Source organism: Devosia aquimaris (assembly GCF_020169335.1).
Lineage (GTDB): Bacteria > Pseudomonadota > Alphaproteobacteria > Rhizobiales > Devosiaceae > Devosia > Devosia aquimaris.
Genome location: NZ_JAIEZN010000001.1, coordinates 1 through 111121, shown reverse-complemented (window position 1 = coordinate 111121; position 111121 = coordinate 1). Strand labels below are relative to the sequence as shown.

Sequence of the window (111121 nt, the reverse complement as noted above, 5' to 3'; positions counted from 1 at the left end):
GTTAGCTATTTCACTTAGTATCGCGTTCTGATAGTTAGCCTTATGGAACAGTTTTCGCATAGCCTGGACAGCATCTTCCAAGCCCTTGCAGATCCGACGCGACGGGCGGTGCTGGAACGACTCGGACACGGGCCGGCAAGTGTGGGCGAACTGGCCATGCCGTTCGATATGGCCCTGCCCTCATTCATGAAACACATCACCATGCTGGAATCGTGCGGACTTATCCGCACGCGCAAGAGCGGGCGGGTGCGCCATTGCGCCATCGATCCGCAGCGCCTGGCGCTGGTGGATGGCTGGCTGGCCGACCAGCGCACCCTGTGGAATGGCCGCACAGACAGGCTGGAACGGCTGTTGACGCAGCCGAAAGACAAGGACCCCTCAGCGTGACAGCATTTTTCGATCCCCAGCGAGATCTCGAAATCGCACGCGTCATCAAGGCGCCGCGCGAACGAGTGTGGGAAGCCTGGGCGCGCCCGGATCTGTTCGCGCGCTGGTGGGTTCCGGCGCCGGCACAATGCCGCGTGGTCGAAATGGACTTCCGCCCCGGCGGCGCGCTGGTGACAGAAATACGCGAGAATGGCGGCGCGTTTGGTCCGCATATGCAGGCCTGCTATCTCGACATTCAGCCCAATCGGCAGCTGGTGTTCACCACGGCGCTGATTGGCAATTGGCGACCGGCGGCTGACCCGTTCATCACTGCCATCATCACGCTGGACGAGGACATCGAAGGCACGGCCTATCGCGCCCATGTGATGCACAAGAGCCCGGACGATCGGGACATGCATAGCGAACTGGGCTTCATGGACGGCTGGGGCAGCGTGGCGGCGCAGCTGGCGCGGCTGGTCGAGGGCTAGAGACTGAGAATATAGAGCCAGCCCGAGATGGTGAGCGCCGAGGCCACGGTGGCAATCAGGATGGTGTTGGCGGCAACGCTGACACCGCGATTGTAGTAGGTGGCAAAGACATAGACATTGACGCCCGCCGGCATAGCCGAGAGCAGAATGCCATAGCGGGCGATTTCCATGGGCACATGGAGCACCCAGATCATCAGCACATAGGCGATGGCCGGGTGAACGATGAGCTTGATCAGCGAGGCGACCAGCGCCTGGCGCCAGTTCTCGGAGAGCTTGAATTCGTTGAGCGCCCCGCCGATGCCGAACAGCGCTGCGGGGACCACCGCCTGGCTCATCATGACGAAAAAGGCCTCGGCCGGCTCGACCAGCTTGAGGCCGGAGAAATAGCCGACCATGCCGGCGGCTATGCCCCAGATCAGCGGATTGGACGCGACGCGCTTGCCCGCCGTGACGAGGGTCTGGCCGAGCGAAGCGCCGTCGCGGCGCATCAGCTCCATGGTCACCATGCCCAGGGTGAGAAGGATGGCGCCATGCAGGCCAATGATGGAGAGCGTCACGGCCAGTGACTGCTGGCCATAGGCGCGCGTCATGATGGGCAGGCCCACCAGCACCGTATTGGTGAAGGTGCCCGAAAAGCCGACGGCGACCGATTCGCCGGGCGCATTGCCAAAGAAGCGGCGCGCGATGACGATGCCCAGGCCAAAGCAGATCGCAGCGCCAATGTAGAACGGGCCAATGATGGCGATGTTGAAGGCAGAGGCGAAATCGCTGGTCAGCAAAGAGTGAAACAGCAGGCAGGGCGTCGCAAAGTTGTTAACGAAGGCGATCAGACTCTTGATGCCATCGGCTGGGAACAGGCGCAGCCGGACGGCGCTGAAGCCAAAGGCCATCAACGCAAAAATGGGCAGGATGACGCTGATGATGCTGAGCATCGCCGGGCTTTCGATGGCCTGAAGGTCCCCTGCCCTACGCTGGCTCGCCACATGGGTCAATGCCGCGCTGGTATGGTAGAATGTGCCGGCCAGCAGGATCAGAAAACGAAAGCCTCTTCTTCCAATCCGAAATCAAAACGCCTATAAACGAAACAAACCTGAGGAGCGGGAATGAGCAGCGACGCAAGCGTGGATATTTTCGTCATTGGCGGCGGCATCAATGGCGCCAGCGTAGCGCGCGATGCGGTTGGTCGTGGCTTTAGCGTGGCGCTGGCCGAGATGAACGATCTGGCCTCGGGCACGTCGTCGGCGGCCACCAAGCTTGTGCATGGCGGACTGCGCTATCTCGAGCACTACGAATTCCGCCTGGTGCACGAAGCGCTGGCTGAGCGCGAAGTGCTGTGGGCGGCAGCGCCGCATATCATCTGGCCGCTGCGCTTCGTGCTGCCGCACCACAAGGGCCTGCGCCCGGCGATGATCCTGCGGGCTGGGCTGGCGATGTATGACTATATGGGCGGCCGGCGCCTGTTGCCGCCGACCAAGACGCTGGACCTGCGCAAGCACGAGACCGGCACGCCGCTCAAGACTGGCTACAAGCTGGGTTTTGAATATTCCGACTGCTGGGTGGATGATGCGCGCTTCGTGGTGCTCAATGCCCGTGACGCGGCGGACAAGGGCGCGGCCATCCATGTGCGCACCAAGGTGACCAGCGTGCGCCGCGATGGCGGTGGCTGGGTGATCGACCTCGATGGCGAAGCCGGCCGGCAAACCGTGCGGGCCAAGCTGGTGGTCAATGCCGCGGGGCCCTGGGTGGATGACGTGATCACCGGGGCGATGGGCAAGAACGGCGCGCACAATGTGCGGCTGGTCAAGGGCAGTCACCTGGTGGTGCACAAGCTCTATGACCACGACCGCTGCTATATCTTCCAGAATGCGGACGGCCGCATCATCTTCGCCATTCCCTATGAGAATGACTACACGCTGATCGGCACCACCGACCAGGACTATGACGGCGACCCCAAGGACGTGAAAATCTCCGAGCAGGAGACCGACTATCTGCTGAGTGCCGCGAGCGAGTATTTCGCCAAGCCTCTCAAGCGCGACGACATCCACTGGGCCTATTCGGGCGTGCGGCCGTTGTTCGATGATGGCGCCAGCGCGGCGCAGGAAGCGACACGCGACTATGTGCTCAAGGTCGATGGCGATGCCGCGACGGGCGCAGCCATCAATGTGTTTGGCGGCAAGCTGACCACGTCGCGCCGGCTGGCGGAATCGGTGCTGGAAAAGATCGAGGACGTGCTGGGCAAGAAGGGCGAGCCCTGGACCAAGAAGAGCACGCTGCCGGGCGGTGATTTCCCCACGCTGGGTTTTGACACCGAGGTGCGCCGGTTGGGCAAGGACTATCCGGGCCTGCCCCAGACCCTGCTGCGCCGGCTGATGCGGCTCTATGGCACCAAGGCCCGCGTGCTGCTGGGGACAGCGCAGACCGTGGCGGACCTCGGCCAGCACTTCGGTTGGGACCTCTATGCCGCCGAAGTCGACTATCTGGTGGCCCATGAATGGGCGCGCACGGCGCAGGATATCCTGTGGCGGCGCACCAAGATTGGCCTCAAGGTGGGGGCGGAAGATGTGATGGCGCTCGAGACCTATCTGGCGCAAAAAGGGCACTGAGCCCGTCTTTTGCACCCGCCTCACAAGGGGCGGGTGGACCACGCAGAGACCGGTGAACGGTTCAGGGAGGATTGCATGACCTATATTCTGGCCATCGACCAGGGCACGACCTCAAGCCGGGCGATCGTATTCAACAAGGACCGGTCCATCGCTGGCGTTGGTCAGAAGGAATTCCCGCAGATCTTCCCGCAGGACGGCTGGGTGGAGCACGACCCCGAGGCGATCTGGGAGAGTGTGCTGTGGTCGATCAAGACCGCCATTGCCGATGCGGGAATCAAGGCCAGCGCCATTGCGGCGATCGGCATTACCAACCAGCGCGAGACCACGCTGATCTGGGACAGGAAAAGTGGCAAGCCCATCCACAATGCCATCGTCTGGCAGGACCGGCGCACCGCCGCCTATTGCGCTGATCTCAAGGCCGACGGCAAGGAGGGCATGGTCACCGAGAAGACCGGCCTGCTGCTCGACCCTTATTTTTCCGGCACCAAGGTCAAGTGGCTGCTCGACACTGTCGATGGCGCGCGGGCGCGGGCGGAGGCGGGCGAACTGGCCTTTGGCACAATCGACAGCTTTCTCATCTGGCGGCTGACCGGGGGCAAGCAGCATGTGACCGACGCCACCAATGCGGGGCGCACGCTGCTGTTCGATATCGGCAGCAACCAGTGGGACAAAGACCTGCTCGCGTTGTTCGAGGTGCCGGCGGCCATCCTGCCCGAGGTGAAGGACTGCGCGGACGATTTTGGCGTGACCGATGAGAGCCTGTTCGGCGCGGCCGTGCCCATCCTGGGCGTGGCGGGCGACCAGCATGCGGCGACCATCGGCCAGGCCTGCTTTGAGCCTGGCATGCTCAAATCCACCTATGGCACGGGGTGCTTTGCCCTGCTCAACACCGGCACAGAGAGGGTGCACAGCCAGAACCGACTGCTGTCGACCATTGCCTATCGGCTGGATGGCGAGACGACCTATGCGCTGGAAGGCTCGATCTTTATTGCCGGCGCGGCCGTGCAGTGGATCCGCGACGGACTCAAGCTCGTCAAGTATGCCAGCGAAACCGGGCCATTGGCCGAAAGCGCCGACCCCAGCCAGAATGTCTATATGGTGCCAGCCTTTGTGGGCCTGGGCGCGCCCTGGTGGGATGCCGAAGCGCGCGGGGCCATCTATGGGCTGACGCGCAATTCGGGCCCGGCCGAGATCGCCAAGGCGGCGCTAGAGGCGGTGTGCTACCAGACGCGCGACCTGCTGGACGCCATGCACAAGGACTGGACCGACAGCGGGGAAACCGTGCTGCGCGTCGACGGCGGCATGGTGGCATCTGACTGGACCATGCAGTTCCTCGCCGATGTGCTGGACGCGCCGGTGGACCGGCCCAAAATCCTCGAGACCACGGCCCTGGGTGCCGCCTGGCTGGCCGGCTCAAAGGCCGGTGTCTGGCCGAACATGAGCGAGTTCGCGGCCACCTGGGCGCTCGACAAGCAATTCACGCCCAAGATGGATTCAACGACGCGCAAGGCCAAGCTCGCGGGGTGGAGCGACGCGGTGCAGCGGACGCTGACGACGCGCTAGGACGTCAGGCTGGACGGAGCCAGGCGGTGAAGCTGCCGCCGGCGATCATCGCCCAATAGACCTTGCCGCTTTTGCTGCGGGCGGCGGCGAGGCCGAACTCGACGAATTTGTCATTGAGAAGGGTGGAGCGGTGGCCGGGCGATTCCATCCAGCCCTGGATGGCGCCTGGCAGGTCGCGATAGCCCTTGGCCACATTTTCGCCGACAGCGCCAAAATAGCCGGCGGCGGTGACGCGTTCGCGCAGGGTGACGCCGAGGTTGTGGCTCATGGTCTCCTTGCTGGCCATCAGGCGGGCCTGGGAGCGGGCCGCATTCTCCAGGGCGACATTATAGGCCCAGGCCGGGGCGCCATTGGCGCGGCGCACGGCGTTGATGTCGGCCAGGATTTCCTCGTCGGTAAGGTTTTCGGGCGAATTGGCCGTCTTGGGCAGCACCGGAATGGTGGCCGAACAGGCCGAGAGCGCAGCGGCGGCGCCCAAGAAGAGAAAACTGCGTCGCGGCAGAGCCATCATCGAACCAATCCTGCGTGGGCTTGCGCCATCGATATCGCGTCAGCAGCCGGCCTGTCCATGCCGCTCACGCGGCCCTGATCGCTTGCGTCCGGGCAGCAGGCATCAGGCCTGATCATAGGCGCTGAGCAAGAGCGGCAGGACGGCGAGATCGGTGGCAATCGGATTGCCCTCAGCCAAATCCCAGCAGGCCGCCAGCGCCGAATGGGCCGCGGCCCAGCCCAGAACGCGCTTGCGGTTGTAGCCGAGGCGGCTCTCGAAGGCATCGGTAAGGGCTGCGATGCGGCGCGGATTGGCGGCCAGCGCCGTGGCGCCCGCCGGGTTGCGATAGACATTGGCCAGTTCATAGGCGGGGTCGCCAATGAGCCCCTTGGGATCAATGGCCAGCCAGCCGCGGTCGGAGGCCAGGATATTGTCGTGATGCAGATCGCCATGCAGCGGGATGGCCGCCGAGGGGCGGTCGAACAGCTTGAGCGCAATGCCGCAGGCGCGGGCATAAAGGTCACGGGCGGTGTGCGGCCAGACCCGCACATCGGTGGCAAAGAGCGCGGCAAAGTGCTCGCGCAGGCCGATCAGGTCCTCAGGGGCATCGGCCCGCGGACGATGCAGATTGGCCACGACGGTGCTGATGGCGATGGTCGCTTCGTCATCACGCCCGGCGCGGGCTGGCTCCCCCAGCGTGCCGCCATCGAGCCATTCCATGAACAGCGTGTCGCCGTGCATGTCAAAGACCGTTGCCGCACCTTCGCCCTGATACCAGTTGAGCAGCAATGAGCCGCGCCGTTCCTCGGCTGCGGTTTCCGGCTTGAGGATCTTGATGGCCGCGTAGTTGCGCCCGTTCTGCTCGACGCGGAATATCCAGCTGGTGTGCGTTTCGGCGACAGGCGTTGCCTTGGTCAACGACCAGCGGATCATGGCGCGGCTGAGAGCGGTTTCGGCAGGCGACTGATTCATCATGGGCCCATTAGAGCAGAAGGGTGAGCCGGCGTGTACCGGAGACAAAGCCATGCCCGGCAATGTTGATTACACAGAGGCAGGCCGCAGCGCAAAGCCGACAATTTGACACAATAGCAACCCTGTCGAAACAAAGTCGGTGGCTGCAAGGTCTTGTTTAGGGTCTGGCGCGCTAGACTTGCGGCATGCAAACGGCGAACCCTCGAGGAGGAGTGTTCCATGCTGCATGAGCGCGTTGAGAATGGTCTGCTGGCCCCGACGGCCGCGCCCGACATCACCAGACCGGGCATCTTGCGCCAGATCGGCAATGGCCTGGGCGGGCTCTGTGTGCTGCTGCTCACCGGCCTGGTGCTGCTGATCGCGGTGATGGTCAAGTCGCGATAGTTTTGGGAGCGGCGCCCTGCGACGCCGCTGCCCCGGAGCCGGATCAGCTGATCCGGTAGGCATCCTTGGCTGCCTGGTAGCTCAGGTGGCGCGCAATTTCGGATGCGGTCGACCGCGTCAGGCGGTTCTCGCCGACCCAGCGCCCCAGGAAACCAGCGACTTCGCGGCGCCAGACATCGTGGCGCGCCGGAATGGACAGCAGAGCACGGGTGTCGTCATTGAACCCGGCCAGATTGTAGAAGCCGGCGCTTTCGACCACCTGGTCGAGATAGCGGCGAATGCCCTGCGGGCTGTCATGGAACCACCAGGGCGGCCCGATCATCAGGCTGGGCCAGAAGCCGGCCATGGGCGCCAGTTCGCGCGCATAGTTGGTCTCGTCCAGCGTGAACATCAGCAGGCGGAAATTGGGGTGATTGCCGCAACGCGCCAACAGCGCCGACAGGCCCGTCACATAATCCGTTGTGCCCGGAATATCGGCGCCGAGGTCAGCGCCGCGCTCGGCCATCAGCTGCGGATCGGTATTGCGGCGGGCACCGGCATGGAGCTGCATGACCATGCCGTCTTCGCAGGCCAGAAGCGCCATTTCTGTCATCATCTGCGCCCGGAACAGATCATTGTCCGCGAAGGACTGAGTGCCGGCCAGGACACGATCCAGCAGCGCCTGCTTTTCCACCATCGGCAGATCGGCGGTGTTGGCGGTGGGCATGCCGTGGTCGGTGGCGACGGCGCCGTATTTGCGGAAATACTCGCGCCGGATGCGATGGGCGTTGATCAGGCCATTCCAGCTCGAAACGTCCTCGCCGGTCAGTTCGCCAAACTTGAGCAGACGCTCGGGCAACCCTGCCCGGTCCGGATTGGTCACATCGTCGGGACGATAGGTGGTGCGGACACGACCGATATAGCCGTCGGCCAGCATCTTCTGGTGATGCGGCAGAGTGTCGAGAGCGAATTCGGTGGTGGCGATGACTTCAACGCGAGCCCGATCCAGCAAGGCACGCGGCAGAAGGTCAGGCGTCGCCAGCGCTGCGTCAATGCGATCATAGATGGCGTCGGCGGTCTCGGCGCTCAGTTCCTGGTCGATGCCAAAGGCCCATTTCAGCGAATGGTCGATCCAGGTCTTTGAAGGCGTGCCAGCGAACAGGTAGTAATTGGCGGCGAACAGGCGCCAGGCATCGCGCCCCTTGGCGACAGGCTGGCCATCCTTGCGCGGCACGCCCAGGTCGTCATAGCTCAGCCCGCGGCTGCGCAGCATGCGCAGCACATAATGATCGGGCGTCAGGAACAGCGTCGCCGGATCAGAAAAGCGCGTGTTGTTGGCAAACCAGGCCGGATCGGTGTGCCCGTGCGGGCTGATCAGCGGCAGGTCGGCAACCTCTGCATAGAGGTCACGCGCGATGCTGCGCGCGGGCTCGGAGGCGGGGAGAAGGCGGTCTGGATGCAGATGTGTCATGGAGCGTTCTTGCCATGATCCGAAGGCGGAATCAATCATCTTCCATACAAGATTCAGGCGAAGGGAATTTTATGTAAATTAACCGCGATTGCAGGTTCACATTCGTGCCGAGGGGCGACGGGATTACCTTTGAAGGCGGGTAAGAACAGCGCAATGCGGCGACCCAATGGCAGAGCCGACCCCAAGGGATCGGCACACCAGGGGATGATGGGACATGCCGCAGCTTGCAACGAACAAAGCCGCCGAGACCTTCGAAATTGCCCGGGCCCGCGCCAGCCGGGCCGGTCAGTTGCACCACATTCAGATGATGCTGATGGCGGCCGGGGTGGCCGGCTTCTGCATCGTGGCCGTGGCCGCAACGGTGATGACCAGTCTCCTTTAGACAGGACGATCATCACACCCTAATGTGCAGCCGGGGAGAAGCTGGCTGCCATGCGCATATTGTTGGTCGAAGACAACGAAGACCTCGGTGAGGCGATTGAAAAGCGCCTGCGCAGCGCCGGCCACTCGGTGGAATGGGTGCGCGATGGCAATGAGGTGGTGCATGCCGCCGAAGGCGATGATTTCGACGCGGTCGCGCTCGACCTGATGCTGCCCAACCGCGACGGTATCGGACTGATTGCCGAGCTCCGCCGGCGCAAGTTTACTGCCCCCATCCTGGTCATTACCGCCCGCTCGGAAATCGACGACAAGGTGAGCCTGCTCGACCTGGGCGCGGATGACTATCTGGTCAAGCCGTTTGACCTGCGCGAGCTGGAGGCGCGGCTGCGCGCCCTGATCCGGCGCACCGGGGGACAGACCAGCAGCACGCTGTCGGCGGGAAACCTCGAAATGGACCTGGCCGGGCTCAATGCCAGCGTGGGCGGGCGCTCGCTGGAGCTGGGGCGTCGCGAATTCCGGCTGCTGGAAATCCTGGTGACCCACGCCGGCAAGGTCGTGCCCAAGGAGCGGCTGATGAACCAGCTGTTCAATTTTGACGAGGCGGTGTCGGTCAATGCGCTGGAGCTGCATATCTCGCGGCTGCGCAAGAAGCTCGAGCCGGCCAGTATCGAGATCGGCACGGTGCGCGGCGTCGGCTATGTGGTGCGGCTGCCAAATGGCTAGGGCAGCACGGCATGGCGGCTAGGTCGTTTTCCATCCGGCGGCGCATCGTGGCGCTGGCGCTGGTGCTGCTGCTGGCCGCAGCGGTGGTGCTGATCGTGTTCATCCGCGACTATGCCGAACGCTCCGCCGACCGCGCCTTTGACCGGTTGCTCGCCGCCTCTGCGCTGACCATTGCCGGCGCCGTGCAGGTGGAAGACGGCACGGTGACGGTGGAATTGCCCTTTGCCTCGTTCGGCATGTTCTCCGGGCGGGACCGGGTGTTCTATGCCGTGGAGACACCGGGCGGGCGGGCCGTGACCGGCTATGAAGACCTGTCGGCAGACTTGCCGGAGCTGGTGTCGGCCGGACCGGTGTTTGCCGATGTGCTCTATCGCGGCGAGCTGGTGCGCGTGGCCAGCGTCGGGCGGCTCACCTCTTCGGGGGGCGACGCCACCTGGGTCACCATCCATGTGGCCGAGACACAGAATGAGCGCGAGGCGCTGGCGGGGGAAATCCTCTCCAACGCCATCGTTCCGGTGGTGGCGCTGACGCTGTTGGCGATCGGGCTGGTGTGGTTCGGCATCGGCCGCATGTTCGCGCCGCTCTATCAGCTCGAACAGGAGCTGCGGGGCCGCGCGCCGGACGATCTGTCCCCGGTGGATGTGCCCGTGCCGGTGGAGGTGCGCCAGCTGGTGGGCGGGCTCAACGCCTTCATGGCCCGGCTGGGCAGCGCCATGGAGCGGGTGAGCGGGCTAGTGGCCGAGGCGGCCCATGAGGTGCGCACGCCCCTGGCGTCGCTGCGTGCGCAGGCCGAAGTGGCCATGGACGAACAGGACCCAGAGGCGCTGCGGCGGCGCGTGGGCCGCATTCACCAGGGCGCGGTGCAGGCCAGCCAGTTGGTGAGCCAGCTGCTGATGGAGGCGACCATCTCACACCGGCTGGAAAACCAGGACAGCGACACCACTGTCTTTGGTTCGGTGGTCGAAGAGGTGCGGCAGCGGCTGGACCCCGAGCAGGCAGGCCGGCTCGCCGGCACGCTGCCCGAAGCGGCGGCCGCCGCATCGATCCGTGGCGACCGGGTGGCGCTGCGCGAAATGGTGCGCAATGTGGTGGACAATGCCCTGGTCTATTCGGACGGGCCGGTTGAGCTGGACGGACGGATGGCGGATGGCGTGATGACCTTTATCGTGCGCGACCATGGCCCCGGGATTGCCGACGATGAGAAAAGCCAGGTGCTGGAGCGCTTCAAGCGCGGCACGGCCAGTGGTAGCAAGGCCGGCTCGGGCCTGGGGCTGTCGATCGTCAAGCGCGTTGCCGAGGCACACAGGGGCGCATTGCGCCTGCTCGACCGGGCGGGTGGTGGGCTGGTGGTGGAGATCGACCTGCCGACCGTTGGCCGCACGCCGCGCATGGAGCAATTGCGCAAGGCCCTGGGCAGCTTTTCCGCTGTGGTGATCTGCCTGGTGCTGGCCCTGGCGCAACCGGCGGATGCCGCCTCGACCCGCTATCCGGCGCCCGATGGCGAGACGGGTGCCGTGCTCACCATTGTCGGCGTCACCGACACGCCGTTGTTTGCCCAGATCATCAGCGCATTCCAGGCACAGCGGCCCGACATCACGGTGGTCTACGAAGAAACGGACTCGCTGCCGCTTTATGAGCGGTTTCTGGCCGGCGACATGGCGCCAAAGCCGGACCTGCTGATCAGCTCGGCCTCGGATCTGATGATCAAGCTCGCCAATGACGGCCACGCGATGGCCTATGACTCGCCCTGGCTGAGCGGCCTGCCCGAATGGGCGCACTGGCGCAACGAGGTGTTCGGCTTCACCTTCGAGCCAGCAGTGATCATCTACAATCCGGACCTGATTTCTGCAGACGAGGTGCCGCGCACCCATCTGACCCTCACCGAAATGCTGGAGACGCAGACCGAGCGGTTTCGCGGCAAGATTGCCACCTATGACATTGCGCTCAGTGGCGTGGGCTATCTGCTGGCAGCGCAGGACCAGCTGATCTCCTCGAACTTCTGGCGGCTGGCCGCGGCCTTCGGCCGGGTGAATGCACGCTTCTCCGGCTCGAGCCCGGCCATTCTCAATGGCGTGGCCGATGGGTCGCTGGCGCTGGGCTATAATGTGCTGGGGTCCTATGCCTTCGGGCGCAAGGCGGGCGGAGCCAATATCGAAATCGTCGTTCCGGACGATTATGTACTCGTACTGACGCGGGCGATGCTGATCCCACGCGACGCGCCCTACCCCGAGCTGGGCAAGGCCTTTGTGGATTTCGCCTTGTCGCCGGCCGGACAGGCCGTAGCTGCCGGCCCGACCGCGCTGGGCTCGGTGATGAATGGCGCCGATGGCCAGTGGACCAGCGAAGCCATCGCCGCCATGGGGCGTGGCGTGATCCAGCCGATTGGCCTGGGCCCTTCCCTGATGGTGTCGCTGGACCAGCAGCGCCGCAAGCGCTTCCTCGACAGCTGGGGCGAGATCGTCTCCCCCAAGCCATGAGACGCTTCTGGAACGCTGCAGGCATGCAACAAGCGCATGGATAAGACCGAAGTCGTAGACTGACTGCCTATTTCCGGTGAATTTTGCCATGCGCGCGAAGTGTTTTGCACCAAACGCATAGCTGGCTTGTTGATGACCCCCTAGTATTTGCCGGCGCTCAGGCCCATCTGTCGAAGCATGAAAGCAGTACGGCAATCCGGCCGGAGCTTTGGAGGATTGGATTATGAGCACCCCCCGCAAGTCTTTCTTTGCGACCCTTGGCACGTTCGTGGAAGTGTTCGGCAGCGCTGCTGCCGTGTCCCATGCCGTCGAGGGCGGGCGTTCGCCGAAGGCCAAGCATCTGAAGTCTCTCGGTATCGACGCTGACGCTTTCCGTTCGATCGGCAAGAACTAAGTCAGCCTGCTGCGGCGTTTCCCTCCCTGTACGCTGCGCGCTGTCGTCGATCTGACGTGAAAAAGCCCGGGTGCCTTGATTGGCACCCGGGCTTTTGCCTGTCTGTTGTACTGAGAGAGCCTAGTCCTCGTCGGCGGCCATTTGCGAGAGCACGTCGCCCTTGCCGCGCATGCGCAACCAGAGCGGCACCAGCACCGCGGCCGCGGCGATGACATAGAGCCCAATGGCGATGGGGGAATGCACGAGCGCGGTGAAATCACCCTGGCTGATGGCCAGCGCCCGCCGCAACTGCTGCTCGGCCATGGGCCCCAGGATCAGGCCGATGACCACGGGCGCGATGGGGTAGCCGAACAGGCGCAGCAGATAGCCCAGGACGCCGAAGGCCAGCAGCATCATCAGCTCGAACGAGAAGCTGATCGGGCCCAGATGACCTGACATGGCGCCATTGGCCCCCAGTGTGCCCAGGGTGGCGAACACCAGGATGCCGCCATAGAGCCAGGGCTTGGGGATATTGAGCAGGCGCACCCACAGGCCCACCAGCGGCAGATTGAGCACCACCAGCATGAAGTTGGCGACCAGAAGGCTGGCAATCAGCGCCCAGACCAATGAGGCATTGTTGGTGAACAGCAAGGGGCCGGGCTGCAGACCGAACTGCTGGAAGCCTGCCAGCATGATGGCGGCGGTGGCCGAGGTGGGCAGGCCCAGGGTCAGGAGCGGCACCAGCGTGCCGGCGGCGGAAGCGTTGTTGGCCGCTTCGGGCCCGGCAACACCCTCGATGGCGCCTTCGCCGAACTCTTCGGGATGCTTGGTGAGCTGGCGTTCGGCGGCATAGGAGAAGAATGTGCCGATCTCGGCGCCGCCCGCCGGCATGGCGCCGATGGGGAAGCCGATTGCCGTGCCGCGCAGCCAGGGCGCCCAGGAGCGCTTCCAGTCTTCCAGCGTCATCCAGACCGAGCCCTTGATGGCCATGACCTCGTCTTTGACGTTGGCGCTGGTGCTGGCGATCATCAGCGTCTCGCCAATGGCGAACAGCGCCACGGCCAGGGTGGTCACCTCGATGCCGTCGAGCAGATCGGGGATGCCGAAGGCCAGGCGTGCCTGCCCGCTCTGCAGATCGATGCCGATCAGGCCCAGCCCCAGACCGATGAAGAGCGCCGTGATGCCGCGGAGCGGGCTGTCGCCGAAGGCTGCCGAGACGGTGACAAAGGCCAGCACCATGAGGGCGAAATAGTCCGCCGGGCCGAACATCAGGGCGATCTTGACCACCCAGGGCGCAATGAAGGCCAGGGCGAGAGTAGCGATGAGGCCAGCGATAAAGGAGCCGATGGCAGCAGTAGCCAGGGCGGGGCCCCCGCGGCCCTTGCGGGCCATCTTGTTGCCCTCGAGCGCGGTGACGATCGAGGCACTCTCCCCCGGCGTGTTGAGCAGGATGGAGGTGGTCGAGCCGCCATACATGCCGCCATAGTAGATGCCGGCAAACATGATGAGAGAGCCCGCCGCATCCAGCTTGTAGGTGACGGGGAGCAGCAGGGCGACGGTGAGCGCCGGGCCAATGCCGGGCAGCACGCCCACGGCGGTGCCCAGGGTGACGCCGATAAAGGCATAGATCAGGTTCTGCCACTGCAACGCCGACAGGAGCCCTTCGTAGAGCAGTCCGAAAGTGTCCATCTCAACAGGTTCCGATCAGGGCAGGAGACGTTCGAGCGGGCCGGCAGGCAGCGACAGCTGCAGACCGCGCGCAAAGATGAACCAGACCAGCAACGCAAAGACGATGCCGATCGGAATGGTCTGCCAGAGCGGGCCGCGACCAAATCCCTTGGCGGTGAAGGCAAACAACAGGCCAGTAGCTATGGCAAAGCCGGCCGTGGACAGCAGCATGATCTGGGCGAGCAAGCCGGCGACGATCCAGAGCATAGGCCCCATGTCGCCCTTTTCGCGTGGCGGGAAGCTGCCGCGCAGCGCCTGGACCAATGTGCCCAGGGACAGCGCCAGCAGACCGGCGGCAATCACATAGGGAAAGACGGTCGGGCCGACCCGCTGCTGCACCGGCGGCAGGCGCATCTGGCTGGTCTGCCAGATGATGACGCCGGCGATGACGGCCAGGATCAGCGCGATGACAAGCGCCGCCCCATCGGGGCGGCGCGCAAGGTTGGGTCCGCCGGTGGTCATTGCACCAGGCCGACGTCTTTCAGGATGGCCGAGGTGGCTTCGATGTCCTTGGCAAGCTGGGCGTCGAAGTCGGCGCCGGCCATGTACATGTCCGTCCAGCCCTTGGTTTCGAGCGCGGTCTTCCAGGTCTGCGACATGGCCATCTTTTCGATGTCGGCGGTCACAGCAGCCTTCTGCTCGTCGGTGATGCCGGGTGCCGCGGCAACCATGCGCCAGTTGGTGACGGCCACGTCGACGCCGGCATCCTTGAGGTTGGGAATATCGCCGACGGCAGTGTCGCCCGTCACCGCGAGGGCGCGCAGGTCGCCCGCCTCGATCTGGGAGGCAAATTCACCGACGCCGGAAATGCCGACAGTCACCTGACCGCCCAGCACGGCAGCCAGCGCCTCGCCACCGCCCGAATAGGCGATGTAGTTGATCTGGGTGGGATCAACACCGACAGCCTTGGCGATCAGCCCGGCTGCGATGTGGTCAACGCCGCCAGCCGAACCGCCAGCCCAGGAGACCGAGCCCGGATCGGCCTTGAGCTTGGCCACCAGGTCATCCATGGTCTTGAGCTCGGAGGCAGCGGGGACGACGATGACGTCCGCCTCGCCGATCAGGCGGGCGATCGGGGTCACGTCGGCCAGGGTCACCGGCGACATGTTGGTCAGAACGGCACCAACCATCACATAGCCACCCACGATGAGGGCATCGGGATTGCCGGTGGACTGGTTGACGAACTGGGCCAGGCCGATGGTGCCACCGGCGCCAGGGACGTTGGTGACCTGCACATTGCCCGAGATGCCCTCAGCCTGCAGCGCTTCCTGCATGGTGCGGGCGGTCTGGTCCCAGCCACCGCCCGGCGAGGCCGGCGCCATGATGGTGTAGTCGGCGGCATAAGCCGGAACGGCGAGCGCGCCCGTCAGCAGCGCAGCAACAAACAGCTTGTTCATAAGTCCTCCCATGGAAATCAGCGAACGTCTCTGCGTTCATGGGAAGCAGGCTAGTCCGGCAAGCCTGTCGCCGTCCTGTCACGCGGCGGGCGATGACGGCTCAGCGGGACTGACGGCTCCGGTGCTTGCGGCCGGGCGCGGACGGGGCGATGGCAGGGCTGGCGTTGCGGTATTGCGCGAAAAGCTGCAGCAGCCGGGTGGTTTCATCAAAGGAAACCGGGCGCGAGAACAGATAGCCCTGCCCCAGGACGCAACCGAGGTCGCTGAGCGCCTTGACCTGATCGGCTGTCTCGATGCCCTCGGCGATGATGCGCATATCCAGCTTGCGGGCGATATCGATGATCGAGCCAACAATGACATCGCTGGCACGGGCCGCGCCGACATTGTCCACGAAGGACTTGTCGATCTTGATCACATCAACGGGAAAGCTCAGCAGATGGGTGAGCGAGGCAAAGCCGGTGCCGAAATCGTCCAGGGCGACGAGCATGCCAAGGCGACGCAAGGCGCCGACAGCCTTGGGCACGGCCTGATCGCTGCCGCCCATGAAGACCGCCTCGTTGACCTCCAGCACGATATGCTTGAGCGGCACGTCATAGCGTCCGAAGGCGGCCACGATGCGCTGCTCGAGATCACCGCGCTGGAAATCGCCGGTGGTGACATTGATGCCCACATGCTGGATGGGAATGCCCATATCCAGCCAGCGCCGGATGTCGCCAGCGATCTGGGTCAGCATCTGGCCGGTCAGTTGCCAGGCGATACGCGGATCGGCCAGCGCGGCATGGAACTCGCCGGCGCTGGCGATGCGACCGTCGGGCATGCGCATGCGCGCCAGCGCCTCCAGACCGACGATTTCGGCAGAATCGAGCCGAACGACGGGCTGGTAATGCGCCAGGATGCGATTTTCGGCCAAGGCGCGATCGACACTGCGCACCATGCTGGCGCGCTCGAGCATGGTCGTGCGCAGCCCGGGCGAAAAATGCACGAAGTCGCCGCGGTGCACTTCCTTGGCGTGATAGAGGGCAAAATCGGCATTCTGGCGCAGGGCGGCACCGTCCTGGCCGTCGGGCCCGAACAGGGCGCCACCGATGGTGATATGGGGGTCGATGGTCTGCCCGCCCGCCTCGATAAGTCCGCGGGCCGCGGCCAGGATGTGCGCGGCTGCGTCACCGAGCGTTTCGGCGGTGTGGCAATCATCGACCAGAACGGCAAACTCGTCGCCGCCCAATCGGCAGGCCACAATATTGGGGCCAAGGCCACTGATCCGCCCGGCGATGGTGCTGATCAGGACATCGCCCATGCCGTGGCCAACCGTATCGTTGATCAGCTTGAGGTGGTCGATGTCGATCAGCAGCAGGCCAAAACCCGCGCCGGCGGCCACCCGCCGGGCGAGCAGTTCGTTGAAGTGCCCGCGATTGGGCAGACCTGTCAGGCCGTCGTAATAGGCAAGACGGTGATTGCGGCGGCGCACTTCCTCATGGTCGAGCGCCAGGGCGCACAGATGCACGCAGGTCTCGACAATCTTGCGCTCCATGGCGTCCGGGCCGCGGCAGGTTGCAAAATAGAACGCAAAGGTCGCGACCACATTGCCTTGCTGGTCAAAGATGGGCGTCGACCAGCAGGCCCGCAGCCCCAGGGGAAGGGCCATCTCGCGATAGTCCTCCCAGAGCGCGTCATGTTCGATGTCGGTGACGATGACAGGGGCCTTGCGCCAGGCCGCCGTGCCGCAAGAGCCGGTCTTGGGTCCGGCCCGAAGCCCATCAAGCGCCCGGGAATAATGTGCGGGCAGGCTGGGCGCCGCCAGCGGGTGAATGGTGCCATCCGGATCAATGGCCAGGATCGAACAGATGGCGCCCGGGGCAATCGCCTCGGTGCGATGGCAGAGCAGCTCGGCGATGGCCGTCAGAGGCTCGCCACGCGCCACGGCTTCGAGCACTTCAGTCTGCAGGCGCAGCAACACTGAACTATGGGTGACCATATCGGGCCCCTGAACATAAATGCGATCTGGCAAAGCCCTGCGGTCATGTTCACAGCGCCATTTATTGAGAATGCGCGAGAACACTGAAGCAGAGGTTATTATTCAGATCGAATTTGTTCGGTAGCCGAAACTCCAGATCAATAAGTTGCTCGTCCGCCGGACAAATCAAACACACTTGCCGTGGTAAAACTGTTGTCTCGACTGACCAGCCAGGCCACCATGGCCGCAGCCTCGTCGACCTCAAGGAAGCGGCCACGGGGGATGCGCACCAGCATGTAGTCAATGAACTCTGGGGTCAGCGTCTCGAGTATGCGGGTCTTGGCCGTGGCCGGCGTGATGGCGTTGACTGCGATGTCAAAGCGCGCCAGTTCCTTGCCGAGCGATTTGGTCAGGCCGATCACGCCCGCCTTGGCGGCCGAATAGGCGGACAGATTGGGATTGCCCTCCTTGCCGGCGATGGAGGCAATATTGACGATGCGTCCATAGTTGCGCGCCTTCATGCCGGGGATCACCACCTTGTTGACATAGAAGGTGCCGTTGAGGTTGACCTCGACGATGCGGCGCCACTCGTCGGGATCGTAGTCTTCGAGCGTGGCATTGGCGCCGGCGATGCCGGCTGAGTTGACCAGGATGGCAATGGGTCCCACATCGCGCTCGACCGCCATCTGTGCCCCGACGAGACCAGGATAGTCGGTGATATCTACAACGACGCTGGAGGCCGCGGGGCCAAGCGCCGCCGTTGCTTCGGCCAGGACGGCGGCATTGGCGTCCCAAAGGCTGACCTTGGCGCCACTGGCGATCAAGCGCTGTGCAATGGCGAAGCCGAGGCCCTGCGCGCCGCCGGTCACGACCGCCACCTGCCCGACTAGATCGATCTGGTTCATCCCACCCCTCCTCTGCCCGCAGTTGCGGGCGCACGCCGATTTACGGCCGCCGACTCTGTGCACACAGTGTGTGCCAACCCGCGCGTGCTGAACAGGTGAATTTGATAGTGTTCTGAAGGGGAAGGATGGTGCCCGGGACCGGAATCGAACCAGTGACACGCGGATTTTCAATCCGCTGCTCTACCAACTGAGCTACCCGGGCATCGGGGCGGCAGGGCCGCCCGGCTGAAAGCCATGGGCCTTATAGGGGAAGGGTTTTGCCCGCGCAAGCGGGAAAAGGGCATGTGGAAAAGGAGTTTGCGCGGGCGTGCTACAATATGGCCCAAGCCCCCGGTTTCCGGGGCATCCAGCGCTGCGGCAGCGGGCATATTCTGCCGCCAGTGCCGCTAGAACCGGTCGTCCTCGTCGCCGCCGGGCACCGAATTGTCGTCTTCGGACATGGGCTCGTCATCGCGCGCCGGAATGACATAGCCACCGGTCAACCACCGGTTGAGGTCGACGTCAGCGCAGCGCTTGGAGCAAAAGGGCTTGAAGGCGGCCACCGTGGGCTTGCCGCAGATGGGGCACTTGCGTTCGGGAGCGACGGGCTCGGCCATCAGACGCCGGACAGGGTGGATTGATTGAGCCAGTTGAAATGCACGGGATAGCCTTCGCCGGCCAGCAGTTGCGCCGTTTCCATCAGCGGCAGGCCGACAACGGCGGAATAGGAGCCCGAGAGCTTGACCACAAAGGCACCGGCAATGCCCTGAATGGCATAGCCGCCGGCCTTGTCGCGCCATTCGGCGCTGGCCAGATAGGCTTCCATTTCCCGTGTCGAGAGGCGCTTGAAGCGCAGGCGTGTTTCCACCAGCCGCTGGCGCTTGGCGCCAGAGGGGGTGAGCACGGTAACACCGGTGTAGACGCGATGCGCGCGACCCGACAGCAGGGCGAGGCACTGGCTGGCCTCTTCCATCGTCTCGGCCTTGGGCAGGATGCGTCGCCCCACGGCGACGACAGTGTCGGCGCCCAGCACCAGCGCGCCTTCGCCAAAGCCGGCGGACCGGGCCTTGTGCTGGGCTTCGACAGCCTTGAGCTCCGACAGGCGCATGGCCAGGCGACGCGGCAGCTCGCCCTTTTCCGGCGTCTCGTCCACATGGGCGGGCACAAGATGCTCGGGCTCGATGCCGATCTGGTTGAGCAAGGCCAACCGACGTGGCGACGCAGATGCCAGGATCAGATCCGGACGGCTGGCCATGATGGGATCAAGCTCCGTTTGTGGGGGGTGCCGGACCGACGAAGACGGCGATCGCTGCTATCGAGCCATACCGCAGCTGAACTGCGGGACGCCGCGCCAGATTATTTGAAGCGGTAGGTGATGCGGCCCTTGGTCAGGTCATAGGGCGTCATTTCGCACAAGACCTTGTCGCCTGCCAGCACGCGGATGCGATTCTTGCGCATGCGGCCTGCGGTGTGGGCGATGATCTCATGCTCATTCTCCAACTTGACCCGAAAGGTCGCGTTGGGCAGCAATTCCACTACCACGCCCGGGAATTCGAGCACTTCTTCCTTTGCCATACTGTCTCCAGAAAAGACCCCGCGCAGCTCGGATTGGCGCGCCAGGGGTCGGAAATTGCGCGGAACCTACTTCAATTCAATGGATTTGTGAACCACCGGAAACCAGAGGCTCCAACCGAGCCCTGACCCGCTTGTCCAGCGTGTCCCGCAAGTCACGATAGGCTGCCAGAACGACGTCGCGACTGCCTTCAACCAGCGAGGGATCCTGGATGTGCCAGGCCTCAATGGCGCCTGCCTCCAGACCCTTGCGCGCCACAGCCTCGGGCGCGTCATCGGACAGGCAGATCACCAGATCGAAACGATTGGCCACCAGCTCATCGAGGATATGGGGCGTGTGCACGCTCATATCAACACCGATCTCTTCCATCACCTCGTGGACGAACTGGTCGGCCTTGCCACCATTGACGCCAACCGAGCGCGCGATGATGCGCCCCGGGAAGGCCTTGCGGGCGATGGCGGCGGCAATGGGGGAGCGCACCGAGTTCATCGAACAGACAAACAGCACGCTGGGCAGTTCGGATTTGCTCTCGTCGATTCGGCTGGCATAGGGCTGCACGGCGCAGATGAGCGTGAAGAGCCGGCGTGCGGTGTTGAGATCGATGATGAGCTTGTTATCCAGCCGCGTGCGCAGCAGTTCGGCTGCCTCGTTGTGGATGCCGCGACGGGCCATGTCGACGGTTTCGATCTGGAACGGCTGGGCCGAGCGGATCGCCTCGTAATAGGCGTCGCGGATGCGGAAGTAGTCGCGGATCAGCCGGCGGAACGGGGTCAGTGACAGATAATGCGCGGCAATGGGCTGGAAGGTCTCGGGGTGGCGTACGTCGAGCACGATGGCGTTGCCGACGATGGACATGTGCAGCGCAAACGGGCCCACCGCCGCCACGCGCGCGGGGCGGAAGCTGTTGTCCTCAAGCAGATCATAGATGGCGATGCGCCACTCATGCACCTCGTCAGGATTGATCGAGGTGATGGTGTTGGGGTCGAGCGTGACGGTGACGAGGCGATCGGTGCTGGCCAGAGATTTCGCTTTTGCCGTCCCGTTTGCTGTCGCCATCGCAGAGGTCACCTGTTGGAGCGGATCGATACGGAGCGGCCGTGGCCGTCGAGCCCCTCGACCTCGGCCAGGATCTCGGCCGCTTCGGCCAGCGCCGACAGCGAGCCGGGATCGCAGCCCAGCAGCGAGGTGCGCTTCATGAAGTCGAGTACGCCCAGGCCAGAGGCGAAGCGGGCCGTACCGGCGGTGGGCAACACATGGTTGGAGCCGCCGACATAGTCACCGATGGCCTCGGGTGTGTGATGGCCAATGAAGATCGCGCCGGCATGACGAATGTCGTCCAGGATGGCACGGGGATCGTCGAGCGCCAGCTCCACATGTTCGGAGGCAATGCGATTGGCCAGATCGGTGGCCTGCCGCAAGGACGAGACGGTGATGATGGCGCTGTACTTGTCCCAGCCCTCGCGGGCATTGGTCGGATCGGGCAACAGGGCAATCTGGCGATCCACCTCGCGGTCGACCATGTCGGCCAGGGCCCGGTCGGTGGTCACCAGGATAGAACGTGCCCCGGCCCCATGCTCGGCCTGGGCGATGAGGTCGGCGGCGACCCAGGCGGGGTTGGCGGAGCTATCGGCAATCACCAGCACTTCGGAGGGCCCAGCGATCATGTCGATACCGACCTGGCCGAACACCTGGCGCTTGGCCGCGGCGACATAGGCGTTGCCGGGGCCGACGACCTTGTCAACGCTGGCAATGGTGTCGGTGCCATAGGCGAGCGCCGCGATGGCCTGGGCGCCGCCGATCCGATAGATCTCGGTGACCCCGGCGATCTGGGCGGCGAGCAGGATGGCCGGATTGATCTCGTTGTCGGGCGTTGGCACGACCATGGCAATGCGCGCCACGCCCGCCACCTTGGCCGGCACGGCGTTCATCAGCACCGAGGATGGATAGGACGCAAGGCCCCCGGGCACATAGATGCCCACGGCGTCCACCGGCGTCCAGCGTGTGCCCAAGGTGACGCCCAGGGCATCGGTATAGATGTGGTCGCTCGGCTTCTGCTTTTCGTGATGCGCCTTGATGCGATCATGCGCTGTCTGCAGCGCGCCGCGCACGCGGTCGGAAACGCCAGCAGCGGCGGTGGCGATGGCGTCCGGCCCGATGCGCAGGTCGTTGACGGCGTAGTTGGTGCGATCAAAGCGGTTGGTATAGTCCAGCACGGCAGCATCGCCGCGACGCTGGACGTCGCTGATGATGGCCGCAACCGTATCGCTGACGTCCTGGCTGGATTCGCGCTTGCTCGACAGCAGTTCGGCAAAACGCGCTTCAAAGCCTTCGTCAGCGCTATCTAGGCGGAGGGTCATGAACAGTCCTTAGTCCAGGGCGTGGGCCGGCTTGGCGGCTGCGGCCCAGGCCGCGCCGAGATCGGATAGACGGGCCTCGAGGCACTCAACGCCCAGACGCACCGTGCCGCCGCCGGCAAAACTGAGTTCGATGATGCCTGCCGGACCATCGATGGGGGAGAAGGTGATGGCCAGCAAGGACAGCACGCCCTCGGGCGCAGCCGGGTCAAATCCGGCTGTCGATACCGACTGGACCGAGTCGAAATGCAGGGCGGCGCGCTTGCGCTGGCCCTTGTCCCGCCGCCCCTGGCCCGATTGCCAATCATAGCGGTTCATCAGCAAGGCAAAGCGCCGATCGCCACGGGCATAGCCCATGTCAGCGACACGGACGACAGCATCCTGCACATGGGCAGAGATGACTTCGAGGTCTTCGGTATCGAGCGCAATGAGCTTGAGGTCGGTCATGAACAGGCAGTCCCTCGGGGATTGGTCGACCCTATCTGGTCACCCCTGCCCCGATCTACAAGCTTGACCGCATCGGGGCAATGCAGCAGCGGCAAAAAGGCGACCCAGCGACAATTTGGGACGATGGCACAACCTTGCTAATGACTGACCAGTCATTTATTAGTGAAAGGGACTGGAGACCACCATGACCGAGACCACCAAGAAATTCCGCCGCCGCGCAGAAGCCCGTCCCGACGAGGTCCTCGATGCTGCGCTGGCAGTGTTCGTGGAAAAGGGCTTTGCGGCCGCCAAGGTCGAGGAGATCGCGCGGCAGGCCGGCGTTTCCAAGGGTCTGGTCTATCTCTACTTCCCATCCAAGGAGGCTCTGCTTGAAGGCATCGTGCGGCGGGCGCTGGCGCCCATTGCCGATGAGGCGGTGAACCGCCTGGCGCATTTTGACGGGGACCCCAGGGACGCCATAACCATGCTGCTGACAACCATCTGCCTGCAGCTCAGCGATCCGGCCCGGCTGGCCATCCCCAAGGTGGTGATCAGCGAAGTGGTGCGCTTCCCGGCGATTGCGTCGATGTATCGGCGCGAGGTGATCGACAAGGTGCGGCCGGCACTGGCGACGCTGCTGGCCCGCGGCGTTGCGGCTGGTCATCTTCGCCCCATTGACCCGGAAATGGCGATCCGCTCGGTGATCGGGCCACTGGTGGTGCATATCGCGCTCTTCGCCCTGTTCGATGTCGACAGCGAGGCTGGGCTGGACATGCCGCGCCTGCTGGAGAGCCACCTCGATATCCTTTTCCACGGTATCAGCGCGGTGACACCATGAGCGACTTCCTGACCGGTCTCCTGGCCGCAATCCTGGCGCTGCTGCCCGGAGGCGCCACTGCGCCAGCCGGATACGTGGGCTATCTGGAGGCCGACTATGTCTATGTCGCACCCGCCAGCCCCGGGCGGATTGTCGATATCGCGGTGGCCGAAGGCGATGCGGTGACCGCCGGACAGCTGGTGTTTGCGCTCGACGACCGGCAACAGAAGGCGCAGCGCGATGCGGCACAGGCGCGCGTAGCCTCTGCGCAGGCCAGCCTGGACAATCTGGAAACCGGCAGCCGTACGCAGGAAATCGACGTTATCCGCGCCGCGCTGAGCAAGGCGCAGTCGGACCTGGCCCTGGCGCAGGCCAATCTTTTGCGCAGCGAGAAGCTGCTGGCCGCCGGCGCGGTGCCGGCGGTGCGCGTCGAGCAGGACCGGGCAGCGGTCAATGCCGCCCAGGCGCAAGTCGCGCAATATTCCGCCCAGGTGGGTGTGGCCGAGCTGCCGGCGCGATCGGCGCAGCAGGTAGCGGCAGAGGCCAATCTGACAGCGGCGCGCGCCGATGCCGAGGGCGCCGCCATTGTTCTGGCAGACCGCCAGACCGTGGCCCCGGTCAGCGGCGTGGTGGACAAGCTGTTCTTTCAGGAAGGAGAGATGGTCAACGGCGCACCCGTGCTCTCGATCCGCCCGGCAGGGGCCATCAAGGCGCACTTCTTCGTGCCCGAGGCGGACCGGTCGAGCCTGGCGATCGGCCAGCGCGTTCATGTCAGCTGCGATGGCTGCGCGGTGCTGGAGGCGACGATCACCACCCTGGCGGCCGAGCCGCAGACCACGCCACCAGTGATCTATTCGCGCCAGGAACGCGGGCGGCTTGTCTATCTGGTGGAGGCGGAGCTGAGCGCGCCCGGCCAGTTGCTACCGGGACAGCCCGTCACGGTGACCCGATGACCAGTGGTGCGGTTATTGATGTGCAGGGCATGACCAAGCGATTTGGCGACAAGCTGGTGGTCGACACTTTCGATATCACCGTGCCGCGCGGGGCCATCTACGGCTTCCTCGGGCCCAATGGCTCGGGCAAGACCACGACCATCCGCATGCTGTGCGGCCTGCTGCTGCCCGACGCGGGCAGCGGCACCTGCCTGGGCTTTGACGTGCGCAGGCAGGCCAGCCAGATCAAGGAGCAGGTTGGCTACATGACGCAGAGGTTCAGCCTCTACGAGGACCTCTCCATCCGGGAGAACCTGGACTTCGTAGCGCGCATGTATGGTGTTCGCCAACGTCGCGCCCGTGTGACCCAGGCGCTGGAAGAACTGAGATTGGCCGACCGGGCCAATCAGTTGGCGGGCACGCTGTCGGGCGGCTGGAAGCAGCGCCTCGCCCTGGCGGCCTGCCTGATCCACGACCCCAAGCTGCTGTTGCTGGACGAGCCCACAGCCGGTGTTGACCCCAAGGCGCGGCGGGATTTCTGGGACGAGATCCGGCGGCTGAGCAAGCAGGGCGTCACCATCCTGGTCTCGACCCACTACATGGACGAGGCGGTGCAGTGCGATTTCATCACCTATATCGCCTATGGCAAGAAGCTGATCGATGGCCCGGCGGCGGACATTCCGCGTCTCGTCGGGCTGACCACCTGGCGCGCTGAGGGGCCGGAGCTGGCGGCGCTGGAAGTGGCGCTGGCAGGACAGCCCGGCGTCGACCAGATTGCGCGCTTCGGCGCCACGCTGCATGTGTCGGGCGTGGATGCGTCGGCTTTGGCAGAAACGGTGCGGCAGTTCGAACAGACCGGCCAGCAGCGCTGGAGCCTGCAACCGGCCGGGCTTGAGGAGGCCTTCATCTATCTGATGGCCGGGGCGCAGGACAATTTCGCCCGAGACGCGGCATGAGCTGGTTCTCGCCTGCCCGCTTCATCGCCGTGCTGGTGAAGGAATTCATCCAGATGCGGCGCGACAGGGTCACCTTTGCCATGATGATCGGGCTGCCCATCGTGCAGCTGCTGCTGTTCGGCTTTGCCATCAACAGCGATCCGCGCCATCTGCCCACGCTGGTGGAGGTCCACGATGACGGGCCACTGGTGCGGGCCGTGCTGGCGGGCATGGCGCAGTCGGACTACTTCGACTTCATCGGCGTGGTGTATGGGCCGGATGCCGGCGAGGCAGCGCTGCGCCGTGGCGCGGCCAATTTCGTCGTCGTCATCCCCGAAGATTTCGAGCGGGACGTGGTGCGCGGATTGCGTCCGGACATTCTGGTGGCGGCCGACGCGGCCGACCCGGCAGCCATTGGCGGGCCCGTCGCGGCATTGAACGGCATCGTCGCCCTGGCCTCGGCTCAGACGCTCACAGGGCCGCTCAGCAGCGTGGCGACCGCCCCTGCCCCGTTCAATGTCATCGTGCAGCGCGCGTTCAATCCCGAGGGCAAAACCTCGACCAATATCGTGCCGGGCCTGCTGGCGATCATCCTGTCGATGACCATGGTGATGATCACAGCCGTGGCGATCGTCAAGGAGCGCGAGCGGGGCACGATGGAAATGCTGATTGCCACGCCCGTGCGCCCACTGGAGGTAATGGCGGGCAAGATTCTGCCCTATGTGCTGGTGGGCTATGTGCAGACCGCGGTGTTCCTGGCGGCGGCCTTTGTCCTGTTCTCGGTGCCGTTCGAAGGCAGTTTCCTGGCCTTCCTGATCGGCTTCAACCTCTTCATCCTGGGCAATCTGGCGCTGGGCTTCCTCATCTCCACCGTGGCGCGCAGCCAGATGCAGGCGATGCAGCTGAGCTTTTTCACCATCCTGCCCTCGATCCTGCTCTCGGGCTTCATGTTTCCGTTCGCGGGCATGCCGGGCTGGGCGCAGACCCTGGGCACGGGCGTACCGGCCACCCATTTCATTCGCCTCGTGCGCATGGTGATGCTCAAGGGCGCCAACAGCGCCGATGTGCTGGGCCAGTTCCAGGCGCTGGCCATCATCACGGCGGTGTTCGCGCTACTGGCCATGCTGCGCTACCGGCAGACGCTGGACTGAGCGAAGGTTCATGCAGCGAAAGAAAGCGGCCCCGCACAGGCATGTGCGGGGCCGCTCGACGTCTGGATTGAGAATGCGCCGGAGATCAGCCCGCGACGCGTTCGATTTCGGCGCCGCAGCGGCTCAGCTTGTCCTCGAGGCCTTCGAAGCCACGATCAAGGTGATAGATGCGGTTGACCACGGTCTCGCCCTGGGCGGCGAGGCCGGCAATGACCAGCGATACCGAGGCGCGCAGATCGGTTGCCATGACCTGGGCGCCCTTGAGTTTGGACTTGCCGCGCACGGTGGCCACCTGGCCATCGACGGTGATGTCGGCGCCAAAGCGGGCCAGCTCGGCCACATGCATGTAGCGATTCTCGAAGATGGTCTCGCGAATGCGGCTGGTGCCACTCGACATGGTCATCAGGGCCATGAACTGGGCCTGCAAATCGGTGGGGAAACCCGGGAAGGGTTCGGTCTCGACATCGACCGGCGCGATGGCCGTGTCATGCCGCTGCACGCGCAGGCCGCCAGCTTCCACCGTCAGCGTTGCGCCGGTGCGGGCCAGCACGTCGAGCGCCGCCTGCAGATGCTCGGGCCGGGCGCCCTTGAGCAGCACATTGCCGCCGGTCATGGCCGCAGCCATGGCGAAGGTGCCGGTTTCGATGCGGTCGGGAATCACGTCCACCGTGGCGCCATGCAGGCGCTCGACGCCCTCCACCGTCAGTGTGCGCGTGCCAATGCCGGAGATCCTGGCGCCCATGGCCACCAGGCACTCGGCGACATTGGTGATCTCGGGTTCCTGGGCGGCGTTTTCGATGACCGTGGTGCCCTTGGCGAGGGTCGCGGCCATCAGGATGGTGTGGGTGGCGCCGACCGAGACCTTGGGGAAAGCGATATGCGCGCCAACGAGGCCACCCTTGGGCGCCTTGGCCACAACATATCCCTCATCGATGTCGATCTCGGCACCCAGCGCCTTGAGGCCGAACAGGAACAGGTCCACCGGACGGGTGCCGATGGCGCAGCCGCCGGGCAGCGACACGCGGGCCTCGTGGCAGCGGGCCAGCAGCGGGCCAATAACCCAGAAGCTGGCGCGCATCTTGGACACCAGATCATAGGGGGCGGTGGTGTCGACGATATCGGCGGCATGGAAGGTCATGCGCTGGCCAACCAGCTCGTCTTCGCCGCGGCGGCGCCCATGCACGGCAATGTCGACGCCGTGATTCTCGAGGATGCGCTCGAGCTGCTTGACGTCGGCCAGGCGCGGCACGTTCTGCAGCACCAGCGGCTCGTCACTGAGCAGCGAGGCGATCATCAGCGGCAGCGCCGCATTCTTGGCGCCGGAGATGGGAATGTCACCGATGAGCTGATTGCCACCGATCAAACGGATGCGATCCATAGTCTTGTCGTCCTATATGGCGGGCTTGTGCCCTTGCTACCTGGGGATGGAGGTAGGCCAAGTCCTAGTTGCCACGTAAGCCAGACTCGCCGCTCTCAGCGTTGGAAGTTCAGTGTCGCCCGAAACTGGTTTACGGTTTCTTGACCGTGACCGTCTCGGGAGTGATCGGAAGCACAGGGGCCTGTTGCTCCGCGCCGGCACGAGCCTTGAGCTGGCCCTTGCGGCGCTTGAGGTTCTCCCTCAGCTTTGCGGCCAATCTTTGCTCGCGTTGGGCCGATTGTTCGGTTTTGCTCATGCTCGATTTGGAATCGCGTTGTGCGTTGATGCGGTGATAGGCGTTTTTTGGCCTTGCGTCGAGCCAGACCCTATGGCAGTAGAGCCCCCGTCGCGCCGAGCACACCAGCCGCGCAACAGATGCTGCCGTAGCTCAGTGGTAGAGCACCCCCTTGGTAAGGGGGAGGCCGACAGTTCAATCCTGTCCGGCAGCACCATTCAAATTCCTGAAATTGCTTAAAGTATTCGCTCTGCGGTGACGTCGTGCGCCTTGACGCTGGATGCCGTTGCGGCAGGGATTTGCGGTTGCCGTGCCCGCGTTCCATTCACGAGCCTATTGCGTGCATTGGGAGCGTGCGGCCTTGTGCTCAGCGAGCGAAATCTGTGCGGCCGGGGATGGGGTGCCGTGCGGCACCGGCCGCCCGGAGCGATGCTTGCGACTGGCGCGGCATTGGCGGGCGAGGCGCCAAATGGTTTGAGCGCCGCCGGCCCCGGAACCACGGGCCAACAGCGCTCAATCTTGGTGATGGCTAGCCAGCCCCCTAGGGCCAGGGATAGTCGGCTGCCGAAAGCCCCATGGCCTCGAGTTTTTCGACGACGACGCGGCGATATTTGACGGCATTGCCGATGTCCTGCAGGCGCAGATCGCGCACTTCGGCAGCATCGAAGGGCACATAGTCGGCGGGCAAAGACTCACCCGCCCAGGTGTCCATGATGTAGTTGAGAACATCGGCGATTTGCGCGTCTGAAAGGCTTGAGCCAATCACGCCCGGCACGTGCAGCAGGTAAGCACGCCCTTCCGGAACCGCAGCAAAGACACCAACCTTGCCGACAAAATCGGGGATGCCAGAGGCCGGCATGCCGGTACCATCATTGAGGTGGCAGCCGGCGCATTTGAGGACGAAGTTGACCTTGGCGCCACGTTCGGCAGCATGGGCCGGCAGCGCCGCAAGGAGAACGATCGCCAGAGTCGTCAGAATCTTCAATTCAACGCCTCCTTGCGCTGGGCCCGCAAGGCCTGATGGGAGGGATGGGAGGCACGGGTCGCCGCGATCTGCGCCGCAGTGGGGGCGAGATCGATGCCGTTGAGGTCCTGCAGCACATAGCGCGCTACAGCCTCAACTTCCTCGTCACTCATCCAATCCTGCGGCGGCATGGCCAGGCCGATATAGTCCTGCCCCTGGGCCGAAATCTTGCCGGTGAGACCGCCGAACACCACCCCGAGCAGGTAATCCGGCGCCTTGTCGCCCAGACCATTCCAGAGCGCCGGATCGACCAATGGCGGGGCCAAGCCGGGCTGCCCGATGCCGCCCAGCTGGTGGCAGCCGCTGCAGGAATCAACGAACAATTGCTCACCCACCTCGTCGGCTGCGCTTGGCGCCGCGAAGAGCGGCGCCAAGGCAATGAGCGACAGACAAACGGACAGCCTCATTCCGCCAGCCCGACCACGATGGCAACGGTGCAGTGAATGCCGCGGTCCGTGTTGGCCAGGCACCAGCTGGATTCGCTGGCCAGGCCATAGCGGTAACCCGGACGATCGCCTTCCTGGCGCGAACAGCCGTCGCCGCAGCCGCCGCCCTTGCCGCAGCAATCGTTGTAGGAGACGAGATAGTCCTTGTCGTCGTTGGGATTGCGGCAAGTGCCGACCCAGGCGACCTTCGACGGTGTCGATCCGGGCGGACACTGGGTCACCGAGCCGCCGCACTGGCTACACAGCGAGCCATGCAGCGAGCAATAGCGCCAGTATTCGCAATCCTCGGGCAGTTCGTCGGGCTCACCGAGCCCACGGGCAAAGGCCTGCCCGTTCGAATTGTCATAGGGCAACATGGGCAGTACGACACCGCCCACCAGGGCAAGGCCGGCCTTCTGCAGGAAGCTGCGGCGACCCGAGGTCTTGGCAATGCCGCGGGCGCGGTCCTCGGCAGCGGTGTCCATCCATTCAAGGAGCATGTCGATCATTTTGGCCATAGGGCATCTCCGATGCTGAAAGGTTGAGTGACGGGCAGACGGATGCCCGTCGAAAGCGGGTCAGTGCTGAACAGCGTGCTGTGCGTCCAGATAGGTCTGGATCGAGGGGACCTTCATGTCGAAGGCGTTGAACAGGCTGTCGAACTGCTCGCGGGTGTTGATCAGCCCCTTGGCGCGAATGACGCCGTGCTCGTCCATCAGCACCGCATAGGGAAGGCGGGCAACGCGATAGGCCAGCCCCAGCTCGGTGGACACCACATAGGGGTAGTCAGAGAGCTTTGCGCTTTCGATGAAGCGCTCGTGCTGCGCCTTCTGCCCATCGCTGGCCAGGACGACATCAAGCCAGCGCCCTTCGGCCTTGCGCACCGAACTGATGACGGGCAGCAGCTTCTTGCACACCGGGCAGGTGGGCGAGAGGAAGAAGACCAGCGTCGAGCGGCCCGGCTTGGGGCCGAGAGCCACCGAGCCGCCGGTGAGGCTGGGCAGGTTGAACAGGGGCGTCTGCTGGCCAACCTCGGGGCCGGAATCGTTGACCAGGGCCCCCATCGGAGACACCCGTTCGAACAGCACGCCGATCTGGCGGGCAAGCGCGAACAGGCCGACCGACAGGGCTATGACCATGGCAAACAGGGCAGCCACCGCGAAAATCAGAACATTCATGATCAGTATCCTTCTTGGATGTGCGCCTAGCGCGTCAGTCGGGCGATGGATGCGTTGGCCAGGATCTGCTCGGCCAGGACGAAGCCAGTCCACAGGGTGAAGCCGCAGGCCAGAGCGGCCACCGCGCTGGCGGCATCAAGGCTGTAGGACCCGGCGGCAACAGCGGCGGCGGCCATCGCAACCAGCACGCCATTGCGCCCCACGAGCGACCAGGAGAGCGGCTGCACCGCTCCCCCGCAGCCGCACTCGATACTGGTGCGACCGCGCATGATGTTGATGGCCATGCCAGCGGCGTAGAGGCAGAGCATCGTGATGGCCAGGACCAGTCCCCAGGCCTGAAACCCCGGGACAAGCTGGAGCAGCACAACCAGGATTTCGGCTCCGACAACGGCCATTGAGGCCGGCACGACGAGGGCGGAGGGGAACAGCTGGTAGTCGGCAACGAAACCGGTGAACTCGGTAAATTCAGAGAGCTTGTGCCAGGCTGCGCGAGCAAAGAGCAGGCACATGAACACCGTCACCGTCGCCGAGAGCATGGAGGCCAGGCTGACCGGCGTCATGGCGACACCAGCAGCGTGGTTGCGAAGCCTTCCACAGCATGTTCGGCCACTTTCTTGGCGGCAAAACGGGCGGTGGGATCGACGTCGTATTTGTAGACCTTGCCGTCCTTGAGGCTGAAGCCATAGAGCTCGGGGTCTTCGCCATCGGTCACCTGGATGGCCACCAGATCGGCCAGCGGGGAACGATAGAGCAGCTCGTTTTTCTTCAGGTCATAGGCCCAGACTTCCTCGGACCCGTGATAGTGGCTGCCGTCGTGGTGCTCGGAGTGCATGGGAACGAACAGCACGCCGTTGGCATCATTGTAGCTGACCACGGTGTAGCCGCTGGTGCCCCAGTTGCCGTCCACACCTTCAGCGATCGGGGTGACGCTGACCTTGGTGATCACGCCATCGGTGTCGGACAGGCGGTAGACATTGGCGTGGTAGGAGATGAACAGCAGATCACCATCGGCCCGGTCGGCGCTGAGATAGATGGGGTCGGCGTCCGGATCAAAGATGGTCTCGCTCTTCTGGCTCTGGAAGGTCTTGCCATCCTCGCTGAGCGTATAGGTGGTGAAGGCGCCATCGTTGCAGATGGCCGAAAAGCCCAGGGCGCTGCGCATGGGATAGATGCCGAAGCAGCCGGGAGACGGGACTTCCTGGGCGACTTCGCCGGTCGTCAGATCCACCACTGTCACAGATGTTGCCGGGGTGGCGTTCTGGATGAAGGCGAATTTCTCGTCTGCGCTCAGCTGCAGCAGCGACAGGTCGTCGGTATATTGCGCCAGCTTGTAGGGCAGCAGGATTTCCTTGGTGAGCGCATTGGTCGCGACATCGAACACCTGCAGGACATGCTCGCCCTCGCCGGAGTCGTAGCGAGGGTAGTAGCCGGAGGCCATATAGGCCGTCTTGCCATCGGCCGAGAGGGTGAAGTGGCTCTGCGAGCCACCGCTGACGCTGCCTTTGCGGTGCAGGTCATCAGCGCTGAAGATGACAGCAACGCTCGGGCCGCCACCCCAGTTCTGCACGCTGACGAAGACATTGGGACCGGGATCCATTTCCGCCTTGGCCGTCAAGGTCTCCGGGACGAACTCATCTTCCTGCGCAAACACACCCACGGGTGCAAAGGCACCTGCGAGGGCGCAAAGCAGGCCAAACGAAGCAGCAATTTTCTTTGCCATTCAGGTCTCCATCAAAGGCGTCGAGGGACCTAATCAGGCGTGGGCCGGGTCGGAAATCCGATTTCCGAACTGAGTTTGCCTACTATTTGAGCATAGATTCCAATTGCCCTTTCTATAGTCGAGCGATACACCTCCACGCTCAGGAGGTCGGCCGTGGCGTCAACTTGCGAGTTTGTTGTCAGGAGCTATCTGGACGCTGCGGAGCAGGAAAACGGCCTGCGCGGCTGGAGCCAGCGCTACACCCAGCTTGCCGGCGGCAAGTTCCAGGGCTCGACCACCATTCTCGACTTCGGCGGCGTGCTGGTTGGCGAAGAGCGGCTCAACCTGGCTGTGGCGCAGACCACGGCGCCGCCTGTTGGCAAGATTGCGCTGATCGTGCCGGCTGCAGACGCCAAGCACTGCCTGATCAATGGCGCCCGCCACGCACCGGTCGGCTTCATCCACCAGGGTGGCAACGAGATCAACCTGGTCACCGAAGGCACCGAGCGGTCGTACTATATCGTCGTCGATGAAAAGGCCGTGCCCGCCTATGATCGCGCCAGCATGGGGCCGATTGCGAGTGTCGCCGACCAGGCCAATGGCGTCGAGTTGCGCCGCTGGTTGTCATCCATCCTGGCGTCAGCGCCGGACGCAACGCGGCAGGCTCCCGGCGAGATGGAAAAGGTGCTGCCCGGGATGATCCTGGACAAGTTGTCCGAGCTCGTGCACCTGGTCGCCCCCGGCCATTCGACGGCCAAGCTGCGCAGCAGCTATGCCTATAGCGTCTTCCTGCGGGCACAGCGTCGGCTGGATGCCGATGTCGACGGGACCATGACCGTTGCCGGGCTGGCGGCCGAACTGGGCATCCCCGACCATGTTCTGCGCGATGCCTTTGTCCAGAGCACCGGCATCAGCACCGCCGTCTGGTTGCGCCAGCGACGCCTTGATCGCGCCCGCCGCGCGCTGACCCGCGCGACAGACTCACCCAAGAGCGTTGCCCAGATCGCCATGGAAAACGGCTTTTTCCACCTTGGGCGTTTTGCCGCCTATTATGCGCAGACATTCCACGAAACCCCGCTGGAAACCATCCGCAGCGCCTTGATGTGAGACCGGCTGCGCCAGCAATCGGGGCGTGGTTCAAGGCAAGCGGCAGGCGTTGACAATGCCCGCAACTGGACTAGGGGAAGGCACGCGCGAATTTGTGCCGAGGTCCCATGTACGCCATTGCAACCGAGCGGCTTGTGCTGCGGAACTTCCAGACAAGCGATGCCGCTGGACTGTTCGCCTGTCTGCATACCCCCAGCGCGAGCTGCTTTTTTGACCTCGCGCTGCCGGATATGGCCGCCGCTCGCGCAGAGGTGGCCAAGCGCAGCACTGACGAGGCTAGCATTGCCGTCGCGCTAAAGGACAGTGACCTGCTGATCGGCGACCTGTTTGCACACAGGGAGGACGACACATTCTCGGTTGGCTGGAATTTTCACCCCGACCATGCCGGCAAAGGCTACGCCTTCGAAGCGGCGCGCGCCCTGTTCCAGCATCTGTTTGACCAGATGCAGGCCAGGCGGCTCTATGCCTATGTCGAGGACCACAACAGGCCTTCCCAACGGCTGTGCGAGAAGCTGGGGATGCGCAAGGAGGGCCTGTTCATGGAGTTCGTCAGTTTCGGCACGGACGCCAATGGCCAGCCAATGTTCGAAAACACCATGCAATACGCCATTCTGAAGCGTGAATGGCAGCAGGGCCCGCTGGCCTGAGCACCAAGGTCGGTCCGCAGCGCCAAGCGGGCGGTCGGCCTGGCGTCTGCACCCAATCTGCACACTTTCTCGATCATCGCTGCACACTCTCCTGATGATCTCCACGCGGGCCGGATGCCGGTCGTGTTGATGATCATCTGGTACAATCAGTCATGCAGTCTCTCCGCATTGCGGTGCTCTTGCCGGCCCTTTTCCTTGCCGGTTGCACAAGTTTGACGACACAATATGTGCGGCCGGCGTTGCCCGGCGCGCCCGTCTGGAAGGACGCCGCCGGCGTATCAAATCCGGCAAGCGCCGTGCAGTGGTGGCGCAGTTTCGGCGACAGCCGCCTCGACCAGCTGGTCGAGACGGTTCTGGCCAATAACAACGACTTGTTTGCGGCCAATCTCCGCGTGCGCAAGGCGCTGTTGCAGGCAGAGATCGCCGGCGTGGCGCGGATGCCGATCGTCAACGGCTCGGGCAATGCGCAGAGCGCCACGCCAGTGTCCGGGCCCGGCGGAAACACCAATAGTTTCAACCTGGCGCTGGGCGCGTCCTATGAATTGGACCTGTGGGGCCGACTGGCCGGGGCGCAGGATATCGCCGCGCTGCAGGCGGCTGCCTCGGCAGAGGATGTGGAAGCGGCGCGGACGACCGTTATTGCCGCGACGATCGAGACCTACTGGCGCCTCGCCTATACCAACCAGGACCTGGCCACTGCCCGCGCCTCCCTCGAAGTGGCCCGCCAGGTGGAGGACCTGGTCAAGAGCCAGGCCGCAGCTGGTGCCGCCACGGAGCTTGAACTGGCGGAAGTGCGCCAGACGGTCGAGAGCCAGGCTGCAGCGCTGTCGGATCTGGAGCAGAACCGCGTGGTTCTTCGCAATGCGCTGGGCGTGCTGCTCAATGGTGTTGCCAACCCGGTGGCCGAGCCACAGCGGCTGCCGGCACGAACACCGGTGCGCATCACGGCGGGGCTGCCGGCTGAACTGCTCGCCCGTCGCCCGGACTTGCGGGCGGCCGAACTGCGGCTGCGGGCGACACTCCGCAACGTCGACAGCACCCGGGCCAGCCTTTATCCCCAGGTCACGCTGACCGGCAATCTTGGCGCGGCCAGTTCGGACCTTCTGCAGATCCTTGCCAATCCAATTGCGACGCTTGGCGCTGGGCTGGTCCTGCCCTTCCTGAACTTCCGCGACGGGGAGTTGCGGGTGAAGGTTTCGGAGGTCGACTACCAGATCGCCGTCTCCGAATTCCGGGGCGCCCTGCTGACCGCGTTCAGCGACACGAGCACCGCGCTCAATGCGCGCATCACGCTCAGCCAGAAGTCACATCGTCTGCGCGCAGCCCTTGAGGCGGCGCAGTCAGCCGAACGGCTGACCGAAGAGCGCTATCGGGCCGGCTCAGTTGCCTTGCGGGTCTGGCTCGATGCGCAGGAGCGCAGCCGTAGCGCCATGCGCGCGCTGGCCGCCAACCGGTTGGACCAGTTGGTCACCGAAGTCCAGATTTTCCGCGTTCTGGGTGGCTCCCCCTCCGCCCCCGTTCCGCGCTGATCACCGATTCCTCCGTTCCAGAGCGACACCATGCTTTTCACCAGGCCCCTCCTCGTGCCGGCAATTCTCCTGATGACGGCCCTCGCCGCCTGCTCGAATTCGCAGCAGCAGCCAAGCGAAGCGCCCGCTGCAGAGCCTCCGCTTGTCTCCACAATCGAGGTATCGCCCGCATCCATCATCGTGTGGGATGAATTGCCCGCGCGCGTCTCGGCCTTCCGCACGGCCGGTGTGCGTGCGCAAGTGAGCGGGCTCATCGTCACGCGGCTCTTTGAAGAAGGCAGCGAGGTCAAAAAGGGCCAGCCGCTGTTTGAGCTCGATGCGACCAGCTACAATGCCGACGTGGCCAGCGCAGCAGCAACCCTGCAGAAGGCCGAGGCTGTGCTGGCGCAGGCAACCGCCGAGTTCGAGCGCGCCGATGCGCTGCGGGCCAGCAACAACATCAGCGATCAGGCCTTTGGCCTGGCCAATTCCCAGCGCGCCCAGTCGGCTGCAGATGTTGCGCAAGCAGAAGCGGCCCTCAAGAAGGCCAAGCTTTCACTTGACCTTGCGACAATCAGGGCGCCGCTCGATGGACAGATCGGCGCCGTCACTGTTGGGGAAGGCACGCTTGCCGAGGCCACCAGCACGAACACCCTCGCGACAATCCAGCAGATCGGTCGCGTGCATATCGACATCCGCCAACCGGCGTCGCGACTCGAGCACCTCCGCAACCTGGCCAGGAGCGGCGGCCTCAAGGAGGCGGGGACAATTCCCATCGAAATCCTGGCCGGCGAAGGCACCGATGACGTGATTTCGGCCAAGGCTCTCTTCTCGGACATCAGTGTCGACGAGGGGACGGGCAATGTGCGTTTGCGCGCCGAGGCGGACAATGCCGATCGCCGGCTGCTGCCGGGCATGTATGTGCGGGCGCGGGTTCCGCGTGGCACCTATCCGGACGCGATCAGCATTCCCCAGCAGGCCGTGGTGCGCGACACCCTTGGCGCGCCCAGCGTCTTTGTCGTGAACGCCGATGGCATGGCGACCCCGACCAGCATCGCCCTGGGTGAACTGGTCGAAGGTCGCTACATCGTGACAGAGGGCCTCAAGGCCAACGACAAGGTCGTCGTCGAGGGCCAGGACAAGCTATCCGCCGGCGGCCCCGTCAGGGCAGTCGCGTTCGGCGCCGCCCCCGCAGCTGTCGCCCCACAATCCACCGCCCCCGTCGCAACCCCATAGATTTCAGGCGAACCAAATGCCCCAGTTCTTCATCGATCGCCCTGTCTTCGCATGGGTGGTTGCAGCGTTCATTGTCCTTTTCGGCGTCATCGCCATTCCGCAGCTGCCGGTGGCGCGCTTTCCATCCATCGCGCCGCCCAGCGTCAGCGTGTCGGCAACCTATCCCGGCGCCTCCGCGCAAACGGTCAACGAAGGCGTCGTCGTGCCGATCGAGCGCGAACTCACCGGCGTGAAGAACCTTCTCTATTTCAGCTCCTCGGCGGACAGCACCGGTGGCGCGAACGTGAACCTGACGTTTGCACCCGGTACCGATCCCGAGCTGGCCATGGTCGACGTGCAAAACCGGCTCAAGGGCGTGGAACCACGGCTGCCGGCCCTGGTCCGCCAGGGCGGCCTTAGCGTGGAGTCGGCAACGTCCGGTTTTCTGGCCATTGTCACCCTGACCTCAGAGGGCAAGCGGTTCTCGGCGCTCGACCTGGAAGATTATCTGGCCAAGTACATCGTCCCCGAACTCAAGCGCATCAAGGGCGTGGGACGGTTGCAGTCCTTCGGCACCGAGAAGGCCATGCGCATCTGGGTCGATCCGCTCAAGCTGGAAATGCTCAGCCTGAGCATTTCGGATGTGACGGCTGCCATTCAGGGACAGAATCTGCAGATCGCACCCGGCCAGCTTGGCGCAGGCCCAACCGTTCCGGGCCAGGCGATCACCGTGCCCCTGACCGTGCGGAGCGATCTGACGACGCCCGAGCAGTTCGGCAAGATCGTGATCAAGGGCGAGCGTAACGGTGCGTCGGTGCTGCTGAGCGATGTGGCGCGCGTGGAGATCGGCGCACAGTCCACCGGCTTTGCGATGCAGCAGAACGGCAATCAGGCAACCGGTGCGGCTATCCAGCTATCGCCGGGCGCCAATGCCGTGGCGACCGCGGACGCGGTCAAGGCCCGCCTGGCCGAACTCAAGCTCTCCATGCCCGAGGGCATGAGCTATGCCCTTCCCTTCGACACCTCGCCCTTCATCAAGGTATCGATCGAGAAGGTGATCTACACGCTGCTCGAGGCCATGGCGCTCGTGTTCGCGGTCATGTTCATCTTCCTGCAGAACGTGCGCTACACCATCATCCCGGCCGTCGTGGCACCCGTGGCCCTGCTCGGGACATTCGCGGTGATGCTGCTGGCGGGCTATTCGATCAACGTGCTCACAATGTTCGGCATGGTGCTAGCCATCGGCATCATCGTGGACGATGCGATCGTGGTGGTGGAAAACGTCGAACGCATCATGGCCACCGAGGGGCTTTCGCCCAGGGACGCCACGCGCAAGGCGATGAAGGAAATCACCGGCGCCGTGATCGGCATCACGGCCGTGCTGGTTGCCGTCTTCATTCCGATGGGCCTGGCCAGCGGCTCGGTGGGCGCAATCTATCGCCAGTTCACACTGTCGATGTCGGTTTCGATCCTGTTCTCGGCGTTCCTCGCCCTGACCCTGACGCCGGCGCTTTGCGCCACACTGCTCAAGCCGGTCGACCACTCCAGGCAGAAATGGCTGCCGTTCGCCCTTTTCGACAAGGGTGTGGACAAGGTCACGCGCGGATATGGCAAGACGGTGGGTGGCCTGCTGCGGCGTGGCGGCCGGATGATGGCGCTCTACATCCTGCTCATCGCGGCCCTCGCCTATTGGTTCCCGCTGATCCCGTCGGCCTTCATGCCCGACGAAGACCAGGGCAATTACACCGTCTCCATCACACTGCCGGCCGATGCCACCCAGGAGCGGACGGCAAAGGTGACCGACCTGTTCAACACAGAGGTTCTTAAGCGGGATGCCACGCAGGACAACCTGCTCATCAACGGCTTCAGCTTCATGGGCACCGGCAGCAACGCCGCCATGGCCTTTGTGACACTCAAGGACTGGAAAGAGCGCGCCGAAATGCCCGCCAGCGCAGAAGTCGAGGCCATGACGGCCGCCATGTCGGATATCCCCGAAGGATCGGTGATGGTCTCGCTCCCCGCGCCGATCGAGGAGCTCGGCGGCGGGTCGGGCTTCAGCTTCGTGTTGCAGGATCGCGGCGGCAAGGGCCTGGATGCGCTCATGGCGGCACAGGATCAGTTGCTCGCGCTGGCGGCGAAGTCCAGCAAGCTGTCGAGCCTGTATCAGAACAGCCTGCCCAATGGTCCCAATGTCGAGCTGGAGATCGATCGCAACAAGGCGCAGGCCCTGGGCGTCGCCTTCCAGTCGATCAACGACACGCTCGCCACGGCCATTACCTCGAGCTATGTCGGCGACTTCTCCAATGCCGGCAAGCTCCAGCAAGTCATCGTCCAGGCCGACGCGCGCTATCGCATGAATGTGGACGATGTTCTCAAGCTGTTCGTCCGCAACAACCAGGGCGGCATGGTGGCGCTGGGCGAGGTGGTGACGGCCAAATGGAACAGCGCCCCCCGCCAGATCTCCCGGCACAATGGCTATCTCGCCAATTCGCTGCAGGGCGAGGGCGCACCCGGCGTTGCCAGCGGCGATGCCATGGCCGAGGTCGAGCGGCTGGTCCAGCAGCTGCCGGAAGGCTTTGGCATCGAGTGGACCGGCGAATCCCTGCAGGAGCGTCAGTCCGGCGCGCAGATGCCGATGCTGATCGCCATCTCCATGCTTGTCGTTTTCCTTGTCCTTGCCGCGCTCTATGAAAGCTGGACCGTGCCACTGTCGGTGATGATGATGGTGCCGCTGGGGATCATTGGCTCGGTTGCTGCGGTGCAATTGGGCGGCCAGTCAAATGACGTCTTCTTCAAGGTTGGCCTGATCACCGTGATTGGCCTATCAGCCAAGAACGCCATCCTGATCGTCGAGTTCGCCAAGGCGAAACTGCATGAGGGCTGGGCACTGCGGGACGCGATCGTCGAGGCGGGGCGGCTGCGCATTCGACCGATCGTGATGACCTCCCTTGCGTTTGCATTGGGCGTCATGCCGCTGGTCCATGCCCATGGCGCCAGCGCGGAAACCCAGAAAGCGCTCGGTACGGGCGTGCTGGGTGGGGTGATCGCGGCAACCGTCTTCGCGCTGATCTTCGTGCCCGTCTTCTATTTCGTGGTGATGTCGATCTTTGGTCGCAAGTCTGCAACCGCTAGCCAGAGCAGCACTATTCAACCGGCAGGATCGGATCATGGATGATCTCGACGATTTCGCGGACTATGACGCAGCGGCGCTGCAGCACACGCCCTGGCGGCGGGTGCTGGCCCTGTTCGGCCCGCACCTGAAGGCCCTGCTGATCGTTCTCGGGCTGATCGTGGTCGCCGGCATAGCCGGGGCCACGGCGCCCTTCATGATGCGCAGCATCATCGATCAGGCGCTGCCATCCAAGGACGCAACCCTGCTGGTCTGGCTCTGCGGCGGACTTGTCGGGGTGGCGGTGCTTGCGGCTGTTGCAGGCGTCCTGCAGGCCTATGTCTCGAGCCATATCGGCCAGCAGATCATGCACGAGTTGCGGGTCAGGCTCTACGAGCACCTGCAGTCCCTGTCGCTGGCCTTCTTCTCGACCGCCCGAACCGGTGAGGTGCAGTCGCGCCTGTCCAGCGACGTTGCCGGATTGCAGTCGCTGTTCACCAATACGGCGACCGATGTCGCGCGCAATGTCAGCGTGGTGCTGACGACCATCGTGGCGATGATCCTGCTGGACTGGCGCCTGGCCCTGGCCTCGCTCGCCTTCATGCCCGTGCTGCTCTGGCTCAACAACCGGGTGGCGGGACTGCGCGAGCGCATCACCTTCCAGCAGCAGGAACGCATCGCCGACATGTCGGCCACGGTCACCGAGTCCCTATCGGCGGGCGGCTTCATCCTTGCCCGCACCATGGGACGCGCGCGGCATCTGGTGCGCCTGTTCCGCAAGACCTCGTCAGAGGTCGCACGGCTCGAGCTCAGGTCCCATACTGCGGGCCAGTGGGAAGTCGCCATCATCATGTTCGCGCTCGACATCCTGCCGGCGCTCACCTTCCTGATCGGGGGGCTTATGCTAGCCCAGGGGTTTGGTGTGTCGATCGGAACCCTGGTGGCCCTGATCGCGCTGCAGGAACAATTGCTTTGGCCCATGCTCGAGCTGTTTGAAGCCCGCGTGGAATTGCGCAAGGCGCGCGCCCTGCTTACCCGGGTGTTCAGCTATCTCGACACCAAGCCCACCCTGCTGGAGCCTCAGGATCCTGTTGCCATCGACGTCGCAGACATCCGCGGGGAGATCGCCTTCAAGGATGTTTCGTTCTCCTACCCGGCATCGGCACGCTGGACGGTCGACAATGTCTCGCTGCTCATCAAGGCCGGCACGCATACGGCAATCGTGGGCAGCACGGGCTCGGGAAAGAGCACCCTGGGGTATCTCATGGCGCGACTGTATGACCCCGATATCGGCCGCGTGACGCTGGACGGCATTGATCTGAAAGAGTTCAGCTTCGAGACGCTCTCCCACGTCCTGGGTGTGGTGACGCAGGACCCGTTCCTGCTGAACGCCAGCATCGAGGACAATTTGCGCTTTGCCAAACCGGACGCCTCGTCAACCGAGATCGCCCAGGCGCTGGACATGGCCCAGCTCACCGACAAGATCGCCAGCCTTCCCATGGGCCTTGCGACGGAAGTGGGCGAGCGCGGCTACCAGTTCTCGGGCGGAGAACGCCAGCGGCTGTCGCTGGCGCGGACCATCCTGCGCAATCCGCGCGTACTGCTACTCGACGAAGCGACCAGCGCGCTGGACCCCCAGACAGAGAAGGCCCTTTCCGCCGCGCTCGCCGCACGTCACAATCGCACGATCGTTTCGATCGCGCATCGCCTGTCGACGGTGCGCCATGCCGACCAGATCGTGGTGATGGAAGCGGGCCGCATTGTCGAGACTGGAACCCACGACCAGCTTATCGCCGCCAATGGACGTTATCGTCAGCTGGCGACGATCGGCTGAGCCTTCCGACCACTAAGTTCAAACAGATGCCATGAACAACCATCTCATCCTGATCATCGAAGACGATGTCGAAATCATTCGTATCCTCCAGGCCTATTTCGAGCGCGACGGCTATCGGACTGTCACGGCAACCGACCCGCATGTCGGCCTGATGCACCATCAGCGTCTGAAGCCCGACCTGGTTGTGCTTGATGTCAAGATGCCCAAGATGGACGGCTTCGAGACACTTGCCGCGCTGCGTAGCACGGACGATACGCCCGTGATCATGGTCACCGCCCTGGCCGAGGACCTGGACAAGCTTCAGGCACTGCGCCTGGGCGCCGACGACTATGTGGTCAAGCCATTCAACCCGCTCGAGGTGGTCGCCCGCGCCCGCGCCATCCTGCGCCGGACCATGGGCGACAGAAACAGTGCGGTGCTCCGCCTGGGCCCACTGACTATCGACACCCAGGCCATGACGGTGCATGCGGGTACGGACATGCTGGGCCTCACGCGCACCGAGTATCGACTGCTCGAACACATGGCCCGCACGCCCAATCGCGTCTTTGAGCGCAGCGAACTGATCGATGCCTGCCTGCCCGAGGGCGAAGCCATGAACCGGACCGTGGACAGCCACATGAGCAATCTGCGCCGCAAGCTTGGTGCCGCGGGCCTGCCGGATCTGATCGCAGGGGTTCGTGGCGTCGGCTATCGCCTGGACGCTCCGCATGGCTAGACCCATCAGCACAGCGCTGCAAATCGTGCTGGTCGCCGTGGCCCTGGCGGCGGCGGTCGCGCTGGTCGCCTATTTCGGCTTCCCGGCGTATTTTGACCTGGCCCAGACCTTGTTCCCGCAGGTGACCGAGTCGGATGCCTTCTGGTCCTGGCTCGACTGGGGCTATCTGCTGGTGACACTCGTGGTGGTGCTGCCGCTGGCGGCACTTGGCGGCATCTGGCTGTCGCGGCGCATCGTCATCCCCTTGCTGGAGGTTGCCCGAGCAATCCGCGCCGTCGCGGCTGGCGACCTGTCTGCCCGGGCCAATCCGCGCATCCATGGCTTTGGCGAGTCGGCGCGGCTGGTGGGCGATTTCAATGCTCTGGCGGAGCGTCTCGAGCGCGCAGAGGCCGAACTTCGGTACTCAAATTCTGCCGCCGCGCACGAGTTGCGGACCCCCCTCACCATCCTGAAGGGCCGCTTGCAGGGTGTCGCTGACGGCGTCTTCGATCTCGACGACGATCTGATCGGGCTCCTGCTTTCGCAGGTTGATGGCATGACGCGGATCGTGGAAGACCTGCGCACGCTTGGCCTCTTCAATGCCGGCACGCTGCAGCTGTCGGTGACCGGCACGGATCTGGCGACCATCGTGCGCGCGGTCACCGATCTGTCTGCGGAGGCGCTGCAGGCGCGCTCGATGCCCCTTCACCTCGATCTCAAGCCGGCGCCAGTCACCGCTGACCCCGCTCGACTGCACCAGGTGGTTCTGGCGCTCATCGACAACGCCATGCGCTACGCCCCGGGCAAGCCGCTGTCCATCGCCACCGAGGTGTCGCTGGACCGCTCTGTGCTGACCGTCATCGACAATGGTCCAGGCCTGTCGGACGATGCCTTGCGCAACGCCTTCGAACCGTTCTGGCGAGACGCGGATTCGCGGGCCCGCGACGAGGGTGGCAGTGGCTTGGGCCTGTCGGTGGTGAGGGCAATCGTGCATGCCCATGACGGCCAGGTCCGCGCCGAAAACCGGCCCGAGGGCGGGGCGTGTTTTACGGTGAGCCTGCCAGCCAGATAGGGTTCTGCCTGTCGTCAACAGTCCTTGTTTTCGGCTCGCAGGCCGGGTGCCGGGCCCTGCCCAAGACTGGCCAGGTCGCCTAGCCTTTGGCGGCATCCCGCGACGAACCGCATCTCACCCCCATTGCCTTTCTGGCAAACCCGTGACAAAAGGGCGATTGAGAAAACCTTTTCCTTCACTGCAGAACGCGCCCTTTGCCGATCGGCTTGAGGCACAAAGGAAAAGCTTTTCACACGCAGGGAGGACGGCTTGGGACGAAACGATGACATCGTGCCGCCAGCGGATTATCCGCTGCGCGCGACCATTCGCGACGTCGCCGCTCGCGCCGGCGTGTCGATTGGCACGGCCTCCAAAGCGCTCAATGCGAGCGGCCGCCTGCGCCAGGAAACGCGCGACCGGGTGGTTGCGGCCGCCAATGAATTGGGCTTCCGCCCCAATGCCATGGCGCAGAGCCTGCATCGCAGCCGATCGATGACCGTGGGCGTGCTGACCACCGACAGTTTCGGTCGCTTCATCTTTCCCATTCTCGAGGCGCTGGAGGAGACACTGGCCGGGCATGGCATTGCGATCTTCATGTGCAATGCCACTGACGATCCCGAGCGCGAGCAGCAACATCTCGACCAACTGCTGGGCAAGCGGATCGATGGCCTTCTGGTCACGGCCCGGCGCATGGACCGGCGCCCGGCCATTGCCGTGCCGGGCAAGTCCATGCCGGTGATCTATGTCTTTTCCCAGAGCGATGATCCCGATGCGCTGTGTCTGTTGCCGGACGATCATGGCGGCGCGGTGCTGGCGGTCGAGCATCTGATAGCCACCGGACGGCGGCGCATCGCCCATATCACCGGCCCCGCCGAATTCGAGGCAGTCACCCTGCGCCATCAGGGCTATGCCGAGGCCCTTGTGCGCGCAGGGCTGCCCGCCTTGCCAGAGTATTATCTCAACGGGCTGTGGTCCGAGGCCTGGGGCCGTGAGGCAGTGGCGCAACTGTTTGCCAATGCGGCGACGGCGCCCGATGCCCTGTTCTGCGGCAATGACCAGATTGCCCGCGGCGCCAGTGATGCGCTGCGCGAGCGCGGCCTGTCCGTTCCCGATGACGTGGCCGTGGTCGGCTTTGACAATTGGGATGTCATGGCGCTGGCCGCGCGACCGCCGCTGAGCAGCGTCGACATGAATCTGCACCGGCTGGGCCGCGCTGCGGGCGAGCGGCTGATCGCCATGATCGGCGGCGAGCGCATCCGCGGCGTCGAACGCCTGCCCTGCTCGCTGGTGGTGCGCCCGTCTTCTGCGCCAGCCGGCCAGACGACACCAAAACAAGACAAGAATTCCTGAGGAGGACCCGATGAGCCGTTATGCTCCCGTCAATTTCCCCGACGTCAAGTTCGAGGGCCAGTTCTGGCACGAGCGGCTGGAAACGGTGCTGACCCGCACCATTCCCAGCCAGCATCGCAAGCTGGAAGAATATACGATCCTGGACTCCATCAAGTTGCCGCAGCCACCGCCGCCGCTGCGCTTCCCGCGCCATCCCAATGGCTTTACCGTGCAGGTGTTCTGGGACAGCGATGTGGGCAAGTGGATCGAGGCGGCCAGCTATGCGCTGGCGCATCGCCGCGACGCCGATATCGAGGCCAAGATCGAAGCCATCGTGGATGACTTCGAGAAGGCGCAGGCGCCGGACGGCTATCTCAATTGCTGGTATCTCGGCCGCGAGCCGGACAAGCGCTTCACCAACCTGCGCGACAACCACGAGTTCTATAACGCGGGGCACCTGCTGGAGGGCGCAATTGCCTATTTCCAGGTGACCGGGCGCCGCCGCTGGCTGGGCATCATGGAGCGCTATCTCGAGCACATCTATTCGGTGTTCGGCACCGGACCGGGGCAGAAGCGCGGCTATGACGGGCACGAGGAAATCGAACTCGCGCTAATGAAGCTCTACTACCTCACGGGCGAGAAGAAGCACCTCGACTTTGCGACCTATCTGATCAATGAGCGCGGCCGGCAGCCGCATTACTTCGATCTGGAACGGCTGGAGCGCGAGGGCGGCGACAGCAAGCAGCCCTATGTGTTTGCCAATTACGAATATTCGCAGAGCCACAAGCCGGTGCGCGAGCAGGACAAGGTGGTCGGCCATGCCGTGCGCGCCATGTATCTCTATACCGCCATGGCGGATCTGGCCGCCGAGATCGAGGATCCCGCCCTCAAGCGCGCCTGCGAAGTGCTGTGGGACGATGTGATGGAGACCAAGATGTATGTGACGGCGGGCCTTGGCCCCTCGGCGCATAACGAGGGCTTCACCCACGATTTCGACCTGCCCAACCAGACCGCCTATGCCGAGACCTGCGCCTCGGTGGCGCTGATCTTCTGGGCGCAGCGCATGCTGCATCTGGATCTCGACGGCAAATATGCCGACATCCTTGAACTGGCCATGTTCAATGGTGCGTTGAGCGGGCTCAGCCGCGACGGCGAGCACTATTTCTACGCAAATCCGCTCGAGAGCGACGGCACCCCAACGCGCTGGGACTGGCACACCTGCCCGTGCTGCACCATGAACGTCAGCCGGTTGGTGGCCTCGGTGGGTGGCTATTTCCTGTCGACGGCCAACGATGGTGTCGCCTTCCACCTCTATGGCGGCATTGCCACCACGCAGGAGATCGCCGGCACCCAGGTGGGTCTGCGCGAAGTGTCGAACTACCCCTGGAGCGGCGACATCGCCATCCATGTCGATCCAGCAAAGCCGACCGCCTTTGACGTCAAGCTGCGTATCCCCGGCTGGTGCGAAGGCGCCGGCGTGACGGTCAATGGGGAGGCTGTGTCACTGGATGCGGTGGCCAATGGCTATCTCACCATCAACCGCACCTGGCAGGCGGGCGATGTGATCGCGCTCACCTTGCCGATGCCGCCGGTACGCCTCTATGCGCATCCGGGCGTGATCATGGATGCCGGGCGCATCGCCCTCAAGCGCGGCCCGCTGGTCTATTGCGTGGAAGAGATCGACAATCCGGGCGGTCGCGTGCAGCGGCTCAAGCTGCCGCGCAATGCCGAGCTCAGGGCCGAGACACGCGCGGATATCTTCGATGGCGTGGTGACGCTCAAGGCCAAGGCGCTGGCCATCAAGGAGGGTGACTGGACCTCACTCTACCGTACGGCGCCGCCGGCCGACGACGTCGCGACGCTGACCGCCGTGCCCTATTACCTCTGGGCCAATCGCGGCCAGGGCTCGATGATGGTCTGGGTGCCGGAAGTGCAGTAAGCCTTAAGCCAAACCTGCCCGGATCATGGTGTCCGGGCAGGTTGCCAAAATTCAGGCCGCGCGGAACCGACCGGGTGAGCCAGAGGTACGGCGACCGGGTTCCTCGATGATCTTGAAGACGCCGATGGCGGTGTCGAGCGTATTGGCCTGTGCCTCGGTCTGTTCGATCGCGGCGTTGGTCTCTTCCACCAAGGCCGCATTGTGCTGGGTGATTTCGTCAATCTGGCGCACCGACACGGTGACTTCAGAAATGGCCGATGCCTGCGAGACGCTGGCCTTGGCAATATCGAGCATCAGCGTCTGATTGCCTTTGACGGTGGTGAGGATGGTGTCGAGCTTTCCTGACGCCTCTTCGACCAGCCGCGTGCCCGAGTTCACTTCCGTGGCGCTCTGCTCGATCAGCTGCTTGACCTCGGCAGAGGCTTGCGCAGCGGACTGGGCGAGGCGACGCACTTCCACGGCAACGACGGCAAAGCCCTTGCCGGCCTCGCCGGCCCGCGCGGCCTCAACAGAGGCGTTGAGCGCGAGCAGATTGGTCTGGAAGGCGATATCGTCGATCATACCGATGATGGACGAGATGCGGGCCGAGGATTCGCTGATCCGCTGCATGGCCCGGTTGGCCGATTCCATCACCACGCGACCGTCGTCGGCGATGTCTGCCGCTTCGCGCGTGCGCTCGGCGCCCAGTTCGGCGTTCTTGGCGTTTTCAGTGACGGCATGGGCCAATTGCTCCATGGCGGCGGATGTCTCTTCGACGGTCGCCGCCTGCCGCGTGGTGCGGTCGGCCAGATCATTGATACCGGCCAGGATTTCGCCGGTGGCAACCTTGAGCGAGCCAGACGTCTGGCGCAACTGGCGCACCATGTCGGTCAGTTTGTCGCCGACCAGATTGGTATCGTCGCGCAGCGCGGCAAAGACACCCTTGTAGGCGCCGGTCATGCGCTGCGTCATGTCAGTGCGGGCCAGGGCCGACAGGACCGCGCCGGCTTCGTCCAGGGCCGCGCTGACGGACGCCAGCATGGCGTTGAAGTTGGCGGCCACGCGCTCGAGTTCGGCATCGGCGAACTGGCCGGACATGCGCGTGGAAAAATCACCTTCGGTGGTGGCCCTGATCACCTTGTCAAAGTCCGCCTGGAAGGCCTGCATGATCGCAACGCGCTGCTGGGCCGCCTGGCTGCGTGCAGCCTCTTCGACCCCGAGATTGGACACGCGCTCACATTTTTCCTTGAACACCTGGACAGCATTGGCCATCTGGCCGACCTCGTCCTTGCGCAGCAAATAGGGGACGATGGTGTCGTACTGACCATCGACAATGCGATTCATGGTGTCGGTCAAGGCGTGCATCGGGCCGGTGACGCGCCAGATGGTAACCCACAATGCCGTCGCGGCAAGGGCAAGACCCAACAGGAGCAGGCCCGCCTGCATGGCGAGCGCAAGGTGCGCATCTGTGGTAGCCGCCTCGGCCATTGTATTGGCTTCCTCGAGGGTGGCCGAGGCCAGTTGCAGAACGGTGTCGATCGCAGCGGTGGATTGGGCAATCCATTCTGCTGCCGTCACCGGATAGGGCTCGCCCGCGACGCCAGCCGCGTAGATAGCCTGACGCGTCTTTTCAAAGTCTCCGAAAAAACTGGTCTTGGTGGCCTCTGCCGCCGCCAGCAGCTGGTCGCTGACGGCGTCGCGGCTGAGATAGGCCTCGATATTGAACCAGGCCTGCTCCACCCGCCCGCGATAGGTGCTGAGCGTGGTCAATTTTGCAGCATCGATCGCACCGCCCTTGGCAATCAAGGCACCGATCTGGGCCCGTTCGCGGCCGGAGAATTCGCTCATGGTCCACATTTCACCGCGGACGTTTTCGAGCAGGGCCGCATGGGTGGCGATGTCGTCGACGACATATTTGGCGGCATCGCGCAGGCGCTGCGACGCCATGACAAGCGTTGTCATCGTTGGCACCCAGCTGTCGATCAAGGCCTGGGGCCGCTGCTCGCGCGGCGCCGCCAGGGCAACGTCGGCCTCGGACCGTTTTTGCGTGACATCGGCACGGGCCTGCTGGATGGCCGAAAGCAAGTTTTCGCGTCCGCCAAAGGACCAGCCCTGCTGCACGCGGTTTTGCGCCTCGTCCATGGCAGCGTCGGCCTTGGTCCGGAGTTCGGCAATCCGCCCGATGACCTCGGCCGTTGCGGGCTCTTCATTGGACAGGGCGGTATTGGTCAAGCCGCGCTCCAGCGCCCATGCGCCTGCGCTTGTGAGCAACAGGTTGGAGGTTTGCGAGCTGTAGACGATGGCGTCAGCTTCGCCGTTGTGGGTCAAGGCCTCCAGGGCGTCGCGCACCGAGACAAGGGCCAGCAGAGCTGAAATTGCGCAAACAATTGAAATAAGGCTGCGACGAATACTTACATGCGCCAATTTCGACTCCATATCGATTTCAGTCCGCAGTATTTGTGATTTTCGTTAACTGAACGTTTCGCGGCAAAGCAAGACCAATTTCGGCACCTGTACTCAATTTGTGTATTCAAAACTCCTTGGTTTCATAAAGACTTATTTCGACTCCGGTGAATCCAGTAGCAGTCTTGCCTATTTTTTAGTCTTTCCGTTCGATCCGACAGGCAAGACGTCCTCTGACAGACTTAATCCAAACGGCGCAGCCCGGGCTTCCTTGGCTGCGGCCAGAAACGCCAGGCGACAACTGGCGCTCTTGCTTGCCAACAAAGCAGAAGGCGCGCCCCGGAGGGACGCGCCGATGTCTTCGATGGCGCGGTGACGCTCAAGGCCAAGGCGCTGGCCATCAAGGAGGTTGACTTGACCTCGCTCTATCGCACAGCGCCGCCGGCCGATGGCGTCGCGACGCCGACCGCCCTGCCCTATTCCCTCTGGGCCAAGCGCGGCCCGGGCTCGAGGATGGTCTGGGTGCCGGAAGTCCAACAAGCGCCCATCTGGTGGGCAGCAACTCGGACCATGCCGAGGGCGCCACTTCCATGTGCCGCCCTCGGTTTTTTTCTGTGCCGGCACCGCTCCGACAGGGCCTCCGGGCCGATGCCGGGATATTGCCCGAATGACGCCTGGTCTTTCATCCAGTTGAAAACAGAGCCGGGCGCAGCAAACATTGCTGCAATGAGACATAGCGCTCAAGACCGACTGGGCATGTCTGTGTTGTCATAGCCGTTTTATTGCCACTCCTTTGGCGCAGGATGAAAACACCTGAAAAGCAAGGAGGTCTGATCATGGCAACTGCCCCTGACAAGCCAAGTCGTACGGAAGCCAGTGTGGATGGGCTGATCGACGAGAATGGCTCGCGCATTGATGTTCCACCCCATTCCGAGCTCAAGGTGGCCAATGACCACGAAGCAACGGTGGGCGCTACCGGCCCGACCAATTGGTGGCTCTATGGGCTGATTGCCTTAGCGATCATCGTTGCGATTCTACTGTTGATGCAGGTGCTCTAGCGCGCGTCGCCATCGTCGTTCGCGCAAGGCCAGGCCACAAACGAAAACGCGGCCCGATGGGCCGCGTTCTGTCTCGTGTCACAGGCGATCGGATCAGCCGCGGCTGATCGGGGCGATCTGGATTTCCACGCGGCGGTTCTGGGCGCGGCCGGCTTCGGTGGCGTTGGAGGCGATGGGCGAGGTTTCGCCTTTGCCTTCAATGTAGAAGCGGCGCTGATCGATGCCCTGGTTGGCCAGCGCAGTGGCAACAGACACAGCGCGGCGCTGGCTGAGTGCCAGATTATAGGCATCATCACCCTGGCTGTCGGTGTGGCCGTAGACGTCGATGATCGACTTGTCGAACTTCTTGAGCACCAGGGCAACCGACACCAAGGTCGAGTTGAACTGGGGCTGCACCGTCGACTGGTCGGTCGCGAAGGTGATGTTGGAGGGCATGTTGAGGATGATATTCTGGCCCACGCGGGTCACGGACACGCCGGTGCCCTGCAGCTGCGCGCGCAGCTCGGCTTCCTGCTGGTCCATATAGGCGCCGATGCCAGCACCGGTCAGGCCGCCGACGCCAGCGCCAACCAGGGCGCCCACGCGCGGATCGCCACCGACAGCAGCGCCCACGAGTGCGCCGGCAATGGCGCCGCCGCCCGTGCCGATCAGCGCGCCACCGGCGGTGTTGGAGATGCGGCTTTCACCGGTATAGGGATCGGTTGTGGTGCATGCAGTCAGCGCCAGTGTTGCCGCGATAGCGACCAGAAACTTGGACTTCATTATTATCCCCCTGAAGGATTCGGTTGGTGGCCTTGTTGTTGACCACTGAATACGGCAGGACCGTGATGAGGGAAAGAGTGTGAACAACCGATGAACGGCTGCGATTGGACAAAAGACGATCAGCCGTGTGCCCAGCCGGCATCCACCAGGAAGTGCTGACCGGTGATCTTGGCGCTGTCTTCGGCTGCCAGGAACAGGGCCATGCGTGCCACATCATCGGGATAGACATGCTCGGACAGGGCCTGATTGGCCAGAATGCCGCGCATGGAGTCCTCGTTCAGCCATAGCTTGAGCTGGCGCTCGGTGATGATCGCTCCGGGGACAAGCGAGTTGACGCGTATGCCCGAGCGGCCGAGTTCGCCCGCCATGGAGCGGGTGAGGCCATGCACGGCGGCCTTGGCGGTCTCATAGACGGGTAGCGACGGGGTGCGGATCATCCAGCTGATCGAACCGGTGTTGATGATCGAGCCGCGACCGGCTGCAATCATGCCAGGGGCCACCGCCTGGATGGCGAAGAAGGCGTGCTTGAGATTGACCGCCATATAGTCATCCCAATCCTGCGCGGAGACCGTGGCCCAATCGTGCCGCTGGTCATGCGCGGCGTTGTTGACCAGCACCAGCGCATGGCCATGCACATGGGCGAGCGAGGCGATGGCCGCCTGATAGGCCACGGTATTGGTGAGGTCGCAGGTGATGAACGCGACCTTGTGGCCCTGTGCCGTCAGGTCGCTGGCCAGGGTCGTGCCTGCTGGCTCATCGATATCTACGAAGCCGACCCGCGCGCCCTGCTCGGAGAAATTGCGCACCAGTGCCGCGCCGATGCCCGATGCACCGCCCGAGATCACCACCGGCACGTCTTTGAGGCTGGGATAGCGCGCAAACTGGCTCATGAAAGGCTCCTTGGCAGACAAACGGGGTATTGGCGGACAGACGACCGCCTGCCGGCGAAAGGTGTAACGCCACGATGCGCGCGCCAGCAAGAGCCGGAAGCGTCATCGACGGGTCATGCGTGAACGCTATGGCGGCCAGCGCTTCACCCTGCCCTCGCAAAAGGATTCGCCATGTCCCTCGACGCTGTCAAACCTGCCCAACCCACGCCATTGGCCGTTCCGTCGCTGGACGAACGTGAAGCGCTGCGCGGTCTTGAACGCACGCTGGACAACCACCTGACGGCGATGGCGGGCCTGGCCTGCCTGCAACGCGTCGAGGCCCCACCCATGGCGCAGCGCGAGCCACTTGCGTTTCCCCTCACGGTTGCGGCCTGGAACCTCGAACGCTGCTACGCCGTGGCGCCCTCGGCTGCGCTGCTGGCGGAACAGGATGTGGACATCGTGTTGCTGTCGGAGGTCGACAATGGCATGGCGCGCACGGGACAACGGCACACCGCCGCCGAAATCGCGGCCGGGCTGACCATGGGCCATGCCTATGGCGTGGAATTCCTTGAACTCGATCTGGGCGCGGCCAATGAGCTGGCTTATTGCGTGGATGATTTCAACAGCCGCGGCTTTCACGGCAATGCGCTGTTGAGCAGCACGAACCTGTTGACCCCGGTGCTGACCCGCCTGCCCGACCAGTTGTTCTGGTTCAACAACGAGGTGGAGACAGCCCGGGTCGGCACGCGTTGCGCGATTGCGGCAACGCTGATGACCCAGCAGGGGCCGCTGTTTGCTGTTTCGGTGCACCTTGAGAGCCGCGGCGATGGCGCGCATCGCGGGCGCCAGATGGCCATGCTGTTCGACACGGTGGCGCAATTGGCCGGTGACATGCCGGTGGTGATCGGCGGCGATCTCAACACCGGGCTGGCAGACGGAGGCGATTTTGACGCCGAGCCACTGTTTGCCGACGCGGCGGCGCGCGGGTATGTCCGCCACAGCGGGCGGATGGACCAGATGACGACACGGCCGAGCCGGTTGAGTCGGGGGGCCAAGGGCGCCTACAAGCTGGACTGGCTGCTGACGCGCGGCCTGGAAGTGACGGAAAGCCGCATCATTGCCGCTGTCGCCCCGGATGGCGAAGTGCTGTCCGATCATGACATGGTGGTGGCCCGCATTGCCGGCTTCACGGCGCGCTGATGCCCTTTCCGACATTGGGGCAGCGCCTGCCGGTCACGCGTTTGCGATGACGCAAACAGGGACCGGTGCGTGTTTGCCGCATTGTCTGGTTAACCAGCGCAGTTTAGAATGCCTCTTAACTTGCAGGCCTTGATTGGGGCCGCATTCGGGGTCTGGCGCGGATTGAACGCGGCTCGTTGACCTAGGTCAAAGCGCTGCGCTCGGCATTGGGCGAGGCTGGTGTCGAGGGCGGAGATATCTGTCCCGGGGACAGACAGAAGGACAGGTCGATGGACTATCGTGGCATTTTCGAAGATGCGGTCGACACACTGCGTGCCGAGAAGCGCTATCGGGTCTTTGCCGACCTTGAGCGGGTCGCCGGGCAGTTCCCCCGGGCCATCTATCGCGATGACGCCGATAACCAGCGCGAAATCACCATCTGGTGCTCCAATGACTATCTGGGCATGGGCCAGCACCCCAAGGTGATCGGCGCCATGCAGGAGACCGCGGGCAAGCTGGGCGTCGGCTCGGGCGGCACGCGCAATATCTCGGGCACCAACCGTCCGCTGGTAGAGCTGGAACGCTCGCTGGCCGATCTGCACCGCAAGGAAGCGGCGCTGGTGTTCACCTCGGGCTTTGTGTCCAATGAGGCGGCCATCGCCACCATCGCCCGCCTACTGCCGAACTGCATCATCTTCTCGGACCAGCTCAACCACGCCTCGATGATCCAGGGCGTGCGCCAGTCGGGCATGGAAAAGAAGATCTTCCGCCACAATGACGTTGCCCATCTGCGCGAATTGCTCGCCCAGGTCGATCGCAAGCGTCCCAAGCTGATCTGCTTTGAATCGGTCTATTCGATGGATGGCGACGTTGCCCCCATTGCCGAGATCGTGGCACTGGCCGAGGAATTCGGCGCCCTGACCTATATCGATGAGGTCCATGCCGTGGGCATGTATGGCGCACGCGGCGGCGGCATTGCCGAGCGCGACGGCCTGATGGACCGGATCGACATCATCGAAGGCACGCTGGCCAAGGGCTTTGGCGTGATGGGCGGCTATATCGCGGCCAACCGCGCGATCGTGGATGCCGTGCGCTCCTATGCGCCCGAGTTCATCTTCACCACCTCGCTGCCGCCGGCGCTGTGTGCGGCGGCCCGTGCCTCGATCGACCACCTCAAGGGCAATGGCCACGAGCGCATGATGCACCAGCGCCAGGCCCGGTTGACCAAGGCGATCCTGGCCGATGCCGGCCTGCCGGTGATGGAAACCTCGACCCATATCGTGCCGCTGATCGTGGGCGATGCGCGCGCCGTCAAGGCGGCCAGCGACATGCTGCTGGACAAGCACAACATCTATATCCAGCCGATCAACTATCCCACGGTGCCCAAGGGCACCGAGCGCCTGCGCATCACGCCGACGCCGCTGCACACCGACGAGATGATCTTTGCGCTGCGCCATGCACTGGTCAGCGTGTGGACCAGCCTCGAGCTGCCGCGCGAAGCCGCCGAGGCCGCCATCACCGCCAGCAAGCTCACCTCGGGCGATCTGACCCTGCCCAGCCTGGGCGGTTGATCGACATCAATGCGGACCCGCCCCGGCGGGTCCATGCTCATCCTGCCAACACAGGAGGGCGCCATGACGGTTCTGATCGTCCACGACAGCATCTACGGCAACACCGCCAGCATTGCGACGGCAATGGCCCAGGCGCTTCAGCATGACTATACGGTCCGGCTGGAAGCGGTGAACCCGGGTCATGTTCCGGACCTGACGAACGTGGATATGCTGATCGTTGGATCCCCGACACGCGGCTTCCGCCCCACACACTCCATTCAGGAAGTCCTTGAAGCGCTGCCCGAAGCAGCCCTTTCGGGCCTGCGCGCGGCAGCATTCGACACGCGGCTTGATCTGGAGACCATTCAACCGGCACCGTTGCGCTGGGTCATCGAGGTGGGCGGCTACGCGGCGCAGACCATCGAACGCCGGCTGACGACGCGTGGATGTCACATCGTCGGGGAAGCAACAGGCTTTCTGGTGCTTGGCACCGAGGGACCACTCAAGGATGGCGAACTCGAGCGGGCAGCAAGCTGGGCCAGGGCAATGGTCGAGGCCAGTACAATCACCAAGGGAGCAGCCTGATGGCACAGGACAATAAGCGCAGCTTTACCGAGGAAATCGAGATCGCCGGGCATCAGCTCGTCGAACAGATCAAGACGCTGATGGCCGAAGGCAATGTGCGCCGCCTGCGCATCCATGTGGGCAGTGGCGACACCGTCATGGAGATACCGTTGACGGCCGGCGCCATTGCCGGCGGCGTCGTTGCCCTGACCGCACCTTGGCTTGCCGCTCTGGCCGCGCTGGCAGCCCTGGCCAACAAGGTGCGCATCGAAATCGTACGCGACGACGATACGCCGGACGATTCCGCCAAGTAGTGGCGACGGGACCAGGCACTCGTCGCTGCCGGCCGCTTCTGCGACACTGGCCATGCGCCAGAATCGCCGCAGAGGCCCGAGCATGCACACACAGCCCCATGATGACCTGATTGCCCGAGCCGCAGCGCTGATCCGCCCCTGGCGGACGCCGGATGGCCGACTGCACGGAGACGTGGGCGCCGTCGTCGTCTCTGCGGACGGGAGGATCTACGAGGGTATCTGCGTGGATACGCCCAGTTGGGGACTGTGCGCCGAGCGCAGTGCGCTGGCCGCCATGATCACCCAGGGTCAATATCGCGCACGGACCGTTGTGGCGGTGTGGCGCGACCCCGATAGCCAGGCGCTGCATGTCTTGCCGCCCTGCGGGGTGTGTCGCGAATTCCTGCGCCAGATCGACGCCGGCAATCTCGACACCGAGATCGTATTAGGGCGTGCGCAGTCAGAGCCGTTGCGACATCTGCTGCCGCATCACGCCTGGGCATCCCCGATTGAGTGATCTTGTGCTGAGGCTAGTCCTCAAGGCCCGATCAACTTGCGTAGCAGGTCGATGACAGCCTCGGCTCGGGCAGCAGGCTCGCCATAGCTGCTTGGGCTGGATGGCGCGCGGCGCAGACGGAGTGCTTCATCGATGATGGCGTCGTGCCGCGGAAAGGTTGATTGTCCATAAATGCCGCCGGCGGTTTTGGACGGAACGCGGCCCGTGGTCATGGTGCGATGCACCCGCAAGGCGCCCAGCACGCCCCAATGCACCGCCGTGTCCACGCCGGCGGTGTCGAGCTCGGCATGGTGCTGCTCAAAGCGGGTGAGCCAATGGCGCCAGTAGGTATCCAGGTTTTGCCGGCTATAGGCCATGGTGGCCGCGCGATCGGCGGCGACCAGGGTGGCTGTTGGCGCAGGTCCCCGCAAGGCAACACCAGAGTCTGCCAGTAGCTGCCAGGCCACCGGATGGCGCTCATCGGCAGATGCAGGATCGACGCGCCCGCCGCGCGCAGCCGGCCCTACCCCGCCCGGCGGACGGGCCAGGTCGCCGGGGTGCAGATAGATGCCGTCACAATCCAGGCTGGGGAAGCGGGTTGCCAGTTCGGCATGGAGCTGCGCCAGCGCCGCGATATCGACCTGGCCCGACAGCACGGCAACGAAGTCGAGATCGCTGTGGCCGTCGCAATAATCGCCGAGTGCAACCGAGCCGACGATGTAAAAGGCCTCAAGCTGGCTGGGCATGGCCAGATCGAGCGCCGCAATCAGGCGGCGGCTCACCAGCGAAATCGCGCCCGGCAGCCTGGTCATTGTCGCTCCTGTTGAGATCGACAGCACGCTGGTCGATGATGGCCTTTGCGTGGCAGCAGGGCAATCAGCCGCTGAGCACGATGCGCATGAGATCGGCGGTGTTGCGGGCCCCCAGCTTTTCCATGACGCGCGCACGGTGCACTTCCACTGTGCGCGGGGAAATGCCCAGGGCGCGGCCGGCCTCCTTGTTGGACTGGCCATTGGTGATCAGCTGGAGCACCTCGCGCTCGCGGGGCGTGAGCTGGGCGAAGCCATAGACCTCGCCCCCGCGCCGGGACGCGCCGACATGGGGCGCCAGCGCCTCCGCGCGCAGGGCCTCGAAGATGCCGGCCAGGAAATGTTCGGTATCGATGGGCTTGCTGATCACATCGCTGGCGCCCAGCTTGATGGCCATCACCGCGGCCTCGACCTGGGGATAGTCAGCCAGCATGAACACCGGGATGGTGTTGCGCATGGCCTTGATGCGCCGCAGCATGGCCAGGCCGCTTTCGGCGCCCACGCGCAGGTTGAGCACCGCTATGTCTGGCCGTCTCTGGTCCAGCGCGGTCATGAAGTGACCGGCATCGAGAGAATAGGCCGTCTGGAAGCCTTCGAGCCGAAACAACACGCTCAGCGCCTCGCAGGTGGCCAGGTCGCCATCCGCGATGTGGATGCGCCGGTCACGCAACAGACTGGATGGGTAATACATTTCATCGCTCATTTTGCCCCCTGCCCTGGCAATTGCGGTAAATGCTTGTGGCTGAACCAATCTGGAGCAGCGCCGGTAGTTTGCACTAAGTGTTCATGCCCGCCGATACGGGGACTACGTAGGTATTCACCCCAATCGGATAGGACTTGATTGCTTGGATTCCGGGTGTCTCGGACTTTATTCCTATCACTTGGGAAAGCAAAAGGCCAGCCGTTTCGGGCTGGCCCCAGCAGATCAGTTGCGAGCGCGCAGGGCGTCGCGGATTTCGGTGAGGAGAACCTCTTCCTTGGTGGGCGCAGGGGTCTGGGCAACCGGTTCGGCGGCGGCCTGGCGCTTCATGGAGTTGATGCCCTTGACCACCATGAACAGCACAAAGGCAATGATCAGGAACTTGACCACGGCATTGATGAAGAGACCCACATTGAGCGTGGCAATGCCGGCATCGCGTGCTGCGGCCAGCGAGGGAACCGGAAGATTGTCCGGGTTGGACAGCACGATGAACAGGTTGGAAAAGTCGATGCCGCCGATGATCAGGCCGATGAGGGGCATGAAGATGTCGTCCACGATGGACGAGACAATGGCGCCGAACGCCGCGCCGATGATCACACCGATCGCCAGATCGATCATATTGCCCTTGATTGCGAAGTCCCGGAATTCTTTGAACATTTAGATGCCCCTTGTTGGTTGTCCCCGGCGCCGGTCGCGCCACGCGCCTCCCTGCGGAATTTAAGCATCGACGAGTGTCGGCGTAAAATCAATGGTCAGAATGGTGGCCTTGCGCCGGTTCTGCAGGGGGTCGATATTGGGGCCAACAGCCCTCAAAGGTGCCCTTCCCGCCATGTCGTCTGACGCCGCCCACAGCGAAGACCTGACCAGCCTGCGAAATGCGCTGGACTACATTCCGCAGGGAATTGCCGTGTTCGATGCGGGTTTACGTTTGGTGATGGCCAATCAGCGCTACACCAGCCTGCTCGATTTGCCCGGGCGCCTGAGCGCGCCGGGTACGGCCCTTTTCGATATTGCGCTGGAGTTGGGCCAGCGCGGTGACCTCGGTCCCGGCGATCCCGCGCGGCTGGCGCTGGACCGAATCAGCCAGCTCACCGGCTCGGCCATGACGGTGACCCAGCGCCCGCGCAACGGCGACCAGACGCTGGAGTTTCATTCCAGCCGCCTGCCCGATGGTGGCCTGGTGGTGAGCCTGAGCGATGTGACGGCACGGGTGGAGGCAGAGCGCGCGCTCGAATTGGCCAATCACTCTCTGGAAGGCCGTGTGGCCCAGCGTACGGCCGACCTCACCCGGGTCAATACCGAGCTTGAAAGCGCTCGCGCCAAGGCCGACGCGGCCAACCACGACAAGACGCGGTTCCTGGCCGCGGCCAGCCACGACCTACTGCAGCCGCTCAATGCCGCGCGGCTCTATACGTCCACACTCATCGAGCGAGCCAAGCTGACGGGCCTCGCCGATCTCGCCAATTCCATCGAGGCGTCGCTGACGGCCGTCGAGGACATCATGAGCGCCCTGCTCGACATTTCGCGCATCGATAGCGGGGCCCTCAAGCCGGCGGTGGCCCCTGTGGCCGCGCGCGACCTGCTCAAGAAAATCGAGGTGGAGTTCAGCCCCATGGCGCGCGAGCGCAATATCTCGCTGCGCATTGTGGCCACCCGGGCCACCGTGCAGGTGGACCGCAGCCTGGTCGGCCGCATCGTGCAGAACCTGGTGTCGAACGCGATCAAATACACCAATCCGGGCGGCAAGGTGCTGGTGGGCCTGCGTCGGCGCGGCAATCGCATGCGGCTCGATGTCATCGACACCGGCATCGGCTTCAACAAGGACCAGCACCGCCTGCTGTTTGCGGAATTCTCGCGCCTCGAGCGCGGCGCCCGCATGGCCCAGGGCCTTGGCCTTGGTCTCTCCATCGTGCAACGCCTCGTCACGGCGCTGGGGTTGACGCTCGAGCTCGACAGCCACGAGGGCCGCGGGTCGCGCTTCTCGCTGTTCCTGCCGGCCACGCGCACGCTGGCCGCGCCCAGTGCCGGTGCCGCGCCGGTGGATGTCAACTTCGGCACCATGGGGCTCAAGGTCCTGTGCGTGGACAATGAGCGCAGCATCACCGAAGCCATGGAAGGCCTGCTGACCCATTGGGGGTGCGATGTGCGCTGCGCCCTCTCGCTCAAGCAGATCGATCGCGAACGGCTGCTGGAAGGCTGGTATCCCGATCTCGTGCTGATGGATTATCACCTCGACCAGACCTCGGGGCTCGATGCCATCGAATGGCTGCGCCACAATCTGGGCGGCCACCTGCCTGCCGCCCTGGTCACCGCCGACCGCAGCCCGGCTGTGCGGGCCCTGGCGGAGGATCGCGGCATTGCCGTGGTGACCAAGCCTGTAAAGCCTGCGGCCTTGCGGGCCGCCATCAGTGGCCTGGCCAACCAGGGCCGCAGCCCGGCCAAGCGCGTGGTCTAGTCCGGCGCGACGGGTGCAAACCCCTGGGCCGAAATTTTCTCGCTTTTCAGGTCGGCAATAGTCGAATCCGTCAGACCCCGTTCGACCTGTTGCGCCAGCGACGCAACAGGAGGCCATGTGCCATGCGATTTCTCTGCCTTGTCCATTTTGACCCGGCCATCATCGACACCCTGCCGCCCGGAGAATGGGCGCAACTGGGCCAGGCGTCCGCCGCCTATGACCTGGACCTGCAACGCCGGGGAAAGTTCATCGCCGCCGAAGCGCTGCTGTCGCCCGATACCGCCAAGACCGTGCAGCTGCGCAATGGCGCGGTCAGCGCGGTGGATGGTCCGGTCGCGGCTCTTGCCGAGCCCGTCGCCGGCTTCATCCTGATCGACGCTGCCGACATGGCCGAGGCCATCGAGATCGGGGCGCATATCCCGCTGGCACGGATCGGCAGTGTCGAGGTGCGGCCGGTGATGAGTTTCTAGCCGGCGGCGAGGGGTGCAGTGGTGGCTGGCGCAATGGCCGGGCTGAACAGCCCCACCTTGCGCCGCTCCAGCGCCCACCAATAGATGGCGCCGCGGGCAAGGAACCAGGCATGCATGGCCAGCCACAGGCCCCAATTGCCCAACAGCGGCTGCAAAGTCAGGGCGGCCAGCAGAAACACCACCAGGGACACCAGCATGCCGTTGCGCATGGTGGTGTTGAGTGTGGTGCCGATGAGTATGCCGTCATAGATCATGGCAGGCATGAAGGTGACGGTGCAGAGCACGGCGATGGGCAGATAGGTCAGGGCCTGGGCCTGCACTTCCGCATTGGTGGTCATCAGCCCGATGATCGCCGACGCGCTGACATACCAGGCCACGCCAAGAGCGACCGTGATGATGAGGCCCCAGACAAAACTCAACCGATAGGCCTGATCGAACGCCGGCCGCCAGTTGGCGCCCACTGCCTTGCCGGTCAGCTGTTCAGCAGCCTGGGCAATGCCATCGAGGAAGAAGGCAACGAACATCAAAAGGTTCAGCAAGACCGCATTGGCGGCCAGCGACACCTCGCCCATGCGCGCGCCCTGGGCCGCAAACCAGGCATAGGCGCCCATCAGCGCCAGCGTGCGGATGGTGATGTCGCGGCTCAGGCCGAACATGCGGCGCAGGGCCACCCGGTCACCCAGTTCGCCCGGCGTGATGCCGCGAACGATGGCGCCCAGTCCGCCATAGTGGCGCAGCAGCAGGGCCACACCCGTTGCGGCGGCAACAATCTGGCCCAGCACCGTACCGGCCGCCGCGCCCGCCACGCCCCAGCCCAGGCCATAGACGAAAATCACGCTGGCCAGCATGTTGATGCCATGCAGCAGCAATTGCAGCAGCATGCCGGTGCGGGCGTCTGCGCGGCCATAGAACCAGCCCAACAGCGCATAATTGACCAGCGAGAACGGCGCCGACCAGATGCGCATGTGGAAATAATCAGCGAGCGCACTGGCAACACCACCCTGCGGCGCCAGCAGGTGATTGGCCAGGGCCAGAAGCGGGCCGCCCAGCAGGAGCATGGCGACGGCCAGGGCCAGGCCCAGCACGATGGCGCGCGCCACATGCAGCAGGCCATCGCGCGGATCGCGCGCACCAACAGACTGGGCCACCAGGCCCGCCGTGCCGATGCGCAGGAAATAGGCGAAGGAAAAGATGATATCGAAGACCAGCGCGCCCAGCACCAGGCCGCCCAGCATGCCGGCATCGCCCAACCGGCCAATGATGGTGATATCCACCATGCCCACCAGCGGCTCGCTGATGAAGGCGACCGAGGCCGGAAGGGCTATGCGCCAGACGTCGCCATGACGCACGTCAAAGGGATGCTGGGGACGCGCGGCAGTCGTCATCTCAATACTCGGTCGAATCAGTGCTCGGTGATGAGCGAGATGACCACATCAGCACGATCCTGTGACAGGCTCACCAGATCATAATTGGGCAGGTCGTTGCGCGCGATATGGGCGCGGTTGCGTTCTTCGGTGAAGAGGCCTTCCTCAGCATGGCGCTTGAGCAGGCGCTGCTCCACCAGGTTGCGCGGCACATCGAGGAACACGGCATAGTCGAGCAGTGGGCGCACGCCGGCCCAGGGCCCCTCGGTCAGCAGCAGGTAATTGCCCTCGACCACCAGCACGCGCACATTGGCACCCACGGTGAAGGCATTGTCGACCACATCCTCGATCTTGCGCGAATAGCCGGGGCCGCTGACATCGGTGGTGGCGCCCTTGAGGTGGTGCAGGAAGCTGACGAATTGGGCCCCCTCAAACGTGTGCGGCGCGCCCTTGTAGTCCACCTGCCCCATGGCCTCGAGCTTGGCGTGGCGAATATGAAAGCCATCCATGGGCACCAGCTGCGCGCTGCCCGGATGGGTGGCGTTGAGCATGGCGACCAGTTCGGCCGCGAGGGTGGATTTGCCGGTGCCGGGTCCGCCGGCCAGACCAATCACAATGCGGCCATTGCCTGCGGCAGCGCCGGGCGCTGTGGCATGAGCCTGGCTCTCCATTTCCAGAATATGCGGCACCAGCCGCGACAGGGCCTGTTGCGGTGTCAGCCGAAGATGCAGAGGCGACTGGCGAAGGCCCGCGGACATCAGCGGGCCTTCGCCAGTCGGATGACCAGCCAGATGGGCACCACCAGCACAGCGCCGGTGACGATATAGGCGCCAATGCTGCGGAACACACCGAAACCGTCGCGCATGGCGTCGCGCACCAGATCGACCGCGCCGCGGATAATGTCCTGCGGGTCCACGCCGAACAGGCTCATCAGAAAGCCCACCACCAGCGAGAGCAGCACAAGGCGGACGACAACGCCGCCGGGGCTGCCGCCAAAGAAGCGCTCCAGCGCCGAGCGGCGCGGCGGGGTCTGACTGGGATAGGGATCGCTCATGGATATGGTCCGCCGCCCTGTTGTGACTTGTGACCATCATATAGAGTCAAATGTGATTTCAAGAAGGTGTGTGTTGGCAAGTTTGTGGACGTTCCCCCACTCCCGCCCGGCCTTCCCCATAAAGGGGAAGCTGTGACGCCGTGACCACCACACTGCCCCCCGTCATCACCGATTGGTTTGCGCGCAAGGGCTGGGCGCCGCGGCAGCATCAGCTCGATGTGCTGGCCAGCTGGCAGGCCGGCGCTTCGGCGCTGTTGATCGCCCCCACCGGCGCCGGCAAGACGCTCGCCGGCTTCCTGCCCACGCTGGTCGATCTGGCCGACGGCAGCCATGAGGGGCTGCACACGCTCTATATTTCCCCGCTCAAGGCGCTGGCGGTGGACGTGCAGCGCAATCTCAATACGCCCATCCTCGAAATGGGCCTCAAGATCACGGCCGAGACCCGCACCGGCGACACGCCCGCCAGCAAGCGCGCCCGCCAGCGCGCCAAGCCGCCGCATATCCTGCTGACCACACCGGAACAGCTGTGTCTGCTGATCAGCCATCCGCAGGCCGAACTGTTCTTCGGTTCGCTCAAGCGCATCGTGCTGGACGAGCTGCATGCGCTGGTCACCTCCAAGCGCGGCGAGCTGCTGTCGCTGGCCATCGCGCGCATCGCCAAGCTGGCTCCAGATCTGCAGATCACCGCCCTCAGCGCCACCGTGGCCCGGCCGGACCTACTGGCAGAATGGATTGCCGCGCCCTTGCCGCAACGAACGACGCAGCTTCTCACCGCCTCGGGCGGCGCGCCGCCGGTGCTCAGCATTCTTGAGAGCAGCGAGCGCGTACCCTGGGCCGGCCATTCTGCCAATTATGCCCACCGCGACCTCTACGAGGCCATCAAGCAGCACCGCACCACGCTGCTGTTCGTCAACACGCGCAGCCAGGCCGAAATGCTGTTCCAGGGTCTGTGGGCCATCAACGACGACATGCTGCCCATTGCGCTGCACCATGGTTCGCTCTCGGTCGAGCAGCGCCGCAAGGTAGAAAGCGCCATGGTGGCGGGGGCGCTCAAGGCCGTGGTGTGCACCTCCACACTCGACCTGGGGATCGACTGGGGCGATGTGGATCTGGTGGTCCAGGTCGGGGCGCCCAAGGGCAGCTCGCGCATGCTGCAGCGCATCGGCCGCGCCAACCACCGGCTCGACGAGCCGTCCAAGGCCATGCTGGTGCCCTCCAACCGCTTCGAGGTGCTCGAGTGCGAGGCAGCGCTCGAAGCTGTGGCGGAGAGCCATCAGGACAGCGAAGATCCGGTCAGCGGCGGCTATGACGTCCTGGCCCAGCATGTGCTCGGCATGGCCTGTGCCGCGCCCTTTGCCGCCGACGATCTCTATGACGAAATCCGGCACGCCTGGCCCTATCGCGACCTGCCGCGCAGCCAATTCGACAGGGTGCTCGATTTCGTCGCAACCGGCGGCTATGCCCTCAAGGCCTATGAGCGTTATGCCAAGCTCAAGCGCACCGAGGACGGGCTGTGGCGGGTGACAAATCCGCAGGTGGTGCAGCAATACCGGCTCAATATCGGCACGATCATCGAGGAGCCCATGGTCCGCGTGCGGCTGATCCGCCAGCGCGGGCTCAAGAAGGGCCAGTCGCAAAGCCCGGTCGGCGCCGGTGGCCGGGTGCTGGGCGAAATGGAAGAATACTTCTTCGGCACGCTGCTGGTGGGCGATACCTTCATGTTCGGTGGCGAGATCGTCGCCTTCGAGGGGATGCGCGACAACGAGGCCTTCGTCAGCCGCGCGCAGTCGAGCAATCCCAAGATCCCCAGCTACATGGGCGGCAAGTTCCCGCTTTCGACCTATCTGGCCGAGCGCGTGCGCCGCATCATGGATACGCCCGAGGACTGGTCCAGGCTGCCCGACCAGGTCAGTGAATGGCTGCGGCTGCAGGCCGAGGTATCGCTGGTGCCGCAGCGCGATAGCCTTCTGGTCGAGACCTTTCCGCGCGGCACGCAGAACTATCTGGTCTGCTATCCCTTCGAGGGTCGACTGGCGCACCAGACCCTGGGCATGCTGCTGACGCGACGGCTGGAGCGCGCTCGCGCCCGACCGCTGGGCTTTGTCGCCTCCGAATATGCCCTGGCCATCTGGGGCCTGGGCGACCTCTCGGCGCTGATCAAGACCGGGCGCCTGTCGCTCGACGAGCTGTTTTCCCAGGACATGCTGGGCGATGACCTCGAAGACTGGCTCGATGAATCGGCACTGATGAAGCGCACGTTCCGCAACTGCGCCATCATCGCCGGCCTCATCGAACGTCGCCATCCCGGCAAGGAAAAGTCGGGCCGCCAGATCACCATGAGCAGCGACCTGATCTATGACGTGCTGTACCAGCATGAGCCCGACCACATCCTGATCCAGGCCACCCGACGCGACGCCGCGCGCGGTCTGCTCGACATTGCCAGGCTGGGCGACATGCTGGCGCGCATCCGCAACCATATCGTGCACAAGCGCCTCTCCCGCATTTCGCCGCTGGCCGTGCCGGTGATGCTCGATATCGGCAAGGAGCCCATTTTCGGCGAAGCCCGCGAATCGGCTATGGCTGATGCCGCAGACGAGTTGATGCGGGAAGCTTTGGGCGGTTGAGCCAGGTTCAGGTACAGGCCAGTGGGACGGAGACGCCGATCGTGCGCTTTGCCGGACAGATCTTCGAGCCACTGCCCTCGGGCGGGCTCTATTGGCATGCGCAGGACACACTGCTGGTGGCGGACCTGCACTTTGAGAAGATGGCCAGCTTTGCCAGGCGTGGCCAGATGCTGCCGCCCTATGATACGGCCATGACGCTGTCGCGGCTCGAGGGCGATTTGCGCCGCACTGGGGCGCGCCGGCTGATTGCGCTGGGGGATAGTTTCCATCGTGCGGATTCAAGCCGTCTGGTGACCCCGGGGGACCGCATGCGGCTCGACACCATCACCGAGATGGTTGACTGCATCTGGCTCACCGGCAATCACGATCCGGCCCCACATGACATGGGCGGCACCAGCCAGCCCGAGCTCACGATCGGCGACATCACCCTGACCCATGAGCCGCGCCGTGGCGCTAAGGGGCTGATCTGCGGCCATCTCCACCCGGCCGCCCACATCGAGATGGATGGACGCTCGGTGCGCCGTCCGTGCTTCGTGCATGACAGTCGGCTGATGATCCTGCCCGCCTATGGCGCGTCCACAGGCTCGATCAATATCCTGTCGCCGGCCTTCACCGGGCTCTTGCACCTGCCGTCGCTGGAAGTGACGATGCTGGGCAAGGACCGGACCTATCCGGTCAGCCCCCGCCGTCTGGTGCTGTCGTAGCGCCCACCTAGCGGCGGAAGACCACGCCGCCCAGCCAGCCGGTAAACAGCGCCAGGATCACGCAGACCAGACCATAAAGCAGCGGCTGTTGCACCGCCGAGAGCGCCAGGAAGCGCTCGAAGCCGATCTTGCGCACCGAGAAGCCCTCGGACTTGCGGGCGATGACCTCGCCATTCTTGAACACATAGGTCTGGGCCAGATAGGCGCCGGGCGGGGCATTGCTCGGAAGGGTCAGCCGGGCCGAATAGAAATTGTCCGAGAGGAAGTTGACGCCGTTTTCCTGCACGCCGAACAGGCCTTCCTCGGTCATCAGCCGCACCAGTTCGCGGCCGAAGACGGCGGTTTTCCACCAGTCGGCCGTGTTGGACGCCAGCGTGTGGGACTCGGGCAGGATGGCGTTGGTGGTCAGTGTGGTGATGTCACTGATGTCGGTGAGCCGGGCGCTCGAGAGCACATGGAAATAGCTCGGGAAATCCTGGAACTGCACCTGGTCGGTATTGAGCCAGACGCCAAAATTGTGGGTCTTTTCGCGCGCCACCCGCACCTGGGTGGGGCCGATGATGGTGATCACCACCTGGAAGGGCCCGGTGACGAATTTCTCGGTGGCGCCGGCGTCCGGGGCAATGGAGCCGAAAAAGGTCATGCGCTCGCCGTCAAAGCTCGAAGTGATCTCCACGGATTCGTTGGAGATCTGCGAGACGAGACGCTCCGCCTGCGCCGGCAGGATCAGCGCCAGGAGCGCGGCGGCCAGCAGAAACAGGCGCATCATTGCCGGATCCCCTGCACGGCCATGGAGAACACGTCCGATGGCGTAATGATCAGGGAAAGGCCAAAGCGGATGGCCACGGCCAGCACCAGCAGCGCCAGAAGCCCGCGCAACTGTTCGCCGCGCAGATATTTGCCGGCCGAGGCGCCAAACTGGGCGCCCACCGTGCCGCCCAACATCAGGCAGAAGGCCAGAAGAATATCCACGCTCTGGCTCTGTACGGCATGCAGCATGGTGGTGGCCGCCATCATGGCCACGACCTGGGCCAGCGAGGTGCCGATGACCATGCTGCCAGGTACGCGCAGCAGATAGACCAGCGCCGGCACCATGATGAAGCCGCCGCCGATGCCCAGAAGCGAACCGACAAAGCCGATGAACAGCCCGATGCCCAGCACGGGCAGCACGCTGATATAGAGGCGCGATTTCTTGAAGCGGACCCGCATGGGCAGGCCATGGATCCAGTTGTGCTGGTTGGGCAGGCGCTCGCGCACGACAACGCCCTTGCGGGTCTTGAGCATGGAGCGGGTGGATTCGATGAGCATGAGCACGCCCACCGAGCCCAAAAGCACCAAAAAGCCCACGGAAATGACGAGATCAAGCTGGCCAGCGTCGCGCAGCATGGCAAAGACAGCCACGCCGGCTACGGCGCCCAAAATGCCGGATAGCACCAGATACATGGCCAGATGGAGGTCGACGCCGCCACGCCTATAGTGGCTGAGCGCGCCCGAGGTTGACGCAGCCACGACCTGGCCGGTGACCGAGGCGACGGCCACCGAAGAGGGCACGCCGGAGAAAATCAGCAGGGGGGTGAGCAGAAATCCGCCGCCAACGCCGAACAGACCCGACAGGAATCCGACTGCCCCTCCGATTCCCACGAGAAAAAAGAGGTTCACGGAAAGCTCGGCGATCGGCAGATAGATCTGCAAGACCAGAAATCCGTTCGAAACTAATACAAAGGCCACCCTACAGGAGCGACCGTCAACAAGAGGTCAAAGGTCCCCACCTTTTCAGGTGAGGACCATGTCATTGTTTGGGCGTAGGCCTGCACCGGCGAGGTGTCAAACCAAGATTATATGTCAGACCGATCTCAGGGTGGTCAGACGGGCTGGCTACCCAGAACGGCCAGGAGCCGCGGATTGATCTTGCCGGTTTCGCTCATGCCAGTGCCCCGTTCGAACGCGCGCACAGCCTCGGTGGTCTTGGGGCCGGCCACACCGTCGGGCGTGCCGACATCAAAGCCGAGCTTGGCCAGCGCCTGCTGGACCTTGGCAATGGTGTCGCGCTCGGTGATCGGTGCACCGGGCGAGAAATCGGCAGACCAGGTGCCGATGGGCGCAAAATTGGCGGCCAGGTCGATCGGCTCGGCCTTCCAGGCGGCCACCTCGGCACCGACGCGGCTGACGGCCTCGGCGCTGAGCGACTTGGCAATGTCGTCGCGCGCCTTGCCGGCATCGACATCGCCACCGCGGGCGGCCAGCGCAAACCACTTGTAGGACTGCTCGAAATCCTGATCGACGCCCAGCCCACGGGCATAGAGCATGCCCAGGTTGAACTGGCTGTCGGTCATGCCACGGGCAGCGGCCCGATCAAACCACTCTGCGGCGGTCTCAAAGGCCTGCTCGCCGAGCTGACCACCGGCATAGAGCGCGGCCAGATTGTGCATGGCCATGCGATTGCCGGCGTCGGCCGCGCGCTGGTACCAGAGCTTGGCGACCTCGATGTCCTTTTCGACGCCGGTGCCGGTCTCGTAGAGATTGCCCAGGCGATATTGTGCGGGCACGAAGCCCTGGGCGGCGGCGCGCTCATACCAGACGGCGGCCTGGGCGTAGTCCTGAGCGATGGCCTGGCCTTCGGCGTAGATGGCGGCCACTTCGAACTGGGCGCGCGCGTCGCCATCGGCGGCAGCCTGACGCAGCGGCTGTGGGCCGATGGCGTCGGGCGGCAGATCAAAGGTGCGCGGTGCCGAGGCGACGCTGTCGGGAATGCTGCCGGTGGTCTCAGGCGCCACGACGGGCGCGGCGCCATCGGGGCGGGTCATGGCCAGCTTGGGCGCAGTGTCGGCCAGCAGCGACGGCGGCATGGCCGTCGTGGTGACATTGGACGGCGAGAAGCTCGACGCGCTCGGATTGATGGAGGCCGTGGACGTATCATCGATCATGTCGATAACGCGCGGTTCGGGCCGAACCAGCGACACATCCCCCGTGGCGGTGGGTTCGGCAGACGACAGCGGCGTGGGCGGCGCGGCGCTTTCGGTTGGCGCGGGTTCGGGGGCCGGCGGCGTGTCGGGCGCCATGCGCTGCATCACCAGATTGAGGGCGAGCATGGACACGGCGACCAGCGCAGCGGCCAGCAGCAGGGGACGGCGATAGCGGGTGAGGAAGCTGGCTTCGCCGAGCTCACCGTCCATCGCCTTGGCGCCAATTGACGGGGCAGCGACCTCAGGAGCCGGCTTGGCGGGTTTGGCAGGCTTTACCGGCTTTTCCGCGCGCGGTGCCTTGGCGGGCTTGGCCGGCGCCTCGGGCTTGGCGTCGGCCGTTGCGGCAGCGCCCTTGTCGGGAATGAAGCGCGATAGCGCCCGGCTGATGGCCGAACCACCGGCCGCCGCATCGCTCGCCGTCTCCGTGCGGGCGCGCTGGGCCCGACGGGCTGCGGCCACAAATGTGCTGGTGCTGTTCTGGGCGGGTGCAGGTTCGGGCGCGGCGACCGGTGCAGGCGCAGGCTGTGGCGCTGCAAAGCTGGCAGCCGGTTCGGCAAAGCTCGACTGCGGCCGCGGCGGCCGCTCCACCGAGGCGGGGTCAAAGCTGGGCCGGGCCGCTGGCGCAGGGGCTTCGGCTTCGCGCGCAGCGGCTGGCCGAATGCCGGTCTTGGCGGCAAGGGCCGATCGAACCGGATCGGCCTCCTTGAAGCCGGGATCGATTAGCGGCGCATCCTCGGCCGGATTCTTGGGCATGGCGTCGCTGCGCGCATCATCCTTGGGGCGCGAGAGCGCCGCCAACATGGCGTCGAGCCGATCCGAGCGGTTGCCGGACGGGGTCGGCGCTGGAGCCGACTTGGCCGCGGCCGGCGCCTGTGCAGCGGGTTCGGCCGGCGTGCTGGCCGGAGCCGAAGCAGCGCGGGTGGCGGGCTCGGCGGCGCGACCCGTGAGGGCCGCTTCGAGACGCGACAGGCGCTCGGCAGTGTCGCGGCCCGCCGTATTGAGTAGGGCCGTCATCCGCTCCTCGAACGCGTCCATGTCCTGCCCGCCCTGACCGGCCGGCGCCGACGGCGCTGCCGACTTGGCAACGGCCTGGGAGGTGCGCTCGGCGACCATCTGGGCCAGCGCCTCATAGTCCGGTGTCTTGCCAGCCGACTTGATCAGGCCGGCCAGGCGATCTTCGATGCTCTTGAGGCTGTCGGGACCGAACATGGCCACCGGCGCGGGGGCCTTGCGGGTGACGGCCTCGCTGGTGCGCTCGGCAACCAGTGTGGCCATGGCTTCGAGGTCGGCGCTGTCGCCGGGCTTGGAATAGAGCTTGGCCAGGCCGTTGAGCTGCGCGCTGGTTTCGTCCATGCGCTGCATCAGAAGCTTGAGCTGGTTTTCGACCTGGGCGCTGTCACCGGCGGCCGGCATGCGCTCGGACAGGGCTTCGATCTGTGTTTCGATACGGTTGAAGCGCGGCTCCATGCCGGCCATGACAGTATCGCGCAGGGCTTCGATGTCCTGCTTGAGACCGGCAACATGGCCATTGGCCGCCTCGAAGCCGCCGATGCGGTCGGCCAGTTCGTCGACCTTGCGGATCAGCCCTTCGGGCGCCGTCTGGCCATTCTTCATGGCCTGGGTGAACGCGGCCATTTCGCTGGTCAGGCGCTCAAAATCGCTGGAGGATAGCGCAACGTTCCGCTCGATGGAGTCGATGCGGTCATAGACATTGCGCACGCTGTGCTCAATGGCCTCCATGGCGGGCAGCAGGGGCGCGGCCGCATCACCACGCGGCTGGGCGGCAATGCGCTCCTCGCGGATGATCTCGCGCTCCATCTGCTGGGCCTGCAACTCGGCCAGCTTGCTGACCGTGGTGGAGACGTCGTCGAGACGGCGGTTGATGGTGGTCAGGTCGACCTTGGGGCCCTGTTCGATCAGAGCGGCAAGCGCGCCGATCTGGGCCTCCAGGCGCTTGACCTGGCCGGTCTCACCGACAGCGCCGGCCAGCAATTCCACCACATGGGTCAGCTGTTCGACCTGGCTGGCCACTTCCTGCACGCTGCCGGCGCCGGTGCGTTGATGCTTGAGTTCGCCTTCGAGCCGTTCGAGGCGCCCGGACAGGCCGCCCACAAGGGCGTTGAGTTCGCGGAACTCGGGCATGTCGGTGGCGCGGCGTCCCAGGGCGGCAGCCGAGCTCGACATCTGTCGACCGCGGATTTCGGCGATTGCGCTGGTCAGCGCGTCGGGTTCCTCGTCATGGCGGGCCAGTTCGTCACGGTCACTGAAGCGATCGACAGCGCGCTTGACGGTGCGCAGGGCCTCCCGGCGGCGAACCGACGGCTCCGGGCCAACGACCTGATCGCGCAGGTTACGGACCCGGGCGCTGAGGCCGGTCAGGGCCGGATCGGGCTCCTCCACGCGCGCATAACGTCCCTCGACCTGATCGAGCAGCGCGACGAGTTCGCCACGCAGGGCCTGCCAATCTCCCGGCAAAGGATCGCTGGCATGCTCGGACGGATCCTGAACTGAATAGGCGCGGGCCATGGAGTCTACCTGTCATCAAGAGACGGTCCCCCCGCGATTCAACACGAAGGTCTAAAGGTTACTCTTGAGAAAACATGGTAAACATCCCGTTAAGCATTGCCCCATTATGCAAGGGCAAGCGTCCCGGAAATCTGCTTTTCGGGGACCTTATGGCGGTAGGGTGACGCTTGGATCTCCCGCTGCCCGACTGGAAGGCCTGACGCAACCATGACCCGCCGACGCATCATCATCGTGGATGACCACCCGCTGTTCCGCGCCGCCTTGCGGCAAACCCTGTCGGGCGGCGACGCCACCATCAGCGTGGAAGAGGCCGGCGATCTCAGTGGACTGAGCGCGGCGCTCGATGCTGACCGGGATTGTGACCTGGTGCTGCTGGATCTCAACATGCCCGGTGTCCGCGGCTTTTCCGGGCTATTGCTGCTGCGGGCGCAATATCCCGACATTCCGGTGATGATCATCTCGGCGGTCGAGGACAGCACGGTGGTGCGCCGCGCCTTCGAGCTTGGTGCGGCCGGCTATCTGCACAAATCAGTGGGGCCGACGGAAATCCGCCGCGCCATCGAGACGGTCCTGACCGGCGATGTGTTTGTGCCGGAGGGGACCACCCTGGGCGGCGAAGACGCACACACTGCGCTGATGCGGCGGCTATCGACGCTGACGCCGCAGCAGGTGCGAGTGCTGATGATGCTCAGCGACGGGCTGATGAACAAGCAGATCGCCTATGAGCTTTCCATTTCCGAAGCGACGGTGAAGGCCCATGTCTCGGCCATCCTGCAAAAGCTGGACGTGGACAGCCGCACCCAGGCGGTGATCGCCGCCGCGCGCATCGAGGATGGTCAATTCGAGGCGTTGTTTTCGACCGGGGCCGAAAAGGCCTAGGCGGCTGCCCGGCCCTCAGCCCAGTCAGCGGTCTTGCTGCCGACCAGGTCTGCGATATTGGTCTTGCCCTGCGCCCGCACGCCGGCCACGAGCCCGCGCTTGATGGTATCAAGCAGGTCTAAGCCACCAAACACCATGGCCGAATAGAGCTGGATGGCATTGGCACCAGCCTCGAACTTGGCCAGGGCAGAGGCCGCCGAATGAATGCCGCCGACGCCGATGATGGGCAGGGCGCCGACGCGCTGGCGCATCTGGGCGAGTTTGCGGGTCGACAGGTCAAACAGCGGCTTGCCGGAGAGGCCGCCGGTTTCCTCGGCATTCTCCAGGCCCGCCACGGCGTCGCGGGTGATGGTGGTGTTGGAGACGATCAAGCCATCCAGGTCGGTGGCCAGCACGACGCGGGCGATGGCGTCGAGCGCGACTTCGTCCAGATCGGGCGCAATCTTGAGAAACACCGGCACGCGGGTGCGCGCCTTGGCGCGTGCGGCCAGCACTTCACCCAACAGGCGCTTGAGGGCCTCGTCGGCCTGCAGATTGCGCAGGCCGGGCGTATTGGGCGACGAGATATTGGCGGTCAGATAGTCGGCGATGTCGGCAAAGGTGTTTACGCCAGCGACATAGTCGGCGACGAAGTCCTCGCTGTCCTTGTTGGCGCCGATGTTGACGCCCAACGCCGCGGGCACGCGCAGGCCCTTGAGCCGGGCCAGGGCGGCAGCATGACCTTCGTTGTTGAAGCCCATGCGGTTGACGACACCCTCTGCAGCCGGAATGCGGAAGAGGCGTGGCTTAGCATTGCCCGTCTGCGGACGCGGGGTCACCGTGCCGATTTCCACCATGCCAAAGCCGAGGCGGGCAAGCTGGCGGGGCACTTCGGCATTCTTGTCAAAGCCTGCGGCCATGCCGACCGGATTGGCCAATTCCAGACCGCATAGCGTGGTCTTGAGCTCGGCCGCGTCGGCCTGCTGCGCCTCTGGCGACAGGCCCATGCGCAACGCCGCAATGGTGGCCGCATGGGCGGTCTCGGCGTCCATCTTGAGCAGGCTCTGCTGGGCGAGACCGGCGATCGCCGGCAGGCGGAGCAAGGGCGAAAGGGCAGACAGGATCATCGGACGGCCTCGGGCAGAGTGCAGGAGCCATCGAGAGCGACGCTGATCGCGCTCTCCCAGGCAATGGCGGCGGTGGGCAGCGGGCCACCGTAATAATGTGGGAACAGCGCGCCGCCGCGCGATGTCTCCCAGACCAGACCATCGCCGAGATCGGCGCTTCGCACCGCCAGCAGCACCAGGTCGGACTGGCCGGCAAAGTGCAGGCGCAACGTCTCGGTGAGCTGATCGGCAGTGGAGAAATGGATATAGCCATCCTTGGCATCGATCGGCATGCCGGCGAAGCCAGTCGTGCCGCGGGCAGGAGCCCAGGCATCCAGGGTAGCGATCTTGTAGACGAATTCGGGGGTGCTCATGGCGGCGAACCTAATGGCGGCCCAGCCGGTCGGCAAGCGGCGGCGCACTCTTTACAGCCTGGAGCGAGAGAGGTAAGACTAGGACTTAATTCCACGTCTAAGACATAGTTCCTGCGAACAGGCCTCACTGCATGCTGTCACACCGCGCCATATGGGATGGGATCGACGCGCTGGCGCGGCGCCATGGCCATTCCGTGTCGGCACTGGCCAAGCTGGCGGGGCTCGATGCCACCGCCTTCAATGTCTCCAAGCGCGTCAGCAAGGATGGGCGCGAACGCTGGCCCTCCACCGAGAGCATTTCCAAGATCCTGGATGCCACCGGGGAGAGTTTTGACACTTTCCTGGCCGGCACGGGCGCCTTCATGCAGTTTGGCGGAGCGGCGGCCAATACGCCAACAGTTCCCCTGCTTGGCCTGGCCCAGGCCGGCAGTGGCGGCTTTTTTGACAGTGCCGGTTTTCCCGCCGGTCAGGGCTGGGACGAGATTGCGCTGCCCTCGCCGGGCGACAATGGCATCTATGCCCTGGAAGTCACTGGCGACTCCATGGAGCCGCTCTATCGGGAAGGAGACCGTATCGTGGTCTCCCCCACCGAGCAGGTGCGGCGCGGCGACCGCGTCGTGGTCAAGACCCGCGATGGCGAAGTGATGGCCAAGATCCTGGCGCGCCAGTCTGCCCGCCAGATCGAACTGCATTCGCTCAACCCGGCCTATGAGCCGCGGATCCTCGACATCTCCCAGGTCGAATGGATCGCCCGCATCATCTGGGCCAGCCAATGAAGATCACCCTGGCCGGCGCGGCCGACAGTGCCGAATGGGCGACACTGCGCCAGGCGCTCTGGCCCTATCATGGGCTCGACCGGCACAGAGCCGACATCGCGCAGTTGCTGGAGACGGCTGGCGACACCGCCAATTTCATCGCCAGAACGGACGAAGGCGTCGCGATTGGCCTGGCCGAGGCCGCGCTGCGACATGACTATGTCGAAGGCTGCAAGTCGTCGCCGGTGGCGTTTCTGGAAGGCATTTATGTCGATCCCGCCCATCGCCGCCATGGCGTGGCGCGGCAGCTGGTCGACGCGGTCGAAGGCTGGGCCGTTGACCGTGGCATTCGCGAGTTCGCGTCCGATGCGGCGCTGGATAATCTGGACAGCCACAGAATGCATGCCGCACTCGGTTTCGAAGAGACCCAGCGCGTGGTGTTCTTTCGCAAGCTGTTGCGGCCATGATCGAGGCAATCGACCCCAAGAAGATCGACCGCGTCGCGCGCTGCTTTGATGCCGAGGGCCGTCTTGTCCGCTGGCCCGGCAAGCGGGCAGACCAGTTGCTGGCGCTCTGGATCGTCTGGTCCTATCTGCCGGACGACCGACAGATGAGCGAGGCCGAGGTCAGCGCCATGTTGCGCGACTGGCATGAGTATGACGACTATGCCCTGCTGCGCCGCGAACTGGTCGATCTCGACCTGCTGCGACGCACGCCCAATGGGCGCATCTACCGACGCATCAGTCATGACATGCCGCCTGAGGCTCTCGCCCTGCTGACGCGGCTGGCGCCCGGCGGCTAGGCCGATCCGCCAGGCAATCTGTGTTGGAGACTGAACCGGGCTCAGCGACACCCGGCCCGGCTGAACAGGTCGGCGATGACAATGGGTGGGGCCGGCGTTTCCGCCCAGCTTGCCGCATCAGGCGCAGCCGCGGTCAGCGCGGAGAGCGCGACACCCTCATCGAGCGTGAAGCTCTTTCGGCACGTCATGGGAAAACCGCCGCGCTGTTGCGCTTGGGACAGCAGGATGCCAGCCGTTTCGCCCACGCCGGCCAGATAGGCAATGACGGTCATGCGGGCAGCCGGGTCGGACTTGGCCCGATCAACCATTTCGAGAACCTGGGCCACCGAGATCTGGCCCTTGCTGGTAGTGGGCGCGGCCACGCTGGGCGACAAGGCCAGGCCGAGCAGGGATAGCGCCAGCGCCGACGCGGAAAATGCAGAGATGCTCATCTCAACTCCTTATTGCAAAATGATGCGATCATATCTTTTTGCAGAGTTTTATTATTGTCAAACAATAATTTCTAATGTATCACATCGGCCATCAAGGAGACCGAGTGATGATCGACACCAAAGCGCCCCCGCTTCACACCAGCGCCCTGCCCGGGTTCAGCGTCCCCATCGCCGCCCGAACAGCCCTCTTGTTCAACACTGCCGCGACCTCTGCTGCCGGGCTGGCCGCGCTGCTGCCTCTGGGCTCGACGCTTTATTGGGGATTTGCCGATGAGACCGCGATCCTCCGCCAGCTGGCACTGGCGCCCGAAGTCCTGGACACATTCGGAGCCATGCAGCGACTGCTCGCGGCATTGATCACCGTCCTGACCGTCCTGCCGCTGTCGTGGGGGCTGATGCGCGTCGGCGTGTGCTTCCGCGAGTTTGCGCATGGCCGACCGTTTGCGCCCAGGGGCATTGCCGGGCTGCGAGATTTTGCGCTGGGCATGGCTGTTGCGGCCCTGGCTAAGCCGGTTGGCTACACGCTGATGATGCTGGTGCTGACCTGGAATGCGGGGCCAGGAAAACGGCAGCTGGCGCTGGCGCTCAACAGCGATGCCTTGCTGATGGCGTTGTTTGCGGCCACGGTTGCCGCGTTGGCCTGGGCCATGGAGAAGGCTGCCATCGTCGCCGACGAAAACAGCCAGTTCGTGTGACCGGCATGGCCATCAGGATCAATCTGGCCGTCGTTCTGGCGCAACGCGGCGTCAAGTCCAAGGACCTTGCCGAATATATCGGCATCACCGAGGCAAATCTCAGCCTGCTCAAGGGTGGCAAGGTCAAGGGCATCCGCTTTGACACGCTGGACGCCATCTGCCGCTATTTGAACTGCCAGCCCGGGGACATTCTCGAGCACGTGGCCGCCGACAGCGGCACGGACTGATCACAAGCCGCGTCTGCGGCGGGTCGACTGGCGTGGCGCATGTTTCCGTAGTCCATGCGCCACGCCGGCGTTCTTACTGTGCGAGCATCTTGCCCGCGAGCGCGTCGGCGATCAGCTTGCGGGTGTTCTCGATGCCATAGAGCGCGGCAAAGGAACCAAAGCGCGGGCCGCGCTCCTGCCCGATCAGCACCTGATAGAGCATCTGGAAGAACTCGCCGGAGACGCCTGGGCCACCGGTCGGGCTCTTCTTGGTGTGGTCCTGATAACGGTCGATTTCACGCGCCACATCGAGTGCAGCAGCCTGGATAGCTTCGTTGTCGGCATCGGCCGGCAGCGCGGCGAAGGCGGTCGACAGCCCCTCAAGCGCAGCGCGTTCGACGTCGTCCGGCGCCCGATAGCTCTTCTTCACGAAATCACGGAAATAGCGCATGGCATAGCCGACCAGCGCATCGAGCTGCGGATGGGTCTGCGGCGTGACGCCCGGCGCATAGGCCGAGATATAGCCCCACATGACTTCGGGCGTCTCCGGATTGGAGGCCGTGGCCAGGTTGAGCAGCAGCGCAAAGGTGACCGGCATATGCGTGGTCGGCACGGCGCCGTAGTGCACATGAAAGACCGGGTTCTCCAGCCGGGTGGCGATGTCCTGCTTCTGGTAGCCGTCGATGAAGCTGTAGTACTCATCCACCGCCCGCGGGATCACGTCGAAATGCAGCCGCTTGGCCGTGCGCGGCTTTTGGAACATGTACAGTCCCAGGCTTTCGTTGCTGGCATAGGTCAGCCACTCGTCGATGGTCAGGCCGTTGCCCTTGGACTTGGAGATCTTCTGACCTTCCGAATCCAGGAATAGCTCGTAGACATAGTGTTCGGGGGCCTTGCCGCCGAGGATTTCGCAGATCTTGTCATAGATCGGCGCATTGGTCTGGTGGTCCTTGCCGAACATTTCGAAGTCCACGCCCAGGGCCGCCCAGCGCATGCCGAAGTCGGGCTTCCACTGCATCTTCACATGGCCGCCGGTGACCGGCACGGTGGTGTCGCGACCGTCTTCGTCGGTGAAGGTCACCATGCCGTTCTTGGCATCGACTTCCTTCATGGGCACATAGAGCACCCGGCCGGAAATCGGCGAGATCGGCAGGAAGGGGCTGTAGGTAGCCTGGCGCTCAGCGCCCAGGGTTGGTAGCATCACCTTCATGATGTCGTCATAGCGTTCGGCGGCGCGCAGCAGCACGGCGTCGAACTTGCCCGACTTGTAATAGTCGGTGGCGCTGGCGAATTCATAATCGAAGCCGAAGGTGTCCAGGAACCGGCGCAGCATGGCGTTGTTGTGCTCGCCAAAGCTGGGATATTCATTGGTCCAGGGATCGGGCACGGCCGTCAGCGGCTTTTGCAGATGCGGCTCCATCGCCTCCTTGGAGGGGACGGTGTCCGGAATCTTGCGCATGCCATCCATATCGTCGGAAAAGCACAGCAGGCGCGTCGGCACCTGGTCGCGAGTCAGCAGGCGAAAGGCCGTGCGTACCATGGTGGTGCGTGCCACTTCGCCGAAGGTGCCGATGTGGGGCAGGCCCGAGGGACCATAGCCGGTCTCGAACAGGGCCTCGCCCTTGCCGGACTTTTCCAGCCGCTTGACCAGTTTGCGCGCTTCTTCGAACGGCCAGGCGCGGGCAGTCTGGGCGGCGTCAAAGAACGCGGGATCGAGAGCGGGCAAGGGAGCGGGCGACAAAGGGCGAGCCTTTCAAGATGAGGAAACGCCGCGTTGTGTTACATCCCCAATCCGGCACGTCAACGTTTTCGCGCCGTCCTGCGCTTGCCAAGCCGGGCGCGGACGCCTAGCTATCGCAATCAGAAGTCAAAAGCGGAACCTTCCATGCCCAATCGTGCGCACGACGCCCTGATCCACCTGATGATTGTCGCGGCGTCTTCGGACAGCGAGATGACCCATGAAGAGCTGGCGCGCATCCAGGCGCTGATCGGACGCCTGCCGGTCTTTGAAGGCTTCGACAGCAGTCGGCTGGCCCAGGTGGCCAATGCCTGCGCCGATACGCTGAACGGACCCGGCGGGCTCGACCAGGTGCTCGACGACGCTATCGAGGCACTGCCCTTCAAGCTGCAGGACACTGCCTATGCCCTGGCAGTGGAAGTGACGGCGGTCGACCTGCACCTGGAACAGGAAGAACTGCGCTTCCTCGAAATGCTGCGCGACAAGCTCGATCTTGATCGTCTGACGACCGCCGCCATTGAAGTGGCCGCCCGCGCCCGGCATCGCCGCCTGCCCGACTAGGCTTTCAGATCAAGCTTATCGAGCAGTGACAGCAGCGCGGGCAGGTTCTTGGTGAACTCTTCCCGCGCATATTTGTTGGCGAGTGCCAGACAGGCATAGCCATGGATAAGCGACCACACCTGGAACTGGATGGTCTGCGCGGCCTGCCCGTCCTGCACAAAGGGCGCACAGGCTTGTGCCAGCACCCCATACGCCGCGTCACTGGCCTGCATCAGTTCAGCATCGTCCAGGGTTACCGGCTCCGCGCACATCTGTCTGAACATCAGGTCAAACAGGGCCGGATGCTCAAAGGCAAAGCGGTAGTAGCCGGTGCAGATGGCGTAGAGCCGCGCCCGCGGCGTGTCGGCAGTAGCCGCGTCATCCAGCATGGTCTGGGCAAAGATGCGGAAACCGCGCGTGGCGATGGCCGTCAACAGGCCCGGCAGCCCGGCAAAATGATGCGCCGGCGCAGCGTGTGAAACGCCGGCCAGCGCCGCGCATTTCCGCAGCGTCAAGCCAGCCGTGCCTTCGCTGGCCAGCAATGTCAGCCCGGCGTCAATCAGGGCCTCCCGCAGATTGGGGTGACTATGGGTCGCTTTCGTGCTGGCGGGGCGTGCGGGCATGCCGTACCTCAATACGTCAGCTTGACAGTGTCAAGCCAAGCTGCTTTACAGTGTCAAGTTGCAATCAGATCGGGTGAACTCTCGTGTTGGTATCGGGCTTGGGCGCTGTGCGCAATGTGGTGTTCTGGGTGCTTTGTCTGGGCGTCGCCCTGGTGTCGTGGCGTTTTCTGGTCGCCGGCGTGGACCTGACCATGCCCACGGTTGCCTATCACGCTAGCCTCCGGCCCATCGCCTTTTATGCCCATGTGGGGCTGGCCCCGATCGCCCTGGCCCTGGTGCCGTTCCAGCTCTGGCGCGGCCTGCGCGACAGGCATCGCCCAGTCCACCGCCTCCTGGGTCGGCTTTATGCTGCAGCGGTGCTGCTGAGCGGCCTGGGCGGGCTCTGGCTTGCCCTGACGACGACCTCCGGGCCGGTGGCATCAAGCGGCTTTGCGCTTCTGGCCCTGCTCTGGTTGGCCACCACCGCCATCGGCATCCAATCCGCCATGTCTGGCGACCTCGCGAGGCATCGGGTGTGGATGATCCGCTCGATCGCCCTGACGTTGGCCGCAGTGACCCTGCGGATCTATCTGCCGCTGTCCATGCTGACCGGCATGGATTTCGACACCGCCTATGCGGCCATTGCCTGGGTCTGCTGGGTGCCCAACCTGCTCGTCGCCGAATATCTTGTCGCCCGGCGGCCAAGCCTGAGTGCGGCTCAGTAGAACCCGACCGGGAACCAGCGCAGGTAGAGTTCATCGAGCACGCCATTGTCCTTCAAGCGCACAAGCGCCCAGTCGATGACATGGCGCATGGCCTCGCTGCCGGCGGGTACGGCGACCGACAGGCCCTCGCCGAACTGGCGGGGCCGGAAATAGGCATCGCCGGCAAAGCTGCAGCAATCGAGATGCTCGTTTAGCCAGAACGAGGCGCGCATGGCGTCGCCGAAGAAAGCGTCGGCCTGATTGGTCTCAACGGCAGCCAGGGCATCCAGCTCGGTATCGTATGGGGCCAGTGTCACGTCGGGCAGATAGCGTGCCATGAAGGCGGCATGCGCCGTGCCACGCCGCACGGCAACTGTCTTGCCGGCGAGCTTGTCAGGGTTGAAGGTGGTCGCGTCAGGCAAGCGGGTGACAAAGCGGCCCGGCAAGGCGATATAGACCGCCGAAAAGTCGAATAACGCGCCATTGGCCGCCGACATGTCCAGCCCGGCGATCAGCGCATCGCCCTGATTGTCGGCGAGTGCATCGGCGGCCATTTCCCAGGGCCAGGCCTGAATGGTGCAGGCCGCCTTGGCCTCCTCGCAGATGGCCTTGGCCAGATCGACGTTGAAGCCGATCAGCGCGCCGGTACTGTCGCGAAAGTTGAAGGGCGGAAAGTCGGCTGTGGTCAGGAAACGGATGGCCGGCACGGCAGATGCAGCGGGCACGATATCGCGGGCCGAGGGATCGGCATGATAGGGCACGGCCTGGGCCAGCGCCGGCATCACGCCAAACCCACTGACGAGCGCCAGCGCCAGTCCGGTTCGCCAAGCCTTCAGCCGCACGCCTGCCTCCTCCTAGATCTGGTCGAGACCATACAGCAGATCAGCTATCAGATCGTCACTGGACTCCAGGCCCACCGACAGGCGCAGCAGGCCCGCGGTAACGCCGACCTCGAGCCGCGCGGCCTCGGTCAGCCGGGCATGGGTGGTGGTCGCCGGATGGGTGATCAGCGACTTGGCGTCGCCCAGATTGTTGGAGATCAGGATCACCGCCAGGGCGTCCGACAGGGCAAAGGCAGCCTGCTGCCCGCCCTTGATCTCGAGGGCAACCAGCGTCGACCCCGCGCTCATCTGCGCCTTGGCCAGATCATATTGCGGGTGGCTGGGGTGGTGCGGGTAGATGACGCGCTCGACCTTGGGATGGCCGGCCAAAGCATTGGCCACGGCGGCGGCGCTGTCGGTCATTTGCCGGACGCGCAGCGGCATGGTCTCGAGGCCCTTGGCCAGGACCCAGGCGTTGAACGGGCTCAGCGACGCGCCGGTCTGGCGCAGGAAGGTGTGCAGGTCGCCTTCGATGAGCTTTTTCGAGCCCAGCACGATGCCGCCCAGCACACGGCCCTGGCCATCGATATGCTTGGTGGCCGAATAGGTCACCAGGTCCGCGCCCAGTGCCAGCGGCTTCTGGTAGAGCGCGGTCGCAAAGACATTGTCGACGATCAGCACGGCACCATGGGCATGGGCGATATCGGCCACGGCCTTGATGTCGACCAGTTCGAGCGTGGGATTAGTCGGGGTCTCGATGAAGACCACCTTGGTATTGGGCTGCATGGCTGCAGCAAAATTGGCGGGGTCGCGTCCATCCACAAGGGTCGAGGCGACGCCATAGCGGGGCATGAAATCCTCGACCACGAAACGACAGCCGCCGAACAGGGCGCGGCTGGCGACAATGTGGTCGCCCGCGCGCACCTGGCTCATGACTGCATCGGTGACCGCCGCCATGCCGGTGGCAAAGCCGCGCGCCGCCTCGGCGCCTTCGAGCAGGGCCATGCGCGTCTGGAACACGTCGACCGTGGGATTGGCAAAGCGCGAGTAATTGTGCGCACCAGGGATCTCGCCCTTGAACAGGCGCTCGGCATGCTCGGAGCTGGGATAGCTGTAGCCCGAGTTGAGAAACAGCGCCTCGCTGGTCTCGTTGAACGGCGACCGCATCACGCCGCCATGCACCAACTGGGTCTCGGGAGCCCGGCGAGCCGGATCGTTCAGGGGGTTGTTGGCCTTGGACATGATCGCGCTTTCATAACAAAAAACCGGCACGCAAGTGGCGGCCGGTTCCCATACGGTCTTTAGCAATTTGTTTTAAGTGGCTGCAAGCGACCGGCCAAATCACCACTGGATTGTGATCTAAGGGTAATTGGCGGTTGGCGTCAATTGCCGGGATTGCTAGGAACAACCAACCCATCGGGAAACGCGAAAGCATGGACAAGCAAGAGACCTGGCCGCAGGGCGTCTTTACGGCGCGGCTGATCGAGCTGTTGCACAAGCGGGGTGCCATTGCCGCGGCGCATCCTTTCGACAGCGATCAGGTGCAGCCGGCCAGCCTCGACCTGCGCCTGGGCAATGTGGCCTATCGCGTGCGCTCGAGCTTTTTGCCCGGGCCCAGCCATTCGGTGGCCGAGCGGATCGAGGCACTCAAGCTGCATGAGATCGATCTGACGCGCGGCGCCGTGCTGGAGCGCGGCTGCGTCTATCTGGTGCCGCTGCAGGAGGCTCTCAACCTCCCCGACGAAGTCAGTGCCTCGGCCAATCCCAAAAGCTCGACCGGGCGGCTCGATGTCTTCACCCGGGTGATCGGCGACCGCGCCCGCGGCTTTGACCAGATGCCGGCTGGCTACAAGGGCCCGCTCTATCTCGAAGTCAGCCCGCGCACCTTTCCCGTGCTGGTCCGCACCGGCTCACGCCTCAGCCAGATGCGTTTCCGGCGCGGCGACAACCGGCTCACCGTGGCCGAACACATCGCGCTCCATGCCAGCGACACGCTGGTGTTTGACAATGCCGTGCCGGTGGGGGAAGGCGTGGCCCTCTCCATCGACCTCAAGGGTGCCGGCCGCAAGGGCCTGGTCGGCTTCCGCTCCAAGCGCCATACGGCGGTGGTCGATGTCGACAAGAAGAACGCTCTGGACGTGCATGAGTTCTGGGAGCCGCTCTACAATCGTGGGCGCGAGGAGCTGATCCTTGATCCCGACGAATTCTATATCCTGGTCAGCGACGAGGCGGTGCATGTGCCGCCCACCCATGCCGCCGAAATGCTGCCCTTTGATCCACTGGTGGGCGAGTTCCGCGTGCATTACGCCGGCTTCTTCGACCCCGGCTTTGGCCATTCCTCCGCCGGCGGCACGGGCAGCCGCGCCGTGCTCGAAGTGCGCAGCCGCGAAGTGCCGTTCCTGCTCGGCCATGGCCAGACCATCGGCCGGCTGATCTATGAACGCCTCGCCGAGGCCCCCGATCGCCTCTATGGTTCAGCGCTCGGCTCGAACTATCAGGCGCAGACGCTCAAGCTTTCCAAGCATTTCAGGCCGTTCATCGAATAGGGTCCGCCGCGCTGCGCGCCGGGCCCAACGCAATCGCAACAGTGTCTTGACGGGCCGGTCTATTTCCAGCATCTATCGGCGCGTTGCGGGTGTATCTCAATGGTAGAGAAGCAGCTTCCCAAGCTGATGACGAGGGTTCGATTCCCTTCACCCGCTCCATTTCCTCCTTTCATATCACCAAGCGTACCCAGTTTCTGGCGGCAGATCCGTGCCGGTTAGGCTGCGCCGGCGTCGGCCCGGTTGAGGATGCGGCGGTCGCGGATGGCGGCGGCTGCGGCCTTGGGGTCCGGGGGCAGGACGGCGTTCTTCAAAGCAATCGAATAGGCATTGCGGGGATTGTCGAGAACCGCACGCGCGTCGCCGCTTTCGACCACTTCGCCGCTGCGCATGATGATCACGCGGTCGGAAATGTAATAGGCCGTCGCCAGATCATGGGTGATGTAGATGATCGAGACCTTGAGTTCGTCGCGCAAGGCGCGGAACAGGTTGACGATCGACATGCGCAGCGAGGCGTCCACCATCGAGACAGGCTCGTCAGCGACGATTAGCTTGGGCGCCGGGATCAGCGCCCGGGCCACAGCAACGCGCTGCAGCTGGCCGCCTGAGAGTTCGTGGGAGAACCGCCCCTTGATTTCGGCGAGGGACAGTCCGACGCGCTGCAGCGCGCGGTCGGTGAGGCCTTCCTTGCTGGCCTGGTCATTGGCGCCGCAGAAGCGGTGCGCGGTGGCAAAGAGATAGGCATCCACCGGCGTCAGCGGGTTGAAGGCCTCGAAGGGGTTCTGAAACACCGGCTGGACCTTGGCCATGAAGGCTTCGCGGGCGTCGCGCCCCCTGATGGTTGCGATATCGACGCCATCAAACACCAGCCGCCCGCCATCGGGCACCTCATTGCCAAGCACCATCTTGGCCATGGTGGATTTGCCCGAGCCGCTTTCCCCCACGATGGCAAATATCTCGGGACGCCCGGCGTCGAGGGCGAAGCTGACATCACTGACGGCGGTGATGGACTGGCGGGAGAACAATCCGCCCACCGGGTAGCGCTTGGTCACATGGTCGAGCTCGAGCAGCATGGTCATTTGACGGACACCTCCCCGGCGCGGAAGCAGGCGACGCGACCGCCGATGGCGCTGGGCAGCATGTCGGGTACCTCCCTGGAACAGCGATCAATGGCAATGGGGCAGCGCGGATGAAAGCGGCAGCCGGTGGGCGGGTTGGCCAGGCTGGGCGGCTTTCCTGCAAGGCTCTTGCGGGTGGCAGTGTCGCCGATGCGCGGCAGGCTGGCGATCAGATGGGCCGTATAGGGATGCTGGGGCGTGTCGAACATGGCCTGGGTCGGGCCTTCCTCGGCCAGCCGCCCCGCATACATGATGGCGAGGCGGTCGGTGATGGCCGCATGCACCGACATGTCATGGGTGACGAAAACCACCGATGAGCCCAGGCGCTCCTGCACCTCCTTGATCAGGCCCAGCACATCCTGCTGCACCAGCACGTCCAGGGCGGTTGTGGGCTCGTCGGCAATGATGAATTCAGGTTCGCAGACCGTCGCCAGCGCGATCGTGACACGCTGGCGCATGCCGCCCGAGAGCTGGTGGGGAAAGGCCTCGAGCACATTGGGATCAAGGCCGAGCCTTTGCAGATGGCTTTCCACCCGGGCCCGAAACGCCGTTCGGTCCAGCCCCATGTGGCGGAAGGCGAAATTGTTGAAGGCGTGCTTGATGCGCCGCACCGGATTGAGCACGCTCATCGAGCCCTGCATGATGTAGCTCAGGTTCTGCCAGCGCGCCGCTTTCATCTTGCCTGGCTCGGCATAGACATCGATGTGCTTGCCACCAAAATCGAAGCGGACTTCGCCGCCCACCACGCGCATGGGCGGGCGGATGGCGCCGGCAATGGTCTTGATCAGCGAGGTCTTGCCGGACGAGGACTCCCCGGCAATGCCGTAGATTTCATTGCGGCGCACGGTCAGGCTGATGTCGTCCACGGCGCGCACCTCGCGGCGGACGCCGAAGAGGTCGTTGATGTAATAGGCCTTGAGGTCCTTGATGGTCAGCACGTCGGCGGCCTGGGCGACAGAGCGCTCATTGGTCATAGCCAGGGTCATGTTCAGGCTCCCATGCGCGCGAGGCGACTGCGCGGGTCGATATATTCGTTGACCGACATGGCCAGGAGAAACAGGCCCAGGAACAGGATCACCACCGCCAGCATGGGCACGGCGATCCACCACCAGATGCCCGCGACCATGGCCGAGTGGGCATTGGCCCAGTAGATCATGCCGCCAATGGTGGGGCGGTTGATGTCGGAAAAGCCCAGGATGGAGAGCGTGACCTCCAGGCCAATGGCCCAGATCAAATTGTTCATGGTGGTGAAAAAGACGATGGGCATGACATAGGGCAGGTGTTCGCGGAACAGCACCTGGCCGGTGCGCATGCCCGAGAATGCCGCGTGGCGGGTGAACTCGCGGGTGCGCAGCGAGAGGGCCACCGAGCGGATCAGCCGGCTGTCATGCGTCCAGCCAAGCATGGCCGCCGTCAGCGCCAGTACGCCCCAGGTCATCTGGTCGCGCATGACGAACACCAGCAGCAGCAGGATGGGGATGTTGGGCAGCGCGCCCAGGGTGTCGTTGAAGGCCATGATGATCTGGTCGGTCTTGCCGCCGACATAGCCCGACACGAGGCCCACCACGATGGCGATGACGCGGCTGATGATGGCCACGACCAGGCCAAACATCAGCGTGTTGCGCATCGACGCCGCCAGTTGCCAGAACATGTCCTGGCCGCGGCTGTTGGTGCCCAGCCAGTATTCGCCACCCGGCGGCATGTCGGGGATGACGGCATAGGTGGTCAGCTCGTCATAGGGCGAAAAGAACGAGGCAATGACCAGGGCAATGATGATGCCGATCAGCAGCGTGCCGAACAGGAATTCGCGGTTATAGCGCAGCAGGTCGCGCAGGACTTTCAACATGGCCCTATCCCAGTTTCACGCGTGGATCGATGAGGGGGTACAAGATGTCGATCAGGAACACGGCCGTGGCGACAGCGATGACCGAGAAGGTGGTCACGCCCAGCACGAGGCTGTAGTCGCCGGCATAGATGCCCGCGATCATCAGCTTGCCGATGCCGGGGTAGTTGAAGATGAACTCCACGATCACCGCGCCGCCAAAGACATTGCCCAGGCTGAGCGCAAGGCCGGTGACCTGGGGCAGCATGGCGTTGCGCGCCACATATTGGGAGAAGACCGTGCGCGAGGGCACACCGGCCAGTTCGGCATAGACCACGTAATCGTCGGTGACGATGTTGGAGACCAATGAGCGCATCGAGACGAACCAGCCGCCCATGCCCACCAGAACCAGCGTCAGGGCCGGCAGCGTGCCATATTGGATAACCGAGGAAATATAGGCCCAGCTTGCCGCCGGGGTGAGATTGAGCTGCGCCCCGCCGCTGATAGGCAGGATGGGCCAGAGAAAGCCAAACACGATCAGCAGCGTCAGGCCGGTGATATAGGTCGGGATGGGTTGCAGGGCCATGACAAACAGGCCGACCAGCTTGATGGCGCGGCTGTTGCGGAAATAGCCGGCAATGGCACCCAGGAAATTGCCAATGACCCAGGAGATCAGCGTGGCCAAGGTCAGCAGGCCGATGGTCCAGGGCAAGGCGCGACCAATGATGGTCATGACCGGCGTGGGAAAGGCCGAGAGCGACGGACCGAAGTCGCCGGTCAGCACGCGCCCCCAGAACAGGAAATATTGCGAGAGGAGCGATCCGTCGGTGCCGTAGAGTTCGCGCAGCGACTGGCGCAGCACTTCGACAGTGCGCGGATCGGTGGCGCCGAAATTGGTGAGCAGCGAGACAGTCTGTTCCACCGGGTCGACCGGCGAGAAGTGCGCAATCAGGAAGGACAGGGTGACCCCGGTCACCACCACAAACACAAACTGGCCAAAGCGCTTGGCAACGTAGTTGAGATAGCCGTTCATCCTATTCCCGATCTCATGGCGCAGAGGGCGGGAGCCGGCCGAGGGCCGGCTCCCGTTCGTTCACATCGGTCAGGGCTTGGGCGCGTCAGGATTGGCCTTGAGGGCCACGATCATGTAGCGCAGGTTGCTCCAGTTGGGGCCGGAGGCGGCGTAGGGATTGTCGATGCTGGGATAGTTGGTCCAGTAGGTGGTGTCGAATGGCGCGAACTTGTTGTAGGCCATCAACGGGATCATCGGCATTTCCTCGACCGCGAGCTTGAGATAGTCGCGGCCCAGTTCCACCACTTCGGGCGAGTCGAACGGCAGGGTGCGATTGCGCTCGACCAGGGCGTCCAGGCGCGGGTCTTCCCAGCGCTGCAGATTGCGCGGCGGTTGGGGTTCGCCGAGCGGGCGGATGAACGAGCTGTGGTAGCTTTCGAGGAAGAAGCTCAGGTCGGGATGGCCGCCCCAGGTCTCGACAGTCCAATAGATGGCCGTGTCAAAATCACCGGTGCCCAGGCGCTGGCCATTGGTCGGACCCGCGACGTCAACCGTGGTCTTGATGCCAGCCTGGCTCCACTGCTGGGCGATGGCCGTGCCGGCACGGGCCAGCGTGGGGATGGCGTCGCCTTCGACCATCATGCGGATCTCGAACGGCTTGCCGTCGGGCATCATCCACTGATTGCCGTTCTTGGTGAAGCCGGCCTTCTGCAGCAGTTCGGTCGCCGCCTGCACATCCTGTTTCCACCAGCCATAGCCGAAGGAGCGCTTGAGCTCGGCGTCATCGGTGGGGATCTGGTCGGGCCACTGGCCCCGCACCATGTCGGCGAGCTGTGCGGCAATGTCGGGATTGTAGGGCTTGATCGTCTGGGTGCCTGTATCGAGCTCGAAATTGGTCAGCCAATCCTGCAGCGGCACGAAGTAGTCCTCGGGCGCTGAGCCGGTGGGCGGCACGCCCAGGGCCGACAGGTTTGCCGCACCGCGATAGGAGCCCAGGGCCACCGCTCGGATGTCGATGAGCAGAGCGAGAGCCCAGCGGACGTCGCGGTTTTCAAACGGCGCCTTCTTGAGGTTGAACAGCACCGACGGCAGCGTCGGATCGGGATGGGCGAAGGGGAAATGCGACTGCCAAGCGGCAACCGAGTCATTGTCCTTCATCAGCGAGAACATGCCTTCCGGGGCGATGTCGTTGATCACATCCAGATTGTGATTGCGCTGGGCAATCACGCGGGCTTCCGGGTTCCCCGAGGCCGCATAGACGACGTACTTCACGTCGGGCGCAGTGTCCTGCAGCATGCCGATGCTGGTGCGCTGCCAGTCGTCGCGCAGCTTCCAGATGGCCCAGGCACCGCCCTTGTCATAGCTGTTGAGCACATAGGCGCTCAGCGAAACCGGCGGGTTGTTGTTGAAGGCAAGTGGATCATCGACCTTTTCAAAGATGTGCTTGGGCATGATCCAGGCCGCATTCCAGCGCACCGTGAAGGTGGAGTGGAAGCGCGAATTGGGCTGCTTGAGGTGAAAGATCACCGTGTTGCGGTCGGGCTGCTCCATGCTGGCGACGTTGAGGGTGAAGGGGGCACTCCAGCCCATGCCAGGATGGTCGATCTGGGTCTGGACGGTATAGACCAGATCGTCGGCGGTGAACTCGACGCCGTCGCTCCAGTAGATGCCCTCGCGCAGCTTCACCGTCATGGTGGTGAAGTCGTCGTTGTAGATCGGCGGCTCCGATGCCAGGGCGTTGGTCCAGGCGTCCGGACCACCCTCGGGGTTGATCCACCACAGCGTATCGGTGGTCAGCTGCTGCTGGCCATTGACGCTGGCACCACCGCCGGGCGCCCACAGGTTGAACCAGTCGGCGTTCTGCGCCGTCGGCCCCTGCACAATCAGTGCCTCGTTGCGCGGAATGCCAGCAATGAAATCCTGCGCCATGACCGGCAATGCCAGCAATGACACGACCGCGGCCAGCGCGATCCTCTTAAAGACCCTCATGTGTTTCCTCCTGGGAGCTCGCCGCGCGAGCTTTTCCTGCATGGACGGGCAGCCGTGCCCCTCCGGCCCGATTTGCCTCCACCGCGCCTCCTCAGCGCGCTCAACTCCCCAAAGGCAGTCGGTCCACGGCATCTTTATCGACAATTTTGGATCGGGCAGCAAGCCGAAATATCAATAATCTGCCGATTACCTGCATTTATGGCGCCAGCGATCGTCTTTGCGCGGCATTATTATTGACAAAACTGCATATTCGCTTAGCGTTGAAAACAGCGGCCAGCCGGCTTGCACAGCACGGCGCCGCCTGTATCGTTTCTGCCCGGTCTTCTGGAGGAGGCTTGGCCAATACCCGCCCAGAGGACACCTATGACCGCGCCCATCCAAGTCTCAGCAAGTGTGCAGGCCGACCAGCCGACCGAACGCTACCATCCGCTCTGGAACTGGTTCGGCTATGACGAGCCGAACTACACCTATTCCCCGCATGGCAAGAAGCTGCTGGGCGAGCTGACGGCACTCAGCAACACGCCGCCACATATCCGCACCCACAATCTGCTGACCTCAGGCGACGGCGTGCCGGCTCTCAAATGGGGCTCCACCAATGCCTATACCGAGGATGCGCAGGGCAATCCGGTCTATGACTGGACCATCATGGACAAGATCTTTGATGCCTATGTGGAGGCCGGCAATGCGCCACTGGTGCAGATCGGCTTCACGCCCGAGGCGCTGTCGAATTTCGATGGCGACTACAAGCATCACTGGGAGCCGGCCGACAAATACGCCACCATCATGACGGGCTGGGCCTCCCCGCCCAACGATCTCAAGAAGTGGGGCGAGCTGATCTATGCCTGGGCGCGGCACCTGGCCGATCGCTATGGCGAAGAGAAAGTGTCGAGCTGGCCCTGGGAAGTCTGGAACGAGCCGGACGGGCTCTACTGGCACGGCACGATCCCGGATTATTGCGAGATGTATGATGTCAGCGCCAAGGCGGTGAAGCGCGCCCTGCCCAAGGCGCGCGTGGGCGGACCGCACACCTGTGGCGGCTTCTCAAACCCCAAGGCGCAGACCTTCCTGCGCCAGTTCCTGCAATATGTGGTCGACCACAACTCGCCCATCGACTTCATCGCCTTCCATGCCAAGGGCAATCCCGTCATCTGGCAGGACCATGTGCGCATGGGCCTGCACAAGCAGCTGCGCGACATCGAAACCAACCTGGACATCATCAACGAGTTTCCCTCGCTCACCCATCTGCCCATCATCATCGGCGAGAGCGATCCGGAAGGCTGTGCGGCCTGCTCGGCACGCGTGCACCCGCAGAACGGCTACCGCAACGGGCCGCTCTATGGCGTCTATGTGGTGCAGAGCATGATCCGCACCTATGAACTGGCGCGGATGAAGAAGCTGCACATCGAGGGCGCGGTGACCTGGGCCTTCCTGTTCGACGACCAGGCCTGGTACGACGGCTTCCGTGACCTGGCCACCAATGGCGTGGACAAGGCCGTGCTCAACGGCTTCCGCATGCTGGGCAAGCTGGATGGCGACTGGCTCGCCAGCCAGAGCAGCCACCGCCGCGACATTGTCGACATCATGGAACATGGCGTTCGCGGCGAGCCGGACGTCAATGTGGTGGCCACGCGCGACGACAAGGGCGTCAGCATCCTGGTCTGGCACTATCATGACGACGACGCGCCCGGCCCGGATGCCGAAGTCACCATCACGGTCAACGGCTGGGGCGACCACAAGGCAGCGCTCAAGCACTTCCGCATGGACGAGACGCATTCGAACTCGTTCGGCGTGTGGAAGGCGATGGGTCGGCCGGAGAATCCAGAGGGCGCCGACTATGCCCGGCTGGAGGCATCCGGTCAGCTGGCCCAGATCGACGCCATCGACAGCCTGCCCGTCAGCAATGGCGCCATCGCCCTCAAGACCACCCTGCCCCGCCAGGGCGTATCGCTGCTGCGCCTGGACTGGTAGAGCTGGATCGGTGCGCGCCTCGGCCTCCCGGGCGCGCACCAACCATGCAGCAGTATTGTCGCCGACCGGTCAGCCGACGCGATCGAGATAGCGTTTCTTGCTGGGCTGCAGGTGATCGACGCACAGCTGCGCCAACACCCAATTGTCCTGACCCTTGAGCATCTCGATCATGAGCCGATGGTGTTCATGGGCGATGCGCAGCGCTTCTGTATTGGCCATGGAATTGGCGCGCACCGGCAGGCTCAGGCGCATGTAGAGTTCGATGGACTGCACCAGATGGTCGTTGCCGCAGGCCCCGAACAGGGTGAGATGGAACCGGTCATTGGCTTCATGCACGCCACGCAGGAAGCCTGCCTCGATATGGCGACCATGTTCGGCGTGAATGGCGTTGAGTTCGGCGATCAGGCTTTCGGGCGCCGGCAGCGGGATCCACAGTGCAGCCTGGCGTTGCAGCAGTTCGCGCACTGCATAGATTTCCTGCACTTGCTTGGGCGTCAGCGAGCGTACGGTGGCGCCGCGATTGCGCTCGCGCACCACAATGCCCATGGCCTCGAGCTGCACCAGCGCCTGGCGGGCGAAATGCCGGGTCACCGCAAAGCGGGCCAGCAGCGTATCCTCTGTCAGGCGGGTGCCCGGTGCCAGGCGACCAAAGATGATGTCCTCTTCCAGCGCCCGGGCGATGGACAGGTCATCATGGCTCTGCGCGTCAGAATCGTTTGCGGCTATCACGGTCGGCTCCTGCACTGGACCGCCAATCTAGCCTGTTTTTTGCGCGGGGTCGAACGCTGCCAGCCGGTAGATGTCCTCGACCAGCCGCAGGGTCACAAGATTGTCCTCCGGCGCCGTCTCGAAGTCAGCGCCGCTCTGCAGGCAGTCAACGAAATGGGCGATGGCCGCGTCATAGGAGCCCTGATAGGTGCGGTCTGCGTCAAACACTTCCGCACGCTCGGCGCGCCCGGTCGCCAATAGCTGGTTGCCCTCCAGGCGAAGCGTGCCGGCCGAGCCGATGATGCGCAGCTGGTCACGCGGCGCCGGCGGCATGCCATGCACCGCCAGATCGCCGGTCAACTGTACCAGCGCCCCATTCCGTCGCAGTCGCAGGGTAATGGCGGCCCGGTCTTCAGCGATGATGTCATCATTGCTGCGAGCCAGCCGGGCGGCCAGCACATCCATCTCCCCGAGCAGGAAGCGCAGCGTATCAAGCTGATGGATGAGCACTTCCATGACCAGCAGACGGGGTTGCCGCACAAAGAAAGGCTGGCGCACCAGCGCTGGCCGCAGCCCATCGGCGCCGGCGATCATGCCGCTGGACAGGAAATCGAGCTGAACATGGGCGACCTCGCCGGCAAGTCCCTCATCGAGCCAGCGCCGCAACTGCCGATACCAGGCGCGAAAACGCCAGTTCTCATGCACCATCAGCCGCGACGGCCCTGCCCTTTCGGCGACCAGCGCCGCGGCCGCCGCGAAATCCTCCGCCAGCGGCTTCTGGCACAAGATGTCGATGCCGCGTGCACGCGCCAGCCGCACCAGCGCGGCATGGTGTTCACGCGGAGCGCAGATATCGACCGCATCCAGCTCGACACTGTCGAGCATGGTTTGTGCGTCGGCAAAGGTGTGGGGAATCGCATAGTCTTGTGCCCGCGTTGCAACGGCCGACGACGAGGGGTCGGCGATGGCCACAAGCTCGACGCGATCGGACAATTGCCTCCAGGCGGGCAGGTGGTAACCTGTCACCCAGCCGGCACCGATCAGGCCCACGCGGCGGCGTTTTTGCCCGTTCGCCTGCATAGAAACACCCCTCAACCGCGCCACTTATCAATAATCTAGCCAGATTGAACGGTTGTGGCCAGCGAAACTATGCGCAAAATCCGCCAATCGCCAATTGACGGCTGTCATCTTTATTGACAATTTGGGGACAAGGATAATTTGGCAGTCAGGCGGCGGTATGCGAACGCCCGATGCGGGAGGATTGTACTGTGTCCAACGGGCTGCGCCGCAAGCTGACGAGCTATGGTGACCAGGGGTTCTCCCTGTTTCTGCGTAAGGCCTTCATCAAGGCCATGGGCTATTCCGATGATGCGCTGGACCGCCCCATCGTGGGCATTGCCAATACCTATTCGGACTACAATCCCTGCCATGGCAACGTTCCCCAGCTGATCGAGGCGGTCAAGCGCGGCGTGATGCTCAATGGTGCCTTGCCGATGGTGTTTCCCACTATTTCGATTCACGAGAGCTTTGCCGCCCCCACTTCGATGTTCCTGCGCAATCTGATGGCCATGGAAACCGAGGAGATGATCCGCGCCCAGCCGATGGACAGCGTGGTCCTGATCGGCGGCTGCGACAAGACCCTGCCGGCCCAGATCATGGCGGCCGCGTCGAGCGAAATTCCGGCGATTTTCCTGCCCACGGGGCCAATGGCCACGGGCCATCACAAGGGCGAGCGCCTGGGCGCCTGCACCGATTGTCGCCGCATGTGGGGGCGCTATCGCGCCGGCGAGATCGACGATGCCGAGATCGGCGAGATCAACAACAAGCTGGTGAGCTCGATCGGCACCTGCACGGTGATGGGCACGGCCAGCACCATGGCCAATCTGGTCGAGGTGATGGGGCTGAGCCTGCCCAAATCCGCCTCGGCACCGGCCACGGAATCGGAACGCATGCGCCTGGCAGAAGCCACCGGCGCGGAGGCCGCCCGGCTGGCGCGCGATGGCGGGCTGACAGTGCGCGACCTGCTCACGCCCCAGGTGATCCGCAACGCCCTTGTCGCGCTGCAGGCCATGGGCGGCTCGACCAATGCGGTGGTCCATCTGGCGGCCATCTGTGGGCGGCTCGGCTTCAGACTGGACATGGATCTGCTCGACCAACTGGGCCAGCGCGTGCCGCTGCTGGTCGACCTGCAACCCTCAGGGCAGCACTACATGGCCGAGTTCCACAAGGCCGGCGGCGTGCCGGCCTTGCTCAAGGAAGTCCGCAGTGAACTCGATGTCGATATGCCGACCGTCTATGGCAGCACGCTGGGTGCGGTGATCGATGCCGTGATCGACGAGCCCGGGCAGAGCGTGATCCGCACCATGGCGGCGCCGCTCAAACCCATGGGCACGCTGGCCGTGCTCAAGGGCAATCTGACCCCGCGCGGCGCCGTGCTCAAGCAATCGGCTGCCTCCAAAGCGCTGTTGCAGCACACCGGCCGCGCCGTGGTGTTCGACAGTGTCGAGGACCTCAACAACCGTATCGACAGCGATGATCTGGACGTGACGGCGGATGATGTGCTGGTGCTGCGCAATGCCGGACCAAAGGGCGCGCCGGGCATGCCGGAGGCCGGCTATCTGCCCATTCCACGCAAGCTGGCGCGACAGGGCGTGCGGGACATGGTGCGCATTTCGGACGCCCGCATGAGCGGCACTGCCTTTGGCACGGTGATCCTGCACATGTCGCCGGAGGCGGCCGCCAATGGGCCGCTGGCCATTGTGCGCACAGGCGACAGCATCACCCTGGATGTGGCTGGGCGCCGCATCGATCTCAATATCGACGATGCCGAATTTGCCCGCCGCATGGCCGATCTGCCGCCGCCCGCAGCGGGCCCGGATCGCGGCTATGCCCATCTTTATCATCACCATGTGATGCAGGCGGACGATGGTGCCGATTTCGATTTCCTGCAGGTTGCCCCATGAGTGGTGCCGAGGCGCCGCGATGCCTGCCGCCCATCGCCCTGCCCGGACCGCTTGAGCAACGCCTCCCCGCCGGAACGATCGACAGTCATTTCCATGTCTTTGACCCGGCGGCGCCGCTCAATACGCCACGCAGTTACACGCCGCAAATGCTGACCCTGGCCGATTGGCTGGTCTATGCAGATCGCGTCGGCATAGATCGCGGTGTGCTGGTGCAGCCCAGCGTCTATGGTCTGGACAATTCGGTCTTGCTGGCGGCCCTGGCCCAGGCGCCGCACCGCCTGCGTGGCGTGGTGGTGATTGCGCCCGAGACCAGCGACGCCGAACTGCAGCGGCTGGATGGGATGGGCGTGCGCGGGGTGCGTATCAATCTGCGTAACAAGGGTGGGATTGGCCTGGATGCCATGGCCGCATTGGCGCCGCGCATCCGTGCTCTGGGCTGGCATGTGCAGTTCCAGGTCGGGCCAGACAATCTGGCCGATGTCACGGCGTTGACCGCGCAATATGGCATTACCGGCGTCATCGATCATTTGGCGTTCCTGCCGCTCGCTGCGCCCGCTGCGGCGCTCGATGCATTGAGCCGGGTGCTGGACAGTGGCCAGGTCCTGGTCAAGATCTCGGCGCCCTACAGGCTTGGCGACACCGCCGATCACGCTGGCTATCGCCATGTCGTGGGCGGCCTGGCATCGCGCCATGCCGAACGCCTCTTGTGGGGCAGCGACTGGCCGCATACCGAATTGTTCGACACCATGGTGGACGATGCTGCGCTGATCGCGCTCAGCCTTGCCGCCGCGCCCTCGACGGCCCAGCATCAGCTGTTCAGCCAAAACGCCACATCGCTTTACTGGTCGCACTGACCGCCTCTACCGGAGATATGCCATGGCACTGCTCACAGAAGACGCAAAGGGCGTCTATATCATCGCCGTCACGCCCTTTACCGACGCCGGAGAGGTCGACTGGGACAGCGTCGATTCCATGGTCGACTTCTACGAAGCCAAGGGCGTGACGGGGCTGACCATTCTGGGGCAGCTGGGCGAAGCGCCCAAGCTGACCTCCCTGGAATCGCAGGCCATTGCCAAGCGCGTCATTAATCGCGTTGGCGGTCGGCTGCCGGTGGTGGTGGGCGTGACGGCGCCGGGGCTGGCGCCCATGCGCGAGCTGGCCGAGTCGGTGATGGATCTGGGCGCTGCCGGCGTCATGGTCGCTCCCCCCTGGACGACCAAGACCGACGATCAGGCCTACAGCTTTTACGCGTCGGTCGGCGAGGCGCTGGGCAAGACGCCCTGGGTGCTGCAGGACTATCCGCTGACCACCAATGTCACCATCGCACCCAAGGTGATCGACCGCATCGTGCGCGACGTGCCTAATTGCGTGATGCTCAAGCATGAGGATTGGCCGGGCCTGTCCAAGATCACGGCGCTGCGCGCCTCCAGCGACAAGGGCGAGACGCGCCGCATTTCCATTCTCTGCGGCAATGGCGGCCTGTTCCTGCCCGAGGAAATGGGCCGCGGCGCCGACGGCGCCATGACCGGCTTCTGCTTTCCCGAGATGATGGTCGGCGTGGTCGAGAACTATGCCAAGGGTGACATCGAGCGCGCCCATGACATCTTTGACGCCTATCTGCCGCTGGCGCGCTATGAGCAGCAGCAGGGCATCGGGCTGGCCGCGCGCAAACATGTGCTGGCCAAGCGCGGCGTCATCAAGTCTGCAGCGCTGCGCAAGCCGCGCCCCAGCCTGACCGCCAACGATATTGCCGATGTTGAACGCTTGCTGGCCCGCCAGCAGAAGCGCCTGGAGGAGATCGGGGCATGAAGCTGGGGCTAGTGGGAAAGAGTGCATTGGTGCTGGGTGCCAGCAAGGGGCTGGGCGCCGCCATCGCCGTGTCGCTGGCCAATGAGGGCGTCAAGGTGATCGGCGCTGCGCGCAGCGTGGACGCCATCCAGGCTCTGGCGGCGCAGGTTGATCCGGCACTGGGCGGCAGCATCACGCCGCATGGGCTGGACCTTGCAACGCCGGACAGCGTCGCTGCCCTGGCCGAGGCCATGCTCGCCCGGGGCGGAGTGGATATTCTGATCAACAATTCGGGCGGCCCGGCGCCCGGCGAGGCGCGTTCGGCGCCCCCCGAGGCCTGGCAATCGGGCTTTGATGCGATGGTTGGCAGCATCATCACGCTGACACAGCGCCTCTTGCCGCCAATGGTCGAGCGGGGCTGGGGCCGCATCATCACGCTGACGTCGTCCGGCGTCGATACGCCCATCCCACGCCTGGCTGTGTCGAACGGCCTGCGCCTGGCCCTGGTGGGCTGGAGCAAGACCCTGGCGAGCGAGGTGGCCGCCGATGGGGTGACGGTCAATGTCATCGTGCAGGGACGTATACATACCGACCGCGTCGATCAGCTCGACGCCGCAGCAGCCAAGCGCGGCGACACCAGTGTCGAGGCCGTCCGCAAGGCGTCCATGGCCACCATTCCGGTGGGTCGCTATGGCCGACCGGACGAGCTCGCCGATGTGGTGACGTTCCTGGCCAGCGAACGGGCGAGCTATGTCACCGGCTCGCGCATTCGCGTGGATGGCGGCATGATCAAGAGCAACTAGAGAAGCTGCCCCCTGCCCGGCGATAGTGCCCGCGCTCATAAGCGGCCGAGCACGCCGGCGTCCGGACGGCCGGACCAGCCAGTCAGTCGCGGCGAATGACGCGGATACGCTTGGCCGTCTGGCCTTCTTGGACATCAAGCCACTGAGCCACGGGCGTGCCGTCGAGCAATGCATCAATATCGATGCCGCGCCGCCGCAACTGTTCATGGGCCTGACGGGGCAGCAGACCGCTGACGAACTGCAGCGGTGCCAGCGGCAGGTTGAGTGCCTCGACGCAGACGCCGTCGACGTATTTCTCGATCTCGATGGTGCTCATGGTATTGCCTTTGCTGTGCGGGTGTCGGTGGCCGGCGTGCGGCCGAAGAAGAAGCCAGGGTCGCGCAGGATCACCACCAGGGTGAGCGCGATGAGCAGGCCAGTCTGGATGACTTTGCTGTCGGGGTGGGTCTGGAACGCCTCGTTGAAGACATTGGCGGCCAGGTGAAAGGCCACCGCGACCCAGATGCTGCGGCCCGAGCGATAGTAGAGCCAGTTCATCAGCAGCACGAAGGGAATGAGACTGACCAGGAAATTGACCGCATGCAGCGGGCCGGTCTCGACCAGATTGGCCTGGTAATAGCCCTCGATCAGGCCGAGCGGCACATGCCAGAGCGCCCAATAGACGCCAAAGACAATCGAGGTCCAGAACAGGTTCATGCTGCGGCGCAGCGCGTCCGTGCCATAGCCGTGCCAGCTGATTTCCTCGACAGCCGGCGCCAGCAGCAGCGGCACCCAGCCCACCAGAATACCGGCGCTGAACGAGGCGCCATGCGCCAGGGCGAACTGGTCAGCGGAATAGCCGAAGCCCAGCGAGATCGCCTGCGCCAGAACAATACTGCCCAGCATGATGCCAGCGCCCAGCAGCATATGCGGCCAGGCCTTGCCCCGCAGCGAAAGGCGCCGCCAGAGGTCCTGCCGCAACACCGCGTCCCGCCGGATCAGCAGCCAGGCGGTGAGCATCGGCAATGCCAGGCCGATACCGGCAAACAGGCTCACCAGCACCAGGCCCGTCTGGCCCAACGCGGCTTGCCGGCTGCACCAGGCGGCAATCAGCCAGGCCGTCCAGGGCCCGACGGTTGCCAAGGCAAAGAAGGTCCATGGCCGGTTGAACCGCCCGATGATCTCGGCTTCACGCAGCATCATGGCGTGTCTCCCAGGCTAGCAAGGCGGGCCATCAGGGCGCCCTTGGCGGTGCCCAGCGCGCGCTCGATGATGATGAGCGTGGCGCGCAGGCGCGCGGCGTGTTCGGTGGGCGTCCAGTTGAAGCGACCACCGCCGAGCAACGCCGCCTGGCCGGCGAGCAGGAACTCAAGCGTCGCCTGGGCGTCTTCGACCTCGAAGGCGCCCTCCTCCTTGCCGAGTTCGACGATCTCGGCCAGCACGGGCGCGAGTTGGCGCACCAGCGCGGTATTGGTCAGATCGTGCAGCACGCTGTTTTCGGGATGGTTGAGTGCGTCCACCAGATAGTGCCGGCTGCGATCAACCTGCTGCATGGCCATGACCGCACGGGCGAAACGATCGAGTGCATCGCCGGATCCACGCCCAGCCTGCTGTGCGGCAGCCGCCATGTCGGCGACAACAGCGTCGGCAAGCCTCGCCAGCAGGTCATCCTTGGTCTTGAAATAGAGGTAGAACGTGCCCTTGGCGATGCCGGCGCCCTGAACGATGTCGTCGATCGATACCGCCCGCACACCCTTGGCCTCAAACAGTTTTGCCGCGCTGGCAAGAATATCGTCGGCCCTTTCGGGACGGCTTGAACGGCGGGGAGACATCGGCGCACCCTATTATGACTGACGGTCAGTCAGTACTGTAGGCATTGGAACGTGTCAACCTCTTTTGAGGGTTCGGGCGACCTGATGAGGACAGATGAAAGCCAGCAGGCTACCCGGCCCGGCCAATGGCGGCGGCATCAGGTATTGGGCGTGCGCGGAGTCAACCGGTTCAGGCGGGGGCCACCGTGCTGTCGCGGATGACGAGATCGGGGTCGATCATGGACACCTGCGGTTCAGGCAATGTGTCGCCGGCAGCAATCAGGCCGAGCAGGCGATCTATGGCCATGGCGGTGACGGCGCCGACGGCATAGTTGATGCTCGAGAGTGGCGTCGCGGCATGTTCGGCAAATTCGATGTTGTCAAAGCCGATGATGGCAACATCCTGCGGCACACGGCAGTCATGCTTTTGCGTCCAGCGCAGCGCGCCGATGGCCAGGGTGTCGTTGGCAGCAAACACCGCCGTGACACGCTCGGGCGCAGCCATCAACTGGTCCATGGCCTGATAACCATGGAGCACCGAGTGGCCCGCTGGATCCACCAGCCAGCGCGGGTCGACAGCAATCCCGGCCTCGTCCAGCGCCTGGCGGTAGCCATCCTGCTTCTCGCGATTGCCCAGGCGATGGGCGCCGTCGATGATGCCGATGCGGCGATGGCCCTGATCGAGCAGATGGCGGACAGCGCGGTGAGCGCCGCGGCGTTCGTCGATGCAGACAGCGTCGATGCCGGCATCGGGGTCGGCTACCAGCAGCACCACGGGATAGCGGGCGCTGCGCAGGCGGCGGATATGGTCGAGTTCGCGATGGCTGCGCGGATAGATCAGCATGCCATCGACCTGGCGCGAGCGGAACATCTCGATGACGCGCTTCTCCTCGGCAAGATCGTTGTTGGAAGTCGCAAAGAGAGTTGAATAGCCCCGCTCGGCGAGTGCCAGTTCTATGGCCTGGGCAACATGGGTCAGCGTGGGATTGGTGATGTCGGTGAGCACCAGCCCTATGGTCTTGGTCTCCCGGCTAACCAGCGACTTGGCGATATGGTTGGGCAGGTAGTTGAGCGCCTCGGCAGCCTCGCGGATCAGCTGCGCGGTCTCGGCCGGGATGCGCGGGCTCTGGCGCAGCGCGAGCGAGACCGTGTTGACCGAGAACCCGGTCCGGTCAGCAATGTCCTTGAGGCGAACGATGGTTTTGCCCATGGCCTGATCTACCCCCGCCGCCCGGCGAGCGCAATCGGCCTTTGCCTGTCACGCCTGCTCGCCGCACCCGGCATGAAAGAAGCGGGGCGCGCCGCATTGGCACGCCCCGCAACAGTGGCCGTTTGTAGTGATCCTACTTCTGGATGCAGGTGTCGACCGTGTCCTTGGTGCATTCGTCCAAGCCGGTGAACACCGGGTCAGCGACTTCCTTGCCCTCGATCAGGTCGATCATCACGCTGGGGGCGAGATAGCCCATTTCGAACGGACGCTGGCCAACCAGGGCCGTCACCAGGCCCTCGCGGGCCAGGGCCACTTCCTCGCCGATGGTATCGGCGGCGCCGATGGCGAAGTCGTTGCTGGCGATCCGGTCCTTCATGGGCCCGAACAGGTCACGATAGGGCTGCGGCGCGCCGAACAGCGGCCAGCCGCCCATGATGCCGAAGGCATCGAGGTCCGGATTGGCGGCCAGGATATCGCTCATGGCCTGAACGCCCTTGGCGCCATCGTCATTGGTGAACACCGGGCAGCCGGCGACTTCGGTCCAGCCGCCTTCACCGGCCAGGGCGGCAAGGCCTTCCTGGCCGCTCAGGGCGTCGCGCATGCCCTGGGCACGGCGCAGGATATTGTCGGCGGCGGCATTGCCCTGAATGGAGCAGATGGTGCCGCCATCGGGCTTGGCTGCCTTGATGTAGTCGCCGATGCGCTTGCCCATCAGGTAGTTGTCGGTGCCCAGATAGGTGGCGCGCAGGCCGGCATCTTCCTTGGTCAGGTCGGCGTCGACGGTCATGATCGGGATGGTCGGGGCCGCGCTGCGCAAAGTATTGGCGATCAGCGGCGCATTGGACGGCGAGATAGCGACCGCGGCCGTATCGGGCTTGCTCAGCACGTCCTGCAGGATCTGGGCTTCACCTGCTTCATCCGAGGTGGATGCCGGGCCGGTATAGAAGCACTCGTATTCGGAGTCCGCGTTCTCGGCATTCCACTTCAGGCAACCCTGATGAATGGCCTCGAAGAAGGGATTGTCCAGACCCTTGACGACGATAACCAGTTGTTTCTTGGCTGCAAATGCCGGCGATGCTGCAAGCGACAGCGCAGCAACTGCGGCAAGTAAGGCTACTTTCTTCATTGCTCTCTCCCATTATTGGCAGCCGCTACAATGCGCCGGTATTCCGGCTGCACTGTCCTCCATGGACTGCCGAGGAAAGGCTAATCCCGGCGCTGTCCCGGCGTCAAATCATTTAATAGTACAATTATGATTTCACTGCGTTGACGTGGTGCAAACGATTTGCATAACTGAAATGAGGTTTCGTCCTGGGGAGGAGAAGCCCTGTATCGTCAGCGTTTGACACTCAGCCGCAAGGTATGGGGCCAATAAGTCACGCGCAGAGGGAAGTAACGTGGCTGTTCTAGAATTATCAAATATTTCCAAGCACTTTGGTGCCATTCAAGCGGTGAACGACGTGTCGTTTTCGCTCGAAGCCGGGGAAGTCATCGGCCTGATGGGCGACAATGGCGCCGGCAAGTCGACGCTGGTGAAGATGATCGCCGGCAATTTTGCGCCCAGCGAGGGCACCATGCGCATGGATGGTGAGCCGCTGGTAATGCACCATCCGGTCGATGCGCGCCGGCACGGCATCGAGATCGTCCATCAGGATCTGGCGCTGTGCAACAATCTGACGGCAGCGGCCAATGTCTTTCTCGGACGCGAGCTCTATCGCTGGTTCGGCCCGATCCGTGTGCTGGACTATGCCACCATGTACCGGCGCTCGGGCGAGATCTTTGCCGAGCTCAAGTCCGAAACGCGGCCGCGCGACTTGATCCGCAATATGTCGGGCGGGCAGCGCCAGGCTGTGGCCATTGGGCGGACGCGGCTGTCCAACCCCAAGGTTGTGCTGATGGATGAGCCCACGGCAGCCATCTCGGTGCGCCAGGTGGCCGAGGTGCTCAACCTCATCAAGCGACTGCGCGACCAGGGCATCACCGTGGTGCTGATCAGCCATCGCATGCCCGACGTGTTCGGCGTTGCCGACAGGGTGATCGTACTACGGCGCGGCACCAAGGTGGCCGACAAACGCATCGATCAGAGTTCACCCGAAGAGGTGACAGGCCTGATCACCGGCGCGATCGAGGGAGTATAGGGCGATGAGCATCACACTTGACCAGACCATAGCCCAACGCCAGCACACCTGGCTGACCAGCCTGCTCAGAAGCCAGGCCTTCTGGGTGTTTGTGGCCATTATCGTGGCCTGCCTGTTCCTGACGGTGGCCACCGATTCCTTTGCGACCTCCAAGAACATCTTCAACATCACGCGCAACGTCACCTTCACGGCCATCATTGCCTTGGGCATGACCATGGTGATCATCATCGGCGGCATCGATCTGTCGGTGGGCTCGGTGTTGTGCCTGTCCAGCATGGTGCTGGCGGTGACCATGCATGCCGGCTACGGGCTTGAGATCGGCATTCTGGTGGCGGTCGTCACGTCGCTGGCTGTGGGCGCCTTCAATGGTGTGCTGGTGGCCTATCTGGGCTTTCCACCTTTTGTGGTGACGCTGGGCATGCTCTCGATTGCCCGGAGCCTGGCCATGGTCGCCTCCAACAATACGGTGGTGTTCGAGTTCGGCCCAGACCATGCGCGGTTGCTCGACCTGGGCGGCGGCGCCTGGTTGCTCGGCATTGCCAATCCAGTTCTCTACATGGTGGCGCTGGCGTTGCTGGTGGGCTTTGTCCTCAAATGGACCAAGTTCGGCCGGCACCTCTATGCCATCGGCGGTAATGAGCATGCGGCGATGCTCACCGGCGTTCCGGTGCGGCCGATCAAGGTGGCTGTCTACATGATCTCCGCCCTGTCGGCGGGCATTGCCGGCATCGTCCAGACCGGCTGGCTGGGCGCCGTCACCACCAATCTGGGCACCGGCATGGAGCTGCAGGTGATTGCCGCAGCGGTCATTGGCGGCGCCAGCCTGGTGGGCGGCGTTGGCGGCGCGACCGGCGCGCTCGTCGGCGCAGCGCTGATCGAGGTAATCCGCAACAGCCTGGGCCTTCTGGGGATCAATGCCTTCTGGCAGGGCACGTTCATCGGCGCCTGCATCATCATCGCCGTGGCCTTCGAGCGGGTCCGGCAAATGCGCTCCTCAGACTGAGCGGCGCGCCGCCGGTCTAAGCAAAGGCCCCGCCTCGGCGGGGCCTTCGTCATTCTTGGGGGCTCGGTCAGTCGCCCTTGCCGCCATTGAGCCGGTCGATATAGGCGGGGAGCATGGGCACATAGTCTTCAGCGCCGCCCGCTGCGATGGCGGTGCCATAGGCATTCTTGACCGCATTGCCCACCGGGTTCACCAGCCCGGCCGCATTGGCCATGGATTCGAGATAGCGCAGATCCTTGAAGGCATTGGCGAGGCTGAACTTGTGCGCCTCGCGGTCGCCCTCGAGGGTGAAGCGCATGAAGGTCTGGTAGAAGCCGCAGTCCATGCGGCCGCCGCGGATCACCTGATCGACGCGGTCAGCCGAAATGCCGACGCGGTCGGCCAGGGCCAGGGCCTCGGCATAGAGGGCGCCATAGCCCAGCGAGATGAAATTGTTGAGCAGCTTCATGCGGTGGCCGTCGCCGACGCCGCCGATGTGGACGATCTTGCCGGCCCATGTCGCCAAAATCGGCTGCAGCCGCGTGAACACCGCCTCCTCGGCCCCCACCATGGTGTCGAGTGTGCCGGCCCAGGCTTCCTTGGGCGTGCGGCTGAGGGGTGCATCGGCAAAGTCGATGCCTTTGGCTTTCAGTTCAGCGGCGATGCGCACGGTCGAACTGGGGTCCGAGCTCGAGCAATCGACCACCACCGAACCGGGCTTGAGCCGCGCCAGGAGGCCCTCGGGCCCGCGCACGGCCGCCTCGACTTCGGGCGAGCCGGTGACGCAGAGGAACACCACGCTCGACCGCTCGGCCAGGTCGCCGATCGAGGCGGCTTCCACGGCGCCGCGTCCAATCAGATCGGTCACGGGCGCGCGGTTGCGATGCGCCACTACGGTCAGGCCATAGCCCTTTTCGACGATGTTCTTGGCCATGCCATGGCCCATAAGGCCCAGGCCGATGAAGCCGACGGTCTCGGGCGCGCTGCTGGTGTCTGACATGGAAAGTCCTTTCGCGGCCCTGCCGCTATTTGAGATCGAAACGCTGCCGCAGATCGGCAACCTGTTGCGGGGTAAGCGGGCGGATCGGCAGGCCGCGCAGCAGCAGGAACAGCCGCGCGGTCTCCTCCAGTTCCTCAGTGGCATATTGCGCATTGGCCAGACTCGTGCCGGCCACCACCGGGCCATGGTTGGCCAGCAGCACGGCATGGTGTTCCCCCGCCAGCCGCCCCACGGCCCTGGCCAGTTCGCTGTCGCCCGGTGGCAGATAGGGCACCAGCGGCAGCCGTCCGACGCGCATGATGTAATAGGCGGTCAATGGCGGCAGCACATCGAGGGGGTCAACGCCATCGATCAGGCTCACCGCCACCGAATGGGTGGAGTGCAGATGCACCACGGCCCTGGCGTCGGCGCGCTGGCCATACATGGCTATATGCAGCATGGCCTCCTTGGTCGGCGCATCGCCACCGATATGGCGGCCATTGGCGTCAAAGCGCGACAAACGCGCCGGGTCGAGCTCGCCCATGGACACATTGGTGGGCGTCATCAGCCAGCCGCCATCCTCAAGCCGCAGGCTGATATTGCCGGTGGAACCAAAGGTCAGGCCGCGATCAAACAGCGACTTGCCGACGCGAGCGATCTCGCCGCGCGCCAGGTTCTCGGCATGGGTCTGCGCATCAGTCATCGAGCATGTCCCATGCGGTGAGGAAGAAGTCCGGCGCGCCGAAATTGCCCGATTTTAGCGCCAGGGCCAGGTCCGGTTCGCCGCGACTGCGGGTCCAGGGCACGCCGGGGGCAATCTCGGGCCCGATCTCGAGCGCGGTGATGCCAAGTGCCGCCACCACGGCGCCCGAGGTCTCGCCGCCCGCCACAATGAAGCGGGCAAAGCCATTGTCGCGCAGGATCACCGCCAGATTGCCCAGCATCTGCTCGATGAGCTGGCCAGCGGCGGCGGCGCCCAGCTTCTGCTGGGTCTGGCGCACCGCCTCCGGCTCGTCGCTGGAATAGACCAGGGCCGGCCCCTTCCCACTATTGGCCAACACCCAATTGGCGATATCGGCGATGGACTGCTTGCCCGACACGATGTCGGCGGGCACCAGCCGCAGCGCCGGCAATCCGGCCTCGATGGCAGCGGCCACCTGGCCGCGCGTCGCTACCGAACAACTGCCGGCCAGGATCACGGCCTTGCCCTGGGGGGCTGTCATGGTCTCGGCCACCTCGGCGGTGCCGATCTTGCCGGCGGCACGGAAGTTCTCCGGCAGGCCCATGGCGATGCCCGAGCCGCCAGTGATCAGCCGCGCGCCGGCCAGGGCCGCCCCGAGCTGGCGCAGATCGGCATCGCGCACGGCATCGGCAATCATCAGGCGGAAGCCGGCCTGGCGCGCCTTGATCAGCAGCGCGCGGATGGCGTCGGGCCCGGCCTCGACGATATCGAGCGGAATCAACCCGACCCGGCCCAGGGCCTGTTTCTGCAGCACCCGCACCAGATTGGCGTCGCGCATCGGCGTCAGCGGATGGTCGCGCATGGGGCTGTCGGACAACAGGCTCGCGCCGACGAACAGATGCCCCTGATAGACGGAGCGCCCCGCCGCGGGAAAGGCCGGGCAAGCGACCGCGATGGGGGCCTCCAGCAGGTCCATCAGCGCCTCGGCCACCGGACCGATATTGCCCTTGTCGGTGGAATCAAAGGTCGAGCAGTATTTGAAGAGGATCTGCTCGGCCCCCGCTGCCCGCAGCGCCAGGGCCGAGGCCAGCGACATGGCCACAGCGTCATCGGCGGCAATGGTGCGCGATTTGAGCGCCACCACCACGGCTTCGGCATCGCCGAAATCGCTGCCCTCGGGCGGCACGCCGATATGCTGGACTGTTTTCATGCCATTGCGCGCCAGCATCAGCGCCAGGTCGGTGGCCCCGGTCAAATCGTCGGCGATGGCGCCAAGCAGGATGGGGGAGCTCATGGGGTCCTCACGCTGTTGCGCCGGGCAGGATTTCGTAGCCGGTGTCGATCACCTGCGGCTGGGGCGGCCGCGTGCGTTGCGCCAGCAGCATCTCCACGGCCGTCCTGCCGGTCAGGAAGCGGTTGGAGCGCATGGTCGAGAGCGGCGTCGGCAGCGCCTGGCCGATATCAAGCCCGTTGAAGCCAAAAAGGGCAAGGTCTCGCGGCGGCACAAGCCCGGCCGCCATGCAGTGAAACACGCCGCCGGTGGCCATGTCGTCATTGGAGAATACCACGACATCCGGCTTGGGCCCCTGCGCCAGCAGCGCCGCGAGCTGTTCGCGGCCCGCCGCCACCGAGCTCGGTCCCTCGGTGCGCTGGGTTGTCACCAGGCTCAACCCCGCGCTGGCCAGGGCCGCGACCAACCCGTCGTGGCGCAGCCTGGCGCGGCGGTCGGCGTTCCAGTCGTGCCCGACATAGCCAAAGCGCCGATAGCCGCGGCCCAGGAGATATTGCCCGGTGTCAAAGCCAGCCTGGACATGCGAATGCCCCACGGCAAGATCGATGGGCGTGCTGTCGATTTCCATGATCTCGGCAATGCGCACGCCGCTGCCTTCGAGCATGGCGCGGGCCGCCGGCGTATGGTCGAAACCGGCGATGACCATGGCCTCAGGCCGCCAGGCGAGGAGCGAGGCCACCAGTTCCTCTTCGATCGCCAGGTCATAGTCGCTGACGCCGATCACCGCCTGAAAGCCCGAGCCGTCGAGCGCGGCGCGGATGCCGCCCAGCACTTCGGGAAAAACGATATTGGTCAGCGAGGGCACGATAACGCCCACCAGTTGCGAGCCGGAAGATGCCAATCCGCCCGCCAGGCGATTGGGCACATAGCCGGTCTCGCGCACTGCTGCCAGCACGCGGTCGCGCGTTGCCGGTGCCGCCGGCCCATGGTTGCGCAGGATGCGCGATACGGTGATCTCGCTGACCTCGGCGAGGCGGGCCACATCGGCCAGCGTCACGCCCTGGCGCCGCTCGGGCAGGCGCGTACCGCTGCGCGGCCCCGCGCCCTCACGTTTCAGCTTGGTTGACTTGGTGACCGGCAATGGTCATGATCCCCGCACTATGACAGCGCTAACATAGAAGCGATTGCGCGCTTCGGCAACAGCGGATCGCGCTACCGGTGGGAGACAAGCATGACCAGTTCAACTGCGCGCCGCATCGCCCTGATTGGCCTGGGCTCGATGGGCCTGGGCATGGCGCGGGCGTGCCTGGCTGCCGGCCACGGCGTCAGCGGCTTTGACGTCAATCCCGCTTCGGTAGCGGCACTCGCCAGTGCCGGCGGTCGCGGTGCCCACAGCCCCGCCGATGCGGCACAGGGCGCCGATATCGCCGTCATCGTGGTGGTCAACGCCGCCCAGACCGAGACTGTGCTGTTTGGCCCTGACGGGCTGGCCAGCGTTCTGACTGCCGGCAGCGTGGTCGTGTCCTGTGCCACCATGGCGCCCGACGCCGCACGGGCGCTGGCTGCCCGCTGTGCCGAACAGGGCATCCTCTATCTCGATGCACCGATGAGCGGCGGCGCCGTCCGTGCTGGCACGGGCGAGCTCACCTTCATGGCGTCCGGTGCCCCCGAGGCCTTTGCTGCCGGCCGTCCGGCGCTCGATGCCATGGCCGGCAAAGTCTATGAGCTGGGCGATGAGGCGGGCATTGGCGCCTCGTTCAAGATCGTCAATCAACTCCTGGCGGGCGTTCATATCGCTGCCGCCTGCGAGGCCATCACCTTTGCCAGCAAGCTCGGGCTCGATATCGCCAAGGTCTATGAGGTGATCACCGCCTCGGCCGGCAATAGCTGGATGTTCGAAAACCGCGTGCCGCATATTCTGGAGGGCGACTATTCACCCCGCAGCTCGGTCAATATCTTCACCAAGGATCTCGGCATCGTCAGCGATATTGGCCGCGCGGAAACCTTTCCGCTGCCCATTGCGGCCTCGGCGCTGCAGCTCTTCCTGATGACCGCCGCGGCCGGCATGGGCAAGGACGATGATGCCTCCCCTGCCCGCATGATCGCGCAGATGACCGGGCTCACCCTGCCGTCTGGCCAGGACGGCTGAACCATGGTCCGTCTGGCCGCAAACCTCACCATGATGTTCACCGAGTATGGCTTTCTCGACCGCTTTGGTGCGGCCGCCGATGCCGGCTTTGATGCGGTGGAGTTCCTGTTTCCCTATGAGCATGCGCCCGAGGCCATTGCCGAGCGGCTGCAGCGTCATGGCCTGACCCTGGCGCTCTTCAACGTGCCGCCCGGCGACTGGGCGGCGGGTGACCGGGGTCTTGCCGCCCTGCCGGAGCGGCGGGCCGAATTTGAAGCCGGCGTCGCCACGGCCGTCGACTATGCCCGCGTGCTCAAGCCGCACCGCCTCCACATGATGGCCGGCTTGGCCGATCACCGCGATCCCTTGGCCATTGCGGCCTACCAGTCAGCGCTGCGCCATGCGGCCGCAGCGCTGGGCGGCGAAGGCATGACCCTGGTCATTGAGCCGATCAACCCGCGCGATATGCCGGGCTATTTCCTCAATGATTTCAACTGGGCCGTCGCCTGCCTGGGCGAGCTGGCCCTGCCCAATGTGCAGCTGCAATATGACATCTATCACCGCCAGATCATTCATGGCGACGTGTTGCGCAGTCTCGAGGCACTGATCTCAAAGATCGGCCATGTCCAGATCGCGGCGGTGCCGGAGCGGCATGAGCCGGGCAGCGGCGAACTCGATGATGGCCGCATCCTCAAGGCGCTCGACCGGCTGGGCTATGCCGGCTTTGTCGGGCTCGAGTATCGCCCGCGGACCACGACCCTCGAGGGCCTGGCCTGGCGCCGGTCCCTGGGCGTCTAGCCCCCTTTCATCCCCATCACACAAGGATTTGCAGTATGAGCAAGCGTATCGTTTTTACCGGTGGCAGCGGCAAGGCGGGGCGGCATGTGGTGCCCTATCTGCTCGACAAGGGCCACAGCGTGCTCAATGTCGACCTGGTGCCGCTCAAGCACCCTGGCGTCAACACGTTGACGGCCGATCTCACCAAGAGCGGCGAGGCCTTCAATGCGCTGTCGATGCATTTCGACATGGCCGAGTTCGCCAATGGCACTGGGCCGGCGCCAATCGATGCCGTGGTGCATTTCGCGGCCGTGCCGCGCGTGCTGCTGCGGCCCGACAACACCACCTTCGAGGCCAATGTCGTTTCCACCTACAATGTCATTGAAGCGGCGGTGAAGCTGGGCATTCCCAAGGTTATCATCGCCTCGAGCGAAACTACCTATGGCGTGTGCTTTGCCGAGGGCGATAAGGATTTTCACAGCTTCCCGCTCGACGAGGACTATGACAGCGACCCCATGGACAGCTATGGCCTCTCCAAGGTGGTCAACGAGAAGACCGCCCGGGCCTTTGCGATGCGCAGCGACATCGACATCTATGCCCTGCGGATCGGCAATGTCATCGAGCCGCATGAGTATCCGATGTTTACTGGCTTCCTCGACAATCCCGCCTCGCGCAAGCGCAACGCCTGGAGCTACATCGACGCCCGCGATCTCGGCCAGATCGTCCATCTGTGCCTGGGCAAGGACGGGCTGGGCTATCAGGTGTTCAATGCGGTCAATGACACCATCACCGCGCGCGAGCCCACGCCGGAATTCCTCAACCGCTGGGCCCCAAACACGCCCATCACCCGCCCGATGGCACCCCAGGAAGCGCCGATCTCCAATCGCAAGATCCGCGAGGTCCTGGGCTTCGTCGAAGAGCATAACTGGCGCAAATACGTGCCGGCCTAGGCCCTGCGACCGCCAAGCAGCTGACAAACCATACAACCCGCGTCCGGGCTTTTTGTCCCGGCGCGGGTTTTTCTGTGCCGTGCCGCCTTCACCGTGCAGCCCACTGACCCAGTGGGCTGCAGTCAGGCCGCTCCGCTCATGTGCTTGTTCTGTCTTTCGTCTGGATTGAGTTTAGAAACGCAAAACCCCCGGTGCTTTCGCACCGGGGGTTTGAGTTTCGAGATCGTATAGAGACCATATGTTTTTGGCAG

General features: G+C 64.3%; 110 protein-coding genes, 3 tRNA genes, 1 pseudogene and 1 riboswitch. Of the genes and pseudogenes, 54 read left to right on the top strand and 60 right to left on the bottom strand.

Annotated elements, in window-relative coordinates:
• Positions 1 to 42: 42 nt before the first annotated feature.
• Positions 43 to 387, top strand: coding sequence for an ArsR/SmtB family transcription factor (locus K1177_RS00570; protein WP_224701216.1), 345 nt, complete (start codon positions 43 to 45; stop codon positions 385 to 387).
• Positions 384 to 854 carry an SRPBCC domain-containing protein gene (locus K1177_RS00565; protein WP_224701214.1) on the top strand — a complete coding sequence of 157 codons (471 nt, stop codon included), beginning with the start codon at positions 384 to 386 and terminating at the stop codon, positions 852 to 854. Before K1177_RS00570 ends, K1177_RS00565 begins: the two co-directional genes overlap by 4 nt.
• On the opposite strand, the gene K1177_RS00560 is transcribed toward K1177_RS00565, so the two are convergent.
• Positions 851 to 1786: an AEC family transporter gene (locus tag K1177_RS00560; RefSeq protein WP_224701211.1), complete on the bottom strand. Its 936-nt coding sequence runs from the start codon at positions 1784 to 1786 to the stop codon at positions 851 to 853. The genes K1177_RS00565 and K1177_RS00560 overlap by 4 nt on opposite strands.
• A gap of 171 nt (positions 1787 to 1957) precedes the next feature.
• Between K1177_RS00560 and glpD the strand changes: the two genes are divergently transcribed.
• Both glpD and glpK read left to right on the top strand, forming a co-directional pair.
• A complete protein-coding gene (gene glpD, locus K1177_RS00555) occupies positions 1958 to 3457 on the top strand; it encodes a glycerol-3-phosphate dehydrogenase (protein WP_224701209.1) in 1500 nt (499 codons plus the stop codon).
• A 75-nt stretch (positions 3458 to 3532) separates the two neighbouring features.
• Complete coding sequence (gene glpK, locus K1177_RS00550) at positions 3533 to 5020, top strand: glycerol kinase GlpK (protein WP_224701207.1); 1488 nt, start codon at positions 3533 to 3535, stop codon at positions 5018 to 5020.
• Positions 5021 to 5024: 4 nt separating this feature from the next.
• Here glpK and K1177_RS00545 read toward each other — a convergent pair whose 3' ends face one another.
• A complete protein-coding gene (locus K1177_RS00545; protein ID WP_224701205.1) occupies positions 5025 to 5531 on the bottom strand; it encodes a CAP domain-containing protein in 507 nt (168 codons plus the stop codon).
• A 102-nt stretch (positions 5532 to 5633) separates the two neighbouring features.
• A complete protein-coding gene (locus tag K1177_RS00540; RefSeq protein ID WP_224701203.1) occupies positions 5634 to 6482 on the bottom strand; it encodes an aminoglycoside phosphotransferase family protein in 849 nt (282 codons plus the stop codon).
• 219 nt (positions 6483 to 6701) lie between these two features.
• On the opposite strand from K1177_RS00540, the gene K1177_RS00535 reads away from it, so the two are divergent.
• Positions 6702 to 6866, top strand: coding sequence for a hypothetical protein (locus K1177_RS00535; protein ID WP_224701201.1), 165 nt, complete (start codon positions 6702 to 6704; stop codon positions 6864 to 6866).
• Between the two features lie 43 nt (positions 6867 to 6909).
• On the opposite strand, the gene uxaC is transcribed toward K1177_RS00535, so the two are convergent.
• A complete protein-coding gene (gene uxaC / locus K1177_RS00530) occupies positions 6910 to 8316 on the bottom strand; it encodes a glucuronate isomerase (RefSeq protein ID WP_224701199.1) in 1407 nt (468 codons plus the stop codon).
• Between the two features lie 214 nt (positions 8317 to 8530).
• Between uxaC and K1177_RS00525 the strand changes: the two genes are divergently transcribed.
• The 4 genes from K1177_RS00525 (at position 8531) to K1177_RS00510 (ending at position 12291) form a co-directional block, all read left to right on the top strand.
• Complete coding sequence (locus tag K1177_RS00525) at positions 8531 to 8698, top strand: hypothetical protein (protein ID WP_224701196.1); 168 nt, start codon at positions 8531 to 8533, stop codon at positions 8696 to 8698.
• A 50-nt stretch (positions 8699 to 8748) separates the two neighbouring features.
• The gene (locus tag K1177_RS00520) at positions 8749 to 9420 is read left to right on the top strand and encodes a response regulator transcription factor (protein ID WP_224701195.1); all 672 of its coding nucleotides are present in this window, start codon (positions 8749 to 8751) and stop codon (positions 9418 to 9420) included.
• Between the two features lie 11 nt (positions 9421 to 9431).
• On the top strand, positions 9432 to 11897 hold the full coding sequence (locus tag K1177_RS00515; protein ID WP_224701194.1) for a sensor histidine kinase: 2466 nt from the start codon (positions 9432 to 9434) through the stop codon (positions 11895 to 11897).
• 223 nt (positions 11898 to 12120) lie between these two features.
• Positions 12121 to 12291 (top strand): hypothetical protein, encoded by a 171-nt coding sequence (locus K1177_RS00510; RefSeq protein ID WP_224701192.1) that lies wholly within the window; start codon positions 12121 to 12123, stop codon positions 12289 to 12291.
• Between the two features lie 120 nt (positions 12292 to 12411).
• On the opposite strand, the gene K1177_RS00505 is transcribed toward K1177_RS00510, so the two are convergent.
• The 13 genes and pseudogenes from K1177_RS00505 to K1177_RS00445 all read right to left on the bottom strand — a co-directional run bounded on the left by K1177_RS00505 (position 12412) and on the right by K1177_RS00445 (position 22607).
• The gene (locus K1177_RS00505; RefSeq protein WP_224701190.1) at positions 12412 to 13959 is read right to left on the bottom strand and encodes a tripartite tricarboxylate transporter permease; all 1548 of its coding nucleotides are present in this window, start codon (positions 13957 to 13959) and stop codon (positions 12412 to 12414) included.
• 15 nt (positions 13960 to 13974) lie between these two features.
• Entirely contained in the window at positions 13975 to 14460 is a 486-nt protein-coding gene (locus K1177_RS00500; protein ID WP_224701189.1) for a tripartite tricarboxylate transporter TctB family protein, read from the bottom strand.
• On the bottom strand, positions 14457 to 15395 hold the full coding sequence (locus tag K1177_RS00495; protein WP_224701188.1) for a Bug family tripartite tricarboxylate transporter substrate binding protein: 939 nt from the start codon (positions 15393 to 15395) through the stop codon (positions 14457 to 14459). The genes K1177_RS00500 and K1177_RS00495 overlap by 4 nt, the downstream gene beginning before the upstream one ends.
• Positions 15396 to 15495: 100 nt before the next feature.
• On the bottom strand, positions 15496 to 17370 hold the full coding sequence (locus K1177_RS00490) for a bifunctional diguanylate cyclase/phosphodiesterase (RefSeq protein WP_224701187.1): 1875 nt from the start codon (positions 17368 to 17370) through the stop codon (positions 15496 to 15498).
• Positions 17371 to 17507: 137 nt separating this feature from the next.
• A complete protein-coding gene (locus K1177_RS00485) occupies positions 17508 to 18254 on the bottom strand; it encodes an SDR family NAD(P)-dependent oxidoreductase (protein WP_224701186.1) in 747 nt (248 codons plus the stop codon).
• A gap of 126 nt (positions 18255 to 18380) precedes the next feature.
• Positions 18381 to 18456 (bottom strand) — tRNA-Phe (locus K1177_RS00480).
• Between the two features lie 184 nt (positions 18457 to 18640).
• Positions 18641 to 18850 carry a DNA gyrase inhibitor YacG gene (yacG, locus tag K1177_RS00475; protein WP_224701185.1) on the bottom strand — a complete coding sequence of 70 codons (210 nt, stop codon included), beginning with the start codon at positions 18848 to 18850 and terminating at the stop codon, positions 18641 to 18643.
• Positions 18850 to 19488 (bottom strand): Maf-like protein, encoded by a 639-nt coding sequence (locus tag K1177_RS00470; RefSeq protein WP_224701184.1) that lies wholly within the window; start codon positions 19486 to 19488, stop codon positions 18850 to 18852. Before K1177_RS00470 ends, yacG begins: the two co-directional genes overlap by 1 nt.
• Before the next feature lie 101 nt (positions 19489 to 19589).
• Entirely contained in the window at positions 19590 to 19808 is a 219-nt protein-coding gene (infA, locus tag K1177_RS00465; RefSeq protein WP_046138947.1) for a translation initiation factor IF-1, read from the bottom strand.
• Between the two features lie 76 nt (positions 19809 to 19884).
• Entirely contained in the window at positions 19885 to 20313 is a 429-nt protein-coding gene (locus K1177_RS00460) for an arsenate-mycothiol transferase ArsC (RefSeq protein ID WP_224703662.1), read from the bottom strand.
• Positions 20314 to 20370: 57 nt separating this feature from the next.
• Positions 20371 to 20862, bottom strand: a pseudogene (locus K1177_RS00455) (UPF0262 family protein); the annotation flags it as partial.
• An 8-nt stretch (positions 20863 to 20870) separates the two neighbouring features.
• The gene (hisD, locus tag K1177_RS00450) at positions 20871 to 22163 is read right to left on the bottom strand and encodes a histidinol dehydrogenase (protein WP_224701183.1); all 1293 of its coding nucleotides are present in this window, start codon (positions 22161 to 22163) and stop codon (positions 20871 to 20873) included.
• Between the two features lie 9 nt (positions 22164 to 22172).
• Entirely contained in the window at positions 22173 to 22607 is a 435-nt protein-coding gene (locus K1177_RS00445; RefSeq protein ID WP_224701181.1) for a DUF2948 family protein, read from the bottom strand.
• Between the two features lie 184 nt (positions 22608 to 22791).
• Between K1177_RS00445 and K1177_RS00440 the strand changes: the two genes are divergently transcribed.
• From K1177_RS00440 to K1177_RS00425, 4 genes are read left to right on the top strand one after another with little or no spacing between them, the layout of a single operon-like run.
• On the top strand, positions 22792 to 23424 hold the full coding sequence (locus K1177_RS00440) for a TetR/AcrR family transcriptional regulator (RefSeq protein ID WP_224701179.1): 633 nt from the start codon (positions 22792 to 22794) through the stop codon (positions 23422 to 23424).
• Positions 23421 to 24356 carry an HlyD family secretion protein gene (locus K1177_RS00435; RefSeq protein WP_224701177.1) on the top strand — a complete coding sequence of 312 codons (936 nt, stop codon included), beginning with the start codon at positions 23421 to 23423 and terminating at the stop codon, positions 24354 to 24356. Before K1177_RS00440 ends, K1177_RS00435 begins: the two co-directional genes overlap by 4 nt.
• A 29-nt stretch (positions 24357 to 24385) precedes the next feature.
• A complete protein-coding gene (locus tag K1177_RS00430) occupies positions 24386 to 25291 on the top strand; it encodes an ABC transporter ATP-binding protein (protein ID WP_224701176.1) in 906 nt (301 codons plus the stop codon).
• On the top strand, positions 25288 to 26421 hold the full coding sequence (locus K1177_RS00425) for an ABC transporter permease (RefSeq protein WP_224701175.1): 1134 nt from the start codon (positions 25288 to 25290) through the stop codon (positions 26419 to 26421). Before K1177_RS00430 ends, K1177_RS00425 begins: the two co-directional genes overlap by 4 nt.
• Positions 26422 to 26506: 85 nt before the next feature.
• Here K1177_RS00425 and murA read toward each other — a convergent pair whose 3' ends face one another.
• A complete protein-coding gene (gene murA, locus K1177_RS00420) occupies positions 26507 to 27799 on the bottom strand; it encodes a UDP-N-acetylglucosamine 1-carboxyvinyltransferase (protein ID WP_224701174.1) in 1293 nt (430 codons plus the stop codon).
• Positions 27800 to 27929: 130 nt separating this feature from the next.
• A complete protein-coding gene (locus K1177_RS00415) occupies positions 27930 to 28094 on the bottom strand; it encodes a hypothetical protein (protein ID WP_224701173.1) in 165 nt (54 codons plus the stop codon).
• A gap of 121 nt (positions 28095 to 28215) precedes the next feature.
• Here K1177_RS00415 and K1177_RS00410 point away from each other — a divergent pair.
• Positions 28216 to 28290: transfer RNA gene (locus K1177_RS00410), tRNA-Thr, on the top strand.
• 324 nt (positions 28291 to 28614) lie between these two features.
• Here the strand turns inward: K1177_RS00410 and K1177_RS00405 are convergent.
• Genes K1177_RS00405 through K1177_RS00380 form a run of 6 tightly spaced genes read right to left on the bottom strand, consistent with a single transcriptional unit; the run spans position 28615 to position 32420 of the window.
• The gene (locus K1177_RS00405) at positions 28615 to 29058 is read right to left on the bottom strand and encodes a c-type cytochrome (RefSeq protein WP_224701172.1); all 444 of its coding nucleotides are present in this window, start codon (positions 29056 to 29058) and stop codon (positions 28615 to 28617) included.
• Complete coding sequence (locus K1177_RS00400) at positions 29055 to 29504, bottom strand: c-type cytochrome (protein WP_224701171.1); 450 nt, start codon at positions 29502 to 29504, stop codon at positions 29055 to 29057. The genes K1177_RS00405 and K1177_RS00400 overlap by 4 nt, the downstream gene beginning before the upstream one ends.
• The gene (locus K1177_RS00395; RefSeq protein WP_224701169.1) at positions 29501 to 30040 is read right to left on the bottom strand and encodes a methylamine dehydrogenase light chain; all 540 of its coding nucleotides are present in this window, start codon (positions 30038 to 30040) and stop codon (positions 29501 to 29503) included. The genes K1177_RS00400 and K1177_RS00395 overlap by 4 nt, the downstream gene beginning before the upstream one ends.
• A 60-nt stretch (positions 30041 to 30100) precedes the next feature.
• Complete coding sequence (mauD, locus tag K1177_RS00390; RefSeq protein ID WP_224701167.1) at positions 30101 to 30700, bottom strand: methylamine dehydrogenase accessory protein MauD; 600 nt, start codon at positions 30698 to 30700, stop codon at positions 30101 to 30103.
• A gap of 26 nt (positions 30701 to 30726) precedes the next feature.
• Positions 30727 to 31260: a MauE/DoxX family redox-associated membrane protein gene (locus K1177_RS00385; protein ID WP_224701165.1), complete on the bottom strand. Its 534-nt coding sequence runs from the start codon at positions 31258 to 31260 to the stop codon at positions 30727 to 30729.
• The gene (locus K1177_RS00380) at positions 31257 to 32420 is read right to left on the bottom strand and encodes an amine dehydrogenase large subunit (protein WP_224701163.1); all 1164 of its coding nucleotides are present in this window, start codon (positions 32418 to 32420) and stop codon (positions 31257 to 31259) included. Before K1177_RS00380 ends, K1177_RS00385 begins: the two co-directional genes overlap by 4 nt.
• A gap of 153 nt (positions 32421 to 32573) precedes the next feature.
• Here K1177_RS00380 and K1177_RS18465 point away from each other — a divergent pair, with 153 nt between their 5' ends.
• The 10 genes from K1177_RS18465 to K1177_RS00330 all read left to right on the top strand — a co-directional run bounded on the left by K1177_RS18465 (position 32574) and on the right by K1177_RS00330 (position 46832).
• Positions 32574 to 33506, top strand: coding sequence for a helix-turn-helix domain-containing protein (locus tag K1177_RS18465; RefSeq protein ID WP_224701161.1), 933 nt, complete (start codon positions 32574 to 32576; stop codon positions 33504 to 33506).
• Between the two features lie 107 nt (positions 33507 to 33613).
• Positions 33614 to 34153: a GNAT family N-acetyltransferase gene (locus K1177_RS00370; RefSeq protein WP_224701159.1), complete on the top strand. Its 540-nt coding sequence runs from the start codon at positions 33614 to 33616 to the stop codon at positions 34151 to 34153.
• 152 nt (positions 34154 to 34305) lie between these two features.
• A complete protein-coding gene (locus tag K1177_RS00365) occupies positions 34306 to 35682 on the top strand; it encodes an efflux transporter outer membrane subunit (RefSeq protein WP_224701157.1) in 1377 nt (458 codons plus the stop codon).
• A 30-nt stretch (positions 35683 to 35712) separates the two neighbouring features.
• Entirely contained in the window at positions 35713 to 36897 is a 1185-nt protein-coding gene (locus K1177_RS00360; protein ID WP_224701154.1) for an efflux RND transporter periplasmic adaptor subunit, read from the top strand.
• A 16-nt stretch (positions 36898 to 36913) separates the two neighbouring features.
• On the top strand, positions 36914 to 40051 hold the full coding sequence (locus K1177_RS00355; protein WP_224701153.1) for a multidrug efflux RND transporter permease subunit: 3138 nt from the start codon (positions 36914 to 36916) through the stop codon (positions 40049 to 40051).
• On the top strand, positions 40044 to 41819 hold the full coding sequence (locus K1177_RS00350; protein WP_224701151.1) for an ABC transporter ATP-binding protein: 1776 nt from the start codon (positions 40044 to 40046) through the stop codon (positions 41817 to 41819). Before K1177_RS00355 ends, K1177_RS00350 begins: the two co-directional genes overlap by 8 nt.
• Positions 41820 to 41850: 31 nt before the next feature.
• A complete protein-coding gene (locus K1177_RS00345; protein ID WP_224701149.1) occupies positions 41851 to 42534 on the top strand; it encodes a response regulator in 684 nt (227 codons plus the stop codon).
• Positions 42527 to 43585, top strand: a complete 1059-nt coding sequence (locus K1177_RS00340) for an ATP-binding protein (protein ID WP_224701147.1) — start codon at positions 42527 to 42529, stop codon at positions 43583 to 43585. Before K1177_RS00345 ends, K1177_RS00340 begins: the two co-directional genes overlap by 8 nt.
• A 249-nt stretch (positions 43586 to 43834) precedes the next feature.
• Positions 43835 to 44914: a LacI family DNA-binding transcriptional regulator gene (locus tag K1177_RS00335; RefSeq protein WP_224701145.1), complete on the top strand. Its 1080-nt coding sequence runs from the start codon at positions 43835 to 43837 to the stop codon at positions 44912 to 44914.
• Between the two features lie 10 nt (positions 44915 to 44924).
• Complete coding sequence (locus K1177_RS00330) at positions 44925 to 46832, top strand: glycoside hydrolase family 127 protein (protein WP_224701143.1); 1908 nt, start codon at positions 44925 to 44927, stop codon at positions 46830 to 46832.
• Between the two features lie 51 nt (positions 46833 to 46883).
• On the opposite strand, the gene K1177_RS00325 is transcribed toward K1177_RS00330, so the two are convergent.
• Positions 46884 to 49043, bottom strand: coding sequence for a methyl-accepting chemotaxis protein (locus K1177_RS00325; protein WP_224701140.1), 2160 nt, complete (start codon positions 49041 to 49043; stop codon positions 46884 to 46886).
• Between the two features lie 1007 nt (positions 49044 to 50050).
• Between K1177_RS00325 and K1177_RS00320 the strand changes: the two genes are divergently transcribed.
• Positions 50051 to 50272, top strand: coding sequence for a hypothetical protein (locus tag K1177_RS00320; RefSeq protein WP_224701137.1), 222 nt, complete (start codon positions 50051 to 50053; stop codon positions 50270 to 50272).
• Between the two features lie 93 nt (positions 50273 to 50365).
• Here the strand turns inward: K1177_RS00320 and K1177_RS00315 are convergent, their stop codons facing one another.
• Together K1177_RS00315 and K1177_RS00310 are read right to left on the bottom strand one after the other, a co-directional pair.
• Positions 50366 to 51037, bottom strand: coding sequence for an OmpA family protein (locus tag K1177_RS00315; protein WP_396120122.1), 672 nt, complete (start codon positions 51035 to 51037; stop codon positions 50366 to 50368).
• Between the two features lie 116 nt (positions 51038 to 51153).
• A complete protein-coding gene (locus K1177_RS00310; RefSeq protein WP_224701132.1) occupies positions 51154 to 51924 on the bottom strand; it encodes an SDR family NAD(P)-dependent oxidoreductase in 771 nt (256 codons plus the stop codon).
• Between the two features lie 171 nt (positions 51925 to 52095).
• On the opposite strand from K1177_RS00310, the gene K1177_RS00305 reads away from it, so the two are divergent.
• The 5 genes from K1177_RS00305 (at position 52096) to K1177_RS00285 (ending at position 56009) form a co-directional block, all read left to right on the top strand.
• Positions 52096 to 53106 (top strand): endonuclease/exonuclease/phosphatase family protein, encoded by a 1011-nt coding sequence (locus K1177_RS00305; protein WP_224701130.1) that lies wholly within the window; start codon positions 52096 to 52098, stop codon positions 53104 to 53106.
• Positions 53107 to 53375: 269 nt separating this feature from the next.
• Positions 53376 to 54656, top strand: coding sequence for a 5-aminolevulinate synthase (hemA, locus tag K1177_RS00300; protein ID WP_224701128.1), 1281 nt, complete (start codon positions 53376 to 53378; stop codon positions 54654 to 54656).
• 63 nt (positions 54657 to 54719) lie between these two features.
• On the top strand, positions 54720 to 55220 hold the full coding sequence (locus K1177_RS00295; protein ID WP_224701126.1) for a flavodoxin family protein: 501 nt from the start codon (positions 54720 to 54722) through the stop codon (positions 55218 to 55220).
• Positions 55220 to 55513, top strand: coding sequence for a DUF4342 domain-containing protein (locus tag K1177_RS00290; protein ID WP_224701124.1), 294 nt, complete (start codon positions 55220 to 55222; stop codon positions 55511 to 55513). Before K1177_RS00295 ends, K1177_RS00290 begins: the two co-directional genes overlap by 1 nt.
• Before the next feature lie 82 nt (positions 55514 to 55595).
• Entirely contained in the window at positions 55596 to 56009 is a 414-nt protein-coding gene (locus K1177_RS00285; protein ID WP_224701122.1) for a cytidine deaminase family protein, read from the top strand.
• Between the two features lie 20 nt (positions 56010 to 56029).
• Here the strand turns inward: K1177_RS00285 and K1177_RS00280 are convergent, their stop codons facing one another.
• The 3 genes from K1177_RS00280 to mscL all read right to left on the bottom strand — a co-directional run bounded on the left by K1177_RS00280 (position 56030) and on the right by mscL (position 58154).
• Positions 56030 to 56800 carry a DNA polymerase subunit beta gene (locus K1177_RS00280; protein WP_224701120.1) on the bottom strand — a complete coding sequence of 257 codons (771 nt, stop codon included), beginning with the start codon at positions 56798 to 56800 and terminating at the stop codon, positions 56030 to 56032.
• A gap of 64 nt (positions 56801 to 56864) precedes the next feature.
• Positions 56865 to 57500 (bottom strand): response regulator transcription factor, encoded by a 636-nt coding sequence (locus K1177_RS00275; protein WP_224701118.1) that lies wholly within the window; start codon positions 57498 to 57500, stop codon positions 56865 to 56867.
• Positions 57501 to 57722: 222 nt separating this feature from the next.
• On the bottom strand, positions 57723 to 58154 hold the full coding sequence (gene mscL, locus K1177_RS00270; protein WP_224701116.1) for a large conductance mechanosensitive channel protein MscL: 432 nt from the start codon (positions 58152 to 58154) through the stop codon (positions 57723 to 57725).
• Positions 58155 to 58326: 172 nt separating this feature from the next.
• On the opposite strand from mscL, the gene K1177_RS00265 reads away from it, so the two are divergent.
• The gene (locus K1177_RS00265) at positions 58327 to 59952 is read left to right on the top strand and encodes a hybrid sensor histidine kinase/response regulator (RefSeq protein ID WP_224701114.1); all 1626 of its coding nucleotides are present in this window, start codon (positions 58327 to 58329) and stop codon (positions 59950 to 59952) included.
• Between the two features lie 122 nt (positions 59953 to 60074).
• Positions 60075 to 60422 carry a YciI family protein gene (locus tag K1177_RS00260; protein ID WP_224701112.1) on the top strand — a complete coding sequence of 116 codons (348 nt, stop codon included), beginning with the start codon at positions 60075 to 60077 and terminating at the stop codon, positions 60420 to 60422.
• Here the strand turns inward: K1177_RS00260 and K1177_RS00255 are convergent.
• The 3 genes from K1177_RS00255 to K1177_RS00245 are packed head-to-tail and all read right to left on the bottom strand — an operon-like array spanning position 60419 to position 62840.
• The gene (locus tag K1177_RS00255) at positions 60419 to 61807 is read right to left on the bottom strand and encodes an MATE family efflux transporter (RefSeq protein WP_224701110.1); all 1389 of its coding nucleotides are present in this window, start codon (positions 61805 to 61807) and stop codon (positions 60419 to 60421) included. The genes K1177_RS00260 and K1177_RS00255 overlap by 4 nt on opposite strands.
• Before the next feature lie 17 nt (positions 61808 to 61824).
• Positions 61825 to 62544 carry a nucleoside/nucleotide kinase family protein gene (locus tag K1177_RS00250; protein ID WP_224701108.1) on the bottom strand — a complete coding sequence of 240 codons (720 nt, stop codon included), beginning with the start codon at positions 62542 to 62544 and terminating at the stop codon, positions 61825 to 61827.
• On the bottom strand, positions 62544 to 62840 hold the full coding sequence (locus tag K1177_RS00245; protein ID WP_224701106.1) for a DUF6460 domain-containing protein: 297 nt from the start codon (positions 62838 to 62840) through the stop codon (positions 62544 to 62546). Before K1177_RS00245 ends, K1177_RS00250 begins: the two co-directional genes overlap by 1 nt.
• Before the next feature lie 140 nt (positions 62841 to 62980).
• Here K1177_RS00245 and K1177_RS00240 point away from each other — a divergent pair, with 140 nt between their 5' ends.
• Together K1177_RS00240 and pdeM are read left to right on the top strand one after the other, a co-directional pair.
• A complete protein-coding gene (locus K1177_RS00240; protein ID WP_224701104.1) occupies positions 62981 to 65464 on the top strand; it encodes a ligase-associated DNA damage response DEXH box helicase in 2484 nt (827 codons plus the stop codon).
• On the top strand, positions 65461 to 66168 hold the full coding sequence (gene pdeM / locus K1177_RS00235; RefSeq protein ID WP_224701102.1) for a ligase-associated DNA damage response endonuclease PdeM: 708 nt from the start codon (positions 65461 to 65463) through the stop codon (positions 66166 to 66168). Before K1177_RS00240 ends, pdeM begins: the two co-directional genes overlap by 4 nt.
• Before the next feature lie 7 nt (positions 66169 to 66175).
• On the opposite strand, the gene K1177_RS00230 is transcribed toward pdeM, so the two are convergent.
• The 3 genes from K1177_RS00230 to K1177_RS00220 form a co-directional block, all read right to left on the bottom strand.
• The gene (locus tag K1177_RS00230; protein ID WP_224701100.1) at positions 66176 to 66937 is read right to left on the bottom strand and encodes a TIGR02186 family protein; all 762 of its coding nucleotides are present in this window, start codon (positions 66935 to 66937) and stop codon (positions 66176 to 66178) included.
• Positions 66934 to 67860 (bottom strand): sulfite exporter TauE/SafE family protein, encoded by a 927-nt coding sequence (locus K1177_RS00225; protein WP_224701098.1) that lies wholly within the window; start codon positions 67858 to 67860, stop codon positions 66934 to 66936. Before K1177_RS00225 ends, K1177_RS00230 begins: the two co-directional genes overlap by 4 nt.
• A gap of 170 nt (positions 67861 to 68030) precedes the next feature.
• Positions 68031 to 71657 carry a peptidoglycan-binding protein gene (locus K1177_RS00220; RefSeq protein WP_224701096.1) on the bottom strand — a complete coding sequence of 1209 codons (3627 nt, stop codon included), beginning with the start codon at positions 71655 to 71657 and terminating at the stop codon, positions 68031 to 68033.
• Between the two features lie 207 nt (positions 71658 to 71864).
• Here K1177_RS00220 and K1177_RS00215 point away from each other — a divergent pair, with 207 nt between their 5' ends.
• A complete protein-coding gene (locus K1177_RS00215; RefSeq protein WP_224701094.1) occupies positions 71865 to 72536 on the top strand; it encodes a response regulator in 672 nt (223 codons plus the stop codon).
• Here K1177_RS00215 and K1177_RS00210 read toward each other — a convergent pair.
• Together K1177_RS00210 and K1177_RS00205 are read right to left on the bottom strand one after the other, a co-directional pair.
• Positions 72533 to 73642 (bottom strand): quinone-dependent dihydroorotate dehydrogenase, encoded by a 1110-nt coding sequence (locus tag K1177_RS00210; RefSeq protein ID WP_224701091.1) that lies wholly within the window; start codon positions 73640 to 73642, stop codon positions 72533 to 72535. The genes K1177_RS00215 and K1177_RS00210 overlap by 4 nt on opposite strands.
• Positions 73639 to 73995: a DUF952 domain-containing protein gene (locus tag K1177_RS00205; RefSeq protein ID WP_224701089.1), complete on the bottom strand. Its 357-nt coding sequence runs from the start codon at positions 73993 to 73995 to the stop codon at positions 73639 to 73641. The genes K1177_RS00210 and K1177_RS00205 overlap by 4 nt, the downstream gene beginning before the upstream one ends.
• Positions 73996 to 74126: 131 nt before the next feature.
• On the opposite strand from K1177_RS00205, the gene K1177_RS00200 reads away from it, so the two are divergent.
• From K1177_RS00200 to K1177_RS00190, 3 genes are read left to right on the top strand one after another with little or no spacing between them, the layout of a single operon-like run.
• On the top strand, positions 74127 to 74771 hold the full coding sequence (locus tag K1177_RS00200; RefSeq protein ID WP_224701086.1) for a S24 family peptidase: 645 nt from the start codon (positions 74127 to 74129) through the stop codon (positions 74769 to 74771).
• Positions 74768 to 75217 carry an aminoglycoside 6'-N-acetyltransferase gene (gene aac(6') / locus K1177_RS00195; protein WP_224701084.1) on the top strand — a complete coding sequence of 150 codons (450 nt, stop codon included), beginning with the start codon at positions 74768 to 74770 and terminating at the stop codon, positions 75215 to 75217. The genes K1177_RS00200 and aac(6') overlap by 4 nt, the downstream gene beginning before the upstream one ends.
• Positions 75214 to 75552, top strand: a complete 339-nt coding sequence (locus K1177_RS00190; RefSeq protein ID WP_224701081.1) for a DUF2087 domain-containing protein — start codon at positions 75214 to 75216, stop codon at positions 75550 to 75552. The genes aac(6') and K1177_RS00190 overlap by 4 nt, the downstream gene beginning before the upstream one ends.
• A gap of 41 nt (positions 75553 to 75593) precedes the next feature.
• Here K1177_RS00190 and K1177_RS00185 read toward each other — a convergent pair whose 3' ends face one another.
• A complete protein-coding gene (locus K1177_RS00185) occupies positions 75594 to 75983 on the bottom strand; it encodes a chlorophyllide reductase (RefSeq protein WP_224701079.1) in 390 nt (129 codons plus the stop codon).
• Between the two features lie 107 nt (positions 75984 to 76090).
• Here K1177_RS00185 and K1177_RS00180 point away from each other — a divergent pair, with 107 nt between their 5' ends.
• On the top strand, positions 76091 to 76678 hold the full coding sequence (locus K1177_RS00180) for a hypothetical protein (RefSeq protein ID WP_224701078.1): 588 nt from the start codon (positions 76091 to 76093) through the stop codon (positions 76676 to 76678).
• A 5-nt stretch (positions 76679 to 76683) separates the two neighbouring features.
• Entirely contained in the window at positions 76684 to 76905 is a 222-nt protein-coding gene (locus K1177_RS00175) for a helix-turn-helix domain-containing protein (protein ID WP_224701076.1), read from the top strand.
• 73 nt (positions 76906 to 76978) lie between these two features.
• Here K1177_RS00175 and K1177_RS00170 read toward each other — a convergent pair whose 3' ends face one another.
• The gene (locus K1177_RS00170; protein ID WP_224701074.1) at positions 76979 to 78625 is read right to left on the bottom strand and encodes a lysine--tRNA ligase; all 1647 of its coding nucleotides are present in this window, start codon (positions 78623 to 78625) and stop codon (positions 76979 to 76981) included.
• 144 nt (positions 78626 to 78769) lie between these two features.
• Here K1177_RS00170 and K1177_RS00165 point away from each other — a divergent pair, with 144 nt between their 5' ends.
• Entirely contained in the window at positions 78770 to 79183 is a 414-nt protein-coding gene (locus K1177_RS00165) for a tellurite resistance TerB family protein (protein ID WP_224701072.1), read from the top strand.
• Here K1177_RS00165 and K1177_RS00160 read toward each other — a convergent pair.
• Positions 79180 to 79785 (bottom strand): TetR/AcrR family transcriptional regulator, encoded by a 606-nt coding sequence (locus tag K1177_RS00160; protein WP_224701070.1) that lies wholly within the window; start codon positions 79783 to 79785, stop codon positions 79180 to 79182. The genes K1177_RS00165 and K1177_RS00160 overlap by 4 nt on opposite strands.
• Positions 79786 to 79868: 83 nt before the next feature.
• On the opposite strand from K1177_RS00160, the gene K1177_RS00155 reads away from it, so the two are divergent.
• Positions 79869 to 80489, top strand: coding sequence for a DUF2306 domain-containing protein (locus tag K1177_RS00155; protein ID WP_224701068.1), 621 nt, complete (start codon positions 79869 to 79871; stop codon positions 80487 to 80489).
• Here the strand turns inward: K1177_RS00155 and K1177_RS00150 are convergent.
• Positions 80483 to 81310, bottom strand: a complete 828-nt coding sequence (locus K1177_RS00150; protein ID WP_224701066.1) for a transporter substrate-binding domain-containing protein — start codon at positions 81308 to 81310, stop codon at positions 80483 to 80485. The two genes, K1177_RS00155 and K1177_RS00150, sit on opposite strands and share 7 nt — an antisense overlap.
• A 12-nt stretch (positions 81311 to 81322) precedes the next feature.
• The gene (gene metZ / locus K1177_RS00145; RefSeq protein WP_224701063.1) at positions 81323 to 82531 is read right to left on the bottom strand and encodes an O-succinylhomoserine sulfhydrylase; all 1209 of its coding nucleotides are present in this window, start codon (positions 82529 to 82531) and stop codon (positions 81323 to 81325) included.
• 40 nt (positions 82532 to 82571) lie between these two features.
• Positions 82572 to 82647: riboswitch (SAM riboswitch) on the bottom strand.
• A gap of 75 nt (positions 82648 to 82722) precedes the next feature.
• On the opposite strand from metZ, the gene K1177_RS00140 reads away from it, so the two are divergent.
• Entirely contained in the window at positions 82723 to 83835 is a 1113-nt protein-coding gene (locus K1177_RS00140) for a 2'-deoxycytidine 5'-triphosphate deaminase (RefSeq protein WP_224701061.1), read from the top strand.
• 85 nt (positions 83836 to 83920) lie between these two features.
• Positions 83921 to 83994: transfer RNA gene (locus tag K1177_RS00135), tRNA-Gly, on the top strand.
• 56 nt (positions 83995 to 84050) lie between these two features.
• Here the strand turns inward: K1177_RS00135 and K1177_RS00130 are convergent.
• The 5 genes from K1177_RS00130 to K1177_RS00110 all read right to left on the bottom strand — a co-directional run bounded on the left by K1177_RS00130 (position 84051) and on the right by K1177_RS00110 (position 89773).
• Positions 84051 to 84911, bottom strand: a complete 861-nt coding sequence (locus K1177_RS00130) for an ABC transporter ATP-binding protein (protein WP_224701058.1) — start codon at positions 84909 to 84911, stop codon at positions 84051 to 84053.
• Entirely contained in the window at positions 84908 to 85936 is a 1029-nt protein-coding gene (locus tag K1177_RS00125) for an ABC transporter ATP-binding protein (RefSeq protein WP_224701056.1), read from the bottom strand. The genes K1177_RS00130 and K1177_RS00125 overlap by 4 nt, the downstream gene beginning before the upstream one ends.
• A gap of 2 nt (positions 85937 to 85938) precedes the next feature.
• Positions 85939 to 86796, bottom strand: a complete 858-nt coding sequence (locus K1177_RS00120) for an ABC transporter permease (protein WP_224701054.1) — start codon at positions 86794 to 86796, stop codon at positions 85939 to 85941.
• A gap of 4 nt (positions 86797 to 86800) precedes the next feature.
• A complete protein-coding gene (locus tag K1177_RS00115) occupies positions 86801 to 87805 on the bottom strand; it encodes an ABC transporter permease (protein ID WP_224701052.1) in 1005 nt (334 codons plus the stop codon).
• A gap of 69 nt (positions 87806 to 87874) precedes the next feature.
• A complete protein-coding gene (locus K1177_RS00110; protein WP_224701050.1) occupies positions 87875 to 89773 on the bottom strand; it encodes an ABC transporter substrate-binding protein in 1899 nt (632 codons plus the stop codon).
• 363 nt (positions 89774 to 90136) lie between these two features.
• Between K1177_RS00110 and K1177_RS00105 the strand changes: the two genes are divergently transcribed.
• Entirely contained in the window at positions 90137 to 91741 is a 1605-nt protein-coding gene (locus K1177_RS00105; RefSeq protein ID WP_224701048.1) for a GH39 family glycosyl hydrolase, read from the top strand.
• Between the two features lie 69 nt (positions 91742 to 91810).
• Here the strand turns inward: K1177_RS00105 and K1177_RS00100 are convergent, their stop codons facing one another.
• Complete coding sequence (locus tag K1177_RS00100) at positions 91811 to 92470, bottom strand: GntR family transcriptional regulator (RefSeq protein ID WP_224701046.1); 660 nt, start codon at positions 92468 to 92470, stop codon at positions 91811 to 91813.
• Between the two features lie 27 nt (positions 92471 to 92497).
• A complete protein-coding gene (locus K1177_RS00095; protein ID WP_224701043.1) occupies positions 92498 to 93529 on the bottom strand; it encodes a Gfo/Idh/MocA family protein in 1032 nt (343 codons plus the stop codon).
• A gap of 188 nt (positions 93530 to 93717) precedes the next feature.
• On the opposite strand from K1177_RS00095, the gene K1177_RS00090 reads away from it, so the two are divergent.
• From K1177_RS00090 to K1177_RS00075, 4 genes are read left to right on the top strand one after another with little or no spacing between them, the layout of a single operon-like run.
• Entirely contained in the window at positions 93718 to 95412 is a 1695-nt protein-coding gene (locus tag K1177_RS00090) for an IlvD/Edd family dehydratase (RefSeq protein ID WP_224701041.1), read from the top strand.
• The gene (locus K1177_RS00085) at positions 95409 to 96266 is read left to right on the top strand and encodes an amidohydrolase family protein (RefSeq protein WP_224701039.1); all 858 of its coding nucleotides are present in this window, start codon (positions 95409 to 95411) and stop codon (positions 96264 to 96266) included. The genes K1177_RS00090 and K1177_RS00085 overlap by 4 nt, the downstream gene beginning before the upstream one ends.
• Positions 96267 to 96288: 22 nt before the next feature.
• Positions 96289 to 97221 (top strand): dihydrodipicolinate synthase family protein, encoded by a 933-nt coding sequence (locus K1177_RS00080; protein WP_224701037.1) that lies wholly within the window; start codon positions 96289 to 96291, stop codon positions 97219 to 97221.
• A complete protein-coding gene (locus tag K1177_RS00075; RefSeq protein WP_224701035.1) occupies positions 97218 to 98003 on the top strand; it encodes an SDR family oxidoreductase in 786 nt (261 codons plus the stop codon). The genes K1177_RS00080 and K1177_RS00075 overlap by 4 nt, the downstream gene beginning before the upstream one ends.
• Before the next feature lie 82 nt (positions 98004 to 98085).
• On the opposite strand, the gene K1177_RS00070 is transcribed toward K1177_RS00075, so the two are convergent.
• From K1177_RS00070 to K1177_RS00050, 5 genes are all read right to left on the bottom strand, one after another.
• Complete coding sequence (locus K1177_RS00070; protein ID WP_224701032.1) at positions 98086 to 98319, bottom strand: class I SAM-dependent methyltransferase; 234 nt, start codon at positions 98317 to 98319, stop codon at positions 98086 to 98088.
• On the bottom strand, positions 98316 to 99185 hold the full coding sequence (locus K1177_RS00065) for a CPBP family intramembrane glutamic endopeptidase (RefSeq protein ID WP_224701030.1): 870 nt from the start codon (positions 99183 to 99185) through the stop codon (positions 98316 to 98318). The genes K1177_RS00070 and K1177_RS00065 overlap by 4 nt, the downstream gene beginning before the upstream one ends.
• Positions 99182 to 99814, bottom strand: a complete 633-nt coding sequence (locus tag K1177_RS00060) for a TetR/AcrR family transcriptional regulator (protein ID WP_224701028.1) — start codon at positions 99812 to 99814, stop codon at positions 99182 to 99184. The genes K1177_RS00065 and K1177_RS00060 overlap by 4 nt, the downstream gene beginning before the upstream one ends.
• Positions 99815 to 99983: 169 nt before the next feature.
• Complete coding sequence (locus K1177_RS00055; RefSeq protein WP_224701026.1) at positions 99984 to 101003, bottom strand: LacI family DNA-binding transcriptional regulator; 1020 nt, start codon at positions 101001 to 101003, stop codon at positions 99984 to 99986.
• 133 nt (positions 101004 to 101136) lie between these two features.
• Positions 101137 to 102129: a substrate-binding domain-containing protein gene (locus tag K1177_RS00050; RefSeq protein WP_224701024.1), complete on the bottom strand. Its 993-nt coding sequence runs from the start codon at positions 102127 to 102129 to the stop codon at positions 101137 to 101139.
• A gap of 271 nt (positions 102130 to 102400) precedes the next feature.
• Here K1177_RS00050 and K1177_RS00045 point away from each other — a divergent pair, with 271 nt between their 5' ends.
• Together K1177_RS00045 and K1177_RS00040 are read left to right on the top strand one after the other, a co-directional pair.
• Entirely contained in the window at positions 102401 to 103141 is a 741-nt protein-coding gene (locus K1177_RS00045; RefSeq protein WP_224701022.1) for an ATP-binding cassette domain-containing protein, read from the top strand.
• 4 nt (positions 103142 to 103145) lie between these two features.
• Positions 103146 to 104144: an ABC transporter permease gene (locus K1177_RS00040; RefSeq protein WP_224701020.1), complete on the top strand. Its 999-nt coding sequence runs from the start codon at positions 103146 to 103148 to the stop codon at positions 104142 to 104144.
• 67 nt (positions 104145 to 104211) lie between these two features.
• Here the strand turns inward: K1177_RS00040 and K1177_RS00035 are convergent, their stop codons facing one another.
• Genes K1177_RS00035 through K1177_RS00020 form a run of 4 tightly spaced genes read right to left on the bottom strand, consistent with a single transcriptional unit; the run spans position 104212 to position 108093 of the window.
• Positions 104212 to 105123 (bottom strand): NAD(P)-dependent oxidoreductase, encoded by a 912-nt coding sequence (locus K1177_RS00035; protein WP_224701017.1) that lies wholly within the window; start codon positions 105121 to 105123, stop codon positions 104212 to 104214.
• Between the two features lie 25 nt (positions 105124 to 105148).
• Positions 105149 to 105805: a 3-oxo-tetronate 4-phosphate decarboxylase gene (gene otnC, locus K1177_RS00030; RefSeq protein WP_224701015.1), complete on the bottom strand. Its 657-nt coding sequence runs from the start codon at positions 105803 to 105805 to the stop codon at positions 105149 to 105151.
• On the bottom strand, positions 105798 to 107078 hold the full coding sequence (otnK, locus tag K1177_RS00025) for a 3-oxo-tetronate kinase (RefSeq protein ID WP_224701013.1): 1281 nt from the start codon (positions 107076 to 107078) through the stop codon (positions 105798 to 105800). The genes otnC and otnK overlap by 8 nt, the downstream gene beginning before the upstream one ends.
• A gap of 7 nt (positions 107079 to 107085) precedes the next feature.
• Positions 107086 to 108093 (bottom strand): LacI family DNA-binding transcriptional regulator, encoded by a 1008-nt coding sequence (locus tag K1177_RS00020; RefSeq protein ID WP_224703661.1) that lies wholly within the window; start codon positions 108091 to 108093, stop codon positions 107086 to 107088.
• Positions 108094 to 108246: 153 nt separating this feature from the next.
• Between K1177_RS00020 and ltnD the strand changes: the two genes are divergently transcribed.
• The 3 genes from ltnD to K1177_RS00005 are packed head-to-tail and all read left to right on the top strand — an operon-like array spanning position 108247 to position 110870.
• Complete coding sequence (gene ltnD, locus K1177_RS00015) at positions 108247 to 109164, top strand: L-threonate dehydrogenase (protein ID WP_224701011.1); 918 nt, start codon at positions 108247 to 108249, stop codon at positions 109162 to 109164.
• 3 nt (positions 109165 to 109167) lie between these two features.
• Positions 109168 to 109941 (top strand): 2-oxo-tetronate isomerase, encoded by a 774-nt coding sequence (gene otnI / locus K1177_RS00010; protein ID WP_224701009.1) that lies wholly within the window; start codon positions 109168 to 109170, stop codon positions 109939 to 109941.
• 35 nt (positions 109942 to 109976) lie between these two features.
• The gene (locus K1177_RS00005) at positions 109977 to 110870 is read left to right on the top strand and encodes an NAD-dependent epimerase/dehydratase family protein (RefSeq protein ID WP_224701007.1); all 894 of its coding nucleotides are present in this window, start codon (positions 109977 to 109979) and stop codon (positions 110868 to 110870) included.
• Positions 110871 to 111121 lie beyond the last annotated feature (251 nt).

Bases quoted from the DNA above. Each gene is read 5' to 3' on its own strand.
- K1177_RS00570 (WP_224701216.1), top strand. From the start codon at position 43: ATGGAACAGTTTTCGCATAGCCTGGACAGCATCTTCCAAGCCCTTGCA.
- K1177_RS00560 (WP_224701211.1), bottom strand. From the start codon at position 1,786: ATGCTCAGCATCATCAGCGTCATCCTGCCCATTTTTGCGTTGATGGCC.
- glpD (WP_224701209.1), top strand. From the start codon at position 1,958: ATGAGCAGCGACGCAAGCGTGGATATTTTCGTCATTGGCGGCGGCATC.
- glpK (WP_224701207.1), top strand. From the start codon at position 3,533: ATGACCTATATTCTGGCCATCGACCAGGGCACGACCTCAAGCCGGGCG.
- K1177_RS00545 (WP_224701205.1), bottom strand. From the start codon at position 5,531: ATGATGGCTCTGCCGCGACGCAGTTTTCTCTTCTTGGGCGCCGCCGCT.
- K1177_RS00540 (WP_224701203.1), bottom strand. From the start codon at position 6,482: ATGAATCAGTCGCCTGCCGAAACCGCTCTCAGCCGCGCCATGATCCGC.
- K1177_RS00535 (WP_224701201.1), top strand. From the start codon at position 6,702: ATGCTGCATGAGCGCGTTGAGAATGGTCTGCTGGCCCCGACGGCCGCG.
- uxaC (WP_224701199.1), bottom strand. From the start codon at position 8,316: ATGACACATCTGCATCCAGACCGCCTTCTCCCCGCCTCCGAGCCCGCG.
- K1177_RS00525 (WP_224701196.1), top strand. From the start codon at position 8,531: ATGCCGCAGCTTGCAACGAACAAAGCCGCCGAGACCTTCGAAATTGCC.
- K1177_RS00520 (WP_224701195.1), top strand. From the start codon at position 8,749: ATGCGCATATTGTTGGTCGAAGACAACGAAGACCTCGGTGAGGCGATT.
- K1177_RS00515 (WP_224701194.1), top strand. From the start codon at position 9,432: ATGGCGGCTAGGTCGTTTTCCATCCGGCGGCGCATCGTGGCGCTGGCG.
- K1177_RS00510 (WP_224701192.1), top strand. From the start codon at position 12,121: ATGAGCACCCCCCGCAAGTCTTTCTTTGCGACCCTTGGCACGTTCGTG.
- K1177_RS00505 (WP_224701190.1), bottom strand. From the start codon at position 13,959: ATGGACACTTTCGGACTGCTCTACGAAGGGCTCCTGTCGGCGTTGCAG.
- K1177_RS00500 (WP_224701189.1), bottom strand. From the start codon at position 14,460: ATGACCACCGGCGGACCCAACCTTGCGCGCCGCCCCGATGGGGCGGCG.
- K1177_RS00495 (WP_224701188.1), bottom strand. From the start codon at position 15,395: ATGAACAAGCTGTTTGTTGCTGCGCTGCTGACGGGCGCGCTCGCCGTT.
- K1177_RS00490 (WP_224701187.1), bottom strand. From the start codon at position 17,370: ATGGTCACCCATAGTTCAGTGTTGCTGCGCCTGCAGACTGAAGTGCTC.
- K1177_RS00485 (WP_224701186.1), bottom strand. From the start codon at position 18,254: ATGAACCAGATCGATCTAGTCGGGCAGGTGGCGGTCGTGACCGGCGGC.
- yacG (WP_224701185.1), bottom strand. From the start codon at position 18,850: ATGGCCGAGCCCGTCGCTCCCGAACGCAAGTGCCCCATCTGCGGCAAG.
- K1177_RS00470 (WP_224701184.1), bottom strand. From the start codon at position 19,488: ATGGCCAGCCGTCCGGATCTGATCCTGGCATCTGCGTCGCCACGTCGG.
- infA (WP_046138947.1), bottom strand. From the start codon at position 19,808: ATGGCAAAGGAAGAAGTGCTCGAATTCCCGGGCGTGGTAGTGGAATTG.
- hisD (WP_224701183.1), bottom strand. From the start codon at position 22,163: ATGACCCTCCGCCTAGATAGCGCTGACGAAGGCTTTGAAGCGCGTTTT.
- K1177_RS00445 (WP_224701181.1), bottom strand. From the start codon at position 22,607: ATGACCGACCTCAAGCTCATTGCGCTCGATACCGAAGACCTCGAAGTC.
- K1177_RS00440 (WP_224701179.1), top strand. From the start codon at position 22,792: ATGACCGAGACCACCAAGAAATTCCGCCGCCGCGCAGAAGCCCGTCCC.
- K1177_RS00435 (WP_224701177.1), top strand. From the start codon at position 23,421: ATGAGCGACTTCCTGACCGGTCTCCTGGCCGCAATCCTGGCGCTGCTG.
- K1177_RS00430 (WP_224701176.1), top strand. From the start codon at position 24,386: ATGACCAAGCGATTTGGCGACAAGCTGGTGGTCGACACTTTCGATATC.
- K1177_RS00425 (WP_224701175.1), top strand. From the start codon at position 25,288: ATGAGCTGGTTCTCGCCTGCCCGCTTCATCGCCGTGCTGGTGAAGGAA.
- murA (WP_224701174.1), bottom strand. From the start codon at position 27,799: ATGGATCGCATCCGTTTGATCGGTGGCAATCAGCTCATCGGTGACATT.
- K1177_RS00415 (WP_224701173.1), bottom strand. From the start codon at position 28,094: ATGAGCAAAACCGAACAATCGGCCCAACGCGAGCAAAGATTGGCCGCA.
- K1177_RS00400 (WP_224701171.1), bottom strand. From the start codon at position 29,504: ATGAGGCTGTCCGTTTGTCTGTCGCTCATTGCCTTGGCGCCGCTCTTC.
- K1177_RS00395 (WP_224701169.1), bottom strand. From the start codon at position 30,040: ATGGCCAAAATGATCGACATGCTCCTTGAATGGATGGACACCGCTGCC.
- mauD (WP_224701167.1), bottom strand. From the start codon at position 30,700: ATGAATGTTCTGATTTTCGCGGTGGCTGCCCTGTTTGCCATGGTCATA.
- K1177_RS00385 (WP_224701165.1), bottom strand. From the start codon at position 31,260: ATGACGCCGGTCAGCCTGGCCTCCATGCTCTCGGCGACGGTGACGGTG.
- K1177_RS00380 (WP_224701163.1), bottom strand. From the start codon at position 32,420: ATGGCAAAGAAAATTGCTGCTTCGTTTGGCCTGCTTTGCGCCCTCGCA.
- K1177_RS00370 (WP_224701159.1), top strand. From the start codon at position 33,614: ATGTACGCCATTGCAACCGAGCGGCTTGTGCTGCGGAACTTCCAGACA.
- K1177_RS00365 (WP_224701157.1), top strand. From the start codon at position 34,306: ATGCAGTCTCTCCGCATTGCGGTGCTCTTGCCGGCCCTTTTCCTTGCC.
- K1177_RS00360 (WP_224701154.1), top strand. From the start codon at position 35,713: ATGCTTTTCACCAGGCCCCTCCTCGTGCCGGCAATTCTCCTGATGACG.
- K1177_RS00355 (WP_224701153.1), top strand. From the start codon at position 36,914: ATGCCCCAGTTCTTCATCGATCGCCCTGTCTTCGCATGGGTGGTTGCA.
- K1177_RS00350 (WP_224701151.1), top strand. From the start codon at position 40,044: ATGGATGATCTCGACGATTTCGCGGACTATGACGCAGCGGCGCTGCAG.
- K1177_RS00345 (WP_224701149.1), top strand. From the start codon at position 41,851: ATGAACAACCATCTCATCCTGATCATCGAAGACGATGTCGAAATCATT.
- K1177_RS00340 (WP_224701147.1), top strand. From the start codon at position 42,527: ATGGCTAGACCCATCAGCACAGCGCTGCAAATCGTGCTGGTCGCCGTG.
- K1177_RS00330 (WP_224701143.1), top strand. From the start codon at position 44,925: ATGAGCCGTTATGCTCCCGTCAATTTCCCCGACGTCAAGTTCGAGGGC.
- K1177_RS00320 (WP_224701137.1), top strand. From the start codon at position 50,051: ATGGCAACTGCCCCTGACAAGCCAAGTCGTACGGAAGCCAGTGTGGAT.
- K1177_RS00310 (WP_224701132.1), bottom strand. From the start codon at position 51,924: ATGAGCCAGTTTGCGCGCTATCCCAGCCTCAAAGACGTGCCGGTGGTG.
- K1177_RS00305 (WP_224701130.1), top strand. From the start codon at position 52,096: ATGTCCCTCGACGCTGTCAAACCTGCCCAACCCACGCCATTGGCCGTT.
- hemA (WP_224701128.1), top strand. From the start codon at position 53,376: ATGGACTATCGTGGCATTTTCGAAGATGCGGTCGACACACTGCGTGCC.
- K1177_RS00295 (WP_224701126.1), top strand. From the start codon at position 54,720: ATGACGGTTCTGATCGTCCACGACAGCATCTACGGCAACACCGCCAGC.
- K1177_RS00290 (WP_224701124.1), top strand. From the start codon at position 55,220: ATGGCACAGGACAATAAGCGCAGCTTTACCGAGGAAATCGAGATCGCC.
- K1177_RS00285 (WP_224701122.1), top strand. From the start codon at position 55,596: ATGCACACACAGCCCCATGATGACCTGATTGCCCGAGCCGCAGCGCTG.
- K1177_RS00280 (WP_224701120.1), bottom strand. From the start codon at position 56,800: ATGACCAGGCTGCCGGGCGCGATTTCGCTGGTGAGCCGCCGCCTGATT.
- K1177_RS00275 (WP_224701118.1), bottom strand. From the start codon at position 57,500: ATGAGCGATGAAATGTATTACCCATCCAGTCTGTTGCGTGACCGGCGC.
- mscL (WP_224701116.1), bottom strand. From the start codon at position 58,154: ATGTTCAAAGAATTCCGGGACTTCGCAATCAAGGGCAATATGATCGAT.
- K1177_RS00265 (WP_224701114.1), top strand. From the start codon at position 58,327: ATGTCGTCTGACGCCGCCCACAGCGAAGACCTGACCAGCCTGCGAAAT.
- K1177_RS00260 (WP_224701112.1), top strand. From the start codon at position 60,075: ATGCGATTTCTCTGCCTTGTCCATTTTGACCCGGCCATCATCGACACC.
- K1177_RS00255 (WP_224701110.1), bottom strand. From the start codon at position 61,807: ATGACGACTGCCGCGCGTCCCCAGCATCCCTTTGACGTGCGTCATGGC.
- K1177_RS00250 (WP_224701108.1), bottom strand. From the start codon at position 62,544: ATGTCCGCGGGCCTTCGCCAGTCGCCTCTGCATCTTCGGCTGACACCG.
- K1177_RS00245 (WP_224701106.1), bottom strand. From the start codon at position 62,840: ATGAGCGATCCCTATCCCAGTCAGACCCCGCCGCGCCGCTCGGCGCTG.
- K1177_RS00230 (WP_224701100.1), bottom strand. From the start codon at position 66,937: ATGATGCGCCTGTTTCTGCTGGCCGCCGCGCTCCTGGCGCTGATCCTG.
- K1177_RS00220 (WP_224701096.1), bottom strand. From the start codon at position 71,657: ATGGCCCGCGCCTATTCAGTTCAGGATCCGTCCGAGCATGCCAGCGAT.
- K1177_RS00215 (WP_224701094.1), top strand. From the start codon at position 71,865: ATGACCCGCCGACGCATCATCATCGTGGATGACCACCCGCTGTTCCGC.
- K1177_RS00210 (WP_224701091.1), bottom strand. From the start codon at position 73,642: ATGATCCTGTCTGCCCTTTCGCCCTTGCTCCGCCTGCCGGCGATCGCC.
- K1177_RS00205 (WP_224701089.1), bottom strand. From the start codon at position 73,995: ATGAGCACCCCCGAATTCGTCTACAAGATCGCTACCCTGGATGCCTGG.
- K1177_RS00200 (WP_224701086.1), top strand. From the start codon at position 74,127: ATGCTGTCACACCGCGCCATATGGGATGGGATCGACGCGCTGGCGCGG.
- K1177_RS00190 (WP_224701081.1), top strand. From the start codon at position 75,214: ATGATCGAGGCAATCGACCCCAAGAAGATCGACCGCGTCGCGCGCTGC.
- K1177_RS00185 (WP_224701079.1), bottom strand. From the start codon at position 75,983: ATGAGCATCTCTGCATTTTCCGCGTCGGCGCTGGCGCTATCCCTGCTC.
- K1177_RS00180 (WP_224701078.1), top strand. From the start codon at position 76,091: ATGATCGACACCAAAGCGCCCCCGCTTCACACCAGCGCCCTGCCCGGG.
- K1177_RS00175 (WP_224701076.1), top strand. From the start codon at position 76,684: ATGGCCATCAGGATCAATCTGGCCGTCGTTCTGGCGCAACGCGGCGTC.
- K1177_RS00165 (WP_224701072.1), top strand. From the start codon at position 78,770: ATGCCCAATCGTGCGCACGACGCCCTGATCCACCTGATGATTGTCGCG.
- K1177_RS00160 (WP_224701070.1), bottom strand. From the start codon at position 79,785: ATGCCCGCACGCCCCGCCAGCACGAAAGCGACCCATAGTCACCCCAAT.
- metZ (WP_224701063.1), bottom strand. From the start codon at position 82,531: ATGTCCAAGGCCAACAACCCCCTGAACGATCCGGCTCGCCGGGCTCCC.
- K1177_RS00140 (WP_224701061.1), top strand. From the start codon at position 82,723: ATGGACAAGCAAGAGACCTGGCCGCAGGGCGTCTTTACGGCGCGGCTG.
- K1177_RS00130 (WP_224701058.1), bottom strand. From the start codon at position 84,911: ATGACCATGCTGCTCGAGCTCGACCATGTGACCAAGCGCTACCCGGTG.
- K1177_RS00125 (WP_224701056.1), bottom strand. From the start codon at position 85,936: ATGACCCTGGCTATGACCAATGAGCGCTCTGTCGCCCAGGCCGCCGAC.
- K1177_RS00120 (WP_224701054.1), bottom strand. From the start codon at position 86,796: ATGTTGAAAGTCCTGCGCGACCTGCTGCGCTATAACCGCGAATTCCTG.
- K1177_RS00115 (WP_224701052.1), bottom strand. From the start codon at position 87,805: ATGAACGGCTATCTCAACTACGTTGCCAAGCGCTTTGGCCAGTTTGTG.
- K1177_RS00110 (WP_224701050.1), bottom strand. From the start codon at position 89,773: ATGAGGGTCTTTAAGAGGATCGCGCTGGCCGCGGTCGTGTCATTGCTG.
- K1177_RS00105 (WP_224701048.1), top strand. From the start codon at position 90,137: ATGACCGCGCCCATCCAAGTCTCAGCAAGTGTGCAGGCCGACCAGCCG.
- K1177_RS00095 (WP_224701043.1), bottom strand. From the start codon at position 93,529: ATGCAGGCGAACGGGCAAAAACGCCGCCGCGTGGGCCTGATCGGTGCC.
- K1177_RS00085 (WP_224701039.1), top strand. From the start codon at position 95,409: ATGAGTGGTGCCGAGGCGCCGCGATGCCTGCCGCCCATCGCCCTGCCC.
- K1177_RS00080 (WP_224701037.1), top strand. From the start codon at position 96,289: ATGGCACTGCTCACAGAAGACGCAAAGGGCGTCTATATCATCGCCGTC.
- K1177_RS00075 (WP_224701035.1), top strand. From the start codon at position 97,218: ATGAAGCTGGGGCTAGTGGGAAAGAGTGCATTGGTGCTGGGTGCCAGC.
- K1177_RS00070 (WP_224701032.1), bottom strand. From the start codon at position 98,319: ATGAGCACCATCGAGATCGAGAAATACGTCGACGGCGTCTGCGTCGAG.
- K1177_RS00065 (WP_224701030.1), bottom strand. From the start codon at position 99,185: ATGATGCTGCGTGAAGCCGAGATCATCGGGCGGTTCAACCGGCCATGG.
- K1177_RS00060 (WP_224701028.1), bottom strand. From the start codon at position 99,814: ATGTCTCCCCGCCGTTCAAGCCGTCCCGAAAGGGCCGACGATATTCTT.
- K1177_RS00055 (WP_224701026.1), bottom strand. From the start codon at position 101,003: ATGGGCAAAACCATCGTTCGCCTCAAGGACATTGCTGACCGGACCGGG.
- K1177_RS00050 (WP_224701024.1), bottom strand. From the start codon at position 102,129: ATGAAGAAAGTAGCCTTACTTGCCGCAGTTGCTGCGCTGTCGCTTGCA.
- K1177_RS00040 (WP_224701020.1), top strand. From the start codon at position 103,146: ATGAGCATCACACTTGACCAGACCATAGCCCAACGCCAGCACACCTGG.
- K1177_RS00035 (WP_224701017.1), bottom strand. From the start codon at position 105,123: ATGTCAGACACCAGCAGCGCGCCCGAGACCGTCGGCTTCATCGGCCTG.
- otnC (WP_224701015.1), bottom strand. From the start codon at position 105,805: ATGACTGATGCGCAGACCCATGCCGAGAACCTGGCGCGCGGCGAGATC.
- otnK (WP_224701013.1), bottom strand. From the start codon at position 107,078: ATGAGCTCCCCCATCCTGCTTGGCGCCATCGCCGACGATTTGACCGGG.
- ltnD (WP_224701011.1), top strand. From the start codon at position 108,247: ATGACCAGTTCAACTGCGCGCCGCATCGCCCTGATTGGCCTGGGCTCG.
- otnI (WP_224701009.1), top strand. From the start codon at position 109,168: ATGGTCCGTCTGGCCGCAAACCTCACCATGATGTTCACCGAGTATGGC.
- K1177_RS00005 (WP_224701007.1), top strand. From the start codon at position 109,977: ATGAGCAAGCGTATCGTTTTTACCGGTGGCAGCGGCAAGGCGGGGCGG.